The 115,049-nt window shown below is 62.0% G+C and carries 103 protein-coding genes and 1 riboswitch (2 of these 104 cut by a window edge); of the genes, 48 read left to right on the top strand and 55 right to left on the bottom strand.

Annotated features, from left to right (window positions below; all coding sequences use genetic code 11):
- The 6 genes from addB to ACHZCU_RS10150 all read right to left on the bottom strand — a co-directional run.
- A protein-coding gene (gene addB, locus ACHZCU_RS10175; protein ID WP_319518693.1) for a double-strand break repair protein AddB crosses the window boundary here: on the bottom strand, positions 1-2,703 show its 5' portion. Its footprint begins 498 nt before the window's first position; only the first 2,703 of its 3,201 coding nucleotides appear in the window; its start codon is at positions 2,701-2,703; its stop codon lies beyond the left edge, outside the window.
- A 118-nt stretch (positions 2,704-2,821) separates the two neighbouring features.
- Positions 2,822-3,265: a tRNA (adenosine(37)-N6)-threonylcarbamoyltransferase complex ATPase subunit type 1 TsaE gene (tsaE, locus tag ACHZCU_RS10170; protein WP_394706046.1), complete on the bottom strand. Its 444-nt coding sequence runs from the start codon at positions 3,263-3,265 to the stop codon at positions 2,822-2,824.
- Positions 3,265-5,742, bottom strand: a complete 2,478-nt coding sequence (locus ACHZCU_RS10165; protein ID WP_319518692.1) for an ATP-binding protein — start codon at positions 5,740-5,742, stop codon at positions 3,265-3,267. The genes tsaE and ACHZCU_RS10165 overlap by 1 nt, the downstream gene beginning before the upstream one ends.
- 280 nt (positions 5,743-6,022) lie before the next feature.
- Positions 6,023-7,264 (bottom strand): MFS transporter, encoded by a 1,242-nt coding sequence (locus ACHZCU_RS10160; protein WP_106312334.1) that lies wholly within the window; start codon positions 7,262-7,264, stop codon positions 6,023-6,025.
- Positions 7,265-7,392: 128 nt separating this feature from the next.
- A complete protein-coding gene (locus ACHZCU_RS10155) occupies positions 7,393-8,436 on the bottom strand; it encodes an NAD(P)-dependent alcohol dehydrogenase (RefSeq protein WP_319518691.1) in 1,044 nt (347 codons plus the stop codon).
- Positions 8,437-8,474: 38 nt separating this feature from the next.
- Complete coding sequence (locus ACHZCU_RS10150) at positions 8,475-8,618, bottom strand: hypothetical protein (protein ID WP_181190881.1); 144 nt, start codon at positions 8,616-8,618, stop codon at positions 8,475-8,477.
- Between the two features lie 114 nt (positions 8,619-8,732).
- Here ACHZCU_RS10150 and ACHZCU_RS10145 point away from each other — a divergent pair, with 114 nt between their 5' ends.
- From ACHZCU_RS10145 to ACHZCU_RS10120, 6 genes are all read left to right on the top strand, one after another.
- The gene (locus ACHZCU_RS10145) at positions 8,733-9,692 is read left to right on the top strand and encodes a sugar-binding transcriptional regulator (RefSeq protein ID WP_394706045.1); all 960 of its coding nucleotides are present in this window, start codon (positions 8,733-8,735) and stop codon (positions 9,690-9,692) included.
- Positions 9,689-10,366 (top strand): HAD family phosphatase, encoded by a 678-nt coding sequence (locus ACHZCU_RS10140; RefSeq protein WP_319518690.1) that lies wholly within the window; start codon positions 9,689-9,691, stop codon positions 10,364-10,366. The genes ACHZCU_RS10145 and ACHZCU_RS10140 overlap by 4 nt, the downstream gene beginning before the upstream one ends.
- 38 nt (positions 10,367-10,404) lie before the next feature.
- Positions 10,405-10,507, top strand: a riboswitch (TPP riboswitch).
- Positions 10,508-10,620: 113 nt separating this feature from the next.
- Positions 10,621-11,283 (top strand): thiamine phosphate synthase, encoded by a 663-nt coding sequence (gene thiE / locus ACHZCU_RS10135; protein ID WP_319518689.1) that lies wholly within the window; start codon positions 10,621-10,623, stop codon positions 11,281-11,283.
- Positions 11,280-13,079 (top strand): TRAP transporter large permease subunit, encoded by a 1,800-nt coding sequence (locus tag ACHZCU_RS10130; protein WP_319518688.1) that lies wholly within the window; start codon positions 11,280-11,282, stop codon positions 13,077-13,079. Before thiE ends, ACHZCU_RS10130 begins: the two co-directional genes overlap by 4 nt.
- 11 nt (positions 13,080-13,090) lie before the next feature.
- On the top strand, positions 13,091-14,080 hold the full coding sequence (locus tag ACHZCU_RS10125) for a TRAP transporter substrate-binding protein (protein WP_319518687.1): 990 nt from the start codon (positions 13,091-13,093) through the stop codon (positions 14,078-14,080).
- 102 nt (positions 14,081-14,182) lie between these two features.
- Positions 14,183-15,280, top strand: coding sequence for a linear amide C-N hydrolase (locus tag ACHZCU_RS10120; protein ID WP_319518686.1), 1,098 nt, complete (start codon positions 14,183-14,185; stop codon positions 15,278-15,280).
- Positions 15,281-15,350: 70 nt separating this feature from the next.
- Here the strand turns inward: ACHZCU_RS10120 and ACHZCU_RS10115 are convergent, their stop codons facing one another.
- Positions 15,351-16,745 carry a glutamate decarboxylase gene (locus ACHZCU_RS10115; protein ID WP_319518685.1) on the bottom strand — a complete coding sequence of 465 codons (1,395 nt, stop codon included), beginning with the start codon at positions 16,743-16,745 and terminating at the stop codon, positions 15,351-15,353.
- 200 nt (positions 16,746-16,945) lie between these two features.
- Here ACHZCU_RS10115 and ACHZCU_RS10110 point away from each other — a divergent pair, with 200 nt between their 5' ends.
- The 7 genes from ACHZCU_RS10110 to ACHZCU_RS10080 all read left to right on the top strand — a co-directional run bounded on the left by ACHZCU_RS10110 (position 16,946) and on the right by ACHZCU_RS10080 (position 25,258).
- Positions 16,946-18,136 carry an alpha/beta fold hydrolase gene (locus tag ACHZCU_RS10110; protein ID WP_319518684.1) on the top strand — a complete coding sequence of 397 codons (1,191 nt, stop codon included), beginning with the start codon at positions 16,946-16,948 and terminating at the stop codon, positions 18,134-18,136.
- Between the two features lie 115 nt (positions 18,137-18,251).
- On the top strand, positions 18,252-19,697 hold the full coding sequence (locus tag ACHZCU_RS10105) for an amidohydrolase family protein (protein WP_319518683.1): 1,446 nt from the start codon (positions 18,252-18,254) through the stop codon (positions 19,695-19,697).
- Positions 19,698-19,705: 8 nt separating this feature from the next.
- On the top strand, positions 19,706-20,530 hold the full coding sequence (locus ACHZCU_RS10100) for a YfaZ family outer membrane protein (protein WP_319518682.1): 825 nt from the start codon (positions 19,706-19,708) through the stop codon (positions 20,528-20,530).
- A gap of 162 nt (positions 20,531-20,692) precedes the next feature.
- Positions 20,693-20,926: a YtcA family lipoprotein gene (locus tag ACHZCU_RS10095; protein WP_227023773.1), complete on the top strand. Its 234-nt coding sequence runs from the start codon at positions 20,693-20,695 to the stop codon at positions 20,924-20,926.
- 3 nt (positions 20,927-20,929) lie between these two features.
- Positions 20,930-21,964 carry a multidrug transporter subunit MdtN gene (gene mdtN / locus ACHZCU_RS10090; RefSeq protein WP_319518681.1) on the top strand — a complete coding sequence of 345 codons (1,035 nt, stop codon included), beginning with the start codon at positions 20,930-20,932 and terminating at the stop codon, positions 21,962-21,964.
- Positions 21,948-23,774 (top strand): FUSC family protein, encoded by a 1,827-nt coding sequence (locus ACHZCU_RS10085; RefSeq protein ID WP_319518680.1) that lies wholly within the window; start codon positions 21,948-21,950, stop codon positions 23,772-23,774. The genes mdtN and ACHZCU_RS10085 overlap by 17 nt, the downstream gene beginning before the upstream one ends.
- Positions 23,771-25,258, top strand: coding sequence for a TolC family protein (locus ACHZCU_RS10080; RefSeq protein WP_319518679.1), 1,488 nt, complete (start codon positions 23,771-23,773; stop codon positions 25,256-25,258). The genes ACHZCU_RS10085 and ACHZCU_RS10080 overlap by 4 nt, the downstream gene beginning before the upstream one ends.
- Positions 25,259-25,310: 52 nt before the next feature.
- Here the strand turns inward: ACHZCU_RS10080 and ACHZCU_RS10075 are convergent, their stop codons facing one another.
- Entirely contained in the window at positions 25,311-26,525 is a 1,215-nt protein-coding gene (locus ACHZCU_RS10075; protein ID WP_319518678.1) for an META domain-containing protein, read from the bottom strand.
- Between the two features lie 238 nt (positions 26,526-26,763).
- Here ACHZCU_RS10075 and ACHZCU_RS10070 point away from each other — a divergent pair, with 238 nt between their 5' ends.
- Entirely contained in the window at positions 26,764-27,321 is a 558-nt protein-coding gene (locus ACHZCU_RS10070) for a cytochrome b (RefSeq protein WP_319518677.1), read from the top strand.
- A 3-nt stretch (positions 27,322-27,324) separates the two neighbouring features.
- Positions 27,325-28,122: a RibD family protein gene (locus tag ACHZCU_RS10065; protein WP_319518676.1), complete on the top strand. Its 798-nt coding sequence runs from the start codon at positions 27,325-27,327 to the stop codon at positions 28,120-28,122.
- Here ACHZCU_RS10065 and ACHZCU_RS10060 read toward each other — a convergent pair.
- Genes ACHZCU_RS10060 through ACHZCU_RS10045 form a run of 4 tightly spaced genes read right to left on the bottom strand, consistent with a single transcriptional unit; the run spans position 28,078 to position 31,309 of the window.
- Positions 28,078-28,869: a class I SAM-dependent methyltransferase gene (locus ACHZCU_RS10060; RefSeq protein ID WP_319518675.1), complete on the bottom strand. Its 792-nt coding sequence runs from the start codon at positions 28,867-28,869 to the stop codon at positions 28,078-28,080. The two genes, ACHZCU_RS10065 and ACHZCU_RS10060, sit on opposite strands and share 45 nt — an antisense overlap.
- Positions 28,866-29,894 carry a glycosyltransferase family 4 protein gene (locus ACHZCU_RS10055; RefSeq protein ID WP_227023778.1) on the bottom strand — a complete coding sequence of 343 codons (1,029 nt, stop codon included), beginning with the start codon at positions 29,892-29,894 and terminating at the stop codon, positions 28,866-28,868. The genes ACHZCU_RS10060 and ACHZCU_RS10055 overlap by 4 nt, the downstream gene beginning before the upstream one ends.
- Positions 29,895-29,899: 5 nt before the next feature.
- Complete coding sequence (locus ACHZCU_RS10050) at positions 29,900-30,298, bottom strand: 6-pyruvoyl tetrahydropterin synthase family protein (protein ID WP_106310876.1); 399 nt, start codon at positions 30,296-30,298, stop codon at positions 29,900-29,902.
- Positions 30,299-30,310: 12 nt separating this feature from the next.
- Positions 30,311-31,309, bottom strand: a complete 999-nt coding sequence (locus ACHZCU_RS10045) for a zinc-binding alcohol dehydrogenase (protein WP_319518674.1) — start codon at positions 31,307-31,309, stop codon at positions 30,311-30,313.
- Between the two features lie 246 nt (positions 31,310-31,555).
- Here ACHZCU_RS10045 and ribA point away from each other — a divergent pair, with 246 nt between their 5' ends.
- From ribA to ACHZCU_RS10030, 3 genes are read left to right on the top strand one after another with little or no spacing between them, the layout of a single operon-like run.
- Complete coding sequence (gene ribA / locus ACHZCU_RS10040; protein WP_319518673.1) at positions 31,556-32,662, top strand: GTP cyclohydrolase II RibA; 1,107 nt, start codon at positions 31,556-31,558, stop codon at positions 32,660-32,662.
- 5 nt (positions 32,663-32,667) lie between these two features.
- Complete coding sequence (locus ACHZCU_RS10035; RefSeq protein WP_319518672.1) at positions 32,668-33,474, top strand: CDP-alcohol phosphatidyltransferase family protein; 807 nt, start codon at positions 32,668-32,670, stop codon at positions 33,472-33,474.
- On the top strand, positions 33,471-34,217 hold the full coding sequence (locus ACHZCU_RS10030) for an FkbM family methyltransferase (RefSeq protein WP_319518671.1): 747 nt from the start codon (positions 33,471-33,473) through the stop codon (positions 34,215-34,217). Before ACHZCU_RS10035 ends, ACHZCU_RS10030 begins: the two co-directional genes overlap by 4 nt.
- On the opposite strand, the gene ACHZCU_RS10025 is transcribed toward ACHZCU_RS10030, so the two are convergent.
- Positions 34,196-35,119 (bottom strand): lysylphosphatidylglycerol synthase transmembrane domain-containing protein, encoded by a 924-nt coding sequence (locus tag ACHZCU_RS10025; protein ID WP_319518670.1) that lies wholly within the window; start codon positions 35,117-35,119, stop codon positions 34,196-34,198. The two genes, ACHZCU_RS10030 and ACHZCU_RS10025, sit on opposite strands and share 22 nt — an antisense overlap.
- Positions 35,120-35,192: 73 nt before the next feature.
- Here ACHZCU_RS10025 and ACHZCU_RS10020 point away from each other — a divergent pair, with 73 nt between their 5' ends.
- Positions 35,193-36,833, top strand: coding sequence for a sulfatase-like hydrolase/transferase (locus ACHZCU_RS10020; protein ID WP_319518669.1), 1,641 nt, complete (start codon positions 35,193-35,195; stop codon positions 36,831-36,833).
- Here the strand turns inward: ACHZCU_RS10020 and ACHZCU_RS10015 are convergent.
- Complete coding sequence (locus ACHZCU_RS10015; RefSeq protein ID WP_106310932.1) at positions 36,821-37,714, bottom strand: LysR family transcriptional regulator; 894 nt, start codon at positions 37,712-37,714, stop codon at positions 36,821-36,823. The genes ACHZCU_RS10020 and ACHZCU_RS10015 overlap by 13 nt on opposite strands.
- A gap of 157 nt (positions 37,715-37,871) precedes the next feature.
- Between ACHZCU_RS10015 and ACHZCU_RS10010 the strand changes: the two genes are divergently transcribed.
- Together ACHZCU_RS10010 and ACHZCU_RS10005 are read left to right on the top strand one after the other, a co-directional pair.
- The gene (locus ACHZCU_RS10010; RefSeq protein WP_319518668.1) at positions 37,872-39,065 is read left to right on the top strand and encodes an MFS transporter; all 1,194 of its coding nucleotides are present in this window, start codon (positions 37,872-37,874) and stop codon (positions 39,063-39,065) included.
- 20 nt (positions 39,066-39,085) lie between these two features.
- The gene (locus tag ACHZCU_RS10005) at positions 39,086-40,102 is read left to right on the top strand and encodes a zinc-dependent alcohol dehydrogenase family protein (protein WP_319518667.1); all 1,017 of its coding nucleotides are present in this window, start codon (positions 39,086-39,088) and stop codon (positions 40,100-40,102) included.
- Positions 40,103-40,405: 303 nt separating this feature from the next.
- Here ACHZCU_RS10005 and ACHZCU_RS10000 read toward each other — a convergent pair whose 3' ends face one another.
- From ACHZCU_RS10000 to ACHZCU_RS09975, 6 genes are all read right to left on the bottom strand, one after another.
- Complete coding sequence (locus ACHZCU_RS10000) at positions 40,406-40,918, bottom strand: hypothetical protein (protein WP_319518666.1); 513 nt, start codon at positions 40,916-40,918, stop codon at positions 40,406-40,408.
- Positions 40,911-42,215: a hypothetical protein gene (locus tag ACHZCU_RS09995; RefSeq protein WP_319518665.1), complete on the bottom strand. Its 1,305-nt coding sequence runs from the start codon at positions 42,213-42,215 to the stop codon at positions 40,911-40,913. The genes ACHZCU_RS10000 and ACHZCU_RS09995 overlap by 8 nt, the downstream gene beginning before the upstream one ends.
- A complete protein-coding gene (locus ACHZCU_RS09990; protein ID WP_319518664.1) occupies positions 42,212-42,970 on the bottom strand; it encodes an ABC transporter ATP-binding protein in 759 nt (252 codons plus the stop codon). Before ACHZCU_RS09990 ends, ACHZCU_RS09995 begins: the two co-directional genes overlap by 4 nt.
- Entirely contained in the window at positions 42,967-44,022 is a 1,056-nt protein-coding gene (locus tag ACHZCU_RS09985) for an iron ABC transporter permease (protein WP_319518663.1), read from the bottom strand. The genes ACHZCU_RS09990 and ACHZCU_RS09985 overlap by 4 nt, the downstream gene beginning before the upstream one ends.
- Positions 44,019-45,101: an ABC transporter substrate-binding protein gene (locus ACHZCU_RS09980; RefSeq protein ID WP_319518662.1), complete on the bottom strand. Its 1,083-nt coding sequence runs from the start codon at positions 45,099-45,101 to the stop codon at positions 44,019-44,021. The genes ACHZCU_RS09985 and ACHZCU_RS09980 overlap by 4 nt, the downstream gene beginning before the upstream one ends.
- Before the next feature lie 172 nt (positions 45,102-45,273).
- The gene (locus ACHZCU_RS09975; protein ID WP_106310834.1) at positions 45,274-45,774 is read right to left on the bottom strand and encodes a MarR family winged helix-turn-helix transcriptional regulator; all 501 of its coding nucleotides are present in this window, start codon (positions 45,772-45,774) and stop codon (positions 45,274-45,276) included.
- Positions 45,775-45,998: 224 nt separating this feature from the next.
- On the opposite strand from ACHZCU_RS09975, the gene ectA reads away from it, so the two are divergent.
- From ectA to ACHZCU_RS09955, 4 genes are all read left to right on the top strand, one after another.
- Positions 45,999-46,532 carry a diaminobutyrate acetyltransferase gene (gene ectA / locus ACHZCU_RS09970; protein ID WP_106310831.1) on the top strand — a complete coding sequence of 178 codons (534 nt, stop codon included), beginning with the start codon at positions 45,999-46,001 and terminating at the stop codon, positions 46,530-46,532.
- A gap of 64 nt (positions 46,533-46,596) precedes the next feature.
- On the top strand, positions 46,597-47,877 hold the full coding sequence (gene ectB / locus ACHZCU_RS09965) for a diaminobutyrate--2-oxoglutarate transaminase (protein WP_394706044.1): 1,281 nt from the start codon (positions 46,597-46,599) through the stop codon (positions 47,875-47,877).
- A gap of 6 nt (positions 47,878-47,883) precedes the next feature.
- Complete coding sequence (locus tag ACHZCU_RS09960; protein ID WP_106310825.1) at positions 47,884-48,282, top strand: ectoine synthase; 399 nt, start codon at positions 47,884-47,886, stop codon at positions 48,280-48,282.
- A gap of 4 nt (positions 48,283-48,286) precedes the next feature.
- The gene (locus tag ACHZCU_RS09955; RefSeq protein WP_106310822.1) at positions 48,287-49,711 is read left to right on the top strand and encodes an aspartate kinase; all 1,425 of its coding nucleotides are present in this window, start codon (positions 48,287-48,289) and stop codon (positions 49,709-49,711) included.
- Positions 49,712-50,012: 301 nt separating this feature from the next.
- Here ACHZCU_RS09955 and ACHZCU_RS09950 read toward each other — a convergent pair whose 3' ends face one another.
- Positions 50,013-50,669 carry a TetR/AcrR family transcriptional regulator gene (locus ACHZCU_RS09950; protein ID WP_319518660.1) on the bottom strand — a complete coding sequence of 219 codons (657 nt, stop codon included), beginning with the start codon at positions 50,667-50,669 and terminating at the stop codon, positions 50,013-50,015.
- A 100-nt stretch (positions 50,670-50,769) separates the two neighbouring features.
- On the opposite strand from ACHZCU_RS09950, the gene ACHZCU_RS09945 reads away from it, so the two are divergent.
- The 6 genes from ACHZCU_RS09945 (at position 50,770) to ACHZCU_RS09920 (ending at position 56,372) form a co-directional block, all read left to right on the top strand.
- Positions 50,770-52,350 carry an MFS transporter gene (locus ACHZCU_RS09945; RefSeq protein ID WP_319518659.1) on the top strand — a complete coding sequence of 527 codons (1,581 nt, stop codon included), beginning with the start codon at positions 50,770-50,772 and terminating at the stop codon, positions 52,348-52,350.
- A 29-nt stretch (positions 52,351-52,379) separates the two neighbouring features.
- Entirely contained in the window at positions 52,380-53,426 is a 1,047-nt protein-coding gene (locus ACHZCU_RS09940) for an HlyD family secretion protein (RefSeq protein ID WP_319518658.1), read from the top strand.
- A complete protein-coding gene (locus tag ACHZCU_RS09935) occupies positions 53,423-53,749 on the top strand; it encodes a DUF190 domain-containing protein (RefSeq protein WP_319518657.1) in 327 nt (108 codons plus the stop codon). The genes ACHZCU_RS09940 and ACHZCU_RS09935 overlap by 4 nt, the downstream gene beginning before the upstream one ends.
- Before the next feature lie 148 nt (positions 53,750-53,897).
- On the top strand, positions 53,898-54,680 hold the full coding sequence (locus ACHZCU_RS09930) for a FadR/GntR family transcriptional regulator (protein ID WP_319518656.1): 783 nt from the start codon (positions 53,898-53,900) through the stop codon (positions 54,678-54,680).
- The gene (locus ACHZCU_RS09925) at positions 54,677-55,438 is read left to right on the top strand and encodes an SDR family oxidoreductase (protein WP_319518655.1); all 762 of its coding nucleotides are present in this window, start codon (positions 54,677-54,679) and stop codon (positions 55,436-55,438) included. Before ACHZCU_RS09930 ends, ACHZCU_RS09925 begins: the two co-directional genes overlap by 4 nt.
- 28 nt (positions 55,439-55,466) lie before the next feature.
- Complete coding sequence (locus ACHZCU_RS09920; RefSeq protein WP_319518654.1) at positions 55,467-56,372, top strand: 2-dehydro-3-deoxygalactonokinase; 906 nt, start codon at positions 55,467-55,469, stop codon at positions 56,370-56,372.
- Between the two features lie 118 nt (positions 56,373-56,490).
- On the opposite strand, the gene dgoD is transcribed toward ACHZCU_RS09920, so the two are convergent.
- The 6 genes from dgoD to ACHZCU_RS09890 all read right to left on the bottom strand — a co-directional run bounded on the left by dgoD (position 56,491) and on the right by ACHZCU_RS09890 (position 64,514).
- Positions 56,491-57,642 (bottom strand): galactonate dehydratase, encoded by a 1,152-nt coding sequence (gene dgoD, locus ACHZCU_RS09915; protein WP_319518653.1) that lies wholly within the window; start codon positions 57,640-57,642, stop codon positions 56,491-56,493.
- The gene (locus ACHZCU_RS09910) at positions 57,639-58,670 is read right to left on the bottom strand and encodes an ABC transporter ATP-binding protein (protein WP_319518652.1); all 1,032 of its coding nucleotides are present in this window, start codon (positions 58,668-58,670) and stop codon (positions 57,639-57,641) included. The genes dgoD and ACHZCU_RS09910 overlap by 4 nt, the downstream gene beginning before the upstream one ends.
- On the bottom strand, positions 58,667-61,360 hold the full coding sequence (locus tag ACHZCU_RS09905) for a sugar-binding domain-containing protein (protein WP_319518651.1): 2,694 nt from the start codon (positions 61,358-61,360) through the stop codon (positions 58,667-58,669). Before ACHZCU_RS09905 ends, ACHZCU_RS09910 begins: the two co-directional genes overlap by 4 nt.
- A 71-nt stretch (positions 61,361-61,431) precedes the next feature.
- Positions 61,432-62,724 carry an extracellular solute-binding protein gene (locus ACHZCU_RS09900; protein WP_319518650.1) on the bottom strand — a complete coding sequence of 431 codons (1,293 nt, stop codon included), beginning with the start codon at positions 62,722-62,724 and terminating at the stop codon, positions 61,432-61,434.
- 30 nt (positions 62,725-62,754) lie between these two features.
- Complete coding sequence (locus ACHZCU_RS09895; protein ID WP_045679467.1) at positions 62,755-63,597, bottom strand: carbohydrate ABC transporter permease; 843 nt, start codon at positions 63,595-63,597, stop codon at positions 62,755-62,757.
- Positions 63,594-64,514 carry a sugar ABC transporter permease gene (locus ACHZCU_RS09890; protein ID WP_319518649.1) on the bottom strand — a complete coding sequence of 307 codons (921 nt, stop codon included), beginning with the start codon at positions 64,512-64,514 and terminating at the stop codon, positions 63,594-63,596. The genes ACHZCU_RS09895 and ACHZCU_RS09890 overlap by 4 nt, the downstream gene beginning before the upstream one ends.
- Before the next feature lie 155 nt (positions 64,515-64,669).
- Here ACHZCU_RS09890 and ACHZCU_RS09885 point away from each other — a divergent pair, with 155 nt between their 5' ends.
- On the top strand, positions 64,670-65,410 hold the full coding sequence (locus ACHZCU_RS09885) for a FadR/GntR family transcriptional regulator (RefSeq protein WP_106310783.1): 741 nt from the start codon (positions 64,670-64,672) through the stop codon (positions 65,408-65,410).
- Positions 65,411-65,428: 18 nt separating this feature from the next.
- Here the strand turns inward: ACHZCU_RS09885 and ACHZCU_RS09880 are convergent, their stop codons facing one another.
- Together ACHZCU_RS09880 and ACHZCU_RS09875 are read right to left on the bottom strand one after the other, a co-directional pair.
- Entirely contained in the window at positions 65,429-66,001 is a 573-nt protein-coding gene (locus tag ACHZCU_RS09880; protein WP_319518648.1) for a UbiX family flavin prenyltransferase, read from the bottom strand.
- 269 nt (positions 66,002-66,270) lie between these two features.
- Positions 66,271-67,176 carry a LysR family transcriptional regulator gene (locus ACHZCU_RS09875; protein WP_319518647.1) on the bottom strand — a complete coding sequence of 302 codons (906 nt, stop codon included), beginning with the start codon at positions 67,174-67,176 and terminating at the stop codon, positions 66,271-66,273.
- A gap of 294 nt (positions 67,177-67,470) precedes the next feature.
- On the opposite strand from ACHZCU_RS09875, the gene ACHZCU_RS09870 reads away from it, so the two are divergent.
- The 6 genes from ACHZCU_RS09870 to efeO (ACHZCU_RS09845) all read left to right on the top strand — a co-directional run bounded on the left by ACHZCU_RS09870 (position 67,471) and on the right by efeO (ACHZCU_RS09845) (position 74,238).
- Positions 67,471-68,862, top strand: a complete 1,392-nt coding sequence (locus tag ACHZCU_RS09870) for an NAD-dependent succinate-semialdehyde dehydrogenase (RefSeq protein ID WP_319518646.1) — start codon at positions 67,471-67,473, stop codon at positions 68,860-68,862.
- Positions 68,863-68,933: 71 nt separating this feature from the next.
- Positions 68,934-69,713, top strand: coding sequence for an acetoin reductase (locus ACHZCU_RS09865; RefSeq protein ID WP_319518645.1), 780 nt, complete (start codon positions 68,934-68,936; stop codon positions 69,711-69,713).
- A 279-nt stretch (positions 69,714-69,992) separates the two neighbouring features.
- Positions 69,993-70,847, top strand: a complete 855-nt coding sequence (efeU, locus tag ACHZCU_RS09860) for an iron uptake transporter permease EfeU (RefSeq protein WP_319518644.1) — start codon at positions 69,993-69,995, stop codon at positions 70,845-70,847.
- On the top strand, positions 70,834-72,027 hold the full coding sequence (gene efeO, locus ACHZCU_RS09855) for an iron uptake system protein EfeO (RefSeq protein WP_319518643.1): 1,194 nt from the start codon (positions 70,834-70,836) through the stop codon (positions 72,025-72,027). The genes efeU and efeO (ACHZCU_RS09855) overlap by 14 nt, the downstream gene beginning before the upstream one ends.
- Position 72,028: 1 nt before the next feature.
- The gene (gene efeB, locus ACHZCU_RS09850) at positions 72,029-73,363 is read left to right on the top strand and encodes an iron uptake transporter deferrochelatase/peroxidase subunit (protein WP_319518642.1); all 1,335 of its coding nucleotides are present in this window, start codon (positions 72,029-72,031) and stop codon (positions 73,361-73,363) included.
- Positions 73,264-74,238 carry an iron uptake system protein EfeO gene (gene efeO / locus ACHZCU_RS09845; RefSeq protein ID WP_319519777.1) on the top strand — a complete coding sequence of 325 codons (975 nt, stop codon included), beginning with the start codon at positions 73,264-73,266 and terminating at the stop codon, positions 74,236-74,238. Before efeB ends, efeO (ACHZCU_RS09845) begins: the two co-directional genes overlap by 100 nt.
- A gap of 90 nt (positions 74,239-74,328) precedes the next feature.
- Here efeO (ACHZCU_RS09845) and ACHZCU_RS09840 read toward each other — a convergent pair whose 3' ends face one another.
- The 3 genes from ACHZCU_RS09840 to ACHZCU_RS09830 all read right to left on the bottom strand — a co-directional run bounded on the left by ACHZCU_RS09840 (position 74,329) and on the right by ACHZCU_RS09830 (position 77,107).
- Positions 74,329-75,720 carry an NAD-dependent succinate-semialdehyde dehydrogenase gene (locus ACHZCU_RS09840; RefSeq protein ID WP_319518641.1) on the bottom strand — a complete coding sequence of 464 codons (1,392 nt, stop codon included), beginning with the start codon at positions 75,718-75,720 and terminating at the stop codon, positions 74,329-74,331.
- A 163-nt stretch (positions 75,721-75,883) separates the two neighbouring features.
- On the bottom strand, positions 75,884-76,483 hold the full coding sequence (gene wrbA / locus ACHZCU_RS09835; RefSeq protein WP_319518640.1) for an NAD(P)H:quinone oxidoreductase: 600 nt from the start codon (positions 76,481-76,483) through the stop codon (positions 75,884-75,886).
- 48 nt (positions 76,484-76,531) lie between these two features.
- Positions 76,532-77,107 (bottom strand): ester cyclase, encoded by a 576-nt coding sequence (locus ACHZCU_RS09830; protein WP_319518639.1) that lies wholly within the window; start codon positions 77,105-77,107, stop codon positions 76,532-76,534.
- A 214-nt stretch (positions 77,108-77,321) separates the two neighbouring features.
- On the opposite strand from ACHZCU_RS09830, the gene ACHZCU_RS09825 reads away from it, so the two are divergent.
- Positions 77,322-78,221, top strand: coding sequence for a LysR substrate-binding domain-containing protein (locus ACHZCU_RS09825; RefSeq protein ID WP_106310753.1), 900 nt, complete (start codon positions 77,322-77,324; stop codon positions 78,219-78,221).
- 68 nt (positions 78,222-78,289) lie between these two features.
- On the opposite strand, the gene ACHZCU_RS09820 is transcribed toward ACHZCU_RS09825, so the two are convergent.
- Genes ACHZCU_RS09820 through ACHZCU_RS09800 form a run of 5 tightly spaced genes read right to left on the bottom strand, consistent with a single transcriptional unit; the run spans position 78,290 to position 83,274 of the window.
- The gene (locus ACHZCU_RS09820; RefSeq protein WP_394706043.1) at positions 78,290-79,363 is read right to left on the bottom strand and encodes a DUF2218 domain-containing protein; all 1,074 of its coding nucleotides are present in this window, start codon (positions 79,361-79,363) and stop codon (positions 78,290-78,292) included.
- The gene (locus tag ACHZCU_RS09815) at positions 79,360-80,199 is read right to left on the bottom strand and encodes an ABC transporter ATP-binding protein (RefSeq protein ID WP_319518638.1); all 840 of its coding nucleotides are present in this window, start codon (positions 80,197-80,199) and stop codon (positions 79,360-79,362) included. The genes ACHZCU_RS09820 and ACHZCU_RS09815 overlap by 4 nt, the downstream gene beginning before the upstream one ends.
- Positions 80,196-81,206 carry a FecCD family ABC transporter permease gene (locus ACHZCU_RS09810; RefSeq protein WP_394706106.1) on the bottom strand — a complete coding sequence of 337 codons (1,011 nt, stop codon included), beginning with the start codon at positions 81,204-81,206 and terminating at the stop codon, positions 80,196-80,198. The genes ACHZCU_RS09815 and ACHZCU_RS09810 overlap by 4 nt, the downstream gene beginning before the upstream one ends.
- A 14-nt stretch (positions 81,207-81,220) precedes the next feature.
- On the bottom strand, positions 81,221-82,267 hold the full coding sequence (locus tag ACHZCU_RS09805; protein ID WP_319518637.1) for an iron ABC transporter permease: 1,047 nt from the start codon (positions 82,265-82,267) through the stop codon (positions 81,221-81,223).
- Entirely contained in the window at positions 82,264-83,274 is a 1,011-nt protein-coding gene (locus ACHZCU_RS09800) for an iron-siderophore ABC transporter substrate-binding protein (RefSeq protein WP_319518636.1), read from the bottom strand. The genes ACHZCU_RS09805 and ACHZCU_RS09800 overlap by 4 nt, the downstream gene beginning before the upstream one ends.
- 293 nt (positions 83,275-83,567) lie before the next feature.
- Here ACHZCU_RS09800 and ACHZCU_RS09795 point away from each other — a divergent pair, with 293 nt between their 5' ends.
- Positions 83,568-85,697 (top strand): TonB-dependent siderophore receptor, encoded by a 2,130-nt coding sequence (locus tag ACHZCU_RS09795; protein WP_319518635.1) that lies wholly within the window; start codon positions 83,568-83,570, stop codon positions 85,695-85,697.
- 39 nt (positions 85,698-85,736) lie between these two features.
- On the opposite strand, the gene ACHZCU_RS09790 is transcribed toward ACHZCU_RS09795, so the two are convergent.
- The 10 genes from ACHZCU_RS09790 to ACHZCU_RS09745 form a co-directional block, all read right to left on the bottom strand.
- On the bottom strand, positions 85,737-86,630 hold the full coding sequence (locus ACHZCU_RS09790; RefSeq protein ID WP_227023775.1) for an AraC family transcriptional regulator: 894 nt from the start codon (positions 86,628-86,630) through the stop codon (positions 85,737-85,739).
- Positions 86,631-87,027: 397 nt separating this feature from the next.
- A complete protein-coding gene (locus tag ACHZCU_RS09785) occupies positions 87,028-87,912 on the bottom strand; it encodes a sugar phosphate isomerase/epimerase (RefSeq protein WP_319518634.1) in 885 nt (294 codons plus the stop codon).
- 155 nt (positions 87,913-88,067) lie between these two features.
- The gene (locus ACHZCU_RS09780; RefSeq protein ID WP_319518633.1) at positions 88,068-89,216 is read right to left on the bottom strand and encodes a Gfo/Idh/MocA family oxidoreductase; all 1,149 of its coding nucleotides are present in this window, start codon (positions 89,214-89,216) and stop codon (positions 88,068-88,070) included.
- A gap of 12 nt (positions 89,217-89,228) precedes the next feature.
- Positions 89,229-90,281, bottom strand: a complete 1,053-nt coding sequence (locus ACHZCU_RS09775) for a sugar phosphate isomerase/epimerase (RefSeq protein WP_319518632.1) — start codon at positions 90,279-90,281, stop codon at positions 89,229-89,231.
- 1 nt (position 90,282) lies between these two features.
- Positions 90,283-91,329, bottom strand: a complete 1,047-nt coding sequence (locus tag ACHZCU_RS09770) for a LacI family DNA-binding transcriptional regulator (RefSeq protein WP_106310741.1) — start codon at positions 91,327-91,329, stop codon at positions 90,283-90,285.
- A gap of 5 nt (positions 91,330-91,334) precedes the next feature.
- On the bottom strand, positions 91,335-92,330 hold the full coding sequence (locus ACHZCU_RS09765; RefSeq protein ID WP_319518631.1) for an ABC transporter permease: 996 nt from the start codon (positions 92,328-92,330) through the stop codon (positions 91,335-91,337).
- A 12-nt stretch (positions 92,331-92,342) separates the two neighbouring features.
- Entirely contained in the window at positions 92,343-93,287 is a 945-nt protein-coding gene (locus tag ACHZCU_RS09760; RefSeq protein ID WP_106310737.1) for an ABC transporter permease, read from the bottom strand.
- The gene (locus ACHZCU_RS09755; protein ID WP_319518630.1) at positions 93,287-94,783 is read right to left on the bottom strand and encodes a sugar ABC transporter ATP-binding protein; all 1,497 of its coding nucleotides are present in this window, start codon (positions 94,781-94,783) and stop codon (positions 93,287-93,289) included. The genes ACHZCU_RS09760 and ACHZCU_RS09755 overlap by 1 nt, the downstream gene beginning before the upstream one ends.
- A gap of 76 nt (positions 94,784-94,859) precedes the next feature.
- Positions 94,860-95,888, bottom strand: a complete 1,029-nt coding sequence (locus ACHZCU_RS09750; RefSeq protein WP_319518629.1) for an ABC transporter substrate-binding protein — start codon at positions 95,886-95,888, stop codon at positions 94,860-94,862.
- Between the two features lie 305 nt (positions 95,889-96,193).
- Positions 96,194-97,213, bottom strand: coding sequence for a LacI family DNA-binding transcriptional regulator (locus ACHZCU_RS09745; protein WP_319519774.1), 1,020 nt, complete (start codon positions 97,211-97,213; stop codon positions 96,194-96,196).
- A gap of 162 nt (positions 97,214-97,375) precedes the next feature.
- Here ACHZCU_RS09745 and ACHZCU_RS09740 point away from each other — a divergent pair, with 162 nt between their 5' ends.
- The 5 genes from ACHZCU_RS09740 to ACHZCU_RS09720 all read left to right on the top strand — a co-directional run bounded on the left by ACHZCU_RS09740 (position 97,376) and on the right by ACHZCU_RS09720 (position 103,574).
- On the top strand, positions 97,376-98,620 hold the full coding sequence (locus ACHZCU_RS09740) for an ABC transporter substrate-binding protein (RefSeq protein ID WP_319518628.1): 1,245 nt from the start codon (positions 97,376-97,378) through the stop codon (positions 98,618-98,620).
- A gap of 87 nt (positions 98,621-98,707) precedes the next feature.
- Positions 98,708-99,628 carry a carbohydrate ABC transporter permease gene (locus ACHZCU_RS09735; protein WP_106310727.1) on the top strand — a complete coding sequence of 307 codons (921 nt, stop codon included), beginning with the start codon at positions 98,708-98,710 and terminating at the stop codon, positions 99,626-99,628.
- A gap of 17 nt (positions 99,629-99,645) precedes the next feature.
- Positions 99,646-100,497: a carbohydrate ABC transporter permease gene (locus ACHZCU_RS09730; RefSeq protein WP_319519773.1), complete on the top strand. Its 852-nt coding sequence runs from the start codon at positions 99,646-99,648 to the stop codon at positions 100,495-100,497.
- Between the two features lie 23 nt (positions 100,498-100,520).
- Positions 100,521-102,464 (top strand): beta-L-arabinofuranosidase domain-containing protein, encoded by a 1,944-nt coding sequence (locus ACHZCU_RS09725; protein ID WP_319518627.1) that lies wholly within the window; start codon positions 100,521-100,523, stop codon positions 102,462-102,464.
- Between the two features lie 9 nt (positions 102,465-102,473).
- On the top strand, positions 102,474-103,574 hold the full coding sequence (locus tag ACHZCU_RS09720; protein WP_319518626.1) for a sn-glycerol-3-phosphate ABC transporter ATP-binding protein UgpC: 1,101 nt from the start codon (positions 102,474-102,476) through the stop codon (positions 103,572-103,574).
- A gap of 59 nt (positions 103,575-103,633) precedes the next feature.
- On the opposite strand, the gene ACHZCU_RS09715 is transcribed toward ACHZCU_RS09720, so the two are convergent.
- The 7 genes from ACHZCU_RS09715 to ACHZCU_RS09685 form a co-directional block, all read right to left on the bottom strand.
- Positions 103,634-104,611: a bile acid:sodium symporter family protein gene (locus ACHZCU_RS09715; protein ID WP_319518625.1), complete on the bottom strand. Its 978-nt coding sequence runs from the start codon at positions 104,609-104,611 to the stop codon at positions 103,634-103,636.
- 24 nt (positions 104,612-104,635) lie between these two features.
- Positions 104,636-105,520, bottom strand: a complete 885-nt coding sequence (locus ACHZCU_RS09710) for an ABC transporter permease (protein ID WP_319518624.1) — start codon at positions 105,518-105,520, stop codon at positions 104,636-104,638.
- 2 nt (positions 105,521-105,522) lie between these two features.
- A complete protein-coding gene (locus tag ACHZCU_RS09705; RefSeq protein ID WP_106310717.1) occupies positions 105,523-106,464 on the bottom strand; it encodes an ABC transporter permease in 942 nt (313 codons plus the stop codon).
- A complete protein-coding gene (locus ACHZCU_RS09700) occupies positions 106,461-107,549 on the bottom strand; it encodes an oligopeptide/dipeptide ABC transporter ATP-binding protein (protein WP_319518623.1) in 1,089 nt (362 codons plus the stop codon). Before ACHZCU_RS09700 ends, ACHZCU_RS09705 begins: the two co-directional genes overlap by 4 nt.
- Complete coding sequence (locus ACHZCU_RS09695) at positions 107,546-108,571, bottom strand: ABC transporter ATP-binding protein (RefSeq protein WP_319518622.1); 1,026 nt, start codon at positions 108,569-108,571, stop codon at positions 107,546-107,548. The genes ACHZCU_RS09700 and ACHZCU_RS09695 overlap by 4 nt, the downstream gene beginning before the upstream one ends.
- Before the next feature lie 11 nt (positions 108,572-108,582).
- Entirely contained in the window at positions 108,583-110,097 is a 1,515-nt protein-coding gene (locus tag ACHZCU_RS09690; RefSeq protein WP_319518621.1) for an ABC transporter substrate-binding protein, read from the bottom strand.
- Between the two features lie 97 nt (positions 110,098-110,194).
- Entirely contained in the window at positions 110,195-112,027 is a 1,833-nt protein-coding gene (locus tag ACHZCU_RS09685) for a gamma-glutamyltransferase family protein (protein WP_319518620.1), read from the bottom strand.
- Positions 112,028-112,097: 70 nt separating this feature from the next.
- Between ACHZCU_RS09685 and ACHZCU_RS09680 the strand changes: the two genes are divergently transcribed.
- Both ACHZCU_RS09680 and ACHZCU_RS09675 read left to right on the top strand, forming a co-directional pair.
- Entirely contained in the window at positions 112,098-112,961 is an 864-nt protein-coding gene (locus tag ACHZCU_RS09680; RefSeq protein ID WP_319518619.1) for a GntR family transcriptional regulator, read from the top strand.
- Positions 112,958-113,332 carry a nuclear transport factor 2 family protein gene (locus ACHZCU_RS09675; protein ID WP_319518618.1) on the top strand — a complete coding sequence of 125 codons (375 nt, stop codon included), beginning with the start codon at positions 112,958-112,960 and terminating at the stop codon, positions 113,330-113,332. Before ACHZCU_RS09680 ends, ACHZCU_RS09675 begins: the two co-directional genes overlap by 4 nt.
- 202 nt (positions 113,333-113,534) lie before the next feature.
- On the opposite strand, the gene ACHZCU_RS09670 is transcribed toward ACHZCU_RS09675, so the two are convergent.
- A complete protein-coding gene (locus ACHZCU_RS09670) occupies positions 113,535-114,377 on the bottom strand; it encodes a MipA/OmpV family protein (protein ID WP_319518617.1) in 843 nt (280 codons plus the stop codon).
- Between the two features lie 400 nt (positions 114,378-114,777).
- Here ACHZCU_RS09670 and ACHZCU_RS09665 point away from each other — a divergent pair, with 400 nt between their 5' ends.
- Positions 114,778-115,049, top strand: the start of a protein-coding gene (locus ACHZCU_RS09665) for an SDR family oxidoreductase (protein ID WP_319518616.1). It continues 457 nt past the right edge of the window; 272 of the gene's 729 nt are visible here — the first part of the coding sequence; its start codon is at positions 114,778-114,780; the stop codon falls past the right edge of the window.

Below are 115,049 nucleotides of genomic sequence, written 5' to 3'. Positions count from 1 at the left end.
GCCCGCTTCCGTCAGCGTCCTGTCGATCGGCGTTGACAGCCGTCTTGCCGCCTCGAATTTCAGGAGTTCCTGGGCCACGGATTTCAGCCGCGGCACCCAGCTCAGCGCCAGATGTGGCGGCAGTTCGGTTTCGAGAAGAAGACCGGCCAGCACATCCTCCATCGCCTGGTGTCCGGCTTCGCTTGCGGGGTCCGCGCCGGACTTGATGAAACGCTCGGCCAGTGCGTGATAGAGAATGCCGCGTTCCTTGACCGAAGGATCGTCATTGAACGGGGCGAGCGGATCGAGATTCAGAACCTTCTGGGCATAGATCGCATAGGGGTCGCGCCTGAGCCGTCCGATTTCGGAGAAGGAATAGCGTTTCGGCTGATCTTCGGCCGGCGGATAGGGTTCCGGACGGGCCGGGATGGCCGTGCGCGGCGCGTCATCAAGGGCCGCCGCCCAGCCCAGCATCGCATCGCCGCGCCGTTTCAGCGCGGTCTCGGTCTGCGGGCCGGCAAAGGCCAGCAGGCGTTGCAGCCAGCGGCTGGCAACGGTGGGGGCCGAGCCCTGCCGCAGCGCCCGCGAAAACACCAGATGCGGCGCACCGGCGGCCATGGTCAGGTCATGGGCCAGTTGGCCGACACGTTTTTCCGGCGGTTCGAGGCCGATTTCCGCCTTCATGCCGCGCGACAGGAACGGGTTGTTCTTCGCCTGTGTGGGCCACACGCCTTCATTGAGCCCACCAAGAACGATGGTATCGACATCCTGCAAACGCGCTTCGACCGCACCGAAGATGAACACGCGCGGATTGCCCATGGAGCGCGGCTTCACCGCCTCGGATGCCGTCAGGGCGGCGATGATGTCGATCCATTGCGGGCCGTCGGCTTCAATCGGGCTTTCCGACCCCATGGTCTCCGAAAGCACGGTGGCCAGCCGCTCGCCGGCCTCGCCGGACCAGAGTGCGGAAAGATCGCCCGCCTCGTCGGCGGCAACCGCCTCCAATGCGCGGCCGGTGCGCTCCGCCCAGCCGGAAAGCGCCACCGCTTCGGTCAGCGGCGGCTGGTCCGGGCCACGGGCAACATGGGTTTCAATCAGCGGCGACAGCGCAGCGTCAATGCGTGCGGCAAGGTCGCGGGCAGCTTCCGCCGCCCCCTTCGGCAATGCGGTGCGCCAGTGCGGCGGGTAGCGCTCGTCTTTCTGGCGGTCCAGCGCATCATCGAGAAAGGTCGGAAGGTGTCCGAGGTCGACGGTTTTCGTACCGCCGCGCAGCGCGATCAGTTCGAAAGCCGCACTTGCGGCGCGCATTTTCCGGGCAGAAAGGCCAAAACGCGCCAGCGGATGTTTCATAAGGGCCGCCAGCACGGCAGGATCGCCGGGTTTCAGCGCCGCCTCGAGCATCAGCGTCAGCAGCGTGCCCTGGCCTGTTGTGGAAAGCGGCGTCCCGGCCGAGTCATCCGCCTCGATTGCAAAACGATGAAGCTCTGCGGCAACGCGCCGGGCGAGATTGCGGTCGGGCGTGATCAGGGCAGCCTGCGCCGGACGGCCGTCTTCGCCCGGCTTTTCCAGCGCCAGCCGGAGCGCGCAGGCAATGGCCAGCGCCTCCTGCCGCTCATTGGCCGCCTCCATCAGCGAGACATCGGCAAAGGCGGTCTCCATGTCCTCAGCTTCAATGTCCGTGCGCCAGCGCTCCCACCGGTCGGTCGCATCCGCCGGCGCGAAGGCGGCAGCCAGAATGTGGCGGCGGTTGGCAAGCGGCGGTTCGGGCCGGGCAAGGGTGGCAAAATCGGCGCGCTTTCGCGGCAGGCGTTCGAGCAACCGCGCCATCTCATATTGCGGATGGCTGCGGATCGAAGGATCGGGCATGGCGGGATCGGCATCGGCCGCCGTCAGCGCCTGCCAGTCCTCCTCCGGCATGTCGCAATCAAGCCCCGGCAGAACCACGATCCCCTGCGGCAGATCGCAAACGGCGGCAATCAGATCGGCAATTGCGGGAACCGAACCGGTGGAACCGGCGATAATCACCGGTGCGTTTCCGGTCATGGCCGATATCCGCTCGGCCTCACCGGACAGCAGCGCATTGCGGCGGGCGATGGAAGAGGAACGGCCAAGCTCGTCCAGCCGGCCCGGCCAGTAAAGCGCCGCGATTTTCAGAAATTCGGCGGTCAGTTGCCACCAGACGGCATAGTTTTCCTGTTCCAGCGATGCCAGCCGATCCCAGCCAACCCGCTCGGTCTCCATTGCATCGATGAGTTCGGCGAGATCGCGGGCCAGCCAGACGGCATCGGCCGGGCTTGCGGGCGCGACCAGCGGCGAACCGCCGTGAAGACCGGCCAGTTCATCGGAAAGCCGGTTGCGCCATGGCAGGATCAGACCGGCAAGTTCCAGAAGCCGCGGCACCGGCTCGATCGGCGGCAGGCTTTCGGCACTTTCCGGCAGGTTTTCCTCGAAATAATGCTCGTCCTCATCGGTTTCGCCAAGCGCGCGGATTTCCGGCAGAATTGCCGCCGCACCGCCGAGAAGAGCCGAGAACTCGCCGCGCAGCACACGCACGGCACGCCGGGTGGGTAGGAATATCTTCACATCGGCAAGGGCAAGCGGATCTTTGTCATGATAGCGAAAATCCGGTGTCAGCCGGCCGGAAAGAAGGTTTTCCGCCAGTGTTTGCAGAAACGGCACACCCGGCGGTATCGTCCACAATCCGGCATTTTTCGCCCCCGCCATCTCCGGCTCCGTTCCTTGTCCGATTCACCCACGGTTTTACGGGCCAAACATGGGGTCTGCAAGCGCTGCTGCGCACAGTCGTTGCCACGGGCCGGCATCCGCCACCGCACGAAAAGCTTCAGGAAAACGCAGCAGCCAGTGCTTCAAGTCGCGTATTGGGACCGGAAAGCCGGACGCGGCGGCCATTGCCTTCCTCCTCGAAGGAAAGCGTCAGGGCATCGTCCGGTAATTCGCCCCGTTCCGGCCATTCGACAAGGCTGATCCCCTCGTCGAGCGCTTCGTCGAAACCGAGTTCGATCAGTTCGTCCGGGTCGGACAACCGGTAGAGGTCGAAATGATAAAGCGGCGGCGCGCCGTCATAGAGCTGGACCAGCGTGAAGGTCGGGCTTGGCACATCAAGGGCCGGTTCGCCGAGACGGGCGCGGATCAGCGCGCGGGCGAAGGTGGATTTGCCCATGCCGAGATCGCCGGACAGCGCCAGACAATCGCCGGTCTTCAAAAGCGGCGCCAGTTTTTCAGCAAAAGCAATGGTCGCGGCCTCGTCCGGCAGGAAACGGTCCATCATTCCGCCGCAATGATTTCGGCTCCGCCCTTGTCTGCGGCGGCATCGGGAATGCGGCAGGAGACGGTGGTGCCCGCACCCGGCTCACTGTCGATGAAGACCTTGCCGTTATGCAGGCCGACGAAACTTTCGACAATGGCGAGGCCGAGACCGGCGCCGGCATATTGCGCCTGACGACCGCCGGATTCAAACCGCGAAAACACGCTTTCCAGTGCGTCGTCGGCAATGCCCGGCCCGCTGTCGGTAACCGTGAAGACGAAATCGCCCTTCTCGCGCCAGCATGACAGCGCGATGATCGAGCCGCGCGGGGCGTATTTGACGGCATTGCCGAGGATTTTCAGCAGAACCTGTTTCAGGCGCTGGAAATCGGCGGTGATCGGCCCAAGCGCGGGCGGCGCGGTGATTTCCAGCGTCACGCCGGTTTCCTGCAGACGGCTTGAAATATCGTCCGCCACGGAATCGATCAGGTCATCGAGCGACATATGGTCGAGCTCAAGCTGGAGAATGCCGGCATCGGCCGATTTCAGATCGATCATGTCATTGACGATGGTCATCAGCACCGAGGAAGAATTGGCGATGTGATCGACATAATTGCTCTGACGCGCCGTCAGCGCGCCGGTATCCGGCGCCTTCAGCAGTTCGGCAAAGCCCATGATCGAGGTCAGCGGCGTGCGCAGCTCGTGGCTGACATGTTCGAGGAAGGCGTTCTTCAGTTCCTCCGCCTTGCGCAGGGCGTCGTTCTTCTCCGTCAGCGCGCGCTCGACCTTGATCGAATCGGTCTTGTTGACGAAGGTCAGCATGGTCTGCGCATTCGGCAGCGGCGTCACCGCATAATCGAGCACCAGGCCGGAGGCGAGATCGAGACGGCCCTGGCGGGAGACGCGCTCATCGTCGAATGAGGTGATCATCCGCGCGAACAGCTTCCAGCCATCGGCAGCACCCGGATCATCCGCACAGGTCTGCATCAGCGCGCGGATATGGGTGCCGGGTTCGGCATCCTTGTCGGCGATGCGCCAGAGCGCGAGGAAGGCAGGATTGGACAGTTTCAGCCTGCCGTCCGGCCCGAACACCGCAACCCCTTCGGAAAGATGGTCGATGGTCTCGCCCTGAACCTTTACCAGCGTGTTGTAGCGGGTTTTCAGCGCCACCTGCTCGGTGTGGTTTTCAAACACCCAGGTGGTGCCGCCACGCGGATGGGCGGAGGCGAACACGCTCAGCGTCTCGCCGCTCGGCAGATACCAGAGATCGGAATAGGGCTCGACGGCGCGATAGACAGAAAGCGCCTTGTCTTTCCATTCACGCCAAAGATGCGGTTCCGGCAGCTTGCCGTCGGCGCGCAGACGCTCGAACAGCTCGCCATTGTCGGGATGGGATTCCAGAAAGCCCATATCGAGCTTCCAGAGTTTCTCGAAAGCCTGATTGTAGAATTTCAGCCGCCGATCGGCGTCAAAGATCGCGACCGCGGTATTCAGGTGATTGAGCGTATCGGCATGGCTTTCAAGCGTCTGCTCGAGCGCATCTTCGATGCCTTGCAGTTCGGAAACGTCCCGGGCAATGCCGGCCGACCCGTCGCCATTGGGCACTTCGCTCAGTTCGAAGAAGGTGCGGTTGCCGCCGGTCACCACCGGCTGGCGACCATCGAAACGCGTGCCGGAGCGCACCGCCTCGTCGATCTTTTCCTGAACGGCAGCGCCCACCAGCCTGCGGTTTTCGGCAATGACGTCTTCGCGCTGGCCGCCTTCCACAGCGTTTACATAGGCACGGTTCGCCCAGATCAGCGCACCGTCCGCATCCCGCTGCCAGCAGGGCATGTCGACGGCTTCGAACAATGTCTCGAAGCGATCGAGCAGCGCCTTCTGGCGCTTGTGTTCCACCTTCAGTTCGGCAAGCTCGGCGCGAACGCTTTCCAGCGCGCCGAAGCGGACATGGGCGCGCCCGCCGGTGGTGCCGCCGATGACTTCCAGCACATAGCCATTGCGGGCCTCGGCCAGCATTTCAAACGCCTTGGCCGTCTTGCGCAGGGCGGAGATCGCGCTCACGAGCTGTCGCGTGCTGCCGGGCGAAAGCCAGCCGTCGAAATTCAGAAAAGCATCTTCATCTTCGGGCGCGCCGGCCTCTTTCGGCAGGGTGCCGAGAAATTCCGGTTCGGCATCGGGCCCTTCCCAGAAAACGATGCGGCGATTGCGCTCGGCGTTGAGCGCCTTCAGATTGGCGATGCGTTCGCGGTGATTTTCCAGCTCAAGCGAAAGCCGCTGGTTTTCCGCCTCGGTGCGGCCGCGCAGGCGCATGAACCAGAGCGTGGAAAGCACGGTCGCCGCCAGAATGCCGCAAAAGGCCGACAGCGCCATGACCTCACGCGAGGACAGCATGGGGGCATCAGGCGTCGCAGCAAAGGCGTTTGCCGCCGACAGCGACAATGCCGTGCCGGCTGCAAGCCATCGCGCAATGGCGCGCTTGCCGCACCTTTTGCGAATCATCCGGCCCTCGTTGCTTTTGCCGCCCCGCTCCATTCGTCTCTTCCGCATCTGTCTTTCGGCGGGCTGCGCTCGATCAATTGCCGCAAAGCGCAAAGGCCGCCTTCAAGAGGCTGTTCACATGTCATGAAGACCCGGCCGTTGACAGACCGAATCGCCCCTTTCAAAACATAGACGCTTGACGAATCCGCGAAAAGAGTCCCGCAGAAATAAACGCCCCGCGCCCGGCTGGAAGGGACGGGCCGAGATTAATGTGAACATGCTTTCGGAAGTGTTAAGGCCCTCACGCTCCGGCCATGACCGGCGCCGCCCGTTCGCGCACAGTCAGGTGGATCAGGGCTGAAATGACGCCAAGCGCAATGGCCATATACCAGATCAGATCGTAATTGCCGTAGCGGTCGAACCATATTCCGCCAAACCACACACCGGCAAAACCGCCGAGCTGATGGCTGAGGAAGACAAAGCCGAACAGCGTGCCCATGGCGCGCGGCCCGAACATCACCACGATTAGCGCGCTGGTCAGCGGCACGGTGGACAGCCACAGGCCGCCCATGACCAGACCGAAGATCAGCACCGAAGCCGGCGTCAGCGGCAACCAGATGAACACCAGAATGACAACGGCCCTGAGCGCATAGATCCCCGCCAGCACATGCGGCTTGGCAAAGAAATTGCCCAGACGGGCGGCAATCAGCGTGCCGAAGATATTGGCAAAGCCGGCAAGCGCCAGCGCCTTCAGGCCGAGCGCCCTGAGTTCGGGCGCCGAAAGCCCGGTGCCGGTGCAGAAATTCTGCACGTAATTGGGCAGATGCGCGGTGATGAAGGCAAGGTGAAAACCGCAAACAAAGAAACCGGCCGCCAGCATCACGAAACTCGTATGCCCGAAGGCATGGCGGATGGTCTGTGGCAGGTCGATGTCGCTTTGGGTTGCGGACACCTTGCTCTTGACGTGCAGAAACGGGATCGCGAGCGCCATCGGCGTCAACAGCGCGGTGACGATCAAAAGCGTGGTGCGCCAGTCGAAGGAGCTGATCAGCCAGGCCGTCAACAGTGGCAGCAGCGCCTGACCGGCCGAGCCCATGGCCGATGCGACGCCAAGATAGAAGCCGCGCTTTTCGGCCGGGGCCGCACGCCCGACCACGGCCAGAACCGTGCCGAAGGCCGTGCCCGAAACGCCCATGCCGACCAGAACGCCGGCCCCCATGTGCTGGGCAAAGGGCGTGGTGCCGAAAACACAGATCAGCATGCCGAGCCCATAGCACAGAAAACCGAGCCAGAGTGCGCGCCGGTCGCCGAACTTGTCGGCGAGCATGCCGAAAAACGGCTGCGCCAGGCCCCAGACGAGGTTTTGAATGGCAATCGACAGCGAGAAGATTTCAATCCGGCCGGCGAACAGGTCATCCGACAGGGGCAGGACAACCCCGCCGAACACCGAACGCACCCCGAAGGAAAGCGCCAGTACGAGCCCGCCTGCCAGCATGATGATCAGCATGTCGCGGTCGATGCCGCGGTTTTCCGTCTGGTCCATTCAGATCTGTCCCGTATTTCCCCGTCCGGATACTTAGCAAAAATCAGGACGCGGGAATAACGAATATATCTGAACTCTGACGTCAGGACCCTTGATAGGACGTTTCATGTGGCAGAGCGGCGACGCCCTCAGGCGTCATCCGTCAGAACGATCTGGAGCTTGACGTCTTCCGGCCGCTGCTCGACGGCGCGGTCGAAGGCTTCCACCGATTTTTCAAACGGCACCGTATCGGAAATCAGCGGTTTCAGGTCGACCTTGCCGCTGGCAATCAGGGCAATGGCCCGCTCATAGACATTGGCATAGCGAAACACCGTTTCGATGCGCGCTTCGCGCGCCTGCAGGCCGACGATATCGACGGGAACCGGATCGATCGGCATGCCGACGAAAACAACCGTGCCGCCCGGCGCCACAAGGCCGGAAACGCCGAGAATGGCCGATGGCGCGCCGGAGCATTCGAACACGACATCCGCGCCCCAGCCGCCGGTCTTTTGCGCGACCGCTTCGGCCATCGATGTCTCGCCGAGATGAACAGTCTCGATGCCGTCATAGCGCCCGATGATATCAAGCTTGGGCTGGCTGAAATCGGCAATGATCACCCTGGAGCAACCGCCGGCATGGGCGGCAAGCGCGGTCATCATGCCGATCGGGCCGGCGCCGGTCACGACCGCGACATCGCCGGGCTTGATGCCGGCCCGCATTGCCGCCTGCATGCCGATGGCGAAGGGCTCGACCATCGCCCCTTCGGCAAAGGTGACGTGGTCGGGCAGTTTGAAGGTGTAGGCCGCCGGATGAACGACTTCCGGCGCGAGGCATCCATGCACCGGCGGCGTTGCCCAGAAGCGGACAGCCGGATCGACATTGTAGATGCCGAGCTTTGCCGCCTTCGAATTCGGATCGGGAATGCCGGGCTCCATGCAGACACGGTCGCCGGGTTTCAGGTGGCCCACATTGGCGCCCACTGCGGCCACCGTGCCGGAAGCCTCATGGCCGAGCACCATCGGCGCATCAACCACGAAGGGGCCGATCTTGCCGTGGGTATAGTAATGCACATCCGATCCGCAAATGCCGACGGTGTGCACGCAAATGCTGACATCGTCGGGACCGAGTGTCTGCTGCAGATCGATCTCCCTGAGGTTCAGTCGACCCTTTTCCTCCAGTACCAGCGCCTTCATGCTATTTTGGCCTCCTCCGACACAACACATACTCCTTGCTAAGGCGCGGCAACACTCACCGCGTCGATGAAATTGACGTCTTTCACGGCCGCGATGACGCCATCAGACCGGTCTTCCGCAATGGCACCAGAACGGTCGATACCCGCCGGAATACCCCGTGACAAAAGCGTGTTATACGCCATTTACATTTGTTTCAATAAAAACATAAATGTAAATTTACAAATGTCAAATTTGCATTTCAGATGAAAACGGTTCATATGACGGACAGGTATGAAACGCGCGACGGGATGCGCCTGGTGGCAAGTGAAACGAGTGTGGAAACCGAGGCGTTTCTGGTCGAGGTCTGCTGGCATTATTTCATCAATGAAATGACCCAGTCCGAAGTGGCGGCACTGATGGGGGTCACCCGGCTGCGCGTGAACCAGGCCATCAGAAGCGCGCGCGCCGACGGGCTGGTGCGGGTCGATATCCAGTCGCCGCATGTCATGCGCCTGCGCCTGCAGGAAGACCTGAAGACCCGCTTCGGCCTTGCCGACGCCATCGTGGCGCCGGCCAATGCGGACAATCACGACTATCAGCGCCCCGCAGGCGCCGCCCTTGCCAACTATCTGGCAAAAGGATTGCGCGAGGCCCGCTGGCAGCGGATCGGGGTGTCCTGGGGCATGACGCTGACAAACGCGATGACCCATCTGCCGCGCATGCAATTGCCGGAAATCGAAATCATATCGATGATCGGCGGCACATCGCAGGGCGCATCGTTCAACACGTTCGGGATCGCCTCTGGTTTTGCCGACCGGCTGGGCGCCCGATATTCGCTGTTTGCCGCCCCGGTCTACCTCTCGCCCGGCACAGACAGGGAAGAGTTTCTCTCCGATGCCGTTTTCAGCGAGCATCTGGAAAAGCTGAAAACCCTCGATCTCGCCGTTCTGGTTGCCGGCGACCTGTCCGACAGGTCCGTTTTGATGAACACCGGACTGCCGTCCAGTGTCACACCGGCGACCCTTTCCGAAAAAGGCGCGGTCGGCGATATCGTCGGCCATTTTATCGATCACAACGGCCGGGAGGTCGACCACTTCATCAATGACTGTGCCGTCGGCATCCGGCTTGATGCGCTTGAGAAGGTTCCCGAGCGGGTGCTTGCCGCAGCCGGCACACACAAGGTCGACGTCATCATCGCCGCCATCCGCCGCGGGCTCGTTACCACGCTTGTGACCGACGACATCACCGCCGAACGCATTCTGGCCAGGACCTCATGAAGAAAACAGTTATTTTCGATTTCGACGGTGTGCTCGCCAACAGCGAAATCATCGCGCTCGCCGAACTCCAGACCTCACTTGAAGAATACGGAATAACGGTCGACTGGGATACGCTGGTCGAGAAGTTTCTCGGCGCCTCGATCAAACAGATCACCGCCTTTGTCGAAAACAGCACCGGCAAGCCGGTTGAGCCCGCGTTTCAGAAGGACTGGTATGCGCGGCTGTTTGACCGCTACGCCCGCGAACTGCAGCCGATGACGGGTGCCGCGGACATGCTCGACAGTCTGGATGCAGCCGGCATCGGCTACTGCATCGCGTCCGGCGGCTCCTACAAACGGCTGGGTGTGGCGCTTGAGTGTATCGGCTTTGCCGACCGTTTCCGCGGCCGCGCTTTCAGTGCGGAATCGGTCGAACACGGCAAGCCCGCGCCCGACGTTTTTCTGTACGCCGCCGAACAGAGCGACGCGCAGGCCGGCGACTGTGTCGTGCTTGAAGACTCGATTGCCGGCGTCATTGCCGCCGGCCGCGCCGGGATGCGCTGTGTCGGCTTTGTCGGCGGCGGCCACCTTGAAGGCATAAGGCCGCTTCATGCCGAACGGCTTCAGAGCGCAGGCGCCGACACCGTGCTCACAGACCTGTCCGGTTTCCGGCAAGCCGCGTTCGGCGCTGCCTGAAGCCTGTTGACAGGGGGCGCAAAGCCCGACAGAATCACGGAAATTCCGAGGGGAGCATCATCCGATGCTGAGATGGCAATGCGCCGGACCCTTGAACCTGATCCGGGTCATACCGGCGTAGGAACGGAAAATGGTTGCCTTCCCTGTTTTCGCGCCCGCGCCGCTGCCCGGTCTTCGTATGATCGTGGAGCGCTTTCTATGCCGTTGGACATTCGTAACATCTGCCCGCCGGGAACTCTTGCCGGGGCACGGCCATGAGAACGGTCGACTATCGCCTGAACGCCATTGTCGATGCCGGTCTGGTTGAGGCCGCGCCGCTGGCGGAGTTGGCGCGGCTTGCCGCCGAAAACGGCGCAACGCTGATCCAGTATCGCGACAAATTCGCCAAAACCCGTCAGATGGTCGAACGCGCCGTTCAAATCCGCGCGGCGCTTGTGCCCACCGGCGTGCCCTTCGTCGTCAATGACCGGATCGACGTGGCCCTTGCGGCCGAGGCCGACGGGGTGCATCTGGGCAGCGACGACATGCCGGCGGAGATCGCCCGGAAGCTGCTTGGCCCGGACGCCATTATCGGGCTCACGGTCAAGAACGCCTCCGATGGCGCCAGGGCGGCGGCCGCACCGGTCGATTACGCCTGTATCGGCGGTGTTTTCCAGACGCTTTCCAAGATCAATATGGATCCTCCGGTGGGCCTCAACGGCTTTCGTGCGCTGCGCCGCGGCCTCAAACGGGCGCGGCCCGACCTGCCGGTTGGCGCGATTGCCGGTATCAAGCTTGAAGACGTGCCACGGCTGATGGCCGAAGGCGCCGACGGCATTGCGGTGATTTCCGCGATTTTCCACGCACCCGACGTTTCAGCCGCAACCCGTGAACTCCGCCGCAGCGTAGACACGGCCATCGCACCCCCGGCACAATGACGGAAAAGCCCGGCACGCTGCACGCCCGGGCAGCACAGCTTGCCACGCGGCTGGAAACGGCACTCGCGATGGTCGCCGCCACCGTGCTGGCGGTGATGCTCGCCGTGGTGCTGACCAGCGTGGTTCTGCGCTATCTGTTTCACACCGGCGTTATCGGAACGGAAGATCTCGGCATCTGGCTGAATGTGGCGCTGATTGCCCTTGCCGCACCGCTTGTGCTGTCCGGCCCGCTTTCCATGCGGCTTGATCTGCCTTTCGGCCCGGCTGCCAAAAAACTGGCCGGCATCATTGCCGATGCGTTCAGCCTGCTGGCGGCTCTTGTGCTGATTTTCGGCAGCACGCGCGTCGTGAACCTCATCGGCGGCACATCGCCGGCACTCGGCCTTCCCGAATGGGTGCGTTTTGCGGTGACCGGCGCAGGCGGCGGTCTTCTCGCGATCATTCTGGTTCTTCGTCGCATCGGCGAACGGCAGGCTCTGCCGCTTGCCGCATCCGCGACCCTCGCATCCGCAGTCTATTACGCCTGCCTGCACGTCACCGTCACAACCGCCCTGCCTGCGAGCATTGCGATCGCGATAGCGGCGGCGGTCGGCCTTGTCGCCGCCGCACCGCTTGCCCACGCCTTCATCGCGGCGGCGATGATCGCCATTCCCTTCGGCGGCAATCTTGGAACGGAAACCATCGTCACCACGACCGTTTCCGGCATGTCCCACTTTCTGTTGCTCGCCATTCCGTTCTTTTTGCTGACGGGGGCAGCCCTTTCCGCCTCGGGCGCGGCAACGCACCTTGTGGCCTTCGCCGCCTCACTGGTCGGCCACCGGCGCGGGGGGCTGGCGCAGACGGTGCTGGCCACCGGCACGCTGTTTTCCGGGGCCTCCGGCTCGTCGGTCGCCAATGCCGTGTTTTCCGCCACCACCTTTCACCCGGAACTGGTGCGCCATGGCTATCCGCCGGCCCGCTCCGGCGCGATCATTGCCGCCTCGTCGGTGCTCGACAACATCATCCCGCCGTCAATCGCCTTCCTGATCCTGGCGGCCGCGACCGACCTTTCCGTGGGCGCGCTGCTTCTCGGCGGGCTGTTTGCGGGGCTGGTGATGGCGGCGGCTCTCTCCATCGCCATTTACCTCACGACCCGCAATCTGCCCGGCAGCAGACCGGCGGCCAGGGGCGAACGCCGGCGATCCCTGCTGGCAGCGGTCCCCGCCTTCGGGCTCGGCGTCATCGTGGTTGCCGGCATCCGCATCGGCATCGTCACCACCACCGAGGCGGCAGCCCTTGCGGCCATCTATGCGCTTGCACTTGCGGCTTTTTCGAAAACGCGCCGGACAGCGCTTTTTTCGGTTTTCCGGCAGACCGCGACCGAAGCGGCGGCCATCGGCCTTCTCATCGGTTCGGCCGGACCGTTTGCCTTTCAGCTGGCCGTTGACCGCGTATCCGGCATGATCGCCTCAACCGTTGCCGCTTTCGGCGGTTCTCCCGCCGCGGTCCTGGCCTTTTCCGTCATCGTTCTGCTTGGCGCCGGGCTGGTTCTCGATATCGGCGCGGCGATCCTGCTTTTAGGCCCCCTTCTGCTGCCGCTTGCCACCGGTTCCGGCATCGACCCGATCGCCTTCGGCGTGATCATCGTCACCACGCTGATGATCGGCGGCCTGACGCCGCCGGTCGGCATGCTGGTTCTGGTGGTGGCCGGTGTGACGGAGGTTCCCTCGGCCGAGCTTTTTCGCGCGGTGCTGCCCTATCTCGCCGCGCTTCTTGCGGCAATCGCCATTCTGTGCATCTGCACCCTGTTGATCTGAGAGGAAACGTCATGCAGCCCCTCACCCGTCGCCATTTCCTGAAAGCCGCTACGCTGACCGCGCTTTCGGCCCCGTATATCGCCCGCCCGGCCCTGGCGCAGACCACGGTGACCGTGGCCTCATTGCTCGGAGAGGACAAGCCGGAAACCAGAATCTGGCGCTATATCGCCGAAAAGGCCGAGGAACGGCTGCCCGGCCGTTTTCGCTTCAACATCGTCGCCAATGGCGCGCTGGGCGGGGAAAAACAGGTTGCCGACAGCATCCGCCTCGGTTCCGTGCAGGCGAGCCTTTCGACCGTTTCGGCGCTGTCGTCATGGGTGCCGCAATTGCAGATCCTCGACCTGCCGTTCCTGTTTCGCAGTCCTGAACACCTTGGCCGCGTGGTTGCAGGCCCCGTGGGCGCGGAACTGAAAAGCGCGCTTGCCGATGAGCGCTTCATCGTCGGCGGCTTTATCGACTACGGCGCCCGCCATCTTCTGACGAAAACGCCGGTAACCCGGCCGGAAGGGCTTGAAGGCGTCACGATCAGGGTAATCAACAGTCCGCTTCATACCGGGTTGTGGAGCGCCTTTGGCGCGGTTCCCGTCGGCATCCCGATTACCGAGACCTATAACGCGCTGGCCACCGGGGTTGCGGATGCCATGGACCTGACCAAATCCGCCTATGCCGGTTTCAAGCTCTACGAGGTCGTGCCGTGCCTGACCGAAACCGGGCATATCCGCGCGTCCGGCGTGATCTATTTTTCACAAGCGTTCTGGAACGGGCTCGATCCCGAGGCCCAGACCGTTCTGGAGGCGATTTCAGCCGAGGCCGCGCTCTATTTCAATGCGCTGATCGTGGAAGATGAAACCGCGGCCATGGAAACCGCGCGCGAAAATGGCGGCACCGTGTTCCAGCCCGAGGACATGGACGCCTGGCGGGCGGGCGCCAGGAACGTCTGGGCCGATTTCGCCCCGGCTGTCGGCGGCATGGAACGGATCGAAACGGTCGCAAACACCTGAGGGGCGGAAATCGGAAATGATCTTCGAGGGTCTCAGACCTTGCGCGGGCGAAAACCCCGCAATACTCTCTCGCCAATGCGCCAATAGATAACGAGGTAATCCATGTGCACGTCCCTGCTCTACACAGATCTTTCCGGCTCCGTTTACGCAGGACGCACACTGGAGCTGCCGGTGGAACTGCCTTATCTGGCGGCGTTCCTGCCCAGCGGCACACCGCTTTCGTCAAAGGCCGGCAATCATGCACCGCTGACCTATGAGAGCCGCTACGACATTTTCGGCGTCGTGGTGCCCAATGGCAGCGTCGAGGACCTGAAAGTGGTGGAAGGCCTGAACGAGGCCGGGCTGAATTTCTCCCTGCTTGCCTTCGCCGACACGCATGGCCCCGATGACACGCAAGCCGAGGATGTGCCGGTGCTGTCGGCAATCGATCTCGGCGCATGGATGCTGGCACAGTTTTCCACCGTGGCGGAAGTCAGGGAAGCGCTTGAAAAGCAGACGGTTCTGGTCGATCCGCTGGCAGCCCTCGGCGGCGTTGTGCCGCCGTTCCACTACACGGTTCATGACCGGAGCGGCGCATCCATCGTCATCGAATTCTTCGACGGCGAACGCCATATCTTCGACAACCCGCTGGGCGTGATGACCAACAGCCCGCGTTTCGACTGGCACCTGACCAATCTCAACAACTATACCCATCTCAGCAATATCGACCATTCGAGTGCGACCTTGCTCGGACAGAATTTCATACAGCCCGATTCCGGCATCGCCACGGTGACGCTGCCCGGTTCGGACACCGCCGTCGACCGATTTGTCCGGGCTGTCTATTATGCCCATTTTTCAGAAAAGGCGGACGGGCCCGAAGCATCGCTGCGCCAGCTTGGCCATGTGATGAACAAGTTCGACCGGCCCAAGGGGGCCTCCGTCTATTCCAGCGCCAAGGCCAGCGCGCTGACGGAATCGGCCACCAAGCTGACCGGCCAGCAGCCGGCGCAAAAACCGGAGTTCATCACCGAATATACCTCCTGGATCACGCTGATCGATCTGGAACGCAGCACAGTCATGCTGCGCACCTATAACAGCCTCGGCTATGCGTCCTTCGACCTTGCCGCGCTGAAGGCCGGCGCCACCGGCCCCAAGGTCGTCCCGCTCGAAGCCTTCGATCAGGCCAGCCCCGATGCCGACAAGGTGCTGCTGGCGCTTTAGGGCGTTCCAAACAGAAAACGCCGCGTCTTTCGGGGACGCGGCGTTCTGATATAGCGCTGTCGCAGCCCGCTCAGTGATGGAAACCGGAGGCTTCGTCTTCGGTCAGCGGTTTGGTGATCGGGTGTGCCCTGAAATAGTCGATCGCCGCCTTCATGTCCTCGATCAGCAACGAGCACAGGTCGATCGAAACGCCGTTTCTGACCAGAATGCGCTGGATCGCCTGATCCTCGCAATTGGCCGGCAGCGTATAGGCCGGCACCTGCCAGCCGCGTGCGCGCAGACGGTCGGCGAGGTCGAACAGCGTGTAATTGGTCGGCAGATTATCTTTCAGCTTCCACGAAACCGCCGGAATGCCCTTTTCCATGTCGCCGTCGAAAACGATATCGACAAGATTGGTCTTCCTCAGTTCATCCGCCAGATAGGCGGCACTGCGGTAGCAGGCCTCGTGAACCTTGCGATAGCCCTGACGGCCCAGCCGCAGAAAGTTGTAATACTGGCAGATCACCTGTCCGCCCGGGCGCGAAAAGTTGAGCGCGATATCGCGCATGTTGCCGCCAAGATAATTGACCCAGAACACCATCTGCTCGGGAAGATCCTGCTCCTCACGCCACAAGACCCAGCCCACGCCAAGCGGCGACAGGCCAAATTTGTGCCCGGAGGCGTTGATCGATTTCACCCGCGGCAAACGGAAATCCCATTCCAGATCCGGCGCGCAGAAGGGCGCCAGAAATCCGCCGCTGGCGCCATCCACATGGATGGGAATATCAAGCCCGGTGCGTGCCTGAAGATCGTCAAGCGCATCGGAGACGGCCTTCACCGGCTCGTATTCGCCGGTATAGGTGACGCCGAGGGTCGGCACCACGCCGATGGTGTTTTCATCGCAGAGCTTCAAAACCTCTTCCGGGGTCATCAGCAGGCGGCCGTTTTCCATCGGAATTTCGCGGTGCTCGACATCCCAGTAGCGGGTAAACTTGTGCCAGCAGATCTGCACCGGTCCGGTAATCAGGTTCGGCTTGTCGGTCGGCTTGCCCTCGGCCTTGCGCCGTGCTTCCCAGCGGCGCTTCATCGCAAGCCCGCCCAGCATCGCCGCTTCGGACGAGCCGGTTGTCGAGGTTCCCGTCGCCGGGCCTTCTGGCGCATTCCAGAGATCGGCCAGCATCCGCACGCAACGCGCCTCGATTTCGGCGGTCTGCGGATACTCATCCTTGTCGATCATGTTCTTGTCGATGCAATCGTCCATCAGCTTGTGGACTTCCGGCTCCTCCCAGGTCTGGCAGAAGGTTGCCAGGTTCTGGCGGGCATTGCCGTCGAGCAGCAATTCGTCATGAATGGCGGCATAGGTAAGACGCGGAGCGCGTTCCTTTTCGGGAAAGCCGGATTTCGGCAGGATCGCCGAAAGATCGGCCGCACCGTAGGTCTCGTCATTGAGATCGAACGGGTTGTCCTGTTGGCGTTGGTCCGTCATCGGCATCCTCTCCCTTTGTCGCTGGTCTCTCAAACGGTGTTATCGGCTCCCCCCGAAACGGTCAAGACGATGGCGCAGGCACGGGATTTCGCAAGCGACCGCAAACCGATCGACGCCGCGTACTTGATTTCCGGCAGGCGTCCCCGTAGAGATCAGATAAAAGGGCAAGCGCCCCAGACCCGAGGCAAAGAAATCAGATCATGCCGGTCACAACGCATATTCTGGAAAATGGCATGAACCGGTTCGGCAAGCGGCTTGACGCGTTACACATTATTTTGAGCGTTCTTGCAGTTCTGCTGCTGTCCGCCTGCACGTCGAGACCCGACACGGTAACGATTTACCCGCGTCCCGAAGCTGCCGGTATCGAAGGTGCGCGCACCGTCACCGTCTATGTGGCAACGACGCGCGAACGCGCGGCACAACCGATCGACGGCTTCACCCGTGAGCGCGAATTTGACCTGAGCTATGCGGAATTCGTGATCTCGATCCCGCCGGACCATGCCCCCGGCGAAATCGAATGGCCCTATTCCCCCAAGGCAAACCCGGAAGATTATTTCACCGTGCTGAAGCATACCATGCTCTCGCAATCGGCGTTCGATGCGCGGATTGCGCGGCGCGCGCGCGAAACCAGCCAGGGCAGTGTCGGCATTTTCGTGCACGGCTTCAATGTCTCGTTTCAGGAAGGCCTCTTCCGGATGGCGCAGCTTGCCGCCGACAGCAATGTTCCCGGGGTTCCGGTCCTGTTTTCGTGGCCGTCGCAGGCGCGCATTCTCGATTATGCCACCGACAAGGAATCGGCCACCTTCTCGCGTGACGGGCTGGCGGATGTTATCGAACAGGTCACCGCACAATCCAGTGTCCGTTCGGTCATGCTGTTCGGACACAGCATGGGCGGCTGGCTGACGATGGAGGCGCTGCGGCAGCTGAGCCTGGAAGGCAAGCAGACCGCGCTTCGCAAGCTGAATGTCATCCTCGCCGCGCCCGACATCGACGAGGACGTTTTTGCCGCCCAGGTCGATGTGATCGGCCCGCTCGATCCGCCCCTGATGGTGATGGTCTCCAGCGACGACCGCGCACTCGGGTTTTCGCGCCTGATACAGGGCAACCGCCAGCGCACGGGGCAACTGGACATCACCGACCCGGAAGTGCTCGAACAGGCGCAGGCCATGAATGTGTCGCTGCTCGATATCTCCTCGATATCATCCAGGGATATGCTCAACCACAGCCGTTATGCCGCGCTTGCCGCAATCTATCCCGAACTGGACGAGGATGCCGACCTCGGCAGCGATCTGCGCACCGCCGGCGTACGGTTCCTTGATACCATGGGCCGTATCATCGATCCTGCCAACATCCTTGGCCAGGCCATGGACGCACAAGAGGCCGGACGATAGCCGGCTTTCTTGCCGCGACCTGACAAAAGACCGGGACCGGGCGTAACCATTCCTTGCAAATAAGGTCATGGCCTTTAAGATTTACCTGTCTTATCAACGACAGCAGGAGGGGATGGTGCGCGCAGGGTCAAAATATCAGCACCTCGTTCACGGGGCGGGTTGCCCGTGCCACACACCGGAATTCGCCCGTCTCAATCAGCGGCTGATGGATGGTTTCAGCCGGCGTTCGGTGCTCAAGGGCGTGGCCGGAACCATCGCGGCAGGTGCGCTTGCATCCGTACCCAGTCTTGCCGAAGCCAATGACCGCGCCACCCTGCTGACCAATGTCCGCATCTTCGACGGAATGTCCGACACCCTGACGGAGGGCCGCAATGTGCTGGTGCGTGGCGGCCGGATTGAAGCGCTGCCTCCCGTTGCCGAAGAGGTGGCCGATGCCGATATCGTTGACTGCGGCAACCGCGTGCTGATGCCCGGCCTGATCGACGCCCACTGGCATTCGTTGCTCTGTGCCATCCCGATGCAGACGGCAATGACCGCTCAGGTGCCCTATGTTCACCTCGTGGCCGCAGCGGAATCCGAAAAGACGCTGATGCGGGGCTTTACCACGGTGCGCGATGTCGGCGGCCCGTCCTACGCGCTCAAACGCGCGATCGACGGCGGAAAGGCCATCGGCCCGCGGATCTATCCGGCCGGCGCGATGATCACCCAGACCTCCGGCCACGGCGACTTCCGTTTCCCCTATGAAATCCCCGCCTCCGACAACACCAATCTCAGCCATGCCGAGGAAGCCGGGATTTCCTCGATTGCCAACGGCGTGCCGCAGGTGCTGAACCGCGTGCGCGAGCAACTGATGCTGGGCGCAAGCCAGATCAAGATCATGACCGGCGGCGGCGTGTCATCGCAATATGACCCGATCCCCAGCCTTCAGTTCACCCCGGAAGAAATCCGCGCCGCGGTGCAGGCGGCAACGGACTGGGGCACCTATGTCTGCGCCCATGTCTATACGGCGGCCGGCATCAAGCGGTCGATCGAAAACGGTGTTGCCTGTATCGAACACGGCCAGCTGGCCGACGAAGACACGGTGCGCATGATCGTCGACACCGGTACGTGGTGGAGCATCCAGCCCTTCCTGGCCGATGCCGATTCCAACCCGCAAGGCAGCGAGCAGCAGCGCCAGGACCAGCGCAATATCGCCGAGGGCACGGTGCGCTGTTTCGAATGGGCGAACCGGTTCAGCATCGAACGCATGGTCTGGGGCACGGATATCCTGTTCAATCCGACCCGGACAAGCTCGCAGGGCCGCCAGCTTGCCAAGTTGGCCGACTGGTTCTCGCCCGCCGACGTGCTGAAAATGGCCACCAGCCGCACCGGCGAACTGCTGCAGCTTTCCGGCGAACGCAATCCCTATCGCGGTCGCCTCGGGGTGATCGAGGCAGGCAGCTACGCAGACATGCTGCTGATCGACGGCAATCCGCTGGACGACATTTCGCTGATTGCCGATCCGGACAACATGACCGCCATCATGAAGGATGGCCGTTTCTTCAAGAACATGCTGGCATAGGAGACGATATGCACGCATATGCTTTCAAATTTCTGGCCGCAGGCGCGGTGGCAGCGGCTCTTTCTCAAACCGCGCTCGCCGCAGACCCGGTAACAACGCCTGCACCTCAACCGGCACCGGTGACGGCCAATAACTGGACCTTCGAGGTTACGCCCTATGTCTGGGGCGCAGGGCTTTCCGGAAAGGCTTCCCCCTTCGGCAGCGCTCCGACCGTGCGGGTCGACCGCAATTTTTCGGAGATACTGGACAATCTGAAGCTTGCCGGCTTCGTCAATTTTCTCGCAACCGACGGCAGGTTCGGGGTCTATGCGGACGTGATGTATATCGACAGCCAGAACGAACAGGCCACCGGTCCGGTGACGCTTCCCGGTTTCGGTCCGGTCCCGGGGGTCAATGTTGATCTTGACGCCCGGCTGTTCAATGCCGCGCTGTTCGGCGCCTACAGGCTTGCGGATACAGACAGGTTCGCGCTCGACGCGCTGGCCGGTGTCCGCGTTGTCAAGGCGTGGACCGATGTTTCGGCCAGTATTCCCGGCACACCCAATACCTATGGGGCCAAGCGTGATTTCGGCTGGGTGGACCCGGCCTTCGGCGCGCGCATGGAATATGATTTCGGAAAGGGCTTCAGCTTTGTCGGCGAGGCCGATGTCGCCGGCTTTTCCATCGGTTCGGATATCACATGGCAGGCCATGGGCGTGGTCAGATACGATCTTTCGCGCTCGACGGCTCTTTCGCTTGGTTACAAATACATGTCCGTCGACTATGACGACGACGGCAAGTTGTTCGACATCGAGATGCAGGGACCGACCGTGGGCCTCACCTTCCGGTTCTGATCCGGCGGCATGTTAAGCCTGATTGTCAGGTCTGGTTGACACTCGGGGCCACGGTGGGGAACACTGTGAACGCTTCAGGGGAAGCGGGGATGGAAACAATAAAAGGGTCAGGTGCGGGGCGTGCGTGTATTGCGTAAAAGGGGGCTTTTTCCGGCGGGTTTGTTGCTGCTTTCAGCTTGCAGCAGCGCGGAGCGCGGCCCGGTCATTCCCTTCTTCGGGGCGTATTTCCCCTCATGGATAGCCTGTTCGCTGATTGGCGTTTTCGGCGCCGTCATCATCAGGCTCCTGTTCATCAAGGCCGGCATTGACGCCGTGATGCCGCTGCGCGTGATCGTCTACCTGTTTCTGGCAATCGCCATCGGCCTGCTGTCGTCAATCCTGCTGTTCGGGCGGTAAACCATGTTGAGCACCAAGGCAAAACTTGTCGCCCTCATCCCGATCATCGTCATCGGCGCAACCGTCTATCTGGGCTGGACCCACATGACGCGGATGAAGGCGAATATTCTGTCGCAGGACGCAACGCTGACGGCGCCGATTACGCAGATTTCGTCGACCGTGCCCGGCCGGATCGCCGAGATTCACGTTGCCGAAAACGACGAGGTCAGCAAAGGCGATCTGCTGTTCTCGCTGGAAGATGAATCCTACCGCCTTCTGGTGGCCCAGGCCGAGGCCGATCTGAAGGCGGCTGAAGCACTCTACGAATCCCAGAACAGAAACATTGCCGCCGAAACGGCCAACGCCCAGATCGCCACACAGCAGATCGAGCGCGCACGCGCCAATCTGGAACTGGCCGACGAGACGCTGGAACGCCTGCTACCACTGCAACCCAAGGGCTACGTCACCGACCAGCAGGTGCAGGATGCCCGCACCGCCAAACGTGATGCCGAGGTCTCGCTCGAACAGGCGCTTCAGCAGTCCAAGGCCGCAGACGCGCTGATTTCCACGCCCGAGGAAACCCTGGCCGTGATCGAAGCGCGCCGTGCCGCGCTCGACCTTGCCAAATACAATCTTGCCAATACGAAAATCTATTCGCCGCATGATGGCCGCGTGGTCGGGCTGAAATTCTCGAGCGGCCAGTTCGTGGTTTCGGGCGCGCCGCTGTTCACGCTCGTCAATACCGGACAATGGTTTGCAACCGCGCTTTACCGCGAGGCGGAACTGAAGGACCTGCCGGCAGGGACCTGTGCCACCGTTTATGTGATGGCCGACCGCTCGGTGGAGATCAAGGGCCGCGTTCAGGGTATCGGATGGGGCGTTGCAACCGAAAGCATGATCCAGGTGCCGAGCGCCCTTCCCTATGTGCCGAAGGAACTTGACTGGGTACAGATCGCGCAGCGCTTCCCGGTGCGCATCGAACTGATTGACCCGCCGGAAAACCTGATGCGCATCGGCGCATCCGCCTCGACAGTGGTCCGCCATGGCGATGACTGCTGAAAGCATGCTGCAGCGGAAGTCGCGCCGGTTGATCGATGATCTCCGGCCCTTTCCCGGACGTCTGCGTCTGGCGCTGTCCATCGGCGCCATCTGCGCAATCTCGACCGTCATCTCGATGATGTATCATTTTCCCGAAGCCGCCATCGGCTGCTATCTGGTGATTTTTCTGATGCGGGCCAATGCAGCGGAAAATGTCGTCACCGGCGTCGGCATTATCGGCGCTGTCAGCATCGTGGTCGTGCTTTTGATCGGCATCATCAACCTGACCATCGATCATCCGCCCGCACAGATCGCGGCTATCATTCTGGCCTCTTTCATCTTCCTCTATCTGGATTCCGCCACCAAGGCGGGCGAGCAGGCGGGTATTGTCGCGCTGGTGATTTCCTTCGTCCTGACCCTGCTCGGCAACATTCCCCTTGGCGAGATCGCCACCCGTGCCGTGCTCTATGCCTGGGCAATGGTGTTCGTGCCGATGGCGGTGATGGCCGTCTACAATCTCCTGTTCGGCATTCCCCCGCAAAAGCTTCTGCGCCAGACCATTGCCGAACGGCTGGAACTTGCCGCCCAGCGTCTGGAACGGCCCGAGGCCGCCGATGATCTCGCCTTCATGGACGCGCTCGGCGAGGGCATGGCCGAATCCGACAAGAGGCTGATGCTGACAAAGCTCCTGCACCTTGTTTACGGCAAGGCCTATGAATTTCTGGAACGCGGACAGGCCCACAGCTACCGCCTGCTGCTTGCGGTTTCGGCGCTGCCGGACGAGGCCGATGGCGAAACCCGCTTCGAACTTGCCCGCATCTGCCGCAGCATGGCCGAGGCTGTTCTCGCAGGAAAAGACCTTCCGGTCTTTCATGCAGACGCGTTCGAGGGCGAGCGCCTGTTTGACGATATCGCCCGCACACTGGATGACCTCAGCCATATGGCGGCCCTGGACAAGGGCGCGGCGGTGAACGATCCGGCCGTCTCGCCGGACATTTTTTCCAATCCCGTTCATCTGCAATTCGCGCTGAAGACCACGCTTGCCGCCGTCACCTGCTTTTTCATCTATACCGCCATCGACTGGCAGGGCATTCATACCGCGATGATCACCTGCTATGTCGCCGCGCTCGGCACCACAGGCGATACGGTGCACAAGCTGGTGCTGCGCATCACCGGCTGTCTGATCGGTGCGTTTTTCGGGCTTGTCGCAATCCTGTTCATTATTCCGCAGCTTGAATCCGTCGGCGGGCTTGCCGTGCTGATCTTTGCCGTCGTGTCACTGGCGGCGTGGGTTTCGACCGGCAGCGAGCGGATTTCCTATGGCGGTGTACAGATCGCGCTCGCCTTCCTCCTGACGGTGTTGCAGGGGTTCGGGCCGGGCACCAGCCTGAGTGCCGCCAGCGACCGCATCATCGGCATTCTCTTCGGCAATGCCGTGGTCTATGTGATCTTCACCAATATCTGGCCGGTGAGCGTTGCCACCGAAGTGAAGAAGCGCACCGCCATGGCCACCGACAAGCTGAAACAACTCGCCGGTCTCGATTTTGCCACCCGCCGCGCGTCGACCGCACTTGTTGCTTCGGTCCAGACCGATCTCGGCGTGATCCGCAATGCCGTGGAAATGGCGCCCTACGAACCGCGCCACATGCGGCCCTCCCGTCAAGATCGCGAAAACTATGCCGGTACGGCCAGCACACTCAACAGCCTGTCGCTGGCGCTTTTGTTCCGGCGCGACCCGCCGCCCGTTGCGGATCTGCAGCCGGCCCCGGTTGCAAGCTCCAGCGAGCCGGCAGATTTTTCCAGCACCGCCCAACCGGGAGAAACGAGATGAAGCCAATCCGTCTTTCCAGAATGGCCGGTATCATCGCGGCGGTCGCCCTCGCCGCCCTTGGCGGTTGCGCGGCCGATTCCCTGTCGCTGGCGCCGCCCTCTCCCGAACGGCCCTGGCAACCGGCGGCGGAAAACACCAATGCGGACGATCTGAAGACCACCGCGCAAGGCGGCAGGGAGCTGGCGCTGTCGCCGCCGGTCATCGATACACAGAAGACCTACGCGCTGCCGGAACTGATCGACCTTGCCCAGCGCACCAATCCCGGCACCCGGGCCGCCTGGGAACAGGCCCGTCAGGCCGCCCTTGCCGTCGGCATGGCGGAGGCCACCTATCTGCCGGTGATCACCGCCAATGTCATTGCCGGCACCAATGACAATTCCGCCGAACTTCCGGTTCCGATCGGTGGCAGCGCTTATTTCGACAGCAATATTCAGGGCGTGGTGCCGTTCATGGCGCTGCAATGGCTGGCGCTTGATTTCGGCGGCCGCAGCGCGGTCGTGGAGGCGGCCAAACAGGCCTCGCTGGCCTCCAACTATCAGTTCAACGCCATGCACCAGAAGCTGGTCTTTGCCGTGACCGGCGCCTATCATGACTATAACGCCGCCCGCGCCCATACCCGCGCGGCAAGCCAGGCGCTTTCCAACAGCCGCACGGTTCTGGATGCGGTCCGGGCACGGCGCAACAGCGGGCTTGCAACATCGGTAGACCAGGCCCAGGCCGAACAGATTGTCGCCCAGGCCGAACTCGGCCTCGTGCAGGCCAGAGGCACCGAACAGGACACCTATCAAGCGCTTCTCGGCGCGCTCGGCATCTCGCCGATGTCGAAGCTGAAGATCCGGGATACCGCCGGGCGCGGCCTGCCCGCGCCCGCGCGTGCACCAGTCGAGACCATGATCGAGATAGCCCTTTCAAAACGGCCCGACATTCTCGCCGGCTATGCCACGCTTGAGGCCAGCCGCGCTGGCGTGAAAAAGGCGCAGTCCGATTTCATGCCAAAGATCGGCGTGTTCGGAACGCTTTCATCCTATGAAACCGGAGTGACCGCGGGCGGACTGCCGACCATCGACAATAACGGGCTGAACGGCAACATCATGGTTGGCGCCACCATTCCGCTTTATGACGCCGGCATGCGTGATGCCAATCTGAAACAGGCCAAAAGCCGTGTGGAAGCGGCCCAGCGCAATTTCGAACAGCTGAAAGATGCCGCCGCCCGCGAAATCGTGGTGGCCTCGAATGCGCTGACCACCGCACTTCAGGCCAATGCCTCGGCGGTAAAGCTCCGTCAGGCGGCCTACAAGACTTATGATTCCGCGCTCGAAGCCTATCAGAACGGGGTGGGAACCGTTTCGGCCCTGGCAACCGCACAGACCGGACTGCTGGAGGCGCGGCTTGCCGAAAGCGATGCGCGCGAAGCTGCCTTTACCGCCGCTGCCAATCTCGCCTTCGTTCTCGGCTCCTCGGCAGCAACGGCCACAGCGCGCTGAAGAAATCGTCCGCGCCGTTCGGTTTCGGCAGCATGACCGGTTCGCTGATCCATCAGCGCGCGGCACGGATCACGGCTTCACCGCCGGATGTCAGAATCAGCTGACCGTTATCGGCGATATCGAAGCCGTCGACCGTGGCGATCGCATCGAAGAAACGGCGTTCCAGCGCCATGAGTGGTTCATCGCAGGCCATTTCGGTGGCTGCCAGAGGCCCGATTTCAAGGCCGCCTTCGCCGCCAGGTTTTATCGCGCCCATATAGCGATTGCAGCCGGCGGAACCGGAAATACGACCTTCCGCATCGATCTCGAGCGTTACCGCGTTTTCCTCCGGCAAGGCTTCGGAGCCGATGTCCGACACGGTCCATTCCGGCCCCGAAAGAAGCGACATCGTCTCCCCGCCACAGCCGTTCAGGACGCCGGACGCCGTTGTCAGCGCGACGGACTGGGGAAACAGACGGCCACTCATATCATCGCGACAAAGCCGGTCGGCGATTGCAATGGAAAGACCGAAAGCGTCAAACGCATAATGATAGGCGCCCTCTGAAATGTCCGGTGCGGGCAGTCCGAGGTCAAGCCTGTCGTCGCCGTAATTGAGGTCGAGGCGGAAACGATCGCCATCGATAACCGCGTGCCAGCCGGGCTCGTTGCCCTGTGCCTTCCAGCTTTTGTCGTCTTCAACCACCACGCATTCGGGATATTCCTCGCCGGCAAGGCGCAACATGGCCGTGGCGCCCTTGCTCCAGAATTCGCTGCCGCTGTCTTCGCTGGCAAAACGCGCGCCATCGGCCGAAACCACCTGGGGCAGTTCGAAGATCATGTCATCGGTCTCGATCACGGCCATTTCGTCACGAAAGCCGATTTGTACCTGGCGATCGCCGCAATGCCATGTGCTCTGAAAACCGGAAGGCGAAAAGCCCGAAAGCCAGACTGTGCCGATATCCACGTCGTCCGACCCCGGAGCAATGCCAACCGGATCACCGGCGAAACGGATTTCGTTGTCAACCATGATGACCGCGGTCAGTTCACCCTTCACACCGCTCGGCACTGAAAGTTCAAAGGCAAGCGGCACCTGGCGGCCGCCGGTAGGCTGGCTCATGCTGCCCAGCTCGGTGCCCTGAAAGCCTGTGACTGCAACAGCAAGCTCGGCGCCCTCCGGCAGCGCCATACGTTCGCGATAGGTCGCCTCGCCGGAAATTGTTCGCATGTCCTGCGCAAGCGCAGAGGATGATGCCAACGCTGCAATGAGCACGATCAGAGTTTTCGACATGGTGACCTCCTGCATTATGATGCTTTTGCCGCAAGCCTAACCACGAGGCGCTACAGGTCAATGTCAACCGGCCAAAGTGCGCGAAAAACCGTAACCGGCATGCGCTAATCACCTGTGATGGCGCGCTGCGCGATTTACGTCATGGCAATCCGTTGCTATCGTCATTGCAGCATTCCGAAATGTGGGCGGTCATTTCAGCGCGGCGTTTTTTAAACGTCGGTGGATGTGAGGAGGGATCTTGGACAGAAAAGCAAAGGCGACCGGGCTGCCACGGCTCTCGATCAACATCGAGCGCTATCCCGCAACCACGCGCGTCCTGCATTGGCTGATAGCGGCACTGGTGCTGTTGACCTGGCCATTGGGCATGGTCATCAAATTCGTGAAAAACGAGGTCTCGCTCGATTTCTACTTGGTGCACGAAAGCCTTGGCTTTCTGGTGTTGTGGCTGATGCTTCTGAGAGTGGGAAACCGGCTGTTGACGCCCAAACCGGAAGACAACGGACCACGGATCGAACGGATTGCCGCGGCCAGCGTGCACGGGCTGTTCTATGTCTTCCTGATCATCATGCCGGTCAGCGGCTTCCTCGCCACCAACGCACATGGCTTTCCGTTCACCTGGTTCGGGGTGCTGCCGATCTGGAGCCCGGTCGGCAAGGCGCCCGAGATCGCCCCCGTGCTTTCGGCCATTCATCTGGCAACCGCCTGGATCCTGCTTGTCCTGTTCGTGCTGCATATCGGCGCGGTGCTGATGCATCACGTCATCCGGCGCGATTTCACTCTTTACCGGATATTATAATACATGCAGGCAGTCGAGATCACGGATACCGTCTGGGAACGGTTGCTTGCGCTGTGTTCCGGCAGCGGCGAAACGCCTGCCGGCGATGATCCGGCAACCGCGCTTTACGCCCCGATTGCCGGCGCGCGCGGGCCCTTTGTTCTCGCGCAGGTCGGTCAGTCGCTTGACGGACGGGTCGCAACGCCATCGGGTGATGCGGCGAATGTCTCCGGCCCGGACGGGCTTGCCCACCTGCACCGCTGTCGCGCGCTGGTCGATGCGGTTGTCGTCGGCGTCAGCACGGTAAAGGCCGACAATCCGCGCCTTTCGGTCCGGCTTGCCCAAGGCCCGTCTCCCGTGCGCGTGGTGATCGACTGCCACGGCGCGCTCGATGGCCGCGAGGGCCTGTTCCATGACGGCGGCGCACCGGTGATCGTGATCGAAAGCACATCGGCGCCGGCAAGGCCGCTGCCGAACGCCGAAATCCTGCGCATGCCGCCGTCCGGGACCGGTCTTGCCACCGGCGCAATCGTGAATGCGCTTGCCGGACGCGGGCTGAATCGCCTTCTCGTGGAAGGCGGGGCACGCACCATTGCCCGTTTCATCGAGGAGGGTCAGGTCGACCGGCTGCATGTCGCGATTTCGCCGCTGATCATCGGCACAGGCCCGAGCGGCATCACGCTTCCGCCGGTTGCGCGGCTTTCCGATGCGCTGCGTCCCCCGGCCGAAGTCTTCAGCCTCGGCAGCGATATCCTGTTCGATTGCGTGCTTACGACGTCAGGCCGGCAGGGCAAGAAGGTCGATGTGGCCGACGGAACATAGACTGTCGGGGTCTTCGATTGCGGCATGGCGAAACGCAATCCAGTCCGCGATATCCTTAGATGTGAAACCGCCAACCGCCTCAAGCGGCTGACGAAAGCCCGCGATGAAGGCGCGTTGCAGCGCGGCGCTTTCCCGGTTCATCCGCCACGGGCTGTGCTCCGTCTCGACCCTGAAACCATGGCCCTTGAAAAGGTTCGACAACTCCGTGGCCGCGTCGGGACCGAGCGCCGGCCCGAACCCCTTGTCGGTCTTTTGATGCCGGTTGAAGGCGGCGACCACATCGTCATCGAGCGCATGCGGCCGGGACCAGTGGATCCGGCCGTCATAATTCAACGCCGCGTAAAGCCCGCATCCCCTGGCCGCAAGCCTGTCGGCAAGTGCTGCCGAGTAGGCCAGCGAGCAGAGATCGAAGAGTGCGGACGCCGTGACCATGGCCGCATCTTCAAGGGGAAGGCCATCGAGGTCGTTGAGATCATGCCGGCGGAAGCTGACGCGATCCCCGGCGCCCGTCCGCCGTTGCGCTTCTTCAAGCAGCAGCGGGTCGTTGTCGAGCATCAGCCATTCTGCATCGGCGGAGACTTTGCCGGAAAGACTTCGAAACGTCGCGCCGGTTCCGCAGCCGATATCGAGGATCAGCGGTTTGCGTTTTGCTGCAAGGTGGCGGGCCAACACGTCCACCAGACGGCCATTCCGGGCGGCCCGGTCCGCCGGTTCACGCAATGACAACCACGCGGCATCAAAACTCATCGTATTTGCTCCAGCACATCGGAAACGAGACGCCCCGTCTGAGCCCAGCCGGAAAGCCTCGCCCCTGCCTGCCGGGCGCCTTCTGCCTTTTGGCGTCGCAGTCCGGCGTCACAAATCAGGCTGCGCAGCGCTCCGGCAAAGGCATCGCCATCATCCACCGGCACCAGTATTCCCGCCGTATCCGGCACCACATCCGGCACCGCGCCCGCCCGACAGGCAATAATCGGCAGGCCATGGGCAAGCGCTTCGGCGAAGACCATGCCATACCCCTCATACCGGCTTGCCAGCGCAAACAGGTCGGCCCCGGCAAAAAACGGGCCGGTATCCTCTACCGTTCCCGCAAGCGTGATCCGTTCGCCAAGGCCCAGATCATCGATCTGCCGCGCGATCTTCGCCGCCATATCCACGTCAAGTGAAGGGCTTCCGACGATCGTTGCCGTCCAGGAAAGGTCTTCGACCCGTTTCAGCGCATCGACAAGCACATCATGCCCCTTGCGCGGCGTCAGCGCGCCGATGGAGAGGATATGCGGCACTTCGTTGCAAGCCGCTGCCGATGCGGGCCGGTCCGTTCCCGGCGCGGCAATGCTGATGTTTTCTTCAGCCACGCCATACCCGGCAACCAATGCACGTGCCGTTTCGGGCGATGTCACGATGACATGGCGGGCATGAGAGAGCGCCCCGGCCTCGCTGCTCTGCAGCGCCTCGGCCCGGTCCTGCGAAAGCCCGGTTTCAAAGGCAAGCGGATGGTGCACCAGCGCAACCACAATCAGCCGTCCGGCCTGTCGCGCGGCCCACTGATCCAGAACGCCAAAGGCAAGACCATCGATCATCACCAGCGTGTCATCGCGAAGGGCTGAAAGGGCCTCTTCCGCCGCTTCTAGAACCGCTGCGTCGGGATGCGGAAAACCATCGCCCAGCGGCAACAGGTCGACCTGCCATCCCAATGCCTCAAGTTCTGCAATCAGCCGCCTGTCATACCCATAACCGCCGGTTTTCAGGTCAAGATTGCCGGGAAAGGCGAACACCAGCCTCAAAGATCGGCCTCATACCAGCCGCGCGCGGCATGCGATTCATGCAGTGTCACGCGGATCCGGCAGATCCGGTGGCTGCCCGCTCCAAGCCGGCCTTCGGCAACAGCCTCCGCCAGCCGGTCGAAAATGAATTTCGCAATCACCTCGGTGGTCGTCACCTTTCCCTTCAGGGCATCGAGTTCATCGAGGTTCTGATAATTCAGCGGTTTCAGCACCTCGGACAAGACCTCGGTCGCAGCGCCGATATCGACCGCCAGCCCGTCCTGATCCAGATCCTGCGTGAAAAACGCGGCATCGGTCACGAAGGTGGCGCCATGCATGGCCTGCGCGGGGCCGAACACCGGGCGAGGAAGGGAATGAGCGATCATGATGTGATCGCGCACCTCGACAGCAAACATAAGACCTTCTCCTCAATAGCGAATGCGATGGCAGAGCGTGTCCGGAGACGACAGGATGGCCGGATAAGCCTGTTCAAGCTCTGCAAATGAGGTATCGCCCGAAATCAGCGCGTCAAGGCGGGCATCGGCAAGAAGCTGAAGCGCCTTGGCCATGCGGCGCGCAAATGTCCAGCGCGGGCGATGCGACGGCGGGAGGGAACCGACCTGCGAACTGACGAGGCGAAGCCTGCGGGCGTGAAACGCACCGCCCAGCGGAATGGCGGACAGCCCCTGGCCATGCCAGCTTGCCTCCACGATCCGGCCTTCCTGCCCGGCATGCTCGATCGCGTTTGCTAGCGCCTCGTCCGATCCCGAAGCATTGACCGCCACATCGAAGGGGCCTTCGGTATCGCCGGTCGAAAATGCAATGCCGAGCTTTTGCGCAAGGCTTGCCCTTTCGCCATTGGGATCAATCAGCAGGGTTTCGGTGCCCGGGATCAGGGATGAAAGATACGCCACCAGTGTGCCGACCGTGCCTGCACCGAACACGGCGACCGTTTCGCCCGGCGCAATGGCCGCATCCCAGACGATGTTGAGCGCGGTTTCCATATTGGCGGCCAGAACCGCCCGCTGCGGGGGCAGGCCTTCCGGCAGAACCGAGAGCATATCCACCGGCGCCACAAACCGGTCTTGATGGGGATGCAGGCAAAATACGGTCCGGCCGGTCACATCTTCCGGGCCGTCCACAACCCGGCCGACTGCGGCATAGCCGTATTTCACCGGAAAGCGGAAGCTGCCCGCCATGTTCGGTCCGCGCATCCGCTCCCACTCGCTTTCCGGCACCCTGCCCTGAAACACAAGCGTCTCGGTTCCCCGGCTGACACCGGTAAAGAGCGTTTTGACGAGCGCTTCATGTTCACGCGGGGCCGTCAAAGGTTCGGTGCGGATTTCGCAGCGTCCGGCTTCGGGAAACCACAATGCGCGGGCGTTCCCGGAGGCGTCTTCATGCGTGCGCGATCGACTGTCCGACACTGCCCTCTCTCCCTGTCTTCGCGCATTGTTTACGCGAAATGCCAACTGATAGCGAGACGTCGGCCATGCGCGCTTTGTTCCCGAAGGCGTCAAAACGGGCTTTCCTTCGGCTTTTTTGTGCAGCAGACTGAACCACTTGGGAAGTGAAAACGTTCTGAAAAGCAGAGGCAATGTTTTTTCAGGCCATCGGTGCGCGTTTTCCGCCAGCGGCAATGTCGGGCACCGGCGCTCAGGGAGGAGACCAGCATGACGCAGGACCAGTGTTTCGACTTTCAATCGGTTTTGCCCGAAACCGAGGTGGAGCGGGCGGTCGCGGAACTGCGTTTCGGCCGCCCTGTGATCCTGCGCGGCGGTTCCCGGCAGGTAGCAACGCTGGCGCTCGACTGCGTGACGCCGGCGCTTTACGACCGGTTTGCCCACGCCACCGACAACCGCCACAGCCTGTTTTTGACCAGGGAGCGCGCCGACCGGCTTGGCATCAGCGCGCAAAACGGCATCACCGTGCCGCTTGCGGATATCGATTTCGAGGAAGCCTCGCGCCATGCCTACGCGCTTTCCGGCGATAAACCGGCAGTCTGGGCGCCGGCCGATCCCCTGCAGGCCGATGCTTCGCAGCTGGCGCGGCTTGCGCTGTTGCTGCCGGCCATGGTCACGGCCGACATCGAACCGGAGGATAGCCGCTTTGCCGCCTGCCTGAGCGTCGATCCGGCAAACCTGCGTTCCCGCGGAGCCGGGCACCAGCATTTTCAGCAGGTGGTGCGCACCCGTGTTCCGCTGAAACAGATCGGCGACGCCGATTTTGCCGTGTTCCGGGGCGGGATGGCGCAAAAGGACCAGATCGCCATCATCGTCGGCACGCCGGACCTGAACGCGCCGGTGCCGGTGCGTATTCATTCCTCCTGCCTCACCGGGGACCTTTTCGGATCGCTGAAATGCGATTGCGGCGATCAGCTCAGAAACGGCCTGGCCCAGTTGAAGGCTGCCGGCGGCGGCGTGCTGATCTATCTCGATCAGGAAGGCCGCGGCACGGGCATCGGCGCCAAGATGCGCGCCTATGGTTTCCAGCATCAGGGGCTCGACACAATCGATGCCGATGCCGAACTCGGGCTTGAAGGCGACCACCGCCGTTATGAGGCCGCGGCAGCCATGCTTGGTCTCCTCAAGATTTCGCGGGTCGTGCTGCATACAAACAATCCGAGCAAGGTTGACGGATTGCGCGCAAACGGCATTGATGTGACAGGTCAGGTCCGGGTTACCGGCGCCGTGACTGCCGACAATGTCAACTATCTGAGAACCAAGACACTGCGTGCCGGACACACGCTTGAGCTTGAAAGCCTGATTGCCGCGGAATAGGACGCATGAGCACGCTGGAACCGCCATCCGACAGGCAGACGCTGCCCGGCATGCATACGCCCGCACACGGCGATACCGCGACCGCATGGCGCGAGCGGCATCTGCTGAAGAACACGCTGGCAGCCCTCGCCGCCATCTATGTGGTTTCGACCGCGGCCTATCTCGTGCTCGCAGCCCATCTTGCCGCCGGGCCCGGAACGGTGACAGCTGCGGCGCTTGCGTTGCTCGCCATCCTTGCACTTGTGATCCGCGCCCTGCCCGGCCATGACCACCGGCGCTTCGGCCCGGCCAACATCATTACCGTCATCCGCGCGGCGATGGTGAGTTTTTTCGGTGCGGCGATGATCGTCGGTGATGTGGCAACCGATTCCGTGCCGCCGGTTATCATCCTGCTTGTCGTCATCGCCCTCGCGCTCGATGGCATTGACGGTTATCTTGCCCGGCGCACCCGGCTTCAATCGGCCTTCGGCGGCCGCTTCGACATGGAGGTCGATGCGCTACTGATCCTGCTGCTTTCCGTTTCCGCGCTGCTGCTGGGCAAGGCCGGCGGCTGGGTGCTGGCGATCGGGCTTATGCGCTATGGCTTCGTGCTCGCACAGACGGTGCTGCCGTTTCTCAAGGTTCCGCTTGCCCCATCCTTCCGGCGCAAGCTGATCTGCGTTGTTCAGGTGGCAGCACTCTGCCTCATCCTGCTGCCCGGCATCGTCCCGCCGGCCTCCACGGCAATTGCCGCCATTGCCCTTGTGCTGATCAGCTATTCCTTCGCCGCCGATGTCATTCACCTTGCCCGACAGCGCTTCACGACAGCATGAACAAACGCTTTGACAGCACGCTCGGTCTCGCCCGCTCTCTTCTGGTCTATTACGGCCAGCCCTGGCGGCGCAGCGCGCTGAAATTCTTCTATGGGCAACTGATCTGCCCCGGCGATCTGGTCTTTGATATCGGCGCTCATGTCGGCAGCCGCACCAGAACCCTGCTTGCGCTCGACGCCGAGGTTGTCGCGGTCGAACCGCAACCGCTTTTCGCCGATCTGATCGAGCGGCATTACGGCGCGCGCCTGCATGGCTTCGAGCGCGTTGCCGTGGGAGCTGAGGAAGGCGAGGTCGCGCTTGCGATTTCCAGCCGCCATCCGACGGTTTCCAGCATTTCCGGTGACTTTGTCAGGACGGCGGGCGGCACGAAAGGGTTCTCCTCCGTGGTCTGGGACAAAACGGTGACAGTGCCGATGACAACGCTGGACGCCCTGATTGACCGCCACGGCCAGCCCTATTTCTGCAAGATCGATGTCGAGGGCGCGGAAAGCGCGATCCTGGAAGGCCTGGGCAGTGCGCTGTCGTTGGTTGCGTTTGAATATATTCCGGCAATGCCCGAGATTGCCGTCGCGGCAGTGGAAAGGCTTGAAACGCTGGGCGACTATCGCTTCAACCGCGTGGTGGGCGAGAAACACCGCTTTGTGTCCACCCAATGGGTCAGCGCCGGGACCATGCTGGAAACGATCCGCGGGCTTTCAACCGATGATCCCTCCGGCGATATCTATGCCCGGCTTGTATCATGACGGCGCCTGATCGCGATGACCAGAAACAGGAGGCCCTGCGGCGCCACTCCCAGAAGCGAGATCATGCCGTAGAGCAGGCTTGCCGAAAGCCCTGCGGCACTGGTCAGCCCGAAGAGCGGCCAGAGCGCGGCAGCCGCGGCCTCGCGCGTGCCCCAGCCGCCGACGCCGGCCGGGATCAGCATGGTCATCAGACACAGCGGAATGACCGTCACGGCGGCAACCGGCGGCAGGGGCGCACCGGTGGCAGAAGCCGCGATCATGAAAACGGCGACATAGGCGGCAACCGTCAGCATGCTGAGAGCCAGCTGAATGGCGAATGCGCCCCGGTTCCAGAAAACCGCCGCAAGGTCCGGCCGCAGGGTTTCATAACGCGCCATCAACCGGGAGCGGGCGATGAAAAGGCCAAGACAGACTGCGGCACCGAGAACGCCCGCACAAATCAGCGCGAACCGCGAAAAGCCGGATGGCAGACGGCCCGCCAGAAACACGGGCCAGGCGAAAAGCCCGGCCCCGGCCAGCACAAAGAAGGCAAGCTGTCCCGAAAGCCGTTCAAGCACGATGGCGGCGGCCGGACGCTTCCAGCTTTTGGCCGTGCGGCTGCGATAGGCCCGCACCGCATCCCCCGCCATGCCGCCGGGCAGGATCTGGTTGACGAGGCTGGCGATATAATATTCGCGGATTGCAAGCGCGGCCGGGATCGGATGGCCAAGCCGGGCCGCCGTAAAACGCCAGCGCAGCGCCGACAGCACCACCTGAAGCTGGACGAGTGCAACACCTGCGAGGACCGGTCCGGCAGAGACATTGCCAAACGCCGCCGCGACATCGGCGGGGTCGACAGCAACAAACAGCCCGGCAATAACCGCCAGACAAAATATCACCGCAAGGACGCCATATGCGGACAAAAACCGCTCCTTCCAATGGCACGGTATTCGGTGGCACGGTATCCGGATAACCGGACGGCAAGGACATGTCATGATGGCTGAAGCGCCGCGTTGCAAGCACAACCTTTCCGGCCGGCAGGCCGGCGCGGTGCTGGTGTTTGCCGTCATCGCCCTTGTGACGCTCAACCTGCCGGATTATCCGGGCGGCTTTTCGTCAAGCGCCTTCCTGCATCTGCCCATCGAAATTCCGCTGCTGGGGCTGGCGCTGGTCTTGCTGCCGCGCCGCATGGCCTTTGTTCTGGCAGCGCTGGCGACATTTGCCATCGGCACGGTCCTGTTTTTGAAACTCGGCGATATCGGCGTCCAGTCGGCGTTCCGGCGGCCATTCAACCCCTATCTCGACCTGCGGATCTTCGCCGATGGCTGGAACCTGTTTTCCGGCAGCTTTGGCGCCATGACCGCGATGCTGACGATCGCCGGCGTCGTCATCCTTTTTGTCGGTGTGCTCGTGCTGTTCTTCCTGTCCATGCGGCCTATGGCAGGCGCTGCCGGCAAAAAGGCGCGCGGCATGACATGGGTGTTTTCCGGCCTCCTGGCCGTCGGGCTTGCGCTCTGGGCCGCAGGGGCTGCAACGGGAACACGGACCTATGCCGATGCCCGCGCGTCGGGCTATATCGTTTCGCGTATGCAATCGGTCACGCAGGCAATGCGGGATATGCAGCGCTTCGATCGGGCGCTGGCCGAAAGCGTGTCCCTGCCGAGAACCGATACGCTGTTTCAGGCCGTGCGCGGCCGCGATGTCGTTCTGATCTTCATCGAATCCTACGGGCGCAGTGCAATCGAGGACCCGCTTTATGCACCGCTGATCGAACCGCGGCTGGACGCCGTCGGTGACGAACTGAATGAGGCGGGCTTTGCCGCAGCCAGCGGCTGGAGCCGGTCGCCGACCATGGGCGGGCTCAGCTGGCTTGCCCACGGCACATTCCTGTCCGGCCTGTGGCTCGATAATCAGGCGCGCTACGACCGGCTGATGACGAGCCACCGCGAAAGCCTGAACCGGCTGTTTCGCGAGGCCGGCTGGCGCACGGCGGCCGTGATGCCGGCCATTACCATGGACTGGCCGGAGGGCGCCTATTATGGCTATGACACCATCCTGGCCGCCGATGATCTCGGCTATGAAGGCGAGCCTTTCAACTGGGTGACCATGCCCGACCAGTACACGCTTTCAGCCTTCGACCGGCTGGTGCGCCACACCGGTGACAACAGCCCGGTGATGGCCGAAATCGCACTGATTTCCAGCCACGCCCCCTGGACGCCGGTGCCAGAGCTGATCGACTGGTCCGATGTCGGCGATGGCAGCGTATTCGACGAACAGGCCACAAGCGGCGATCCCCCGGCCGTGGTCTGGGCCGACCGCGAACGGGTGCGCCGGCACTATATCGGAACCATCGATTATGCGCTTGAAACCGTCGGCGACTATATTGCCCGTTTCGGTGAGGATGCGGTCTTCATCGTGCTCGGCGACCATCAGCCCGCACCGCTGATCACCGGCCCCGATGCCTCGCGCGCCGTGCCGGTCCATGTCATCAGCCGCGATGCACATCTCGTTGAACGGTTTGAAGCCGAGGGTTTTACGCCCGGCATGATCCCGGCCGCCGATGCGCCCGAACCGCCGATGGACGAAATGCGGGGCAGGCTGATCCGGATATTCTCCGAACCGGTTCAGCCGCGATAACGCAGCCGGTCGATCAGAAGCCGCAACGCCGAACTCATCTGCCGGCGGCTTGAATAGCAAAGCTGGAAACCATCGAACGGCTCGCACCAGTCGGCGAGCACACGCTGCAACCGGCCTGCCTTGATGTCCGCCTCGACCTCCGGCAGGGTGACGTAGGCAATACCATAACCCTCACGGGCCGCCGCGACACAGAACTCGGCCTCGTTGAAAACCAGCGGACCGGAAACCTTGCGCACGATCTCCTCGCCCTTTCTCTCGAATTCCCAGTCATAGGGCGCGGTGGTTGCGCCAAAGCGCATGACGATACAGTCATGCGCGTCGAGATCACCCGGGTGCAGCGGCACGCCGCGCTTTTCGAAATAGGACGGTGCAGCAACAGCGGCCATTTCGACGGATGGCCCCACGGGCACGGCAATCAGGTCCGGGCCGACCATTTCCGCAAGCCGCACAGCGGCATCGAACCGGCCTTCGGCCAGATCTGCCAGACGGCTGTTGGTATTGATGTCGATGCGGATATGCGGGTAGTCGCGCACCAGTTCCATGATCACCGGCCACAATATGCCGCGCACCGCCGTCGCCGAGGCCGTGAGCCGCACAAGTCCGGCCGGCGTATCGCCGATGGAACGCAATTGCTCGATCCGGCTTTCGATCTGTTCGAGGCCCGGCCGCAAGGCATCGATCAGCTTTTCGCCCATATCGGTGGTGGACACGCTGCGGGAAGTGCGGTTCAGAACGCGGAAGCCGAGCGAGGCCTCCAGCCGACGGATCGTGTGACTGACGGCGGATTGCGACACACCGAGGCGGTTTGCCGCGCGGGTGAAATTGCCCTCCTCCGCAACGGTCATGAACACCGTCAGATCACCCAGTTCATCCCGCCGCATATCATCTCCGTTTCGCTGCTTTTTGGTTCCGAGCGAAGCATAACGGCAAAATGAAGCGCCATCCATGAATTCCATTCATTTGATCTATGATGAAAAGGACATGGTTCAAGCGACCGCTTGGCCCTAGTTTCGATGGCACGGCATATCCGGAGCATCAATGACATCCACTGAAAACAGTCCTGCAAGCCATGACAGCGCACCCGTCGCGCATCCCATGAGCGCGGTTTTATCGATGACGCTTTGCGTCTCCATGCTGATTGCCTCGGAATTCATGCCCGTCAGCCTGCTGACGCCGATGGCCGAAGGCCTGGGCGCCACGGCAGGACAGACGGGACAGGCAATCTCCGTTTCCGGCCTCTTTGCGGTCGCCGCCAGCCTGCTGACGGCAACGGTTGCCGGACGGATTGATCGCAAGATCGTGCTGCTGACGATGACCACGCTGATGTTGATCTCGCTGGTGATGATCGCGCTCGCGCCGAATTTCGCCGTGCTGATGAGTGCGCGTGCGCTGCTCGGCATCACCATCGGCGGGTTCTGGTCGCTTGCCACCGCCGTGCTGATGCGGCTGGTGCCGCCGGCAAAAGTGCCGCAGGCGCTTGCCATCATGTATACCGGCCAGGCGCTTGCCGCCGCCTTCGCCGCCCCGATCGGCAGCTATCTCGGCGGGTTGATCGGCTGGCGCGGCGTGTTCTGGGTGCTGGTGCCGCTGGTCGTCGTCAATCTTGTCTGGCAGTTCGCCGCCCTGCCCGCCCTGCCCGCGCGCAACCGGCTCACCTTTGCCAATCTGCTGGGCGTGCTGCTGCGCCCCTATTTTCTGCGCGCGCTCGGGGCGATCATATTCACCTGGGGATCGGCATTCACGATGTTCACCTATCTGCGTCCGTTCCTCGAAACGGTCACGGGCGTGGGTGTGACAACGCTTTCGATCCTCCTGCTGGTGCTCGGTTGCGCCGGTTTCATCGGCACATGGCTTGCGGGAAAGCTTGCCGGCGATCATGTTATTCGTCTGCTGATCACACCGCCGCTGATCATGGGCGCGGTCACGCTCGGCCTGCTGGTATCGGGCCATTCGCTCGTTGTGGTGGCCGTTCTTCTGGCCATCTGGGGCGCGATGAACACGGCAGTGTCGATCATCTGGATGGCGTGGTTGTCGCAGAATGTCGACGATGCGCCGGAAGCCGCAGGCAGTCTGATGGTCGCTGCAATTCAGGCGTCTATCCTGCTCGGCGCGTTGATCGGCGGCGTGCTGCTGGACGCTTTCGGCATCAACGCGACCTTTATCGGCAGTATTCTCATGGCGGTCGCCGCCATGCTGTTTGTGGGCAGCGGCCGCTCGCTGCTCAAACGTTAAAACCCAAGAAGGAGAAGACCATGCTTGCCACCGTGATGTATGCCCCCGGCGACGTCCGTTACGAGACCGTCGACGATCCTAAAATCCTCAAACCCACCGACGCCATCATCAAGCTGTCGGCCACCTGCATCTGCGGCTCGGATCTGTGGCCCTATCGCGGTGCGCAGCCGCTCGATGAACCCATGCATATGGGGCACGAATATTGCGGCGTGGTCGTGGAAGTCGGCAGCGACGTGACGACCGTGAAGCCCGGCCAGTTCGTTGTCGGTTCCTTCGTGCTTTCCGACAACACCTGCCCGCATTGCCGCTTCGGCTATCCCTCCTCCTGCGAGCAGCGTGAATTCATGAGCGGCGCGCAGGCCCCTTATGCCCGCGTACCGCTGGCCGATGGCACGCTGGTGGCCACCGATAACATGCCGACCGACGGGCAGATCCCGCACATGCTGGCCGTCTCCGACGTTCTCGGCACCGGCTATTATGCCGCCGAAGCCGCCGGCGTGAAGGAAGGCTCGACCGCCGTCGTCGTCGGCGACGGGGCTGTCGGCCTGATGGGCGTTCTCTCGGCGAAACTGATGGGCGCCGAACGCATCATCGCCATGAGCCGCCATGAAAGCCGCCAGAAGCTCGCCCGCGAGTTCGGCGCTACCGATATCGTCGAAACCCGTGGCGAAGAAGGCGTTGCCGCCATCAAGGAAATGACCGACGGCGTTGGCGCCGATGCCGTTCTCGAATGCGTTGGCCTGCAGGAGAGCATGGATCAGGCGCTCGGTTGCGCGCGTCCGGGCGGCGCTGTCGGCTTTGTCGGCGTGCCCCATGGCGTGACGATTGGCGGCGAGGGGCTGTTCTTCCAGCAGAAGCGCCTGTTCGGCGGCCCCGCGCCGGTGCGCCGCTACCTGCCGAAACTGATGGACATGGTGTTGAAGGACGAAATCCGGCCCGGCAAGGTCTTCGACCTCGAACTACCGATCGACCAGGTCGCCGAAGGCTACAAGGCCATGGACGAGCGCCGCGCCATCAAGACGCTGTTGCGCGTCTAGAATGAACGCTGTCTGCCGGCTTCACAAAAACCGGCCGAAAGCGGATCTCCCCCCTTGAGGGGGAGACCTATAGCATATGACTTGCCGCACAGCCCCCAAGTCTTCTCGCCCCGGAGGGGAGAGATGTCGCGACAGCGACAGTGAGGGGGGAACTTATCCACGCGAACGCCCTCACGGATTGAAATGCTGCTTCACCCTCACTGCCCCTTTCGGGGCATCTCTCCCGCAAGCGGGAGAGAGTATATGGAGCGAAATCCAAAGCCATATGCACCCCCTTGAGGGGAGAGACCGATGACGGCTTTTTCAGCCGATCAACCGCGCCGTGTAGATTTCATCGGCGCGAAGCGGCAGAAGGCGGTTGGCCATTTCGTGTTTCAGCGCCTCGTGGCGTTCGGTTTCCTCTGTCGTCTTGTCCTTCTTGCCGCCGAGCCGCACGAATTCCTCCAGAACATGACCGGGCTTGATGACGGCCTCTGCCGTCTTGCCGCGATAGGCAAAGCGGAAAAGATAGGGGCCCGGCGGATCGGTGATCACGTCCTTGCCGCCAAGCGGGCGAAAGACGGCAAGCCGGTTTTCGGTCAGGGCCCGCGTCACCATTTCCAGCGCATCGCGGCCACCCGGTCCGGTAAAGGCGGTCAGCACCGAGATTTCGCGGCGCTCCAGCGGCGCGTCATCCAGCAGCGGAAAGGCCGCCTGCATGGCTTTCAGCCCGTGAACGACACCGCCGGGAAAACCGCCGCCGTGATAGGCCATGATGTCGTCGAAGGAAAAGGTGAGCGCGCGGCCGCCTTCGCTGACCGTGATCGTGTCATGCATCAAGAAAACCCTTCAGATTGGGGATGAACCGGTCGAGAAAACGCGTCGTCGCCGGCATGAAATGCGAACCGTGGTGGAACATCGGGTCCAGCGAGGAGATGATCATTCGCCCCGGCGTCGAAACTTCGTCGATGTAGAAGATCGCGCGGCCCTCGCCGTCACGCACCAGAACCTCTGCGCCCGTCGGCGGCTCAAACCAGCCATGCAGGTGCCAGGTCACGTCGCGGTTCGTCATGCCCGCCATCAGCGGGTGGGCGGGGTCTGCGATCGTGACGCCGAGATCGGCGCCGGGCTCCAGCCACCACCACCAGTTTGTCGGGGTCTGGGTGAAGGCCACATGCGGAAGCCAAAGATGCGAGAGGCTCTCGCCAAGCGCGATCACCGTTCCGCCTGCGGCAAGATGCCGGTCGATAACGGAACGTTGTGCGATCATGCGCTGCGCCGGCGTGCGGCAGGGCACCCAGAGCGTGTCATCATCCCGCAGGCTCTCCCCGAGCGCTTCCGGCGTGGTGACGACGTCGAACGCGGATGCATAGCGCGGCCCCTCGAGACTGCGCGTATGGTAGTAGCAGCCCGATGACGGCAGAACGAGGCGCTTTCGCCGTTCAGGCGCCGATTTGAAGCCAAGATAGCTTTCCGCCGCGCCCAATCGCGCCTGATAGGATTTGACGGCAGGTTTCGCGGTCACTGGATCGGCGCATTCGCCGCCATCGGCCCAGGCAATGATGCGCGCGGCAAGCGTTGCCGGCAGGTCCCATTCGCGCCCCATCGTGGCAAGATCATTACCCGCATGGCTGAATATGCGCCCACCTTCAGGCCGCGCCCAGACCCAGTCAACCGGCACGGCATCCGGACCGAGCCCGTTGACCACGACCGCGCCGTCCGGCGGCGGATTGCAGCCGCGACCGTAAAACCCGGCGACACCCTTGTTGGTTTCGAGTTTTTTCAGATCGATACCGTCAAAGATCGGATGCGCATTGACGGGCGAAAGATCGAAATCCGCCCGTTTCGGCGCAGCAATCGGACGGTACTGCGCCATGCCGCCCAAAAGCGGACGCAGCATATGGCCGTTGAAGAACCAGCGGCCACCGCGATCGAGAAAGGCGGAAAGCGCATCCCTCAAGTCGAGCATTTCGTTCTGGTCGAGCTGGTTGCCGGTGATCAGGCCGCGATGGCCGGTCAGATGCTCGGCGCTGAGATCGGCCTGATCGACAATGCGCACAAGGCCTTCGGCCGCAGCCGCACGGAAGACCTCGGACGGCCCCTCATAGGCCGATTTGACATAAACAACGCTCATCGGAACTCCCTTCCTGCGAAAGCCGGTATGACGGCCTTGCGGGTGCCGCTTTCCGGGCCCGTCAGGTCCACCCAGCGCATGTCGACCCCATAGAGCCGCGCAAGCGCTTCCGGCACGATCATGTCCTCGACCGTGCCGTTCACCTCATGGCCGCCCGGCATCATCAGCAGCACGTCATCGGCCGCGGCCAGCGCATGGTTCGGATCATGGGTGGTAAACAGGATCGCCTTGTCGCGGCGTTCGCGCAGCATGTTCAGGAGGTCGAGCGTTTTCGACTGGTTGCCGAGATCGAGCGCCGAGGTCGGCTCATCGAAGACGAGGGCGGGAGAGCCGGTGGCAAGCGCACGGGCAATGAGGATCATCTGCCGCTGGCCGCCGGACATGCGGTCATAGCGAAGCTCTGCCAGATGCATGGCGCCGACGGTTTCCAGCGCATCTCTTGCGGCTTCGATATCGTCCTTCCCCGGCTGGCCGAAAAGCCCAATCTGAGCAGCATGGCCCATGACCACCACATCGAGGCCGGAAAGTTTCGCCTGCGAGGCGCCGTGCTGGGGCACATAGCCGGCAATCTTCGGTGCGGTGCGCGTGCCCGTCTTCAACGGCTGGAAACCGAGGAGCGCGCGCAAAAGCGTGGTCTTGCCGCGCCCGTTCGGCCCGAAAATGGCCATCGTGCGCCCGACCGGCACGTCAAAGCTCACATCGCGGAAGATCACATTATGACCGAAGGCGACACTGGCGTTTTCAAGTCCGATCATGGCTGGTTTGCTTTCGAGAAATGCCGGCGCAAAAGCAGGCCGAACACCGGCGCGCCGATCAGCGCCGTCAGCACGCCGAGCGGGATTTCCGCCGCCGTCAGCGTGCGCGCCAGCGTATCGACGAAGGTGAGATAGGCAGCTCCCAGAATGGCCGAGGCCGGGATCAGCACGCGGTGATCTTCTCCGACGAGAATGCGCGCGGCATGCGGAATGACGAGGCCGATCCAGCCGACAATGCCGGCAATTGCCACCGAAGTTGCCGTCATCAGCGCCGTGGCGACGAAGATGAACCAGCGCTCGCGATCCGGATTGACGCCGAGCGAGCGCGCCTCGGTATCTTCCAGCGCCAGAAGATTGAGCCGGTAGCGGAAGAGCCACACCGCGATGATGCCGATGGCAAGCCCCGGAAGCCCGAGCCAGAAGCGCGCCCAGGTGGCCGTCGAAAACGAACCCATCAGCCAGTAGACGATGGCGGGCAGCGAGGTATTGGGATCGGCGACAAACTGCACCACGGAGACGAGCGCGGAAAACAGCGCGCCGACCACCATGCCCGAGAGGATGACGGTGACAATCTCGGTGCGCCCGTTGATGCGCGCCAGAAGCCCGACGACAACGAGGGCGGCAAGACCGAAGATGAAGGCCAGCCCCAAAAGCGTGACCCCGGCATAGCCGAGCAGAATGGCAAGCGCGCCGCCAAAGGCCGCTCCCTGGCTGATGCCGAGCACCTGCTGCGAGACCAGTGGATTGCGGAAGACGCCCTGAAGCGCCGCACCGCCAACGGCAAGTGCCGCACCGGAGACGGCGGCGATCAGCACCCGCGGCATGCGCACCAGAAGCACGATCCGCTCGTCGATGTTCTCAAGCGGCGCGGTGGGTGCGGCGATATAGGCGAGAATGATTTCGGCGATCCGACCGGGCGAGACGGCAAACCGCCCCGCGCCGATGGCAAAGATCAGCGCCGCGAACAATGCCGCGAAAAGGCCGACAAAGACGCCGGCCCGCAAGGCACCGGACCCGCCATGAAGGCGGGCGCCGGCTGTCACATCGCTCATGACTTGGCCTTGAACTGATCGTAGTTGGCAGCGCCCTCGTTGAGGTCGGTCCACAGAATGCCGTCAATGTCGTCTTCGGTCAGATCGTAGTCATAGATCTTCGCGTAGGCATCCTTCATTTCGGCGCGCAGGTCATAGTCGAAGACATCCGGATGCAGGATTTCGGCAAGCCACATCCAGGTCAGCGGGCTTTCCGTGTTCGGCGGGTCCCAGCGATAGCCGCCGAGCGGCATGCGGTAGACCTTGTGGTTCTGTGCCGCATTGGTGAGTGACAGGATCGGGTCCTCATAGATGCGCTCAGGCGAAATATCGCTCTCGAAATTGTTGAGCAGGATCACATCCGGGTTCCAGGCGGCAATCTGTTCGGGGTTGATGGTGACGCCGTTGGCCTCGAGATCGGCTGAGGCGCTCCTGCCGCCGGCAAGCTCGATATACCAGGTGTTGTAGTTGTTCTTTGCGCCCGACGCCTTCAGGGTTTCCTCAGCGCGCAACAGGTAGAGCACCTTCGGCTTGTCGGCCTCGTCAATGGCTGCAGCCTTTTCGGCGATATCGCTGGCAACGTCCTCGCGCCATTCGATCAGCGGGCCAATGCGGTCGTCACGGCCCATGGCAACCGCCGACATGGTCATGTAGTCGCGCGCCTTTTCCTCCGTGCCGTAGGAGATCAGCATGGTTGTCAGGCCGGCATTGGTGATCGGGTCGACCAGGTCATTGCCGCGATCGGCCCACTGGATGACGAGATCCGGGTTGGTGGCGGCCAGTTCCTCGACATTGGGAATGAAGTTCGGCGCGGTGATATCGGAGGGGATGTCTTTCGCTTCCGGATAGATCTTGCCGAGAATGCCGTCGAGCACGGCCTGTTTGGCAACCGGGTTCATGCCGACCTGCTTTTCGACACCGCCGTCGATCGCGATCAGCGTCGAGGCCATCGGCATCGGGATCGAGGCGACCCGCTCGGCGGGCTTTTCCAGAACAACCTCACGGCCGGCCTGATCGGTGATTTCAATCGGATCGGCATGGGCAAGGCCCGCGCCGGCCAGAATGAGGGATGCGATGCCGAACGGCACGACGGTCTTCATGAAAAGCTCCTTTGACAAATGGAAGGTAGGAACTTTTACATTAACGTGATTTTTTTGGTCAAGTTTTTATGCAACTGCAGCGCTCTTTCGCCGCAGGCATGCACAAAGAACCATGCGCTCCGTCACACATGAGGATGAGGAAATCCGTTTCGGACCGAGAGATCACTTCCCGCTAGCGCGGCCGCTTTTCCGAATGCAGTTCACCGGTTGTCAGCACCGGCGAAGCGTCGATGCTCTCGGCATCCAGCATGGTCGCGACCCGCTCGAGCGATGCGATCAGCTGTGCCTGTTCCCAGTCCTTCAGCCCCTCGAATGCCTCGACATAGCGCTGCTGCAGCGCGTCCGGCGCACTTTCCACCATGGCCCGGCCGGAATCGGTCACGGTGACATTGGTCTGCCGGCGGTCGGTCTTTGAGGGCACCCGCTCCACCATGCCGCGCGCGACAAGCTTGTCGACCAGCGTGGTAACGGAGGCCTGACGGATGCCCATCTGGGTTGCCAGCGCCTTGGGCGTCACGCTGCCGCGCTCCTCGACAATCTGCAGCACGCGCAGCTGCGCCGGCGTCAGCCGGGCCGACTGCGCCAGATCGCGTTCGTAATTTTCAGTGGCGCGGAGAATCCGCCTGAGCGCAATCAGGCTTTGATCAACGCGGTCAACGGGTGTCGTCGTCATCGCTCCATTATTGCACGAAGTTCAAAGCCTTAGACAGCCAAAAAATCGACATAATTAATTAGGCACAATGAATTTCATGACTATCCATGAGATTCAGGACTTCTCGGCTATTTTATCTGTTTTTCCTTATCTTTATGGTTTTATGACTATTCTCCTCAAAGGGTTGATATTCTCGAAGAGATAATTTACTTAGGAGGCCTAACTAATCGAAATAAGGTCAGACGATGTCCCGGAATATCACCAAGCCCCGATCCAGCATGCCCCGCCTGCGCAAGCCCACTGCAGCGGACGGGGCCCAAATCTGGTCACTTGTGAAGAACTGCAAGCCGCTCGACGAAAATTCGATGTACTGCAATCTCATTCAGGCTGAACATTTCGCGGATACCTGTGTTGTCGCCGAACTTGACGGCGAAATCGTCGGCTGGATCTCCGGCCATCTCATTCCTGCCAAGCAGGAGCTATTCGTCTGGCAGGTTGCCGTCGGCGAAAAGGCCCGTGGCCTCGGCCTCGGCAAGAAAATGCTGTTCGACCTGATCGAACGTGACGTCTGCGACGACATCACCCATATCAAGACGACCATCACCGAAGACAATGACGCATCCTGGGGCCTGTTCAGGAGCTTCACGCGGTCGCTCGGCGGCGAACTTTCAGATGCCCCGCATTATGAGCGCGATACCCATTTCGACGGGCACCACGACACCGAACACATGGTGACGATTACGCTGCCGGAAGCACGCGCCCTCGCAAACGCCGCTTAATACGCGGCCTGTCACTCCCGTTTTTTTTCTGAAATCGCTTCAAGCGAAAGGACGACTCATGCCTATGGACATGATCAAGAATGATGTTTTCAAGCGCCGCGAAAGTGCTGCGCGCTCTTACTGCCGCAGCATGCCGGCCACCTTCACCCGCGCCAGCGGATCGGAAATCTTCGACAAGGACGGCAATCGCTGGATCGACTTTCTGGCCGGCTGTTCCTCGCTGAACTACGGCCACAACGACGCCGACATGAAGGCGGCGCTGATCGAGCATATCTCGTCGGACGGCATTGCCCAGGGTCTTGACCTGCATACCGATACCAAGAGCGATTTCCTCAAGGCGATGGAAACCCACATCCTGAAGCCGCGCGGCATGGATCACAAGGTGATGTTCACCGGCCCGACCGGCGCCAATGCCGTCGAGGCGGCCATGAAGATCGCCCGCAAATCGACCGGCCGCACCAATGTGATTGCCTTTACCAACGGCTTCCACGGCGTCACCATGGGCGCGCTTGCCGCCACCGGCAACGGCTATCACCGCGGCGGCGCTTCGATGGACACATCCGGCGTCACGCGCATTCCCTATGACGATTATGCCGACGGCGTCGACAGTGCAGCGCTTCTGGAACAGATGCTCGCCGATCCGTCCAGCGGCGTCGACGAACCGGCCGCAATCATGTTCGAAACCGTGCAGGGCGAAGGCGGACTGAATGCCGCTTCTCCCGAATGGATCCGCCGCATGGCCGATATCGCGCACAATCACGGCGCGCTGCTGATCATCGACGACATTCAGGCCGGCTCCGGTCGCACTGGCCATTTCTTCTCGTTCGAGGAAATGGGCGTGACGCCGGACATCATCACCATGGCCAAATCGGTTTCCGGTTTCGGCCTGCCGATGGCGCTGGTTCTGGTCCGCCCCGAACACGACGTCTTCGGCCCGGCCGAACATAACGGCACGTTCCGCGGCAATACGCATGCCTTCGTGACCGCCCGCGTTGCCATCGAAAAATTCTGGACCGACGATCGCTTCCAAAAGGAACTGGCCGAAAAAAGCACGATGCTGACCGGCGCGCTTTCCAGGATCGCTGCGGAAATCCCCGCTGCCACGCTGAAAGGCCGCGGCCTGATGCAGGGCGTCGATGTCGGCTCGGGCGAGCTGGCGGAAGAAATCTGCGCCCGTTCGTTCGACAAGGGCCTGATCATCGAGACATCCGGCAATGAGGACCAGGTGGTCAAGGTGCTGGCGCCGCTCACCACCTCCGAAGAGACCTTCAGCGAAGGCTTCGACATCCTCCTTGAGGCCGTCCGCGAGACGATGGCCGCCAAAACCCAGATTGCAGCGGAGTAATTCGCAATGATTGTACGTGACCTGAACGAAATCATCGAAAACGACAAGGACCGCGTGGTCGCCGATGCCAAATGGCGCTCGATCCGGATGCTTCTGGCCGGCGATGGCATGGGCTTTTCCTTCCACATCACCATTCTCGAAGCCGGTTCGGAGCACACCTTCGAATACAAGCACCATTTCGAGAGCGTCTATTGCATCAGCGGCAAGGGCTCGATCACCGATATCGCCACCGGCGAGACCCACCAGATCAAGCCCGGCGTGATGTATGCGCTGAACGAGCATGACCGCCACATCCTGCGCTCCGAAGAGGAGCTGGTGATGGCCTGCTGCTTCAATCCCCCGGTGACCGGCACGGAAGTGCACCGGGAAGACGGTTCCTATGCCCCGGCGGAGGAAAACGCCTGATATCATGTCCCATACTGTCGAAAAGATCGGCGGGACCTCCATGTCCCGCATTGATGAACTCAGCAATACGCTGATCATCGGCAAACGGCGCAAGGCCGAACTCTACGGACGGATTTTCGTGGTCTCCGCCTTTGGCGGCATCACCAATCTCCTGCTGGAGCACAAGAAGACCGGTGAGCCGGGCGTTTATGCGGCTTTCGTCAACAATCAGAGCCATCATGGCTGGCACGATCGGCTGGACCGCGTTGCCGAGGCCATGAAGGAAGCTCACGTCAAGGTGCTGGACAATCCGGCCGATATCGAGCGCGCCGATGCCTTTGTGAATGAACGCATGCTGGGCGCGCGCAACTGCCTGATCGACCTGCAGCGGCTCTGCTCCTACGGCCATTTCCGGCTGACCGAGCATATGAGCCAGATCCGCGAACTGCTGTCGGGCCTCGGCGAGGCGCATTCGGCCTTCGTGACCACGCTGCTGTTGAAGCGCAAGGGCGTGAATGCCCGTTTCGTCGACCTATCCGGCTGGCATGACGAGGGCGATCTCAGCCTCGAAGACCGCATCCGCCAGGGGATCGACGGCATTGACCTGAAAAGCGAAATGCCGATCGTCACCGGTTACGCCCAGTGCCTTGAAGGGCTGATGAGCGAATTCGACCGCGGCTATTCCGAAGTGACATTTTCGCGCCTTGCCGCCCTTTCGGGCGCCAGCGAAGCGATCATTCACAAGGAATTCCACCTGTCGTCCGCCGATCCCGCGCTTGTCGGCGCCGACAAGGTCCGCAAGCTGGGGCGCACCAACTACGATGTCGCCGACCAGCTTTCCAATCTCGGCATGGAAGCCATCCATCCGAAGGCTGCGAAGACGCTGCGCCGCGCCGCCGTGCCGCTGCGCGTGACCAACGCATTCGAGCCGCAGGACCCGGGCACGCTGATTGACGACCGGCCGGCCGAAACGCCGGGCGTGGAAATCGTCACCGGCCTCGACCTCTATACGCTGGAAGTGTTCGAACAGGACATGGTCGGTGTGAAGGGCTATGACGCGGCGATCCTCGATGTTCTGACCCGCCACAAGGTGCGGATCGTCTCGAAGGTCTCCAACGCCAACACCATCACCCATTATGTCGACAGTTCGCTGAAGGTCCTGCGCCGCGTGGAAAAGGACCTGTCGGAACGCTGCCCGTCGGCGGAGATTTCGTCGAGAGCCATTGCCATGGCCTCGGTCGTCGGCCGGGACCTGAGCGGTCTCTCCGTTCTGACGCGCGGCCTTCAGGCAATCGCCGCTGCCGGCCACGAAGCCATCGGCGCCAGCCAGGGACCGCGCAATGTCGACGTCCAGTTCATCGTCGACCGCGACGCGCTCGATCCGGTGATCATCGCGCTTCACCGCGCATTGTCGGAAACCGAACGCCCGGCCCTTTCCAAGGCAGCGTGATCGCCGACACAAGAGCAAGACAAAAGCGATAAGCAAGCCGGCCTTTCGGGCCGGCTTTCGTCATTCAGGCTACTGACAAAGCTCATCCCTCGTTTTTCGTCATACCGGCCTTGAGCCGGTATCCAGGGCCGCTTGTTATGTGCTTTCAGAAAGAGTCTTTGCGCGCAAGGACTTGCGCTTACTAGATTCCGGCTCAAGGCCGGAATGACGGCGGAGAAGGACGCAAAACCACGATTGCTTGCGGGGTTTGTCAATAATCTGAGGCGGCTTTGTCGACAAACCGCTCTCGTCATACAGGCACTCACGTTTCCGCCGCTTCGGCTTTCCCGGTGCTGCCGGACGCATTTTCCCGGTGCAAGCCCCACAGGAAAATCTGCGTTGCCTGTCGCGCCATTTCGGGGATTTCCTGTTCCGTCAGCGGCGGGCGCTGTCCGAGAACGATTGTCAGATAGGTTTCGCCGCGCACCAGCCCCAGAAATTGACTGGCTGTCAGTTCGGGATCGGGGCAGACGATCTCGCCGCGCGCATGGGCTGCCTGCAAAAGCCGTTTCACCCAGTCGAGACTTTTGGCGGGACCGGTGCGGAAGAAATAGGAGACCAGTTCCGGGGAACGCCCGGCCTCCGACACGACGAGCCGGTAAAGCCCGATTGCGCGTGGCTGCGAAAACAGTTCGAGCAAATGCTCCGCAAACTGTGTCAGCGCCCCTTCCAGCCCGGCCTTGTCCGCGTCCTCTTCATGGAAAACGCCGGAATAGAGCTTGGCGGTGCTATCGGCCACAAGCGCCTCGAAAAGCCCTTCCTTGTTGCCGAACAGCGCGTAGATCGTGCGTTTCGATCCCCCGGCCCGCTCGATAATCGCGTCGATACTGGTGGCGGCGAAACCGCGTTCAAGGAACAGTTCTGCCGCTGCGGACATCAGGGCGGCACGGCGGGGATCGTCAGGGCAGGTCTGGGACATCGGACTTTTTGGTTGACATTGGTAATGAATATTACCATATCGTATCGCATGACTGGTAACAAGCGTTACCACCCTCCCTTTAAAGATTCGGGTTTATCCGATGACCGCCGTCACCGCCTCTGCCGCGTCCAGCACGGACACGCCGCCCCAACAGCCTGCCGCCCCCAGACCGGCAGCGCCGCCAGTGCTCGATGCACGCATCGTGGCGACGCTGACAGGCGTACTGATTTCGGCGATGATGTCGGGGCTCAACAGCCGCGCGGGCGGCCTTGCCCTCAGTGATATTCGCGGCGCTATGGGACAGGGGATCGACGGCGGTTCGTGGATCACGTCGTTTTATTCCGCAGGCGAGCTTCTGGTGATGCCGTTTGCGACATGGTTCGCCATCACGCTGACCGTCCGCCGGTTCTACATGATCATGCTTGGCATCACGGCGCTTGTCGCGCTGGTCCAGCCGTTCATCGTCGACCTGCATCTGCTTCTGGCATTGCGGCTGGTTCAGGGCATCAGCGGTGGCGCGCTGATCCCGATCCTGATGATGATGGCGCTGCGGTTCCTGCCGCCGGCCATCCGCCTGCACGGACTGGCGCTTTATGCGCTGACGGCCACCTTCACACCGAATGTCGCGATCTGGGTCGTCGGCCACTGGACCGACGCGGCGGCTGACCTGCGCTGGGTGTCGTGGCAGTTTCTGCCGGCTGCCGCGCTCTGCGCGCTGCTGGTGGGCTGGGGCCTGCCGAGGGAACCGGTCATCTGGCCCCGGTTCAAGGGGTTCAATCTGGCAGGCTTTCTGACCGGCATTCCGGCGCTGTTCCTGCTGGCCATCGCCTTCAGTCAGGGCAACCGGCTGGACTGGCTGAATTCACCGCTGATCTGTTTCTGCCTGATCGGGTCCGCGATCTGCCTTGCGGCCTATATCGCCTCGGAACTGGCACATCCCTCGCCCTTCATCCGCTTCGAACTGTTGGGCCGGCGCAACCTTCAGGTCGGTTTCACAATCTTCTTTATCCTTCTGGGCGTGCTCTATTCCGGGGCGGGCCTGCCGGCGACCTTCCTCGGCGCGCTTCAGAACTACCGGGCGCTTCAGATTGCCCCGATCGGGCTGATCATCGGGCTGCCGCAGATCGTGCTGGGATCGGTGGTGGCGGCCCTGCTCTATCAAAAATGGGTCGACGCCCGCTATGTGCTTGCAGGCGGGCTGGTGCTGATCGGGCTGGCCTGTTTCTGGGGCGCGCAGATTGATCCGAGCTGGACATGGCGGCAATTCGTGCCCGCGCAGATCCTGCAGGCGATCGGTCAACCGATGGCCGTCGTCTCCATGCTGTTTCTCGCCACATCGGTCGTGCAGCCGATGGAAGGACCTTATATCGCCGGTCTGGTGAACACGTTGCGGGCCGCCGGCACGGTGGTGGGCGTGGCCGCGGTCGGACGCCTTGAACTGATCCGCGAACATTTCCACAGTTCGGTGCTTGTGGGCCACGCGGCTGCCGTGTCCGGCCATCTGCCCGCTGCCGCAAGCCCGGATGCGCTGGACGGCATGATCGCAGCGCAGGTGATGACGCTGACGATTGCCGACTGTTACCGCGTGCTCGGCGTGATCGCGCTGCTGCTCGCCCCGCTCGCCCTGCTCAGCCACTACATTCCCGCGCCGATGACCCGCCCCGCGCCGTCGGAAAAATAGCCGCGCCCGCCAATCAGGAAAATCAAGCGATGCCCTTTGCCAAACCGAAAATCGTCGTTCCGGTCGTTGCCCTGCTGCTGCTGGGGACCGGATATTATGTCAATCGCGCGGAGGCGGATTCCCGTCATCAAAGCACCAATGATGCCTATCTCGAGGCCGATTACACCAATGTCGCTCCCGAGGTCTCGGGCCGTGTCGCCAGGCTGCTGGTGGCGGAAAACCAGAAGGTTGAAAAAGGCGACCTGCTGGCCGTGCTTGACGATCACGACCTGACGCTGGAGGTGAACGCCGCCAAGGCCGCACTGGCGGCCGCCGAGGCGACACAGGCGACCCTTGCGGCACAGATTACCCAGCAGCATTCGCTGATCGCGGCCGCGCAATCGAGCCTCGATGCCGATGACGCGGCGCTGATCTTGGCTGAGAGCAAGGAAAAACGCGCCCGCGATATGGCGGAACGCGGAACAGGCACACAAGCCGTGCTGGATGAAATGATCTCAAGCCTCGCGTCCGTGAAGGCGCGACGGGCCGCCGATAGTGCCAATCTTGCCGCCCAGCGCCAGCAGCTCGACATTTATGCCGGCCAGCAGAAATCGGCGCTTGCCGCCGTGCAACAGGCACAGGCCGCGCTCGATCTGGCGGAACTGCGGCTGAGCTATGCCGAGATCAAGGCGCCGGTTTCGGGCACGATCGGCCAGCAGAACCTGCGCATCGGCGATTATGTCACGACCGGTTCGACCGCCATGTCGATCGTGCCGCTGAGCGAGATCTACGTCACCGCGAACTTCCGCGAAACCCAACTGGCGCATGTGCGCGCCGGCCAGCCCGTCACGCTCAGCGTCGATGCGATACCGGGACGGGAATTTACCGGAACGGTGGCCAGTCTCGGGCCGGCCAGCAATGTCAGCTACAGCGCCGTCGCGCCGGCCAATGCCACGGGCAATTTCACCAAGGTTGCGCAGCGGCTTCCGGTCCGCATCGAAATCGCGCCCGGACAGCCGCAGATGGACCTGATGCGTGCCGGCATGTCGGTGATTGCGGATATCGATACGGACATCACACCCGAGAGCAAATCATGACCACACTGAACGAAACCGAAGGCGAAATCCTGACCTTCTGGACCCAGCAGGACCGGATGCACGGCCACCAGCCGCTGGGCCAGTGGCTGTTCGGCGAAATCGAACGCCACGGCATCGAAGGCGCAACGCTTTCCGGTGGGCTGATCGGCCGCGGCCATGACGGCATGACCCATGCGATGACGCTGATGGATGTGGCCGGACAACCCCTGCAGATCACCGTTATCGCATCGACGGAAAAGATCGACAGACTGCTGACCGAACTGTCAGGCCAGAACCTGGCCCTGTTCTACAGCCGCACACCGGCCCGCTTCGCCACGCTCTGACAGTATCGCCGCCCTCACGGACATTGCGGCAGGTCGCTTGTGACAGAGGCAGTTAAGTCAACTTTGAAAATAAATACTATTTAATAAAAATAAAATACGATATATAAAATGCCGGGTACGATCTCTTTGCACGGGAGGAAACGGGATCATGGCTGGCAGGCCGGAGCAGGAGGCGACAGCCGGAGCGCGACTGTCCGAAAAATCCGGTGGCGCCGGACGCAAGGTCATGGCCGGCTGCCTGAGCGAATTCGTCAATGCCATTGTCGGCGGCGAAATGCCGGAAGGTGCCTTGCTGCCGAGCGAGGCGGAACTTATGGCGCGCTTCAAGGTCAGCCGCACGACCCTGCGGGAGACCATGCAGTATATGGTCGCCCAGGGGCTTATCCGGTCCCGCCCGCGGGCCGGAACCGTTGTGCAGCCGCGGGCGGCGTGGAACATGCTCGATCCGCTGCTTCTGGATGCCGCCCTCGACCACGAGCAGGATTTTGCCTTTTACGACGCGCTGCTTCAGGCGCGTGAAGTGCTGGAGCCGGTTTCGGCGCGGCAGGCTGCCACCAATGCCGACAATGCAGCGCTGATTGCGGTGACCGAGGCATTTGAGGCCATGGTCGAAGCCAGCGGCCGCGACACGGAAGCCTGGAGCCAGGCGGACCTCGATTTTCACACTGCTATTCTTGCCGCCAGCGGAAACTGGGTTTTCGTACAGTTCGGCGTGGCCATTCGCGGCGCGCTGCTCGCCAGTTTCCGCCTGACCAACCGCGCCAGCCATTCCTTTGACGATGCGATCGCGCTGCATCGTCAGCTTCTGGAAGCCATCCGGCTGCGGCAGCCCGACGAAGCGGAAGCGGTAATGCGCGAACTGATTGCCCGGGCGCGCGAAGACATGGAACAGGCGCGCCCCGGAGCCGCAGAGGAGCTGAAAACGCGATGAGTGGACGTTTGAAGGACAAGGTCGCAATCATTACCGGCGCTGGACAGGGCATCGGCGCCGCCATTGCCCGCTGTTTCGCGGCAGAAGGCGGGCAGGTGATCGTGGCCGAACGCAATGCCGAGACCGGCGCGGCAACGGCCGCTGCCGTCGGCGGTCTGTTTCAAGAGACCGATGTCACCCGCCAGGCCGATATCGATGCGGTTGTCGCCATGGCCATGGAGCGGTTCGGCCATATCGATGTGCTGGTCAACAATGCCGGTGCGAATGTCTTCTACCGGCCGCACGAAATGCCGCGGGAAGAATGGGCGCGCTGCATGGCGCTCGATCTGGAGGCCTGCTGGGCGATGACCGAAGCCGTGCTGCCGGCCATGCGCAAGCAGCAGCAGGGCTCGGTGGTCAACATTGCCAGTTCGCACGGCTTCAAGATCATTCCGCACACCTTTCCCTATCCGGTGGCGAAACATGGCCTGATCGGCCTGACCCGCGCGCTCGGCATCGAATATGCCGCCGAGGGCATCCGCGTGAATGCCATCGCACCCGGCTATATCGATACCGAAATCGCCCAAACCTATTGGAACGGCTTTGACGATCCGGCCGCCGAACGGCGAAAGGCGGAAGACCTGCATCCGCCGAAGCGGATCGGCCAACCGGAAGAAGTGGCGATGACCGCCGTCTTTCTGGCGTCCGACGAAGCGCCGTTCATCAATGCCGAAACGATCATGATCGACGGCGGACGCTCGGTTGTCTTTCATGATTAGGAACACACTGTTAGCGGAGAAGGCAACCATGACCGAACACCCTGAATGGGTCGCTGTGGACTGGGGCACGTCCAACCTGCGCGTATGGGTCATGGGGCCGTCGGGCGATGTGCTGCAATACCGCGAGAACCCGCGCGGCATGGGCGTATTGAAACCGGAGGCCTTTGCCGGCGTGCTCGGCGAACTGCTGAGCGGGGTCGAGCGGCAAGATACGGCACTGCCGGTCGTCATCTGCGGCATGGCAGGAGCGCGCGAGGGGTGGGCGGAAGCCGGCTATTGCGCCGTTCCCGGTCCGCCGCCCGGTGCAGACCAGAGCATCAGGGTTCCCGCAACCTCACCCGATCTCAAGGTCTTCATTCTGCCCGGCATGTGCCAGCAGGACCCGCCGGACGTGATGCGCGGCGAAGAAACCCAGGCGGCCGGTTTTCTGGCGATGACGCCGGATTTCGACGGGATATTGTGCATGCCCGGCACCCATTGCAAATGGGTACGCTGCGCCGAAGGCACGGTGAAATCCTTCAAGACGACCATGACCGGAGAAGTCTTCTCCCTGCTGCGCGACCACTCGGTGCTGCATCAGGCTCTTGCCGGGCCCGCATGGGACATGGCGAGTTTCGATCAGGCGGCAGAGACGGCCGCCGAAAACCCCGGACAGGCGCTGACCAACCTGTTCTCGATCCGCGCCGACCGGCTTTTGAACGCAGCGCAGACGGGACCGGCACAGCTTTCGGGGATGCTGATCGGCGCCGAAGTGGCGGCATTGCATGAACTCTGGTCGCGCCGGCCGGTGGCGCTGATCGGCAGCGAACGGCTTGCCGATCTCTACGCCCGCGTGCTGACGGCACGCGGCGCCGAAGTGCAGCGCATCGATGCCGAGGCAGTCACCTTGCGCGGCCTGAAAGCCGCCTATGAACAATTGAGAAACAGATTGTGAAAGCCGAAACGGGGCTTGCAATCATTCAAGCCCCGCTGAATGCCCTGATGCCGCTCGAAGGTATCGGAGACCGCTGTTGAAGAGCTGGCGAGCCCCGGAGAGAGGCGCTCACAGTCGCCTACCATTCCGCGACAGTACCGTCCTCATGCCGCCACAGCGGGTTGCGCCAGTTATGCCCGGTTTTGGCGGCTTCCATCACCGCGTCCTCGTTGATCTCGATCCCAAGCCCCGGACCGGACGGGATCGTCACGCTGCCGTCGGCATAGTTGAATACGTTCGGGTCCTTCAGGTAGTCGAACAGATCGCTGCCCTTGCCGTTATAGTGGATGCCGAGCGATTGCTCCTGAATGAAGGCGTTGTGGCTGACGGCGTCGACCTGCAGGCAGGCGGCCAGCGCAATCGGTCCGAGCGGGCAATGCGGCGCAAACGCCACGTCATAGGCCTCGGCCATGGCGGCGATCTTGCGACATTCGGAAATGCCGCCGGCATGGCTGAGATCGGGCTGGATGATGTCGACCACCCGCGATTCAAAAACCTTGCGGAAATCCCAGCGCGAATAAAGCCGCTCGCCCAGCGCAATCGGCGTGGTCGCGCCGCGCACGACCTCGCCAAGCGCATCGATATGCTCCGACAACAGCGGCTCCTCGATGAACATCAGCCGGAACTGCTCCAGTTCGCGGATCAGCGCCTTGGCCATCGGCCGGTGCACCCGTCCGTGAAAATCGACGGCAATACCGATATGAGGACCGACTTCCGCGCGCACGGCGGCAATCGTTTCGACAGCGGCGTCGATCTTGGCATGGCTGTCGACGATCTGCATTTCGGCCGTGCCGTTCATCTTCAGGGCGGAAAAACCACGATCCACGGTTTCCCGCGCCGCCTTCGCGGCGTCGGAGGGGCGATCGCCGCCGATCCATGAATAGATACGGATACGATCGCGGCAGGGGCCGCCGAGAAGCTGATGCACGGGCAGGCCCGCCGCCTTGCCCTTGATATCCCACAGCGCCTGGTCGACGCCGGCAATCGCGCTCATCAGGATCGGACCGCCGCGATAGAAGGCGCCGCGATACATTGCCTGCCAGTGGTCTTCGATGCGCAGGGGGTCCTTGCCGACGAGATAATCCTCAAGTTCCGCCACCGCCTGCCGCACGGTCAGCGCCCGGCCCTCGATCACCGGCTCGCCCCAGCCGCAGATGCCCTCATCGGTCTCGATCTTGAGAAACAGCCATCGCGGGGCGACCAGAAATGTCTTCAGCGCCGTGATTTTCATGATGTGACTGCTCCATTGCGTATGCGTTGGCCCTCACCGTCGAAATAGAACGGCCGCGACGGCAGGGCAAAACCGATTTCCGCGCCCGTTTGCGGGCGGGTGGCGCCGCGTGCCTCGGCGATGATGGTCTGGCCATCACCGAGATCGGCGTGGATGATCGACGTGCCGCCGAGATTTTCGACGACACCGACCTTTGCGGCAATATCGTTGCCGATCTCCAGGCTTTCCGGACGCAGGCCGACCGTCACCGCGCCGGCGGGAGGGGAAAATTTGCCATTGGCCAGCGGGCTGCCTTCGAGCTTCAGCAGGTTCATCCGTGGCGATCCGATAAAGCCGGCAACGAAGATATTGTCCGGATCATTGTAGAGCGTGTCCGGCGTGCCGATCTGTTCGATCCGGCCGTCGCGCAGCACGACGATCTTGTCAGCCAGCGTCATCGCCTCGACCTGGTCATGGGTGACGTAGATCATCGTTGCGCCCAGCTGGCGGTGAAGCTCGGCCAGTTCCACGCGCATCTGCGCGCGCAGTTCGGCATCGAGATTGGAAAGCGGTTCGTCGAACAGAAAGGCGCGCGGCTTTCGGACGATCGCCCGACCGATGGCCACCCGCTGGCGCTGACCGCCGGAAAGCTGCGAGGGTTTGCGATCCATCAGCGGCTGAAGCTGGAGAATGGTCGCCGCTTCCTTCACGCGCGCTTCCGTCTCGGCCTTCGAATGGCCGGTGCGGCGCAGGCCGAAACTCATGTTCTGGCGCACGGTCATATGCGGATAAAGCGCGTAGGACTGAAACACCATGGCAAGGCCCCGCTCGGCAGGGGCAAGATCGTTGACCACCGTGTCGCCAATCCTGATATCGCCGCCGCTCATGGTCTCAAGACCGGCGATCAGCCTGAGCAGGGTCGACTTGCCGCAACCCGACGGGCCGACGAAGATGCAGAATTCGCCCTCGGCGACCGACAGGTCGATATCGCGGATCACCTCCAGCGCGCCGAAGGCCTTGCGGACCGAGGACAGTTCTATGCTGCTCATGGCTTAGCCTCCCCTGTGATCGTGTGCTTCACCCATGCGCTGACAGCATCGGGCGTCAGCTCGGGCGCATCCGTTTCCGGCGCCGCCAGATGACGGGCGATGGCGGACGAAAGCGCGGCTGCGACCGGACGTCCCGGCGTGGTGAGATCGATTGCGGACACTATCAGCCGTCCCGCACCGACCTTTGCCTCGGCCAGCAGCGCAAGGTCGCGGTTCTGGTTCCAGTCATCGATCACGTCGATGATCCGCCCAAAGCCGAGGCCATCGAGATCAAGCGCCCGGCGATCGTGCAGCAGTTCCCATTCATGCCAGCCGCTTGGCCGCTCCGCCGGGAACGTGCTGAAGACCGGATGTTCGGTGCGGTTGATGAGGCCAAGCGTTTGCGGCGGCTGGCCATCGGTCCAGACCGTGTTCCAGAACAGGGTGGTAAAGCCGAGTTCGGCGTTGGGAACGATGGCCTCCGGTGCAGGCGCAAAGACAAGGCTTTCGCCCGCCATCAGCCTTTCCAGTTCCGCCGCGCCGAGACTGGTGACAATCGGAAGGTCGGCCTTTTCCTCGGCAAACACCCAGAAATCCCAGCTGTTGTCCGCCCCGCCAACGGAAAGCGTCAGCGTGTAGCGGCCCTGCGCCAGTCCGTCCGTCGCCACCGTTATGTCGCCCAGATGGTGAAGGTCGCCGGTCTGCAGCAGATCGTGGGCGATGGTGCCTTCGGCCCTAAGCCCGCCATCGCGATCCTGCACGCTCCAGCGCGCCTCGCCCGCAGCCAGATCATGCTGGGTAAACAGCGACACCGCAGCACCTGCGGTAAAGGCCGCGCCCTTTGTCAGCACGAAGCCGGGCGCCAGCAACAGCGGCACGACGGGTCCGCAGAAGCGACGGAACGCGGCCGGATCGTCATAGGGTTTTGCCGACCAGAAGGCATCGACGACGCCGACCAGCGCAGTGCCCTGACCGGGAAAGTCCTGCAGGCCGAGCAACTGGAAACCGCCATAGTCGGGGGTGCGCAGGCTTGCCTCGATATCCTCCTTGTAAAGCGCCGTCTGCAAGGCGCCCGAGCACATCATCTTCTCGTGGGCGCTGTCGCGCCGCCCCTTGCTTTCAAGGTCGCGGGCGACGATATCGAAGGCATCGGGCGCCAGCGGACCGTCGTAACGCGGAATCGAATCCAGATCGGGATAAACGCACCATTGCCCGATTTCATGTCCGAGCAGCGGAACCTTCTCGGCCTGAACCCATTCGCTCCAATCGGTCTCGGTTTCGAGCGGGCGCGCGTTCAGGCGGCTTTCCAGCCCCTCGCCCCAGCGATGACTGCGCGGCTCCGGTTTGGACAGATAGTCGGCGCGCTTGAGCGAGGGCCAGCCCGAACCGCCATTATAGAGGCGTCGCGGATCGCGGGCGCGCCATTCCTCCAGAAACCGCTCCAGCCAGGCATGCAGGCCGGAACCGGATACCTCGTTGCCGACCGTCAGCATCACGAAGGAGGGATGATTGCCATATTCGGCGACGATCCGTTCCGCTTCCCGGCGGGTGAACGCGTCGATCTCAGGATCGGAACCGAGAGCGCACCAGACCGGCGTTTCGACATGAAGATAAAGACCGAGCTCGTCGGCGACCTCGAAGGCCGCGCGCGGCGGGCACCAGCTGTGAAACCGCACATGGTTGAGCCCGTGTTCCTGCACGCTACCGAAGGCGACGCGCCAGCCCTCCCGGTCCATCGGCGGGTGGCCGGTCTTCGGGAAAATGCAGCAATCGAGCGTGCCGCGCAGAAAGATGCGGCGACCATTCAGGCGGATGTGACGACCCTCGCGCTCGATATGGCGCAGGCCGAAATCCGTCTCGCGAAAATCGACCGGCGCGCCGTCGCGTCGCCATTCCGCCTTCAGACGGTGGATGGACGGCGAGAACTCGTCCCAGCGGGCAGCGTCCACCGGCAGCGGCATGGTGAGGTCGAGCGGCGTATAGCCGGAGTCGATATCAAGCGGCAGGACCTGCGAAACCGCGCGCCCGTCATCCAGCGTTGCCGTCAGGTGGAGTTCATCGACATGCCCGCCTTCGGTCCAGAAGGTCGGCCATGTGCGGCTCGGATCGAGCGCGTCGAGTTCGATGCGAAGGTCGATGCCCGTCTTGCCGGTGGTCACATCCAGCCGGGCGATCCGCCCGGCACGGGCCTCGATGCGTATCGCGCCGACGATGCCGTTCCAGTTCGACTGCGTATGCTCCGAGGTCGAATGCGCCACGTCCGGATTTTTTTCGCGAATGGCCTGGCCGACATTGGGGAAATCGGAATTGTCGACCCGAAGCACGATCCGGTGTTTGCCCGGCTCGAGCTGACCGAGCAGAAACATGTTCGGTGTGCAAAGCCCGAGATCGCGACCGATTTCGAGGCCGTCGATCCAGACCCGCACTTCGCCGTGCGGGCGTTCCAGCATCAGATCGTGATGCAGGCCTGCCTGACTGTCCGGCACGACGAAATCGCGGGCATACCAGGCCGGCCCGACATAGGGATGGCGGCGGGTCAGATAGGCCATGCCGGCACTCGGTCCGGCCGGCGTCTTTTCGGCCAGATCGATGGTTCCGGGCAAGGCGATGCTGTCTTCGAAGGCGGCGGTGTGCCAGTCTGCGCGCAGGCCCTGTCCTTCGGGGTCAAGCGCAAAGTCCCATTCGCCGGAAAGCTCGATTTCGTGAAGCATGATGCTGGAGGTCCATTCACAAACAGGTGGTAAGGCGCCGGCGGACCACGGCCCGCCGGGAATTTCAGTTATCAGAGGCGCGCCCTGATCCGCTTTTCCGCGGTTTCAAGCGCCTGTTCGGGCGTTTCCACGCCCTTGGCGACATTGTCGACGGCGACCTGGACGGCGTCTCCCGCCAGGCGGTCATGGGTGTTCAACGGCCAGGATTTCATCGTGCGCTGCACCTCGGCAAAAACCGTGTTGACGTTCTGACCGCCATAATAGGGGTCTTCGAAATTGATCCAGTCGGCGCTTCCGTCCGGCAGGTAGGCGGGGTAGAGGTCGTCGTTCTGGTATTGTTGCTTGAGGCTTTCATTATCGGTGACGAGCCAGTGGATGAAGGCCCAGGCGGCGTCCTTGTTTTTCGAGGTGTTGAGCACGCCGATAAAGTCGCCGCCATAGTTCCAGGACCGGCTGCCGTTTTCATCGGCGGGCACCGGCGAGACACCCCATTTGCCGGCGTCGTTTGGCGCGAAGGCCCGCTTGAGCAACCCGCCGAACCAGTTGCCCGACATGATCGTGGCGATCTGCCCCTTGCCGAAAGCGGACTGCCATTCGGGCGACCACATGGAAAACGGCGAGATCAGTTTCGCCTTGCCCGCCTGATCGATCAGGTCAAGCGCATCGATGATGACCGGATTGTCGAGCTGAAGATTGCCGTCGGCATCGAACCAGCCGATGCCGGCCTGGCCCATACGCACCGTCAGGATCTCGAGGCCGTTGGCAATCATCCACCGTTCGTTGGGGACGATCATCTTGCTGCCTTCCGAAAGGAAAGCGTCCCAGGTCGCGAAAGTGTCGGCCACCGCATCGGGGTCGGAGGGCAGCCCGACCTCATCGAAGATGTCGCGGCGATAGAACATGGCGCCGGGGCCGGTGTGCTTCGGCAGTGCGACGATCTTGCCGTTGTCCGTCTTGACGTTATCGGCGGCAAAACCGGCAAAATCCTCAAGCAGCGGACCGGCATTGAACGGCTCGGCGGCCAGATCGACCCATTGCGGACGCTGCCGCAGAAGCGCCAGCTCGTTGATCTCGATCATCGCCACATCCGGGCCGGACCCGGACAGAAGGGCGCGCTGAACGGTGTTGAGATAGTTCGAATTCGCGTTCGGGAAGCCCTGAACATTGACGGTGATATTGGGATACACCGCGTTGAAAGCGGGCATCAGCGCCGTGAAGGTGCGGTCATTGTTGGGCCACGTCCACACACTGATCGTCGCGCTCAAATCGGGGTCCACCGCCATCGGCGTTCCCTGCGCGAAGACGGGGCGGGCAACCAGCGTCGCCATGGACATTGCCAGCATTCTGCGTCGTGTCAGATCCATTGTTTCCTCCCTGAGTGGACCTTCGGATGATTACTTCACCGCTCCGGACGTGAGACCGGCGATGAACTGTCGCGACAGAAGCGCAAACAGGATGAACACCGGAACGAGCCCGATCAGGGTCGCCAGCATCACTGCGGGTGTGTCGGAAAAATGGGTGCGCGACAAAAGCGTCAGCGCCAGCGGCACGGTGAACTTCGCGCCGTCCGCCAGCACGACCAACGGAATCTGGAATTCGTTCCAGGTGCTGATCAGGGTCCACACGCCAAGGGCTGCGAGACCGGGCCGGATGATCGGAAGCACGACGAACCAGAAGGTTGCGATCGGACCGGAATTGTCCATTTCCGCCGCCTCGTAAAGCTCGACGGGGATCGATGAGCCGATATAGGTGTACATCCATACAACGCCGAAGCCGGAGGCAATCGCCGGCACGATCAGCGGCCAGAAGGTGTTGAGCCAGCCCAGCCAGCTCATCTGCAGGAAAAACGGTATCAGCGCCAGCGACGGCGGAAAGAACAGGGTGGCGAAGGTGACCGCGAGCAGGAATTTATGGCTCGGGCGGCCGGTATAGCGCGCCAGTCCATAGCCGGCAAAACTCGACACCAGCACCAGGCCGATCGTCTTCGGCACCACGACGGCGATGGAATTCCAGACCGGCCTGAGGGGCGGAAACACATCCGCAATCCGGCTGTAGTTCTCCATCAGCTGGTCGCCGAACCACAATGGCGGCGGAAACTGGAAGACCTCGGCAAGAGACCGTGTCGCAAACACCGCCGTCCAGTAGAGCGGCATGACGAAGATGAGGGAAAGCAACAGCAGCCCGATGGTCAGGATCAGGTTCCAGCGACGCTCGGAATTCGCCCAGAGCTGTCTCATGTCGTGGCTCCCAGATTGGCGCTGATGCGGCGGTAGAGCAAGGTCATGGCGACCACGGCAATGAAGATGTACCAGCTGACCGCGGCACCGAGACCAAAATCGAACTGGGTGAAGGCGGTCGCGTAGAGATACATTCCAAGCGTGCTGGCCGCGTCATCGGTGCCGCCGGTGCCCTGCGTCAGCACATAGGGCTCGTCGAACATCTGCAGGCCGCCGATGGTCGCCGTGATCACCGAAAAGGCAATCGATGGTGCCAACAGCGGCATGGTGATGCGGCTGAAGATCGACCATCGGCTGACGCCTTCCATCCGCGCAGCCTCGTAGATATCGCGCGAGATCGCCTGAAGACCGGCCAGGAAGATGATCATGTGCCAGCCGGTCCAGCGCCAGACGACCAGCAGGACAACCAGCGGCTTGATCCACACCGTGGAATCGAACCAGCTGAAATAGGTCGGCGTGCCGGTGACCTCGCCGATCAGCATGTTCACAAGCCCGCCATTGGCGGTGAAGAACACCCTGAGAATGACCGCGGCGATGGCCGGGGCAACCAGAAGCGGCAGCAGGAAGACGAGCCGGAAATAGGTGCGGCCGAAAACCGCATATTCGTTGATGACGACCGCCAGCGTCAGCGCCAGTCCCGCGGTGATCACCGTCGAGACGAGCCAGATGTAGACGGTATTCCAGACCGCCTTGCGGAACACCGGATCGCCCAGCGCGGTCAGGTAGTTATCGAAACCGACGAATTGCGGCGGCGAAAACCCGTCCCACCGGTTGAACCCGAGCCAGGCGGAAAAGACGACCGGGAAGAACGAGAACGCCAGAAATATGATGAGGAACGGCGATACGGTGAGCCAGAGGGCACCTGTGCCGCGCATGCGCTCGCCGCGGTTTCTTCGTTTGGCTCTGCTGATCGCCATGAAGCGCTCCTCCCGATGCACTCGACTGGCTGATTTCATTAATCAGACTAATGGGATTTGTCAAACCATTAATCAGACTAATTACCTAAACCCATGGATTGACCGCAGGTTTCCGGCTGTATAGGCTTTTATTAATCTGATTTAAAAGGACTGCAATGCTCGACGACGCAAGCGCTTCACCGCGCAGCAAGCCGCGCGTTCATCGCCGCACGGTGACGCGCCTGGCCTTTCCGATTCTGAAAGGCGAGTATCCGGCCGGCCATGTGCTGCCGCCGGAAGCGGAATTGTGCGAGAATCTCGGGGTCAGCCGCAGCGCCTTGCGCGAGGCGATCCGGACGCTGAAGGACAAGGGCATGATCGAGGCCCGGCCGCGCCATGGCACGGTGGTGCTGCCGCGTTCGGCCTGGCATATGCTCGATTCCGATCTTCTGGCCTGGGCGATGGAAATCGACCCCGGCCCCGATTTTGTGCTGTCGCTGATCGAGGCCCGGCAGGTGATCGAGCCGGCCGCAGCGCGGCTTGCCGCAATCCGGGCCAACCCCGATGACCTGAAACGGCTTGACGCCGCCTTTGCGGAAATGAGCGAGGCCAGGGCGGAAGGCGATTTCGAGCGCTTCAACAAGGCCGATATCCACTATCATGTGGTTCTGCTTCAGGCCTCCGCCAATATCGTTTTCATGCATCTGTCGAACATGATCGGCACGGCGCTGTCGATCGCGTTTCGCATGTCGATGGAGGGCGCGCGCGAACCGGGCGCCTCGCTCGCCGTTCATGGAGACGTGATAGAGTGCATCCGCGCCCGCGACCCGGACGGCGCGCATGCGGCCATGGTACGCCTGCTGGCAATCGCCGTCATCGACCTCGGCCTGACGTCCTACGAGACGGTCAAATCCTAGCCCCCACGGAATGCGGCATCACGACGATGAAAGCCCCGTCCAGCGGACGATATCGGTTTCGATGTCGAAGAGATCGAGGACGCGACCGAGGGAATGGCGCACCATGCTGTCGATACTGTCCGGCGCGGCATAAAATGCCGGCATCGGCGGCGCGACGACGGCTCCCATCTCGGCAAGCTGGGTCAGCGTTCGCAGATGTCCGAGGTGAAGCGGCGTTTCGCGCACCATCAGCACCAGCCTGCGCCGTTCCTTCAAGACCACGTCGGCGGCGCGCGTCAGCAGCGATGATGTTATCCCCGAGGAGATTTCCGACGCGGTGCGGACGGAACACGGCGCAATGATCATGCCCATCGTCTTGAACGAACCGCTGGCAATCGACGCTCCGACATTCTTGACCGGGTGAATGTGATCGGCCCGGTGTTCGAGGTCTTTCAGCTTCAGCCCCGTTTCTTCCGACAGCGTGAGTTCGCCGGACTTGCTGACGACCAGGTGTGTCTCGATCCCGGCCTGGCGCAGCATGTCCAGAACGGTGATGCCGTAGACGGCACCGGAGGCGCCTGAAATGCCGACGATAATACGGGGCTTTGGCATGGCTTCTTCTCTTTCCGGCCTTCAGTCCGCAACAATGACGCCTGCTGCAGGCACCGGCGCACATTCGTCCGGCCAGAGAGCAATAATCCCATGAACCCGCGACGGCAACTCAATCCAGAGAATGCCTTGTCATCCGACCACGCCTCAGTGAGCAAGCCGGGAACGCCATCGACATCATCATCACCGATGACGGTCTCGATCGTGAGCAGATCGGTAAATTCCCTTCTCCCGGTCCGGAATTCATCACCACGCAATTGTCGTAAAGGCGCTTACGCCGAGGCGTCCGGTGATGCAGCGTCGCCGTGGATTTCGCGCACGAGATCAAGCCATGCGGCGGCGGCGGCGGACAGATAGGCGCCGCGCCGCCAGGCCATGGCGACCGACCAGTTCAGTTCGGGTTCTTCGAACGCGATCCGGCGGACCATCGGATGGGCATGATGGGCGGCGATGGTGCGCGGCAGGAAGGTAACGCCCAGACCGGCTGCCACCAGTTCGACCATAAAATCCACCTGGCTGCTTTGAGCGGCAATCACCGGATCGAGACCACGTGCACGGGCAAGCCGCATGAGCCGGCGATGCAGCGAAAACCCGTCGTCGAAAACGATGAACGGAATATCGCCCAGGTCCTCCAGACTGACAGCGGAACGCTGCGCCAGCGCATGGTTTGAGGACAACAGCGCCACAAGTGGCTCGCTGCGCACAGGCTGACCTTCAAAGTCTTCGGCAAGCGGCAGCTGCAGCCCGGCAAAATCGATGCTGCCGGCACGCAGCTTCTCTTCAAGATCCAGACTGCCATGTTCGTCGAGATCGATATCAATACCGGGGTAGCGTTGCCGGTAAATGGCAAAAAGCGGTGCAAAAAGCGTGGCGCTGCCGACCGGCGGCAGACCAAGACGCAGGACACCGCGTTTCAGCCCGCGGACTTCCGCCAGTTCGGCCAGCAGATCCGCGCGGTCGGCAAGAAGCCGGACGCCCCGCGCATAGACGATCTCTCCGGCGGCCGTCATCACCGAGCGATGCCCGATCCGTTCCAGAAGCGCGACCCCGACTTCGTCCTCAAGCTGTTTGACAGCCTTGCTGACGGTCGACTGGGTCGTGAAAACCGTTTTGGCCGCCTGCGAAAAGCCGCCCTGACGGACGACTTCCACAAAGGCACGAAGCGTTCGAAATTCCATGTCTATTCTTTATCAGAATGGAATTCATTCAATCAATTCATTTTCGACATGAAGGGCGAATTCCTATCTCTAGTGTATGAACACGCGGCCTTACCGGAGGCCGGCTGCAGCACATGGCGCTGCAATCGGCAAGCGGGAGAGAGGCGGGGTTTCCGGCATTTTCGCCGCCCGCAGCATTCCGGTGAGAGACCCGCGTGAGGGAGGCGTGACGTACCGCCGCATCCGCGAGAGCGGGTGCAAAAAACCGGCCGCCATCGCACTTCCCGGCGATCAAGATCGCGAAAGGAGAAAAAGATGGCCTACGCAACAATCAATCCATTCACCGAAGAAACCGTTGCCACATTCCCCGACGCAACGGATGATGCCGTCCGGGCCGCCCTCGACACGGCGCATGAAACCTTTCTGAAATGGCGGGAAACCTCCTTTGCCGAGCGCGCCCGCGTTCTGCAGAAGGCGGCCGACATCCTGCGCCGCGATGCCGATGACCTCGCCGGTCTTCTGACGCTGGAAATGGGCAAGCTCACCGCCGAGGCGAAGGCCGAAGTGGAACTGTCGGCAAAGATCTTCGAATATTACGTCGAAAACGCCGAACGGCTGCTCGCCCCCGAGGAATTGCCGGTCAAGGACCCGGCCGAGGGCAAGGCAACGCTGGTGCATGAACCGCTGGGTATTCTTCTGGCAATCGAGCCGTGGAATTTCCCCTATTACCAGATTGCCCGGATCCTGGCGCCGCAGCTTTCGGCCGGCAATGTGCTGATCCTCAAGCATGCCTCGAACGTGCCGCAAAGTGCAGCCGCCTTTGCCCGGCTCATGGACGAGGCCGGCCTGCCTGAAGGCGGCTTTACCAACCTCTATGCCACCCGTTCCCAGATCGAAATGATCATCAACGATCCCCGCGTTCATGGCGTGGCGCTGACGGGTTCGGAAGCGGCCGGCGCCGTGGTTGCCGCACAGGCGGGCAAGGCGCTGAAAAAATCGACCATGGAACTGGGCGGCGCCGATGCCTTCGTCGTGCTGGAAGATGCCGACATGAAGAAAACCGTCGACTGGGCCGTTTTCGGACGGCACTGGAATGGCGGCCAGGTCTGCGTGTCGTCCAAACGGATGATCGTCGTTGACGCGGTCTACGATGCTTTCCTCGAACAATATCGCAAGGGCGTGGCCAAACTGGTGGCCGGCGACCCGTCCGACCCGAAAACCACACTGGCGCCGCTGTCGTCGAAAAAGGCTGCGGAGGATGTGAAGGAGCAAATTCGCAAGGCGGTGGCCGCAGGTGCCAAGGCCGAGCAGGTCGGTCCGCCAGTGCCCAATCACGGCGCCTTTGTGCAGCCGACAATCCTGACCGATGTGGGCGAGGACAACCCGGCGCGCTACTGGGAATTCTTCGGCCCCGTCTCGATGATTTTCCGGGCGAAAGACGAGGAAGATGCCATCCGCATCGCCAATGACAGCCCCTTCGGCCTGGGTGGATCGGTCTTTACCGCCGATGTGAAACACGGAGCGGAAGTGGCCGGCCGGATTTCAACCGGCATGGTGTTCGTGAACCACCCGACCAAGGTCGAGGCCGACCTGCCCTTTGGCGGCGTCCGCCGCTCCGGCTATGGCCGCGAATTGCTCGGCATGGGCCTCAAGGAGTTCGTCAACCACAAGCTTGTCGATGTCGTTGATATCGACGCCCATTTCTGAGCCGGTCGACACGACCGACAGGTGCCTGCCTTCACGCAGGCACCGTTTCATCGCAAAAGGAGTATTCTATCATGTCTCTCAAGGGAAAAGTCGCGCTTGTCACAGGGTCGAGCCAGGGTATTGGCCGCGGAATTGCCCTGCGCCTTGCCCGCGAAGGCGCCGATGTCGCGCTGGTCGATATCAAAGCCGACAAGCTTGAGACCGTCAAAGGTGAAATCGAGGCGCTGGGTGTCCGCTCAACCACCTTCGTCGCCGATGTCAGTGACCGCGATCAGGTCTACGCCGCCGTGGCCCATGCCGAAAAGGAACTCGGCGGTTTCGACGTGATGGTCAACAATGCGGGCATCGCCCAGGTCAAGCCGCTTGCCGACGTCACCCCCGAGGACACCGACCGCATCTTCCGCATCAACGTCAACGGCGTGTTGTGGGGCATTCAGGCGGCGGCCAAGAAATTCATCGAGCGGGGCCAGAAAGGCAAGATCATCAGCGCCTCATCCATTGCCGGCCATGACGGCTTTGCCATGCTGGGCATCTATTCGGCGACGAAATTCGCCGTGCGCGCGCTGACCCAGGCCGCAGCCAAGGAATATGCCAGCCAGGGCATCACCGTAAACGCCTATTGCCCCGGCATTGTCGGCACCGACATGTGGGTCGAGATCGACGAACGCTTCGCGGACATTACCGGAGCGCCCAAGGGCGAAACCTACAAGAAATATGTCGACGGCATTGCGCTGGGTCGGGCCCAGACGCCCGACGATGTGGCAGCGCTTGTAGCATTTCTGGCCGGCGAGGATTCCGATTATATCACCGGCCAGGCGATCCTGACCGATGGCGGCATCGTCTATCGGTAAAAGCAAAAGAGCCGTTGCGCCACTCTTGAGGCAGGCGCGCGCAAGTTCACGAAAAAGCGATCCGCCGGGCCTTCCAACAGACCCGGCGGAACCGGTATCTGCCGATCGAAGGATAAGGCTGCCGCCACGTGACTGACTGGTTTCCGGGCAGTTTTTCAGTCGTAGAATTGATAATGATCAGGCATGCAACCACAAATATGATTATTTAAGTCATATTTTCATTGCCATTATTACAACCACTTGTTACCCCGTAGCCGGAATAGCAAACGGGTACAAGCCATGCTGGCTCCATTTCTAATCATGCTGAGGGAAGGCATCGAGGCCGCCCTGATTACCGGCATCATCGCCACCTATCTCAATCAGACAGACCGACGTGAGTTTCTGCCGGCCGTGTGGATCGGCGTGTTTCTCGCTGTCGCCCTGTCGCTGTTTCTCGGCGCGGGGCTGCAGATGGTCAGCGCTGAATTTCCGCAAAAGGCACAGGAGCTTTTTGAAGCGATTGTCGGCGCGATTGCGGCGGTCATTCTGGTCTCCATGGTGTTCTGGATGCGCAAGGCCGCCCGTTCGATCAAGGCGGAGCTGCATTCCTCCATCGATGAGGCACTGGAGCAAAGCTCCGGAGCCGGATGGGCGCTGATCGGCATGGTGTTCTTTGCCGTTGCCCGCGAAGGACTGGAATCGATCTTCTTCCTGCTCGCCATCTTCCAGCAGAGCCAGGGTCCGGCCGCGCCGCTGGGCGCGCTTCTCGGCGTTGTCGTCGCCGTCGGGATCGGCATCGCCATCTATCGTTTCGGCGTGCGCATCAATCTGAAGCGCTTCTTCCAGTGGACCGGCGTGTTCATCCTGTTTGTTGCCGCCGGCATTCTGTCGGGCGCGCTCGGCAATCTGCATGAGGCCGGGATCTGGAACAGCCTTCAGACGCCAGCCTACGATCTGAGCCGCATCCTGCCGGTGTCCGGCGTCACCGGCACCATCCTTTCCGGCGTGTTCGGCTATCAGGAGAGCCCGACCATCGGCGAGGTGATCGTCTATGTCGTGTTCCTGGCGGCAAGCCTCTATTTCTTCCTGCGCCCGGCCCGAACGCCCAAAAACACTGCCCCGCAACAAGGAGCCCGCAGCGATGCCAACGCCTGAAAACCGCAAGGACACGAAGAGCAACAAGGGCCTGATGATTGCAGGCATTGCGGGCGCGGCTCTTCTGGCCGTTGCCGGCGGCGCGGCCTTCTATTTTGCCTCCATGCACAATCAGGCGGCCACGGGCGATGTCGAGGCCGATTTCCAGGTTACCGTCACGGCAACGTCGTGCGAGCCCAATGCCATTACCGTTGCCGCCGGAAAGCGGCTGTTCGACATCGTCAACGAGTCCGACCGCCCCGTCGAATGGGAAATCCTCGACGGCGTGATGGTGGTGGCCGAACGCGAGAACATTGCGCCCGGCTTCCACCAGACGCTGGCCGCCAATCTGGCCCCCGGCGACTATGAAATCACCTGCGGCCTGCTATCCAATCCGCGCGGCACGCTGCATGTGACCCAATCGGAGGAATATGCCAACGCCGCCTCCAGCGTCAGCCTCCGGAATTTCCTCGGGCCGCTGTCGGAATACCGGGTCTATCTGGTGATGCAGACCAATCAGGCCATCAGTGCTGCAACCGAGCTGGCCGATGCCATCAAGGCGGGCGATCTCGACAAGGCGAAAAGCCTCTATCAGCCGGCGCGCCTGCCTTACAAGCGCATCGAGCCGCTGGCCTACCGGATATCGGACCTTGAAAACAACATCGACGCCGTTGCCGATTATTATGCCGAGCGCGAAAACGACCCGGAATTTTCCGGCTATCACCGCATCGAGTACGGGTTGTTCGAACAGAATTCGCTCGATGGGCTGGCGCCGGTTGCGGATGCGCTTGTCGCTAATCTGGAAGAACTGAAAACGCGGTTGACCGGCCTGCAGATCGACCCTTCGCTTCTGCTCTCATTGCCCGACGACACGGCCGACCAGCTTGCCAATGGCCGGATTGCCCAGGGTGAGGATCATTATTCCGAAACCGATCTGGCCGATTTCAACGCCAATCTCGAAGGCATCGCCAAGGTTGCCGGTCTTCTCACGGTGGTTGCCCGGCCGGTCGATCCCGAGCTTGCCGACGATATCGACGCGCAACTTTCAAAAACGCAGGATGCCCTCGACGCGCTCAAGGTCGATGGCGCGTTTCCGCCCTATTCGCAAGTGAGCGAGGAACAGCGGCAGGCGCTTGCCGCGCAATTCCACCAGCTTGCCGTACTCTGCAGCAAGCTGTCGCAGGTTATTGGAGTGAGCTGACATGACCGATGACAACAAGCCGAAAAAACAACCGTCTCTGGGCCGCTGCCCGTTTTCGACCAGCCGCCGGCAATTGCTGACCGGCCTTGGCGCGGCCGCTGGCGGATCGCTGGCCTTCATGGGCGCAACCGCGGCCGGCGCGCAGGAGATGAGCGGCGGATCGCAGGCGACCGATGCCCCGGTCGAAGGCGCCAGCAACCAGCAGCAGGTCGTTCCCTTTCACGGAGAACACCAGGCCGGTGTGACGACCCCGCGGCCGGCGAACGGGCTGGTCGTTTCCTTCGATGTGGTTGCGATGTCACGCGAGGATGTCGAGGACATGTTCCACCGTCTGACGGACCGGATCGTGTTCCTGACGCAGGGCGGCAAGGCCGGTTCGGCCGATCCCAAGCTGCCGCCGCCCGATTCCGGCATTCTCGGCCCGGAAATCGAGCCGGATGCGCTGACGGTGACGGTGGGTCTCGGGGATTCGTTCTTCGAAAACCGCCCCTGGCTGAAGGACCAGAAGCCGAAGCGGCTGCAACGCATGGTGCAGTTCTTCAACGACGCGCTCGACGCCGAACGCTGCCATGGCGACATGACGCTGCAATTCTGCGCCAATCTGAGCGACACCAATATCCATGCGCTGCGCGACATCATGAAGAACCTGTCGGAATATCTGGTGATCCGCTGGATGCAGGGCGGCGATGTGCCGGTAATCCCGCCAAGCCCTGACGGCGAGGTGGAAAGCGCACGCAATTTCCTCGGCTTCCGCGATGGTTCGGCCAATCCCGATGCCCATGACGAAGCGGTGATGGACAGGGTCGTGTGGGTGAGCGCCGATTCCGACGAACCGGACTGGGCCACCGGCGGCAGCTATCAGGCAGTGCGCATCATCCGCAATTTCGTCGAGCGCTGGGACCGCACGCCGCTGCAGGAGCAGGAGGCGATTTTCGGCCGGTTCCGCGATACCGGCGCGCCGCTTGACCAGCCCGACGGCACCGAAAGCGACGTGCCCGATTACGCCGCCGATCCCGATGGCGCGATCACCCCGCTCGACGCCCATATCCGCCTTGCCAATCCGCGCACGCCCGAATCGGAGGAAAACCTGATCCTGCGCCGTCCGTTCAACTATTCCAACGGCGTGGCCAAATCGGGCCAGCTCGATCAGGGCCTGTTGTTCATCGTCTATCAGGCTGACCTGGAAAAGGGGTTCATCACCGTGCAGAAGCGCCTCGATCGCGAACCGCTGGAAGAATACATCAAGCCCATCGGCGGCGGCTATTTCTTCGTCCTGCCGGGCTGTCGGCCGGGGGACTATCTTGGCCAATCGCTTCTGGAATCCGTCAACAGCTGACGGTTTCCCTACATGTTTTACCGAAGGAGAAGAACATGAACTTCAAAAAGACACTCGCCGCAAGCGTCGTCATCGCCGGTGCGTTGACCGGTTACAGCGCGCAGGCGCAGGACCAGGCCCCGGACATTTCGCTGGAGCTGGTCGCGCCGCTGTCCGAATACAAGATCTTCGTGGCTGAAAACACCGCCGAACTGGTGAAGGACACGCAGGCCTTCGTCGCCGCCATCAAGGAAGGCAATGTCGAGGAAGCCAAGTCGCTGTTCGCCCCGACGCGCACCAGCTACGAGGCCATCGAGCCGATCGCCGAACTGTTCTCCGACCTCGACGTATCGATCGACGCACGCGCCGACGACTACGAAAAGGGCGAAGCCGACCCGGCATTCACCGGCTTCCACCGCATCGAATACGGCCTGTGGGAAGAAAACTCCACCGACGGTCTGGACACCTATGCCGACCAGCTGATGGCCGACGTCAAGGATCTGAACGACCGCATCAACAACCTGACCTTCCCGCCGGAAGTGGTTGTCGGCGGCGCGGCAGCGCTGATGGAAGAGGTTGCGGCCACCAAGATTTCGGGTGAGGAAGACCGCTACAGCCGCACCGACCTGTGGGACTTCGAAGCCAATTTCCACGGTTCGGAAAAGATCTTCGACCTGCTGACGCCGCTGATCGCCGAAAGCGACCCGGAATTCGTCGAGACGGTCTCCGGCAACTTCTCCGATGTTGACGAAACGCTGGCGAAATACGAAGCGCCGGAAGGCGGCTACGTCTCCTATGTCGAACTGAGCGATTCCGACCGCAACGTTCTCTCGGCCAAGGTCAACACGCTCGCCGAAGACCTGTCGACGCTCCGCGGCAAGCTCGGCCTCAACTGATAACGCTCTGCCAGGAGCACTGATAAGGAAGGCCGGAGCGTTTTTCGCTCCGGCCTTCATTATTTTCGCTCCCGATGCCACCGAGGGCGATCAGAATTCGGCGTCGATATCGACCACGTCGATCAGCTTGTGATTGACGAATTCCTTCAGGCCGAGGCCCAGCAGCTCGCGGCCATAGCCGGACCGGCGGACGCCGCCGAACGGCAGGTCGGCCTTGACCATGGTGGGATGATTGACGAACACCATGCCGGTCGAGATCTTCGCGGCGACCTTTGCGCCATGTTCGGTGTCCGAGGTAAACACCGACCCGCCAAGACCGAACGGTGTGTCATTGGCAATGCGAATGGCATCGGCTTCATCGCCTGCCCGAAACAGCATCGATACCGGTCCGAAAAATTCCATGTAATAGGCCGGATTGTCCGGCGTTACCCCGGTCAGGATCGTCGGTTGAACGAAAGCGCCGCGATTTGGAACCTTCGGTCCGACTTCGGTCGCCGTTGCACCATGTTCGACGGCCAGCGCGATCTTCTGTTTCACTTCATCGGCCGCCGTCTGCGACGACAACGGCGCCAGCGTCGTTGCCGGGTCCATCGGGTCGCCCGCCTTCAGGGCCGCGACCCCTTCGGTGTAGCGTTTCAGGAATTCATCATAGACGGCATCGACCACGATCATGCGCTTGGATGAAACGCAAACCTGCCCGCCGTTCCAGTGCCGGCCGAAAACCGCCCATTTCACGGTTTTTGCCATATCCGCGTCGGCGAGAACGACGAACGCATCCGCGCCGCCCAGTTCAAGCGTCGATTTCTTCAGCGCCTTGCCGGCAATACCGGCAACTTCCGCGCCCGCGCCTTCCGAGCCGGTCAGGGCAACACCCTGAACACGCGGATCGTTCAGGATCATCGAAATCTGCGCGCGCGTGGCATAGAGGTTGGTAAACCCGCCCTTCGGAAGACCGGCTTCAAGCATCAGCTCTTCGAACGCGGCAGCGCTTTGCGGCACATTGGACGCGTGTTTCAGCAACATGGTGTTGCCGGCCGAAAGCTGCGGCGCGATGATGCGGGCAATCTGGTAAAAGGGGAAGTTCCACGGCTCGATCGCCAGCAGAACGCCAAGCGGCTCATGAACGATCCTCGCACGACCTTCTGCAGGGTTTCTGACCGGCAGCGGCTCTGCGGCCAGCAGCCGTTCGGCATTGACGACGTAATATTCGAAGATTTCCGCCGAAAGCTCGACTTCGGCTTCCGCCTCGGCCAGAAGCTTACCCATTTCCAGCGTCAGGATTTCGGCATAGCGGCGTTTGGAGGCCCTGAGCAGGTCTGCGGCCTTCTGCAAGACCTTTGCCCGCGCGGCAAAGGATGTTTCACGCCAGGCGAGAAATGCGTCATGCGCACCGGCAATGGCGTTTTCGACTTGCACGTCCGTTGCATCGGGAAATGATTTTATCCGTTCTCCGGTGAAGGGGTTTGTGGTTGCGTAGGTCATCTTTCTGTCCTTTCCGGCGCCCGCCAAAACACGGGAACCTCAAAAGGGGGCGTTTGCGCGCCGGCGGGCGACGCGAAACGCTCCGAGTCTGATTTTTTTGGGCGTGTTGCCAACGGCAGAAACATTCGCGTTTCGTGAAAGCGACGCCGTGTCTTCAATGGTTTCAGCCGAACAGCTTGTTGGCCGTCTCGGCAATGCGCCGGCCCTGATAGCGGGCGCCATCCAGCTCGTTTTCGCTCGGCTGACGCGATCCATCGCCGCCGGCAACCGTCGTGGCCCCATAGGGCGCGCCGCCGGTCACGGCGTCGGAAATCGTCTGCCCGGAAAAACCATAATCGAGACCGACGATCAGCAGACCGAAATGCATCAGGTTGGCGATGACGGAAAACAGCGTCATTTCCTGCCCGCCATGCTGGGTGCCGGTTGAGGTGAAGGCGCCACCGACCTTGCCGTTCAGCGCGCCGCGCGCCCACAGCCCGCCGGCGCGGTCCAGAAAGGCCGCCATCTGCGAGGAGATCCGGCCGAAACGCGTGCCGGTTCCGATCACGATGGCATCGTAGTTTTCCAGCTCCTCGATGGTCGCGACCGGCGCCTTCTGATCGAGCTTGAAATGCGCCTTGCGCGCCGTTTCCTCGGGCACTGTTTCCGGCACGCGCTTGACCGTGGCATCTGCGCCAGCCTCGCGGGCTCCGGCGGCAATCGCTTCCGCCATGGTTTCGATATGTCCGTAGGACGAATAGTAGAGGACAAGAACCTTTGCCATTACCGTGTTTCCTTCTGTTGGCGTGTTTCTTCAAACAGGCCGCTGCTGTTATTGCCCGAGGCCGATTTCCCGCATGAATTCCGCATTGTCGTAGAAGAGGTATTCCTCATCCATGACGCCGGCATCGGTCCAGTGGCCGATTGTCGCCATGGTCAGCGAGAAGGATTTGCCCGTCGGCGGGATCGTCTCGCCATCGCCGGTGGGCATGGGTTCGGTGAATGTGCCTTCCAAAACGCCGATCACGCCGGTCCAGGGGCCGGAGCCGAAGCGGATCGGATGCACGTCGATATGGGTGTCGGGCGCGAAAACGAATGTCTGGGAAATCGCGGCGATATGGTCCTCAAGGCCCGTCGTCGTGCTGCCGTCGGGATAGTGCACCAGAATATCCTCGGCGTGGCTTTCGCCCAGCCGGTCCCATTTCTGGTTGGTGTAGACATCGAAATCGAGCGTATCGAAGGTTTCGAGATTTTTTTGGATTGTCGCCTCGGCGGTCTGGTATTGGTCGAGCTGCTGCATCAGCTGCGGAATGGCCTCCGCCGCCGGTGTACCGGTCTGCTCCTGCGCAAGGGATGCCGTTGCCGGAATGACGACGGCCACGGCCGCCAGAAGCCCCAGAGTTTTCATGTTCATCTTTCCTGCCTTTTCAAGCGTGTTTGCGGATATCCCCGGTTCCGGCTTCCGCAAGACGTCTCGTCCCCACGAAATCTCCGCCACGCGATATCCCGAGCGTACAGTTCTTGTGCCGTCCGCCTGACTTCCGATATATGATTGCGCAGAAACAGAGTTAAGGCGCGATAATGCAACGCATCATTACGCCTGATGTAACGATAAGGTTGTCATGGAAACGATGCGGGCGCTGAAAGCTTTTGTTGAAGTGGTGAACCAGGGCAGTTTCATTGCGGCCGCCAACAGGTTGTCGCTTTCAAACGCTGCGGTTTCGCGCCAGATTGTGGGCCTTGAGCAGCATTTCGGGGCGCGGCTTTTGAACAGGACATCGCGCAACCTGTCCCTGACAGAACCCGGCCGCGAGCTTTATGGCCGCGCGCAGCTCATCCTTCAGGAGCTGGAAGAAGCCGAAGCCGTTGTCGGACGGCAGACGGCAAAGCCAAGCGGCCTGTTGCGCATCAGCGCGCCTGTGTCTTTCGGAACAGGCGTTTTCTCGGAGCTTCTGCCGGATTTCTGCCGCCGTTATCCCGAGATCACGCTCGATCTCGACCTGTCCAACCGGGTGGTCGATCTGGTCAATGACGGGGTGGACGTGGCCGTGCGGCTGTCGCTGGGCGATCTCAGCCCGCACCTGATCGCCCGTCGTCTTGGCACGGTGCGCATGGTCTTCTGTGCCTCACCCGACTACCTGGCGCGAAGGGGCACGCCGAAGAAACCCGAAGACCTCAACGCCCATGATTTTCTCTGCTTTTCCTATCTCTGGCGCACGCAGAAACTGACGTTGAACCATCGCGACGGAAACAGAACCATCGTCAACCTGACCCCGCGCGTGCATGCCAATAACGGCGATGTTCTGACCACCTTTGCCCGTGAGGGCTTCGGCGTGCTGCTGCATCCCTATTTCATCGCGGCCGACGATCTGGCCTCGGGACGGCTGGTGCAGGTTCTGCCGGAATGGAACGCCAGCGAAGTGGAACTGCACGCCCTTTATGTCAGCCGCAAACACCTGCCGCTGAAAATCAGGGTGTTCGTGGACTATCTGGTGGAAAGACTGCCCGGACAGATCTTGTAGACAGCGCCGCCGAACTGCGCCGCATCCACGTCGTCGGTGGCATGGATGAAATCGTGATGGCGCGTCCGTCAGCCCGCAGCCGCCGCGCCGCGCTCCCAGTACCAGGCGACATACATGCGCTTGCGGTCGTGTTTTCGCTCTTTCAGCAGCTTGCGGATCGCCCGCACATCGCTTTTCTCGCAGGCGACCCAGACGAAGGTGTCTTCATCGAGCGTGGCGATGGCCTTTTGGACTTCGTCTGCAAGCACGCCGGTTGCTCCGTCATCATAGCGTGCGCGATGGAGCCAGCGGAGATCGAGATGGCCGGCGCTTACGATCGGCTGTTCTTCCGTCTCGTCTTCAACTTCGATGATGACGGAAAGGCGGGTTCCCGCCGGCACTTCCTCGGCAATGCGGGCAATTGCCGGCAACGCCGCCTCATCGCCGGCCAGAAAGATGGTCTCGGCTTCGGGCACGGCGCCGCCGCCCGGGCCCAGAAACGCGATCCTGTCTCCCGGACGGGCATCGCGGGCGAAATCCGCGCCGGGCGTCTTGATGCCGGGCGCCGGGTGCTGAAGAAAGTCGACGGACAATTCGCCGCGCTCAACATCGAAAGAGCGGATCGTGTAGACGCGCACCAGAAGCGCATCCTCGCCGTCGGGCCAGACGAACCGGCCATCGTCGCCCACCACAGGCCAGACCGGCTCCCGCCCCTTCGGCGGCACCAGCATGCGCACATGCATATTGCCGCCGATGAACGGGCTGACATCGTCGCAGGCGAAAGTCACCCGCAGCATGTGCGGGGTTACGGTTTCAGTCGAGACAACGGTGACTTCGTAAAGGTTGGCCGGCGTTTCCGGCGGCGGCGGATCGGCCCAGTCGAGCACCAGCGTATCGGTGCCCGCGAAATAGAACATGTGCTCGGCCAGCATGGTGCGCGAAAGCTGCAATGCCTCCTTCCCCGAAGCCGACAGCAGGATATGCAGCCTGTCGCCCTCCCGGTCGATCCGCGCCTGTCCGATATCGCTGTCGAGCACGACGCGATCGCCCTGGCGCACGACATCGGCATGTTCGGCAAAGTGCTCGGCCACCATGGAGAGCATGGCGCCGGCATCCTTCGGCACCGCGATACCGGAAAGCGTGAAGTTTCTAGGCTCTGTCACGGTATGTTTCCTTGTGCTGTTTCGGATTTTTCCGCCTGCCCGGCCATGTGATGGCGTCCGATCGGCAGCATCATCGGCCGGCCGGAAACCGGATCGGCCATGATCCGGCTTTCGAGGCTGAAGACCGCGCGTACGACATCATCGGTCAGGACAGCCGCCGGCGCGCCGGCAACATGGATCCGCCCGGCCTGCATGGCCACCAGATGGTCGGCATAGCGGGCCGCCAGGTTGAGGTCGTGCAGCACCATGACGATGGTGGTGCGGTTTTCACGGTTGAGATCGGTCAGAAGATCGAGCACCTCGACCTGATGGCTGACATCGAGAAAGGTGGTCGGCTCGTCCAGCAGCAGAATATCGGTCTGCTGGGCCAGCGCCATGGCGATCCACACCCGCTGACGCTGGCCGCCGGAAAGCTCGTCCACCGACCGCTCGGCAAGGTCCGCCGTGCCCGTCGTATCGAGCGCTGCGGCAACGGCTTCGTCGTCTTCCCGCCGCCAGCGCGAGAACATGTTCTGATGCGGATGACGGCCGCGGCTGACGAGATCGAACACGGTGATGCCTTCGGGCGCCAGTGGCGATTGCGGCAGAAGACCCAGCGTGCGGGCAAGCTTCCGGGTTGGCGTCCTGTGGATCGCCTTGCCGTCGAGCAGAACCTCGCCGGCCTTTGGCGTCAGCAATCTGGACAGGGTTTTCAGCAGGGTCGACTTGCCGCAGGCATTGGCGCCGACAATCGCGGTAATCCGGCCGGACGGCACGGTGAAGTTCAGACCGTCGAGAATGACGCTGTCGCCGTAACCGGCCGAAATCCGTTCGGCTTCAAGAACATGCGCGCTCAAAGCGAGCCTCCCGCCCTGTTGGCCCTGATGATGAGATAGATGAGGTAAGGCGCGCCGAGCGCGCCGGTGACAACGCCGACCGGATAACGGCTCGGCAACAAGAACTGCCCGGCATAATCGCCGAGGAGAACAAGGCTGGCCCCGATCAGACCGGCAGGAATCAGGAGCGAACCGTTATTGCCGATGATGCGCGCCGCAATCGGCCCGGAAAGAAAGGCGACGAAGGCAATCGGCCCGGTGACCGCCGTGGCGACCGCGATCAGCCCGACGGCCGCGATGATGACGAGCGCCCGCGTGCGGGCAACGGCAACGCCGAGGGCCGCGGCCGCTTCGTCTCCCAGCCGCAGCCCCTCGAGGTCGCGGGTCCGGCTCAGCAACAGGCCGCCGAAAACGACGAGACTGATCAGAAGCGGCAGAATCTGGCCGAGCGTCGCGCCATTGAGGCTGCCCGTCAGCCAGCGCATCGCCTCCTGCAGATCCCACATCGGCGCCATCGACAGGATATAGGCCACGATGCTTTCCAGCATGGCCGAAACGCCGATGCCCACCAGGATAAGCCGCGTTCCGGCAACGCCATTGCGCGCGGCAAGACCGTAAACCAGCATGGCAATGGCCAGCCCCGCAATCACGGCAAACACCGAAACGGCCGGACCGCTCCACGACAGCACGACGATGGCGAACACCGCCGCAGCGCTGGCCCCGGAAGAAATGCCGATGATATCGGGACTTGCCAGCGGATTGCGCAGCATGGTCTGGAAGGCAACGCCGCCAAGGCCAAAGCTGAGGCCCGACAGGATGGCCAGAACCGCGCGCGGCAACCGCAGCCGGCCAACGGTGAAGGACGCGCCCGGCACATCCTCGCCCATCAACACGCGCAGCACATCGCCCGGCGGCGTGAATGATTGCCCGAGCATCAGCGTCAGCGCGAACAGGGCGGCAAGCAGCACAAGAAAGGCGATCACGATCCGGTATCGCTGCCGGAGCCTGAGACGGCGGGTTTGCGAAATGACGGCAAGCGTGGTCACAGTTCCCGCACCTTCTGACGCCTGACGATCCAGATGAAGAACGGCCCGCCGACAAGCGCGGTGACGATGCCGACATCGACCTCGCCGGGACGCGCGGCAACCCGCCCGACAATGTCGCTTGCCAGAAGCAGTGCCGCGCCGGACAGCGCCGAAAACGGCAGCAGCCAGCGGTGATCGACGCCGATCAGCAACCGGCAGACATGCGGCACCACGAGGCCGACAAAGCCGATCGGCCCGCAAACCGCCGTAATCGCCCCGCAAAGCAGCACGGCCGACAGGGCCGCAACCGCGCGGCCGATGGCGACATTCTCGCCCAGCCCCGCCGCCAGTTCATCACCGAGCGCCATGGCGTTCAGCTTGCGGGCGGAGACCAGCGCCAGAACAAGACCGATAGCAAGAAACGGCAGAACAGGCAGGATGCGCTCGAACGTGGCGCCGCCGACGCCGCCGATCTGCCAGGAGCGGATGCCGCCGGCAATGTCGCCGCGCGGCAGAACCACCGCGATCACCAGCGAGGCGAAGGCGATGGAGGTTGCAGCACCGGCCAGCGTCAGCTTCAGCGGCGTCGCGCCGCCGCGCCCCAGAGAGCCGATGGTATAGACGAAGACGGCCGTGACCCCGGCACCGAAGATCGCGGACCAGATATAGGCATTCGACGAGGCGATATTGAACCACGCAACGCCGATGACGACGGCGAGCGAAGCGCCCATATTGACGCCGAAAATGCCAGGATCGGCCAGCGGATTGCGCGTCATCCCCTGCATCAGCGCACCGGAAAGCCCGAGGGCGGCGCCGGCAAGCAGGGCCAGCGCGGTGCGCGGAATGCGCATGGTGACCACCGCCTCACCGATCGTCTCGCTGCGGCCGGCAAGCGCGCCGGTAACATCGGCAAGCGAAACCGCCCGCGTGCCGATCAGAAGCGATGCGGCCACCAGAAGCCCGAGAACGGCGACCATCACCGCCAGCCAGAAGGCGCGGTTTTGCCGCAAGCTGCCGGATGATGCTGGTTTCCAGCTGGAGGATATCGCGGCTTTCGATGTCATTCCGGCTGACCGGCCGATTTCCTGGCGGCCTCCGCCAGTTCGGCCACATAGTCTTCCAGCACGAAGGAAATCGACAGCGGCGTGGGGTTCGCCGCCGTTCCCAGCGGATCGCGGCCGAGCATGACCACTGCGCCGTTTTGAACCGCGGGCATGCGCCGGAACAGCGGATTGAGTTTCATGGCGTTCAACAGCAGGCCATTGCCATAGGTCACGATGATATCGACATCGTCGAAGGCATCGATCCGCTCGACGCTGATCGAACCGGAAAAGCTGTCGCCGGTCGAAGCCGCCTTCACGCTTTCGGGCATTTCGAGGCCAAGATCCCTGAAGAACTGCACGCGCGTGTCATGGGTCGTATAGAAATTGACGACGCTGAGATCCGTCGCATCCAGATGGGTGATGAACATCGCCTTCTTGCCCGCAAGCTCGGGGTACTTAGCGACTTCGGCGGCGATTTCGGCCTCGGTTTCGGCAATCAGTTGCTCGCCCTCTTCCGGCACGCCGAGACCGGCGGCATTGAGGCGGATCATGTCGCGCCAGCCGGTGGCCCAGGGCGCTTCGGGATAGGCGACGACCGGGGCAATCCGGCTCAGCGTGTCGTAATCGGACTGCGTCAGGCCGGAATAGGCCGCCAGAATCACATCGGGCCGGACGGCCGCCACCGCCTCGAAATCGATACCGTCACCTTCATCGAAGAGAACCGGCGTATCCGCGCCCAGTTCGTCCAACTGCGCCGAGACCCAGGGCAGCAGCCCGTCATCATCGTCATCGCCGAAATTGGCCGCGGCAAAGCCGACCGGAACAATGCCCAGCGCCAGCGGCACTTCATGATTGGCCCAGGCAACCGTTGCGACGCGATCGGGCTTTTCGGTGATGACGGTTTCACCGAAGGCATGTTCGATGGTGATCGGTTCGGGAAGGCTATCCCCGGCCAGCGCTGGCACGCCGGAGGCAAAAACCGGCACGAACACGGCAATGAGCAGGGATAAACCGGACAGGCGCGGCATCGGCCACCTCTTTACTGACGGTCCAAAGTTGACTTTCAGTGTCATGTTCATAAGACGGGGTCAAGCGCGCCGCCGGGCCCCTGTCGTCAGCTGTCTGAACTTGCAGGGGAATCCTACAAATCCGCGGAAAAATACAATACTGGATTATTTCATTCAAGTTAATGACCGGCTCAACATGCCTTCGTCACCGACGAACACGGACAGAAATCCGCGCCAAACGTGATTGCGCGGACCGCCCGATCCGCCGGCCGGAGGCAGCCACCCCGCAAGACGTCATTTTCTGGAAGCGAAAGATGGATCACTCGAACAACAAGACGCACGGCCGCCGATCGACGATCGGATTGAGAAGCGCGGTTCTCCTCGGCTGCACCGCGCTTGCGGCGAACGCCCTGCCGGCCTTTGCGCAGGAGATACAGGAAACGCTGCCGGCCGATACCACCGTGCTCGATCCGGTCAATATCGACCTTGCCGGCTTTGGCGATGACGACGCCAATTCCATCGTTGCCTTCGGCTCTTCCGGCGGCGGTCGCCTATCGCAGGAAATCCTCGACACCCCGGCCTCGGTTTCCGTGATCACGTCGAAGGAAATCCAGCAACGCGATGCCCAGACCATCGAACAGGTGCTCGATTATACCGCAGGCGTGAACACCGGTTTTTATGGTTCGGACGACCGGTTCGACTATTACAAGATCCGCGGCTTCGATGCCTATACCTATCGCGACGGCCTGCCGCTCGGTTCGCCCTTCGGCGGCGTGCGCGAAGAACCCTTCGCGTTTGAGCGGATCGAGGTTCTGAAGGGGGCGGACTCCACCGTCTACGGCGTTTCCGATCCGGGCGGCACCGTCAATTTCGTTTCCAAGACGCCGCGGCGCGAACGCTTCGGCGAAGCCTATATCTCCGGCGGTTCGTTCGATCATGCGGAGGTCGGCTTCGATTTCGGCGACAACATCACCGCCGACGACACCCTGTCCTATCGCCTGACGGGCAAGTTCCAGAATTCGGATGCGGAATACGATTATTCCAACGATGACGAGACCTTCATCATGGGCGGCATCACCTGGCGGCCTTCCGACGCCACCACGATGACGCTCATCTACGACTATCTCGACACCGACGGCACGCCGGGCGGCGGCGGCCACCCGCTCGGTTCGGATTTCGACCGCAGCTTCTTTCTCGGTGAGCCGGACTACAACTACAATGACGTGACACGCAACACCGTGACCTGGATGTTCGACCACGACTTCGGGTCCGGCCTGACCTTCAGTTCACGCGCGCGCTACACCGATACCGACAAGGGCTTCGGCTACGCCTATGTCTACGAGCCGGTTTATGATGGCAATACGATTGCCGACCGCTATTATTTCGGCAATGCCAGTTCCTATAACGACTTCGTCATCGACGCGCATTTCCAGTACGATACGTCGTTCGCCAATATCGACAGCCGCACGCTGGCGGGCCTGCAATACAATGACTATTCCGGCTCGAATGACGCCTATTACGACGTTGCCCCGGGGATCGACTGGACCAATCCGGTCTATTCCGGCGGACCGGACTATGCCGGACCTTACGCCAGCACCGACAACGACCAGAAAACCACCTCGCTCTATGTGCAGCAGGAACTGACCTTCGCGGAAAAACTGATCGCCACCGTCGGCCTGCGCAATGACTGGCTGGACCTTGAACAGGTCGACAATCTGAGCGCGACAACGACCACGGGCGATTACAGCGAATTCACCGCGCGCGCCGGGCTGACCTACAAGATCACCGACGAGGTTTCGACCTATGCCAGCTATGCCCAGTCGGTCGCCCCGCCGACACTCGGCGTCGAGCCGGAACGCGGCGAACAGTATGAAATCGGTGTGAAATACGCGCCGCTCGCCTTCCCGGCCATGTTCAGCGCCGCCGTCTACGACCTCACCAAGGACAATATCACGGTCACCAATCCGGTCACCAGCAGGCAGGAAACCATCGGCAAGTCGCGCGTTCGCGGCGTCGATCTGGAGGCCAAGGCGGAACTGATGGACAATATCAGCTTCACCGCCGCCTATTCCTACATGATGTCGGATATCGTCGAGAACGGGACCGGCGGCAATGTCGGCAACCAGCTTTCCTTCGTGCCCAACAATATCGCCTCGCTGTGGGTCGATTATACGCTGGAAGGCGAAGGACAGCGCGGCGACATGACCTTCGGCCTCGGCGCGCACTATCAGAGCTCGTATTATTTCGGCGAGGACAACGCCATCAAGTCGGACCCGAACATCACCTTCGATGCCGCCTTTACCTATCAGGTGGCCGAAAACACCACCTTCCAGCTCAACGCCACCAATCTTTTCAACGAGAAACATGTCGCCTATGGCGGCTATGGCGCCGACTGGTACAATTCGGGCCGCGCGGTCTACGCAACGCTGCGCCAGACTTGGTAAGACAAAAGACCGGCGCCCGTCTGCGTGGGCGGGCGCTGTTCACATGCGCTGCGCGCGCCGCCAGGCGGCCGGCGTCTCGCCGGTGATCTGGCGGAAAACCTTGGTCAGGTGCGCCTGATCGGAAAAGCCGAGCTGGACCGCCACGGATGCCACGCTGAGCCCCGTTTCGGTGAGCAGCGACTGGGCGCGCTCGATACGGCGCGTCAGCTGCCATTGTAGCGGCGTCTTGCCCGTCGTCTGCCGGAAAGCGGTGGTAAACCAGCTTTCCGAAAGGCCGATGGTCTCGGCCATTTCGGCCACCGACATGCGGTGATCGGTTCTGGCATCGAAAGCGGACAGAAGGCGGTTCATCTGCGCCTGGGTAATCCGGCCGCTGGGCGAACGCTCGCCCACTCCCACGGGGATATCGAGAAGCGCCGTGGCGACGCTGCCGACAAGGCTTTCGGCGTAAACGGCGTGTCGCGTCGGGTTGGAAACCTCGTCCACGATCATCCGCGCCAACACCTCGATCGGGCCGACATCCTGAATTTCGACCGAACGGCGCAGGATGGCGCGCGCCGCCGAAGCGCCGACCGACGGGATCAGGAAACGCAACAACCGGTCTTCGTGCAGATGCAGGTCCAGATGCGAAAACCGGTGCCAGGAGGTGAATTTGGTCCACACCGGAACGCCGGCGGGCACATAGACCGCACGCGTCATCGGCCGGTCATGGGCGCCGAAATCGGTCTGTCTGTTCGACATGCGGATATGCGGCGAGACATCGTTGAAGAAGATGACGATCCGTGGGTCCGGCGAAAGATAATAGGCGTGCGCCCCGCAAAAACCCTCGGCATCCCAATAGACGCTCACAAGCCCATCGAGGCCGCGCCATCGGACCGGCGCGACCGGATGAATGCCTTCGGTATGACAAATCATGGAATGCTGGTAGCCCACGACACAATCGCCATTCGCCCGGAGCGCCTGCCCCGCCGATCAAGAGTTCACCACACCAGATCATCGGGCGATGAATCGGCATCGTCCGATGACCCGGATTCCTTATTTTGTCGCGTCGGGTTAACGAAAAACCGGTATCCACTTTTTCGCCCGACGCTCCAAGGCCTGAAGGCTGCAGCCATGCAGGCGCGTCACATTAACCTGATTTTAATAGTCATATTTGGGCGATATGCAAGACCGGGCCACCACAATGCAAAATGCCGGTCACTCCGGCGTCTTTCGTTTCGAAGACGAAACCTGCCACAACGACATCAGGAGAATGCAATGTGAACCGATGCCCGGCCACGCCGCATTCTCCTGACAAGCGACACGTCCGTGTCGTCTTTAGCGCCCGATTTTACTCAGGGCGTGCAGCGTCTGCCGGAACGTGGGCGTTCAGGTAGGTGGCGCTGGTCTTCAGCGAGGTGGCGATGTCCTTGGCGTTATCATGCTCGATGATGTACCACTCCACGCCCGCGGCATCGGCAGCCGGCAGAACCTCGGTCCAGTTCATGGTGCCGTCGCCGATGGAAACGAAGCCGCTGCCCCCGGTATTCGGATCGCCGGCGGCGCCATTATCCTTGGCGTGGATGGCGAACACGCGACCCTGGAATTTTTCCAGAAGGTCGGCCGGGTTCTGACCGCCGCGCTGGGCCCAGGCTACGTCAAGCTCCAGCTTCACGCCGGGGCCTGCCGCATCCAGCAGGATTTCGAGTGCGGTGCGTCCGTTATATTCAACCATTTCGAAATTGTGGTTGTGATAGGCGAACTGCATGTCCTGTGCGGCGAATTCCTTGGCGTAACCCGCCAGTTCGATGCCGAGCGCCTGCCATCCGGCCTCATCGGTCGGGCGAAGATCCGGCGCGACATAGGGCAGGACGATCGTGTCGTTGCCGAGCGCCTTTTCGAAATCGATCATCGACTGGATATCGCCGCTGCGCAGGGCATCGAGCGAGGTGTGGTGAGAGATGACCGCGATATTGTACTGATCGAGTTCCGTCTTGTAGTCGTCGGCGGAAAGATCATCCGTGCTGCCGAAGGTTTCCACGGCGGTAACACCTGCGGCCTCAACGGCGGCAAGCTGTTCGTCGAGCGTGCCGAAATTGCGCAACGAATACATCTGGGCGGCAACCGGCAGGTCGGCCGTGCTTCTGCCGCTGTCGGCCAGAACAGGCCCACCGGCGAGACCGACCGTAACCGCCACGGCCGTGGCGCAAAGCATTCCGGAAAACGGGAATTTCATGAAGTCCTCCACTCAAATCAAGGCCATCAACAACTGATCCATGGCGCCGACAGCCGGAAAAACGCCATAGACGATCCGTTCCGGGAACAGCTTTCCGCTGCTCCCGGATGACATTGCGGATTTGCCGGAAAGCCGCCGCTGGACGGCTGACCTATCTAGTCGAGCGACACCCAGACGCCGCCCTTTTGCGACGACGACAGGCACGCGGAGATGAAATTAAGCCCCCTGACGCCATCATTGGCGTCCGGCACCAGGCATTCAGCGGTGCTGCCCGACAGAATGTCGGCGGCATCCTTGTAGAGATTGGCGAAGGCCTCGAGATAGCCTTCGGGATGGGCTGCCGGAATGCGGCTGCCGGCCACAGCCGAAGCCGTCGCCTCGACGCCGTTGCGGCGCAGCAGCCGGCGGGGTTCGCCAAGCGGCGTGTACCAGAGTTCTTCCGGCTTTTCCTGCCACCATTCCAGACCGCCGGTCGCACCATAGATGCGCAGCGACAGATTGTTGCCGTTTCCGGCCACCACCTGGCTTGCCCACAGCGCACCCTTGGCGCCAGAAGCGTAACGCATCAGCACCATGGCATCGTCATCGACCTTGCGGCCGGGCACCAGCGCCGTCAGTTCGGCCAGAAGTTCGCGCGGCTCCTCGCCGGCAACGAAGGCGGCAAGATTATAGGCATGGGTGCCGATATCGCCGATGGCACCGCCCTGCCCGGCCTTGGCCGGATCATTGCGCCAGTTGGCGCCGGCGGCTTCCGGGTCTTCCTCGGGGGCTGCCAGCCAGTCCTGCGCATATTCCACCTGGACCTGCCTCAGCGGGCCGATGGCGCCCGAGGCGACCATCTCGCGGGCCTGACGGACCATCGGATAGCCGGTATAGGTGTGGGTCAGAAACAGGTTCTTACCCGACGTCTTCACCAGTTCGGCAAGCGCCTTTGCATCATCCAGCGAGGTCGTCATCGGCTTTTCGCAGATGACGTGGATGCCCGCCTCAAGTGCGGCCTTCGCCACCGGATAATGCAGGAAGTTCGGCGTGACGATGGCAACGGCCTGAATGCCGTCCTCCCGTTTTGCCTCGGCCTCGAACATCGCCTTGTAATCGGCATAGGCGCGTTCCGGCGCGATACCGATAGAAACGGCAAAGGAACGGGCTTCTTCCGGGTCGGCGTCGAGCGCGCCGGCGACCAGCGCAAACCGGTCGTCAATGCGCGCGGCGATGCGGTGAACGCCACCGATAAACGCGCCCTTGCCGCCGCCGACCATGCCGAGCCGGATCCGGTTCGGGCCCTGATTGTCTTCAGATGTCATGACGATTTCTCCTCAGTCGAGACCGAGCAATCGGCGATTGGCGGCTGCGTCAGTTCCGCTGGCGGCGAAGTCGTCAAATGCATGCTCTGTTACGTGAATGATGTGATCGCGGATAAAGGGCGCGCCCTCGCGTGCACCGTCTTCCGGATGCTTCAGCGCGCATTCCCATTCGAGAACCGCCCAGCCGGCAAAGTCGTACTGCGCCATCTTCGAGAAAATCGCCTTGAAGTTGACGTCGCCATCGCCGAGCGAACGGAACCGTCCGGGCCGGTCGACCCAGGACTGATAGCCGCCGTAAACACCGGAACGGCCGGAAAGCTGCAGCTCGGCATCCTTGACGTGGAAGGCGCGGATACGCTCGTGATAGATATCGATGAAGGCGAGATAATCGAGCGCCTGCAGCACGAAATGCGACGGGTCATAGAGAATGTTCGCGCGCTGATGATTGCCGACGCCCTCGAGGAAACGCTCGAAGGTCACGCCGTCATGCAGGTCTTCGCCCGGATGCAGTTCATAGGCGACATCAACGCCTTGCTGATCGAAGACGTCGAGGATCGGCTTCCAGCGTTTGGCAAGCTCACCGAAGGCTTCTTCCACGAGACCGGACGGGCGCTGCGGCCACGGATAGAAATAGGGCCAGGCCAGCGCGCCGGAAAAGGTGGCATGGGTATCCAGACCGAAATTGCGCGAGGCCTTCGCCGCCAGTTCCATCTGGCTGACGGCCCATTCCTGACGGGCTTTCGGATTGCCGTGGACGGCAGCGGGGGCGAAATTGTCGAACAGCGCATCATAGGCCGGGTGAACGGCAACGAGCTGGCCCTGGATATGGGTCGACAATTCGGTGATCTCGACGCCGATTTCCGCCAGTTTACCGATGATATCGTCACAATAGTCTTTCGATGCGGCGGCTTTTTCCAGATCGAACAGATCCGCCGTCGTCGGCAGCTGAAGGCCCTTATAGCCAAGGTCGGCTGCCCATCGTGCAATCGAAAACAGTTCATTGAACGGCGGCTTGTCTCCCACAAACTGCGCCAGAAAAAGACCGGGACCCTTCAGCGTTTTCATATCAGTTCACTCCTAATGACATTCTTGTGCCGCCATTACTGGAAACGACGGAACTGCGAACGGTAATTTGTGTCGGAAAAAGCCGGTCGGAAGGCAGGTCACTGCCATCACCGGCCGACTGCAGCGTTTCGACCATCAGCGCCATGGCTGCACGGCCGATTTCGCGGCGCGGCTGGAAAACCGTGGTCAGCGGCGGATAGAAGACCGATGCGATCAGCGTGTCATCGAAACCGACAAGCGATACGTCGCCGGGGATGTTCAACCCCTTCTCCCGCAACGCGCCGGCAGCACCGATTGCCATCTGATCGCTGGAGGCGAAGACCGCGCTGAAGGAGGCACCGCTCTCCTGCAGTTTCATCATTTGCTGATAACCGCAATTCAGGCTGAAATCGCCGGGCAGGATGAGCGCTTCATCGACAGGCAGTTTTGCCTGCGTCAAGGCCTGGCGATAGCCTTCAAGACGGGCCTGGCCCAGATACTCATCCAGAGGACCGGTCAGGTGAACAATGCGGCGATGCCCCTGGTCAATGAGATAGCTGACAGCCTCTCTGGCGGCGGCAACATTGTCGACCCGCACGGTCGGCAGTTCGAGGTGTTCGATCTGTTCCAGCGCCACCACCATGGGCGGCAGCTTTTCCGGGCAGACCAGCATTTCCTTCGGAAAGTGACCGACCATCAGGATAAGCCCGTCGGCATGCCCCTCCCGCACCGCATCGACGTAATGCGTGATGCGCTCGTCATCATCGCGGGCGTCGCCCATCAGCACCTTGTATCCGGCGGCAAACGCCTCTTCCTCAACGCCCTTGTAGATATCGAGATAGAAGGGGTTCGAGATATCGCGGACAAGCAGAATGACCGTGCGGCTTTCGCGCGTGCGAAACATCCGGGCGAGGTCGTTGGGAACAAAGCCCGTTTCCTCCACGGCCTTCATGACCTTGAGCCGGGTTTCCTCCCGGACCTTTTCAGGCCGCTTGAGCGTACGCGATACGGTGGCGGTCGAAACGCCCGCCACCTTTGCCACATCGCGAATATTGGGCTGGTGAGACATATCCTCTAGATCCGTGCACTTTTCTGACGCCCGTAAAACAGCAGCAGAAGCAGAAGAGTACCACCGAAAATCAACTGTCTTCCCCAGTATTCGAGGTGCAGCGTGGTCAAAACGCTCTGCAGCAGGATCAGTGCGACCGCACCGGCCACCGTGCCCATATAGCCGCCGGTGCCACCGGCAAGCGAGGTGCCGCCGATGACGACCGCGATAATCGAGGGCAGCATGTACTGGTCACCAACGCTGATGAAGGAATTGCCGGTGTAGCCGATGACGAAAACGCCGGCCAGACCCGCAAGCGCGCCGGAAAGACCGAACACGATGGTGCGGATGAGACGAACCTTGATGCCCACAAGCCGTGCGGCGCCGGGATTGGAGCCGATCGCATAGATGGCGAAACCGAAGGATGTGGCGCGCAGCATGAAAACCAGAACCGCAGCCAGAAGCGCCCAGACGAACAGAATGCCGGGAATGCCGAAAATGACCGGCTGGTTGATGAAGTTCATCAGCGCCGGTGCGGCATTGCCCGAGGGGATGCCGCGCGAAAACACGACCAGCCCGCCCTGGATGACCGACATCATGCCGAGCGTCATGACAAGCGGCGGGATTCTGATCACCGTCACACCCAGACCATTGACGAGGCCGACAAGAAAGGTTGCCGAGCAGGCGGCAATAAAGGCCAGCGGAATGGCGGCATCGCTGCCGTTCATCACATTGCCGGCGATGATGGCGCCGAAGGAAATCATCGCGCCGATCGACAGGTCGATGCCTTCACCGCCCGCCATCACCACGAGGTTCTGGCCCGCCGCGGCGATGCCCAGAAGGGCTGCAACGGTCAGAAGCCTGATGATCTGGTCGCCGCGCGCAAAGCCCGGGGACACCAGTTCGCCGATGATCAGCAGCAGGACGATGGCAACCAGCGCCAGCGCCAGCGGTTCGCGCACCAGCGCGGAAAGGCGTGAGCCGAAACTTTCACGTTCCGTTGAATTGGCTATATCCGTCATAACGGCTCCTCCCTATTTGCGTGCCACGAGAACGCCGCCCGCAAGCGCGGCAAGAACGATCAGCCCCTGAACCAGGGTCTGATATTCGAAAGGCAGACCGGCGAAAAAGATCACGTTGCCGATCATGCCGAGCAGCAATGCGCCGAAGATCGAACCGATCGCGCCGCCGACGCCGCCGGCCAGCATGGTGCCACCCAGAACAACGGCGGAGATCGAGCCCATGGCAAGGCTCTGGCCCAGAAGCGGGTCGCCGCTGGCGGTCTCGCCGGTCAGGCAGAGTGCGGCAAAGGCCGAAAACAGGCCGCTCAGCGCGAAGGACAGAAGCCGGATGCGCTCAAGCTTGAGGCCGCTTTGAAAGGCCCCGGCGCGATTGCCGCCGGCCGCTTTCAGCCAGCTTTCAAACGGCCGCGCCCGCAAGAACAGCACGAATGCAGTGGCCAGAATGAGGATCCACAGCACAGTCGGGATGCCCAGAATGAAGCCGCCATAGGTTGCCCAGTAGGCTTCGGGAACCGAAAGCCCGGCCTGCGGCAGAACCCGTAGCGCAAGCGCTGCGAACAGAATGCCGGTCGCAAACGTCGCCACCATGGCCTGAAGCCTGAGATAGCTGATCAGCAGCCCGTTGACGACACCGCACAGGATGCCGACCGCAATGCCGACCGCCAGCCCGGCGAAAAGGCCGCCAATGCCGCCGCCGAGCGTGGTGATGACCGTAACCGTCACCACATTCACCAGCGCTGCAATCGAGCCCACCGACAGGTCGATATCGCCGCCGATAATGACATAGGTCTGGCCGATGGCCACGAGAACCAGCGGCAGGAAGGTTGTCAGATTGGAGTGCAGCACCATGCCCTGAAAGAAGCTCGGCTGCAGGGACCAGTTGATCAGAACCAGAACGACAAGGGCCGCAAAAGCGACCAGCCATGCCGGTCTTTCGGAGGTGAATACCCGTTTCATCAGGCGTCTCCATACGCTGCGCGTGTCAGATGGAAGGAGTCCATCGTCGGTCCGGCAAGTTCCGTCACCACCTGACCGTCGTTGAACACGGCAATGCGATCGCAATTGTCGAGAAGTTCGGATTCCTCGGATGAATAAAGCAGCACCGCTACACCGTCTTCGGCCAGTTTCCTGATCAGCATGAACAGGTCGGCCTTGGCGCCGAGGTCGATACCCTTGGTCGGATCATCCAGAAGGATGACGCGGGGATTGGTCGCCAGCCAGCGCGCGATGAAGATTTTCTGCTGGTTGCCGCCGGAAAGCGTGCCGATTGCATCGGTCAGCCTGGCATATTTGGTCTTGAAGGCGGAGGCGACTTCGGCCAGACGCGGCTTCAGCGTTCCGGCCCGCACCAGTTGCCGCCGCTCACTGATCAACACCGCAGCGGCCAGATTTTCAAAGATCGAGCGCCCCGGCAGGGCCGCATCTGCGCCGCGGTCACCGGAGACATAGGCGATCCTGTGTTTCACGGCGTCGGAGGGCTTGCGAACGCGAACCGGCTTGCCTTCCAGATGGGTGGTGCCCGCCGTGGCAGGTGCCGCCCCGAACAAGGTGCGCAGCAGTGTCGACTGGCCCTGCCCCTGCAGACCGCCAAGCCCGACGATTTCACCCGGCGCCACCGAAAGCGAGACATTCTTCAGCCGTCCGCCGGAAAGGTTGTCGACCTTGAAGACCGGCTCGGCACTAACCGCTTTCTGCTCGGTCCGCCGTTCGGCCCGGCGCACGTCGCCGACCATCATCCGCACCACCTCGTCCTGCGTCGTATCGGCGACGGCGGTTTCGGCGACCGTTTCGCCGTTGCGCATCACCGTGACGCGGTCACAGATCTCGAAGACCTCGTCGAGGCGGTGGGAAATAAAGATCGTTGAAACGCCTTCATCGCGCTTGGCGCGCAGGATTTCGAAGAAAACCTCGACCTGCCGCCCGTCCAGCGCCGCGGTCGCCTCGTCCATGATGACGATCCTGGGAGATTTGGCATAGACTTTGAGGATTTCAACGATCTGACGCTGTCCGGCCGTCAGGTCTGCCACGCGGGCATCCGGCTTGATATCGTCGCCGACAGCGGCATGAAACATTTTCAGGAGTTCAAGCGTGTCGGCGCGCATCCTGTTGCGGTCGACAAAGCCTGTTTTCGTGCGGGGTTCGCGCCCGAGAAAGATGTTGGATTCCACCGACATTTTCGGGATCAGGCTGAGTTCCTGATAAAACAGCGCGATACCGGCCTCTTCGGCCTCATGCGGACCGGCAAACGAGATGGGCTCGCCATCCAGGCTGACGGATCCCGATGTCGGCGCATAAGCACCGGCAACGATCTTCGACAGCGTACTCTTGCCGCAGCCATTGGCGCCAAGGAGAGCATGAATCTCACCCTGCCCGACGGTCAGCTGACCATTGCGCAAAGCCTGGACCTGCCCGAATCTCTTGGTGAGATCGCGCACCGCTATTGCAGGTTTCATAGCGAACCTCGCATGATTTTTTCTTTGGGGGCAACGTCCGCCGTCCAGCGACGGCGGACGCATCCTGGAACAGTTCTTACTTGAAGAACGCTTCCGCTTCTTCAGGCGTGACGATATCGGTCACCGACCAGTAGCCGGGCTTGCCTTCGCCTTCGGCAATGCGCTCATCGAGGTTGTCATTGTCGATGAACGGGATCGGGATGTAGATGGCATTGCCATAAACGCCGCCGAAGATATCGTCCTTGAATTCCTGGCCCTGGAGCTTGAGAACCGCAACATTGAGCGCGGAGGCCATGACGCCGGGCGGGTTGACCGATGCGCCGGAGTTCAGCTCGTTTTCTTTCCAGGTCTTCATGAAGTCATTGCGGATTTCGCCGGTGGCGGCAATGTCATGTTCCTTGCCGTCGGCCATGATTGCGCGCCATGCGCCGGCGGCCATGCCGTCCTGAACCCAGACGCCATCGATATCGGGATAGGTTGCAAGCAGGTTCTGCATGGCCTGCTGGCCCTGTGCCTGGTCCCAGTTGGCATTGGCTTCGTTCAGGATGTTGATGCCGGGATACTGTTCGAAGACTTCACGATAGCCCTCAACGCGCATTTCGTTGGCCGGATTGCCGGCAACGCCGTTGATCGCGACGATATCGCCTTCACCGTCAAGCGTATCGGCCAGCCACTGGGCGGACTGAACGGCCCATTCCTTCTGGTCGATACCGACATAGATCGCATCCTTGGAGGACACTTCGGCATCGGTGGCGATAACCAGAATGCCGCGGGCGGCAGCCTGGGAGAAGATCGGGTTGAAAGCGGTCGGGCTGTTCGGATCGATGATGATCGCGTCGACGCCCTGGTTGATGAAGTTACGGACCTGGCCGATCTGGCCCTGTGCGTCCACATTGCCGCTCTGCACGACGACTTCAACCGGCACACCGGCATCGGTCCAGGCCTGTGCTGCAGCCTGCGCTTCATCGATCATCTGGGTGCGCCATTCGGAGCCGACCCAGCCGTTGGACAGACCGATCCGGAACGCGTCCTGCGCAGCTGCGCTCATGGATGAAAACCCGACGGCAGCCAGCACGGTAGCGGCCAGAAGCAAACTTTTTTTCATGGTATATCCTCCCGCATGGTAAAATGTAACCGGTTACATTTGCGGATAAAAATGCAACGCGGCAAAACCTCACGACACAAAGTCATAAATGTAACCGGTTGCTTTTGTCAATACCGTCTTTTCTTCAACTTTTTGAAGGGGTGCGTCTGTCGGTTCCCCGCATGGTTTCAGGCGAACATCAGCAGCGCCTTGTGCCCAACAGCAGCTCTCCTTCGACACCCCGGTCATGTCCGCAGCCATGACGCCGGTCCCATGGTTTCATCCACGTTTTCGGGAACGTCACTATGTCGCACAATCATGCGGTATCAGCGATTGCCGGTCGCATCCTGTGCGACGCTTTCGCGCCGAACAAGCGAGCATGGCAGACGAATGACGCCTTTTTCGACAGGCTCGCCGCGGGTGAGCTGCAGCATGGCAAGCCCCGCACGGTGGCCGATTTCCTTCAGTTCCATGTCGATGGTGGTCAGAGGCGGGCGGGTCTGGCGAGAGACGACCTCCCAGTTGTCGAAACCGATCACCGAAACATCATCGGGCACGGAGATGCCGTGGCCGCGCAGCCCGTCGAGAACGCCGCGGGCGATTTCGTCGCTGCCGCAGAAAATGCCGTCGGGAAGCTTTTTACGCGCGGACAGCACGCGGCCGATTGCCTCATGCCCCCATTCCTCCGACCATGCGCCGAACATGACCGGCGACGATAAACCACACCGGTTGCGGTAAACCTCCGCACGGTTTCTGGCGGCCAGCCAGCTTTCAGGCCCGGTGATGTGCAGAATGTCACGACAGCCGGCCTCCTGAAGATGCGCAATCGCAAGCATCGCGCCATGCGCGTCGTCGGGGACGAAGCTGGTGCTCAGGAACGGTCCCGCCGCAAAGGCATAGATAACGGGAACGTTCAGCGCGGTGAGGTCGATGGGCGGTTCCACATCGAGGCGTGTGGCGGTGAAGATGATGCCGTCGACCTGCTTGTCGAGCAACGCCTGGAGATGGAGCTCGGCGAGGCGCCTGTCGCCGCTGGTGGCGCAGAGAAACGCCGAAACGCCGTGGTCGACCAGCACCTCCGAAACGCCGGAGCTGATCGGAAGCGTCAGCCGGCCATAGGTATCGTCTGTGATGATGCCGATGGTGAGGCTTCTGCGGCTCAACAGACTGCGGGCAAGCGCGTTCGGCCGAAAGCCGATTTCCCGCGCGATCCGGAGCACGCGCTCGCGGGTTTCAACGTTGACCCGGCCGACGCCGTTCAGCGCGTTGGAGGCCGTTGAAAGGCTCACCTCGGCGGCCTTGGCGACGTCCCTGAGTGTGCATCTGCGGTGCTGTATCGGCTTGATCAATGCTATTCCCTGCCCTTTGATAAAACCTTTTATCAAATGAAAACAATGATGCAAAAACCTTTTTGCATGTTATTGAACACAAATTGTCGACAACATTTTTCTTCTGCCATACCGTTATCAAACGTCAAGTCAAATGACGGAACAAAGAAGGGGAATGACATGCTGAAGAACAAACTCATGCTTGCTGCATTGACGCTGGCAGCATCCGCCTCGATGGCTCAGGCCGAAGACGTGAACCTGTGGGTGCGCACCTCGTCGGCAGCCGTGCTTCAGGCGCTGGCCGAAAAATACAACGCCGCCCATGACGACACCGTCAACGTCACCGCCGTCATAGCCGAGCAGATGGTGCCGAAGCTCGGCGCGGCGATTGCCGGCGGCGCGCCGCCGGAAGGCGCGGTCCTCGACCTGATCTACCTTCCGACATTTGCCGCCAACGACACGCTGGAAGACATCACCGGCTTTGTCGACACCCTGCCCTACGCCGATGCGCTGAGCCCGTCCCATATCCGTCTCGCCACCTATGACGGCAAGATCTACGGCGTGCCCGCCCTGCCCGACGCCTCGATCATCGCCTACAACACGGACCTGTTCGAGGAAGCCGGGCTCGACCCCGACAAGGCGCCGGCATCGCTCGAAGAGATCGTTGCCGACGCCGAAAAGATCAGCGCGCTCGGTGACGATACCTACGGCTTCTACTTCGTCGCCAATTCCGGCAGTTGGCTGATCTATGATTTCCTGCCGCATATCTGGGCGGCCGACGCCGATATCCTGACCGATGACGGCCGCGAAGCCACCATCGACACACCGGCGATGCGCGAAACGCTCGAAGACTACCGCACGATGTGGCAGGCGGGCGCCATTCACCCGACCTCGCGCTCCGGCAATGGCAACAACGCCGTGGAAGCCTTCGCCTCGGGCAAGGTCGGCGTGCTGATGACCGGCTCCTATATCGTCAACCTGTTGACCAGCACCTATCCGGATATCAATTTCGCGGTTGCCCCGATCCCCGGCCCCACGGGCGGCCAGTCGAGCTTTGCCGGCGGCGACACGCTTGCGATGATCAAGGGCATTGCTCCTGAAAAGAAGGCCGTGATCGAGGATTTCGTCAAATACTACATGGAGCCCGAACAGCAGGTCTTCATCACCCAGGAATCCGGCATGCCGTCACGCACCGATCTGGCGGAAGAGGCCTATGCCAATTTCGATCCACGCAACCTCATCGCCTATGACATCCTGGCAAAGGCGCGCACGCCCTACACCTATGCCTCCGACGAGCTGTTCGTCAGCCGCACCGGCCCGTTCCTGAACCTGATCCAGAGCGCGGTCTTCGGCGATGACGTCGATGGCGCGATCGAAATCGCACAGGACGATTTCACCAAGATCCTCGACCGGACCAATCCGTAACGCTCCGCCACGGGCGGGCAAGCCCCGCCCGTGGCCGGAAAATGCAGCGAACCCCACTGAAATCATCAACCTCAGGGACTTCACGTCTTGTTATTCAAGCGCGCGTCAAAAAAGCATCCGCAATCCGGTGATGGCGAGCCGCATGGCTGGCTGGGGCTCGCCTTCATTGCGCCGAGCATGGTGTTCATCATCGGCCTGTTCATCATCCCGCTGGTGATGACGGTGTGGATGAGCTTCTTCCGCTGGCCCCTGCTCGGCCGTCGCAAGTTCATCGGCATCGACAATTATGCCGAGCTTCTCGGCGATACCCAGCTCTGGCAGTCCTTCGGCTTTACCCTGCTTTATACGGTGCTGGTCACCACCGCGATCATGGCTGTCGCCCTGCCACTGGCCTTACTGGTCGACCGGCCGCTGCGCAGCGTCGGCTTCTTCCGCACCGTGTTCTTCATGCCGGTGGTCATCGGCTTCGGCGCGGCCTCGACGCTGTGGCTCTGGCTGCTCAACCCCGACAGCGGCGTATTCGCACGGCTTCTGACCGGGCTAGGCCTTTTCGATCACGCACCGCGCCCGCTCGAAAGCTTCTGGCCGGCGCTTGCCGTGATCATTCTCATGGTGGTCTGGAAAACCGCTGGTTTCACCATGGTCATCCTGCTCACCGGCCTGCAGAGCATTCCCAATGATGTGATCGAGGCCGCGCGGATCGATGGCGCCAGCCCCTTCAGCCGGTTTCGCCGGATCATCCTGCCGCTGATGCGCAATTCGGTGCTCTTGGCGCTGATCCTCAACGTCACCTCGTCGATGCTCGCCTTCGACCAGTTCTTCATCATCACCCAGGGCGGGCCGAACAACAGCACGATCTCGGCGGTGTTCACCATCTATCTCGCGTCGTTCTCGTCCTATCGGCTGGGCTATGGCTCCGCGCTGTCCTTTGCCCTGCTGGTCGTTCTCGTCGCCATCAGCTCGATCCAGCTTTCATTCATGCGCCAGCGGCCGGAGGACGGACGATGAACGTCAAAGACCTGTTCATGGAACCCGATGAAGGGTTCGACGCCGTTGCCGGACGTCTTCTCCTGCTGCTGGTGATGATCGTGCTGGCGGTGTTCTTCCTGATGCCGATCATCTGGTCCTTCGCCAATTCCTTCAAACCGGCAGCCGAGGCGCTGGCCCATCCGGTGGCGCTGTTTTCAAAGGCGTTCTCGCTGGAAAACTACCGCCGCCTCGAACATGTCGGCGCCGGCTGGTATGTCTATGCCACCAATTCCGTGTTGATCGCGCTCGGCACCATCGCCTTTACCGTCGCCGTGGCGGTGCCTGCCGGATACGGCTTCTCCAAATTCCGCTTTCCCGGCCAGACCGCGATTTTCGTCCTCGTCATGGCGACGATGATGATCCCGTTCCAGTCGATCCTGACGCCGCTGTTCCTGATCCTCAAATTCCTGCATCTGCAGAACAGCCTGCTTGGTCTGGTGCTGATCTACACCACGTTTCAGCTGCCGTTCTCGATCTTCATGATGCGCAACGCCTTCGACGCGATCCCCAAGGCGCTGGTCGAGGCCGCGCGCATCGACGGCGCGTCGCAATGGACGCTGGTGCGGCGCATCCTGATGCCGCTGGCGCTGCCCGGTGTGGCCACCGTCGTGATGTTCGCCTTCCTCAATTCCTGGAACGAGTTCCTGGCGGCGCTGATCTTCCTGTCGGACCAGAACAAGTTCACCCTGCCGATCATGCTGGTGAACGTCTCCTCCGGCATTTACGGCATCATCGACTGGGGCGCGCTCCAGGCCGGCATCTCGCTCACCATGATCCCCTGCATCCTGATGTTCCTCGCGCTGCAGCGCTACTATGTGCGCGGGCTGACCGCCGGGGCCGTCAAATGACACAGTCTTCCCAAGGAGTTTCCATGTCATCGTCCGCGTCGCAAAAGACGACCGGTGAACGCCTTCACCGCCACGAACGCTACGTTCCCGTCGACCACACCCGTGTCGCCTTCAATGCCGGATTCTGGAAAAGCTGGCAGGAGACCGTGCGCGACGTCACCATTCCGACACAGCACAAGCGACTGGAGGAAGAAGGCTTTCTCGAGGTTCTCGATTTCGACAGCCCGCCCGGCCCGCTCGCCCGGCCGATCCAGCCGAGCGGATTGTCGATGCAGCATTTCTTCGATTCAGATTTCGGCAAGTGGATCGAGGCGGCGAGCTATACGCTGAAGAACCACCCGAACCCGGATATCGAGGCGAGGATCGACGCCATCGTCGAAAAGCTCGAACATGGGCAGATGGAAGACGGCTATCTCAACAGCTGGTTCATCCGCCGCGAGCCGGAAAAGCGCTGGACCAATCTGCGCGACCTGCACGAGATGTATTCGATGGGCCATCTCATCGAAGGCGCCGTCGCCTATTTTCAAGCCACCGGCAAGCGCCGCTTTCTCGACGTGATGATCCGCGCCGTCGACCACATCATCGACACGTTCGGCCCCGAACCCGGCAAGCTCAGAGGCTACGACGCGCATGAGGAAATCGAGCTGGCGCTGATCAAGCTCTACCGGGTGACCGGCGATCCGCGCCATTTGAAGCTTGCCACCTATTTCGTCGACGAGCGCGGACAGATGCCCTCCTATTTCGATGATGAGGCCCGCCGGCGCGGCGAGGACCCGGCCGATTATGTCTACGAGACCTATGCCTATAGTCAGGCCCACAAGCCGGTGCGCGCGCAGAACGAGGTCGTCGGCCACGCCGTGCGCGCCATGTACCTGCTCTCGGCGATGACTGATCTCGCCTTTGAAAACGACGATCCGAGCCTGAAGGACGCCGCCGACCGGCTGTTTGCCAATCTCACCGGCCGCCAGCTTTACGTCACCGGCGGGCTCGGACCGTCAGCGGCGAATGAAGGCTTCACCCGCGCCTTCGACCTGCCGAACGAAACCGCCTATGCCGAAACCTGCGCGGCTGTCGCGCTCGGCTTCTGGTGTTCGCGCATGGCCGAAACCGATCTCGACGGCAAATATACCGATCAGCTTGAAACCGTGCTGTTCAACGGCGCGCTTTCCGGCATCGCCCGCGACGGCGAGCATTATTTCTACGAGAATGTTCTGGAAAGCCACGGCCAGAACCGGCGCTGGAAATGGCACTATTGCCCCTGCTGCCCGACCAATATCGCCCGCTTCATCACCTCGCTCGGACAATATTTCTACACCACAAAGGGCAATGAAATCGCGGTGCATCTTTATGGCGCCAATGCCGCCGAATTCGATCTCGACGGAACCTTCGTGCGGCTCAGGCAGGAGACCGCCTATCCCTGGGACGGCGACATCCGCATGACGCTCGGCCTGTTCCAGCCGACGGACCTCACCTTGAAACTGCGCATCCCCGGCTGGTGTCGACGGGTGCGGGCAACGCTCAACGGACGCGACGTACCGCTTGTTGCCGTGAAAGGCTACGTCACGGTGAGCGGCACCTTCGAAGACGGCGACGAACTGCGCCTCAGCTTCGACATGCCGGTGGAACGGCTCTATGCCCATCCGGCCGTCGGCGAGGATGCCGGGCGGGTGGCGCTGCGCCGCGGCCCGGTCGTCTACTGCGTCGAGGAAACGGATATCGGCATCGAACCGCAGCGCCTGCGCATTGCGCCCGATACCGTCCTTGAAGCGCGCTACGACGCCGATCTTCTCGGCGGGGCCGTGGTGCTGGAAGGCGAAGGCCTTGAAGCGGCCACGGACGGTTTTGAGGGCGGACTTTACCGCACTTCGCCGCCTACCCTGAAACCGCGGCCGTTCCGGGCCATTCCCTATCACCTCTGGGCCAATCGCGACGCGGGCGCAATGCAGGTCTGGCTGACGGAAAAGTAGGAGACGGACATGGCACGACTGACACTGAAGAATGTGGTCAAATCCTACGGCATCTACGAGGCCGTCAGGGGCATCAATCTCGATATCGAGGACAATGAATTCGTCGTTTTCGTCGGCCCTTCGGGCTGCGGCAAATCGACGACGCTGAGGATGATCGCCGGGCTGGAGCATATTTCCGGCGGCGAGATCATCATCGGCGACGATGTCGTCAATCGCCTGGCGCCGGGCAAGCGCGATATCGCCATGGTGTTCCAGAACTACGCGCTCTACCCGCATATGAGCGTGCGCGAAAACATCGCCTTCTGCCTCGAACAGCAGCGCCTGCCGAAGGCCGAGATCGAAAAGCGCATCACCGAAGCAACCAACACGCTGAGGATTTCGGAACTGCTCGAACGCCGCCCCGGCGAACTCTCCGGCGGCCAGCGCCAGCGCGTCGCCATGGGCCGCGCCATCGTGCGCGATCCGAAAGTCTTCCTGTTCGACGAGCCGCTCTCCAATCTCGACGCCAAGCTCCGGGTCAGCATGCGCACGGAAATCAAGCGGCTGCACCAGTTGCTGCCGACGACCACGGTCTATGTCACCCATGACCAGGTGGAGGCAATGACCATGGCCGACCGCGTGGTGGTGATGAACCAAGGCCTTGTGGAACAGATGGGCGCACCGCAAGAGCTTTATTTAAGGCCGGTCAGCAAGTTCGTCGCCGGCTTCATCGGTTCACCATCGATGAATTTCCTGCCCGTCACACTTGAGGCCGAAGGCGACGCGCTTTTCCTGCTTTTTACGGATGGCACCCGCATGGCAATCCCGGCCGAAAAGGCAGCCCAGTTCCGCCCCCATGCCGGCCGCGGCGCTACCTTCGGCATCCGCCCGGAGGCGATCACGCTCCGACAGGAGCGCGACGGTTTCATCCCCTTCGATGCGGCAATCGATCTGGTCGAGCCGCTGGGCGCCACCACCATGGCCTATTTCAGCATTGCCGGGGAGGAAATCTGCGCCAGCGTCGAACCCGAGGAAGGTCTGCACGCCGGCACCACCGTGCCGCTGTCCTTCAACCTCAACCGGATGCACCTGTTCGATCTGGAAACCGAACAGTCGCTGGCCGTTCACTGAAACGACGACGCAACAGGCCCGTCACGGCAAGCCCCGAAGCCGCCGGAGAGCCTTGCTGGTCAGGCCTCGACCGTTTCGAGCGCGGTGCGGGCGTAGTGCTGGGCGATCACCGCGCAGATCATCAGCTGCATCTGGTGAAACAGCATCAACGGCAGCACCACCGCGCCGACGCTCTGGCCGGCAAAGATCGCACCGGCCATCGGCACGCCGCTGGCAAGGCTCTTCTTCGAACCGCAAAACACGATGGCGATCTCGTCGGCGCGTGAAAAGCCGAGCGCCCGGCTGCCGAACATGGTCAGCGTCAGCACCACCGCCAGCATGGCGGCGTTGATGATCACGAGCTCGCCGAGATCGGCAAGTGAAAGCTGGTGCCAGAGGCCTTCGGCAACCGCCGTGGAGAAGGCGAGATAGACGACCATCAGGATCGATCCGCGGTCGACGGGCGACAGGATCTTCTTGTGGCTGCGCACCCAGTCGCCGATCCACGGCATCAGCAGTTGCCCGACGATGAAGGGCAAAAGCAGCTGCAGCAGGATCTGGTAGAGCACATCGAATGAAAATCCGCCGCCACCGCCGCTTGCCGAAAGCAGGATGCCGATGAGAAGCGGCGTGGCGAACATTCCGACGATGTTGGAAGCCGTCGCCGCGCAGATCGCCGCCGGCACATTGCCGCCGGCCATCGAGGTGAACGCGATGGAGGACTGCACGGTGGATGGCAGCACGGCGATGAACAGGATGCCGGCCATCATGCCGTCGGGCAGTTCGAACGGCAGCAGATGGGCGATGCCGTAGCCAAGCAGCGGAAACACGCCGAAGGTCGTGGCGAGAATGGTGAGATGCAGGCGCCAGTGCAGGAGGCCGCCGATTACCACCTGACGCGACAGCCGCGCGCCCTGCAGGAAAAACAACAGCGCGATGGCGCATTTGGTGGCAATCGAGAACCAGCCGGCCGCAACCCCGGTGACGGGCAGAAGCGAGGCCAGCGCAACGGTGGCAACGAGAAGAAGCGTAAACTGGTCGGGCAGAAAACGACGCATGGCAGTCCCTGGGATATGTGCGGCTCAGCGGGCGCGTGGGTCGAGCGCGTCGCGCAGGCCGTCGCCGAGAAGGTTGAAGGCAAGAACCGTGGAGAAGATTGCCATGCCGGGCCACATGGCCATCCACGGTGCATTGGAAATGAAACGCTGTGCCGTATTCAGCATCGAGCCCCAGGACGGGTCCGGCGGCTGCAGACCCAGGCCGAGGAAGGACAGGCTCGCCTCCGAGATGATCGCCGAGGCGATCGTCAGCGTCGCCTGCACGGTGAGCTGCGGCAGGATATTGGGCAGGATGTGGCGCACGGCGATGCGCCAACGCGGATTGCCGACGACGCTTGCCGCCTCGACATATTCCTCGTTTCGGATCGACAGCACCTGTCCGCGCGACAGCCGGATGAAGATCGGTGTCGCGGTAATGCCGATGGCGATCATCGCATTGGTGAGGCTCGGCCCCAGAAACGAAGCCAACGCAATGGCGAGGATCAGCGACGGGCAGGCCAGCAGCGCATCGGTGAAGCGGCTGATCAGGCCATCGGTGAAACCACCGATGAAGCCTGCCGCCAGCCCAAGCGGAACGCCGATGGCAATCGCGATTGCAACCGAGGTGAGACCGGCCAGAAGCGAGGCGCGCGTGCCCCAGATGATGCGCGAGAGAATATCGCGGCCGACTTCGTCGGTGCCCATCCAGTGGGCAAGCGAGGGGGCCTTGCGCACCGCAGTCCAGCTCTGTGCCGTTGGATCGTAAGGGGCGAGCAACGGCGCGAAGACGGCGACGAACAGCATGAACAGCACGACGCCAAGGCCGAAAAGCGCGCTTTTGCGCTTGCGCAGACGCCGCCAGATGCGGCTCTGAAAAATGCCGAGAAGTGGCAGGCGCGCGGCTTTTTCCGTTTCCGGGATCGCTGACATGGTTAGCCTCGCAGTCTCGGATTGACGAGTATGTACCCGATATCCGCCAACAGGTTGAGAAGGATGTAGAACACGGCGGTGACCAGCACCACGCCCTGCACTACCGGATAATCGCGGGTAAACACCGCATCGACGATCAGCTTGCCGAAACCGGGAATGGTGAAGATCTGCTCGGTCAGCACCGCGCCGCCGAGCAGCGTGCCGAATTCCAGCGCGCCGAGCGTGATGATCGGCGTCAGCGCATTGCGCATGGCGTGCTTGAACACGACCTTCCATTCGCTCAGCCCCTTGGCGCGGGCGGTGCGGACATAGTCGCTCTCAAGCGCCTGCAGCATGGCCGCGCGGGTGTGGCGCATGATGATGCCGGCAATCGCCGTGCCGAGCACAAAGGCCGGCATGATCGTGGTTGCCAGATTCATCCGCAGATCCTTGAACGGGCTGACATAGCCCGATGCCGGCAGCCAGCCGAGATTGACCGAAAAGAACAGGATCAACAGGATGCCGAGCCAGAAATTCGGCACGGAGATGCCGGCAAGCGACACGACATTGGCGGAATAATCGACAGCGGTGTTGGGCCTGAGCGCCGAAATGATGCCGCCGCTGATGCCGAGCACCATGGCGACGGCAATGCCCATGACGGAAAGCTGCAAGGTCACCGGCAGTTTCAGCAGGATAAGATCGAGCACCGGCAGATTGTGGCGCATCGACATGCCGAGATCGCCGGCAAGCACGCCCTTCACCCAGAACAGGTACTGGACCGGGATCGGCTGGTCGAGATGGTATTGCGCGCGGATGGCAGCAATCATCTCCTCGCTCGGATTTTCCCCCGCCAGCATCAGCGCCGGGTCGCCGGGCAGAAGATGCTGCAGCGAGAAAATGATCATCGACAGGATGACGAGTGTCGGAATGAGTTGCAGCAGGCGGCGGGCGAGAAGCGATGTCATGGCGTGGCCCTCCCTTCATCCGCAAAGGTTTCGAAGGCGGCAAACAGCGCTTCCAGGCGCGGGTCGCGGCTTTCCCGGCCGGAAAGGCCGAGATCGGCCACCGGCAAGTCGCGCCAAAACGGACAGGCATTGGCGTGGCCGTCCTCGCCCGCCTCCAGCACCATCGGCACGGATTTGCAGTCTTCCCGCGCATGCGGGCAACGGGTGTGGAGCCGGCAACCGGACGGCGGCGCAATCGGGCTCGGCAGGTCGCCATCGAGCCTTTCGCTTGCGGGCGGCCGCACGGTACGTGCGGCGGCGACCGGTATCGAGGAAAGCAGCGCGCGCGTATAAGGATGACGCGGGTGTGCGAAAATCTGCTCGGACGTGCCGAGTTCCACCAGCTTGCCGAGATACATCACCGCTATGCGGTCGCTGATGTGTTTCACCACGCTCAGATCATGCGAGATGAAGATGAAGGCAAGGCCAAGGCGGGCCTGCAGGTCCTTCAGAAGATTGAGGATCTGCGACTGGATCGAGACGTCGAGCGCAGAAACCGCCTCGTCGCAGACGATGACCTTCGGCTCGGAGGCAAGCGCGCGGGCAATCACCACGCGCTGGCGCTGGCCGCCGGAAAACTCGTTCGGATAGCGGTTCGCCTGTTCCGGCCGAAGCCCGACCAGCTTCAGCAGTTCATGCACGCGGGCGCGCCGTTTCGATGCCGGCAGGATGTTGTAGAGCTTCAGCGGCTCGGCGATGGTTTCCGCGATCGTCATGCGCGGATTGAGCGAGGCGTAGGGGTCCTGGAAGATCAGCTGGACATGCCGGCGGCGGGCGCGCAATTCCTGATGGTTCAGGGCGGTGATATCCTCGCCGTCCAGAAAAACCCTGCCGGTTGTCGGTTCGATCAGCCGCATCATCATCCGTCCGAGCGTGGATTTGCCACAGCCGGATTCGCCGACGACAGCAAGCGTTTCGCCCGGCATCAGCGTCAGCGAAACATTGTCGACGGCCTGCACTTTCGCCTTCGGGCGGCCGAGGAGATCGCGCCTGACGACGAAATGACAACTGAGGTCTTTGACTTCGAGGATCGGTTTGGCGGTCAAGGGGCAAGCTCCTCGAGCGGGGTGCGCCAGCAGCGGCTGAAATGGCCGTCACGCACTTCATGAAGGGGCTGGGTTTCGGCGCATTTTTCCATGCGGAACGGACAGCGTTCCGCGAAGCGACAGCCCGATGGCGGCGCCGACATGTCCGGCACCATGCCGGTGATGGTGGCAAGCCGCTCGCGCGCGGCATCCAGACGCGGCAGCGAGCCGAGCAGGCCGACTGTATAGGGATGCTGCGGAAAGGCGAAAAGCTGTTCGACAGTGCCGCGTTCCACCACCTGACCGGCATACATGACGATCACGTCATCGCAGCTTTCGGCGACCACGCCGAGATCATGGGTGATGAGGATGATGGCCGTGCCGGTCTTCTGCTGCAGTTCGCGCATCAGTTCCAGAACCTGCGCCTGCACCGTGACGTCGAGCGCGGTGGTCGGTTCATCCGCAATCAGCAGTTCGGGGTCGCAGGCCAGTGCGATCGCGATCATCACCCGCTGGCGCATGCCGCCGGAAAGATTGTGGGGGTATTGATCGAAGCGGGCCTCGGGCGACGGAATGCGCACCAGCCGCAGCATCTCGATCGCGCGCGCCCGGGCTTCGCGGCGGCCGATGTCATTGTGGCGCAGGATGACTTCCATGATCTGGTCGCCGACTGTGTAGGACGGGTTCAGCGAGGTCATCGGCTCCTGGAAGATCATCGCCAGCCGGTTGCCGCGCAGGTTTCTGAGCTTGCCTTCCGTTTCCTGCAAAAGGTCGCGGCCACCGAAACGGATATGGCCGGAAATTTCGGCGCTGTGTTTCGGCAGCAGGCGCAGGATCGAAAGCGAGGTGACGCTCTTGCCGCTGCCGGATTCACCGACCACGGCAAGCGTGCGGCCGCGCTTGACGTCGAAACTCACGCCATCGACCGCCGTCACCGTGCGGTCGTCGCCGTGGAAGAGGACGCTCAGACCGTCGACTTCGAGAACATTTTCGCGGGGAGCACCGGCCGCAAGGGCCGATGCGTTCTTGTCTGTGGCTGTCATGTCCGTCCGCGTCACTCGGCGGTCACGCCTGCCAGGCGGATGATGCCGTCCGGATAGGCCTTGAAGCCCTCGACGCCGGAGTCCATCGCAAAGATCCACTTGGAGTGGTAGAGATAGACGATCGGCAGGTCTTCCTGAAGGATCGCAATCACCTGATTGTAGATCGCCTTGCGTTCGTCCGGGTCCTTCAGCGCACGGGCCTCAGTCAGAAGCTTGTCCATCTCCTCGTTGCAGTAATGCGCGTCATTGCCGGCAGCACCGCAGGAGAGCATCGGGGTGATGTTGAGGTCAGGGTCGACACGACCGCTCCAGCCAACGAGATGGGCCTGGAACTTGCCCTGACGGGCGATGTCGAGAAGCGTCATCAGTTCGGTGGGCTTGATCGAGATGTTGATGCCGATTTCGCCGACCATGGCCTGAACAAGCTGCATCACCTGCTGGCGTTCGGCATCGGTGGGCACCAGAACTTCCAGATCGACACTGTCGACGCCGGCTTCGGCCATCTTGGCCTTGGCGGCTTCGACGTCGCGGGCAGGAACGGGAAAGTCCTTGTCATACCAGGAGCTTGCCGGCGGGAAGGGCTGGTTGCCGGTGGCGGCCTGACCTTCGAAGACAACCTGGTTCAGCGCATCACGGTCAATGGCGAGGCTGAAGGCCTGACGCACCAGCGCCTTCTTGCCGGCATCGAGATTGGCGCCCTCGCCGCCGATGTCGAAGGTGATGCCGTAATAACCGAGGCCGACGACGGGCAGGACGGTGAAGTCCGCATCGGCTTCGGTGGCGGCAACATCCGTTGCCGACAGACGCTCGATCAGGTCGAGCTGGCCGGAACGCAGGTTGAGCAGACGGACATTGGAATCCGGCATGCCGCGGAAGATCAGCTCGTCAAAGGAATAGCTGTCGGCGTCATAATAATCGTCGAATTTTTCCAGCACGATACGGTCCTGGGCAATGTGTTCGACGAATTTGTAAGGCCCCGAGCAGACCGGCGCATTGGTGAAGTTCTCGCCGAGTTCCTCGCCGGCCTTCGGGCTGATCACCATGCCGGCGCGGTCGGAAAGGGCCGCAAGCAGCGGAACGGAAGGTGCCGACAGGTTGATCTGGACCGTGGTGTCATCAAGGACATCAACCGACGCGATCGCGCTGATTTCGGACTTGCGGCGCGAGGTCGGCATATTGAGGTCGCGCTCGAGATTGTACTTGATGGCATCCGCGTTGATCGGCGTGCCGTCGTGGAAGACGGCGTCATCGCGCAGGTGCAGGGTCAACTGTGTGGAATCGTCGTTCCACTCCCAGCTCGTCGCCAGTTTCGGCGCGATCTGGCCGTCCTGATCAATATCGACGATCTTGTCGCAGAGCGACTGCAGCACATGACGGCCGACGAAGCTCCAGTTGGTCGCCGGGTCGAGCGTATCGGGATCGTCCTGCAGACCGATATTGAGGACGGATTGTGCAGCGGCCGGGCCTGCGGCCATGGCGCCCAGGGCAAGGCCCGCAAGAAGCGCAAGGTGAATAGGCGTTTTCATTGTTCCCTCTTTTTGGTTGGTCGTTCGAAATGTGCCGTCTCTTGTTTTTCACGCAATTGCGGGCGGAAAACCGGTCTCCGCTTTTGCCGGAATTGCGCTAACGGGCGACGGCATAGCCCTGCACGCCGCGCGGGTTGGCGCCCGCCTTCAGCAGCAGCGATGTGCCGTCCGTCTCTCGCGCCACCGCCGAAAGCCGGCCTTCCGACCAGTCATCGCCGATGGTGAGCTTGTGGCCGCGGCGGGCAAGTTCCGCGCGGGTGTCTTCGCCGTAGCGTCCCTCCAGCGTGACGGCGCCGAGATTGATCTCGCGCGGCCAGAAGGAGCTGGGCAGATGGTCTGTATGGAAGGACGGCGCGTCGATCGCCTCCTGCAGGTTCATGCCGGCATGGACATGGCGCAGGAACATGACGAGCTGCCACTGGTCCTGCTGGTCGCCGCCGGGCGTGCCGAAGGCCATGTATGGAACGCCGTCGCGATAAACGGTCGAGGGTGTCAGCGTGGTGCGCGGGCGCACGCCCGGCTTCAGTGACGAATTCAGTCCCTCCTCGAGCCAGAACATCTGCGCCCGCGTGGTCAGGCAGAAACCGAGGCCGGGAATGGTGGGACTCGACTGCAGCCAGCCGCCCGAAGGCGTGGCCGAAACCATGTTGCCCCAGCGGTCGACGGTGGAGACCTGCACGGTGTCGCCGCGCTGTGCGCCCTCACGGGTCAGCGTCGGCTCGCCGGCCGCATCATTGGGAAGCTTCTTCTCCTTGGCGACCGTCGGTTCGCCGCCGCCGAGGCCCGGCTGGGCAATGGTGCCGACGGCGCGGTGTGGCGGCATCGGCGGGTTGCGGCCGTCCGGCGTGCCGGGACGCACCTCGAACGAGGCTTCAGCGCCGATCAGCGTCCGACGGGCATCGGCATAACCATCGGACAGCAACGTCGCCATCGGCACATCGCCGCCATCGCCATACCAGCTCTCGCGGTCGGCCATGGCAAGCTTGGCGGTCTCGACGACGAGATGCACGAAATCCGGCCCCATCGGATCGACCGAAGCAATATCGGTGCCCTTCAATATGTTCAGCATCTGCAGCAGGACGGGCCCTTGCGACCACGGACCGCATTTGAACACTTCAAAATCGCCATAGGTCGTGGAAACCGGCGCCTCGACCTTGGGCGTGAAATGCGCCATGTCGTCGGCGGTGATCAGGCCGCGATGGTGATGGCCGGAGACATCCCAGACATCCTCCCTCTCGCAGAAATCCGCAATCCTTTCGGCGACCGGGCCGCGATACCAGAAATCAAGTGCTGACTGGATGCGGGCCTCGCGGGTGGCGGCTTTCTTCGCCTGCTTCAAAAGCTCGCCATAGAGCTTTGCAAGTTCCGGATTGCGAAACAGCTTGCCGGTCTCCGGCGCCTTGCCGCCGGGAAGATAGGTCTCCGCAGACGTCGGCCAGTGGGTCTCAAACAGCGGCCGCATGGCGGCAATGGTGTTGGCGATGCGCGGCACCAGCGGATGGCCGTTTTCGGCGTAATAGATGGCGGGTGCGAGAACATCCTCCAGTTCGGCCGTGCCGTAATCCCGCAACAGCGTCAGCCACGCCCCGAAGGCGCCGGGAACGCAGGCGGCCAGCATGCCGGTGCCCGGAATGATATCGAGACCGAGGCCGCGATAATGCGCAATCGTCGCCTTTGCCGGAACCGGCCCCTGACCGGAGATCACCACCGGCTTGTCCGCGCCCGCCGGCGTCACGATGATCGGCACTTCACCGCCCGGTCCGTTCAGATGCGGCTCGACCACCTGCAGCACGAAACCGGCGGCAACGGCCGCGTCGAAAGCGGTATGGCCCTTTTCGAGAATGGACATGCCAACGGCGGCGGAAAGCCAGTGGGTGGACGAGACAGCGCCAAACGTGCCTCTCAGTTCGGGGCGGGTGGTGAATGCCATATCTCAGCAAGCCTCTGGGCGGGACAAATCAGGCAGCATATTGTCGACAATGAAATCTCAATATGCCTAAATGAAACACAATCTGCTTGGAGGTCACGACGAAAGCCGCTCTTTTCAAACAATTGTCTACATACTGTATATTAAATTGGCATATGGCAAGCGGATTGTGTATTTTATCGCATGTCAGCCGGCGACGAACCGAAGCGCCCCTCGCCGAAGTGACACTAAAGGAATGAAAATGCTTGAAAATTTATCGATGCAGAAAATGAGCCTGGGTGACAGGATCGCCGGTCAACTTGAGGATCAGGTGATCAACGGGACCATTCCGGCCGGCGCGAAACTGGATGAAACAGCAATCGCCAGTCAGTTTTCGGTCTCCCGCACCCCGGTTCGCGAGGCTCTGCACATCCTTTGCAGCCGCGGGCTCGCCGATCGGATTGCATACAAGGGCGTCGTCGTGACGCGGATTTCGCCGGAACGGATCGACGAGATGTTCGAGGCGATGGCCGAACTCGAGGCGGTCTGCGGACGGCTCGCTTGTCATCGCATGACAATGAGCGAGCGCGCCGAGTTCCAGGCAATGCATCATGAAATGGAAGGCCTTGCCGAGACCGGCGACAGCGCCGCCTATGAAGCCCTGAACAACCGTTTCCACGCGCTGATCTTCGCGGGGTGCCACAACACCGATATCATAGCCTCGGCAGAGGCGTTGCGGGTGAAGCTTGCGCCGTTTCGCAAATACCAGCTTGACGATGCCGGACGGCTGAAACGGTCTTCGCGTGAACATCAACAGATCGTCGATGCCATTATCGACCAGGACCCGACGGCAACCGAAAGCGCATTGCGACGGCATCTGATTTCCGCCGCCCACGAGGTCGTCAACAAGCGGCAGCGACTGAGCGGAGCGGAGATGAAAACGGGAGAGGCGTTGTGAGCGCGCAAAACGCGATCCGCGCTGTGATCGCCGATATGCAGGCGGCATGGAATCGCGGCGATTTCGCCGGCTACATGGAAGGTTTCGCAAACCCGGATGTCGTTTTCGTATCGCGCGGACGTATCCAGAAGGACTGGCAGGCCACCCTCGACCACTACATCGCCGATTACGGCGGCGCGCCCGACTCGCAAGGGGCGCTGACGTTTTCCGACATCCGCATCGAGATGCTCGCCGACGACGCGGCTCAACTCGTCAGCACCTATACACTCATCCGCGACAGCGGCACCCAGCAGGGCATCAATACGCGCCTGATGCGCAAGCGCGACGATTGCTGGGTGATCGCGCTCAATCATGTCTCGGCGCAGGAATAGCGCCGAAAACAACAAGACAGACGATCGCACACAATGTGATATCGAGTGCGCCGGGCCGTTCCAGACAGGTAACGCACGCCATCACGAGGCGATCCGGAAAGCGACAGGCCGCAAGTCCGCCAACACAGGACGTGCCTTGCTGACCTGCCACACCGCATCCCACATCCAACACGCGTGCCCGCGCCCCCATGAAGGCGGCTGATCAGAACCGGTAGCCGAGCGACAGCGTGACCTGCGGCTGCCATTCGTTTTCCACGACCGGGCTGTCGGCGGCATCGCCGACCAGCACGCCAACGCCGGCGCCGGCCTGCATCAGCCAGTGCTCGTTGAAGGCATAGGTCGCGGAAATATCGAAATCAACGCGCTGAAGACCGGCCTCCGCCTTGTATTGCGGCAGGCCCGAGGCCGCCGACTGGGCGGCATTGATGCTGAAATAGCTGTCCATGTAGTTCTCGTCGGCAATCGTCGCCTCGAGGCTGGTCGCGACAACCAGCTTCTCGCCCATATGCCAGCCGTAATTCGCCCCGATCTTGCCCTTCAGTCCCTCGCTGCCGCCAATGGTCTTGTCGATGACGCCGTAGAATTCGAAGGCATCCCACTGGTAGCCAACCTTGACCCCTGCCGTGACGCCGAAATCGACATCGCCGAGGCCCTTGAGCAAGTCGCCGTCATCTTCCGAACGCCCGGACTCGTAGCCGAAACGGGCGTCGACATTGAAACCGCCATCCTTGTAGAGCGTGGCGTCCAGTCCGCCGGGATCGAGCTGAAGCCAGTCGGCATAGCCGATCGACACGATCGGGATCGGGCTGATTTCCATCTCGTCGCCGCCCTCATAGGCGGGCCTGAAACTGGCGCCGCCGCCGACGATCACTTCCCACCGCGATGCGAACGCCTGTTTTTCCAGCGGCTGCGGCCCTGAAATGGCCGGCGGCGGGACGTCATCAACGACGGCATCCGCCGCAAAGCCTCTGTCTGCGGCGCCGATCACGGAAACGAAGCCCGCCAATCCGGCTGCCGTCGCAGCGAAATGTTTGAATTTTACCATCTGTAATGAAAGCTCCGATGAAATACGAACGCACCGGAGGACCCGGCGCAACCTGGGAGGCCGGTTTCATTGTTGCCGCAAAGACAATGGGTTCGTGTTTTCTTTCATTACAAAAGATTACGGGCCTGCCACATATGTGGCATAATGGCGGCGGGATAAAGGCAGGAAGGAAGCCAACCCGCTGGAATCATTGGCGTCCGCTTCCCTCTCGCGATGCGGCCCGCCGGTGCTTTCGCGGGCGCTCATGTCGTCTCTGTCAAAACGCCGTAACATTTCGACACAAATTCGAGAAATCGTCACGACAACTTGCCTCTAGACTGTCTTTAAACCCGGCCGGACAGGCCTGCGCTTTCGCGCGCCATTCCGGTCGGGCCATCATTGCCGGTATTGGAGACCAGTCATGACAGAAACAAAGGTCGTTCTCATCGTCGGAAGTGACAATGCCATTGGCGCCTTTACGGCCGGATTGCTGGCGCGCGCCGGATATGGCGTTGCCATGCTGCTGTCCTCACCACGCCACGCAGCGTTTGTAAAAGAGATCGGCGGCCTCGGCGTCAACGGCACCGCCCAGTCCTCTCGCGACCTCCAGGAACTCGCCGACCGCGCCCTTGAGCGCTGGGGCCGCGTCGACGCCCTGCTGAACTGCCCGTGGTCGGAAGCCTTCGGCTTCAA

Origin of the sequence: uncultured Martelella sp., assembly GCF_963677965.2 — a bacterium.
GTDB lineage: Bacteria > Pseudomonadota > Alphaproteobacteria > Rhizobiales > Rhizobiaceae > Martelella > Martelella mangrovi.
This window is presented reverse-complemented; position numbering and strand designations above follow the sequence as displayed.

Coding starts and splice junctions, on each gene's coding strand:
- thiE (WP_319518689.1), top strand. CDS start 10,621: ATGAGAACGGTCGACTATCGCCTGAACGCCATTGTCGATGCCGGTCTG.
- ACHZCU_RS09775 (WP_319518632.1), bottom strand. CDS start 90,281: ATGAAAACGCTGAAGGGTCCCGGTCTTTTTCTGGCGCAGTTTGTGGGA.
- ACHZCU_RS09825 (WP_106310753.1), top strand. CDS start 77,322: ATGGAAACGATGCGGGCGCTGAAAGCTTTTGTTGAAGTGGTGAACCAG.
- ACHZCU_RS09875 (WP_319518647.1), bottom strand. CDS start 67,176: ATGGAATTTCGAACGCTTCGTGCCTTTGTGGAAGTCGTCCGTCAGGGC.
- efeU (WP_319518644.1), top strand. CDS start 69,993: ATGCTGGCTCCATTTCTAATCATGCTGAGGGAAGGCATCGAGGCCGCC.
- mdtN (WP_319518681.1), top strand. CDS start 20,930: ATGTTGAGCACCAAGGCAAAACTTGTCGCCCTCATCCCGATCATCGTC.
- ribA (WP_319518673.1), top strand. CDS start 31,556: ATGACGCAGGACCAGTGTTTCGACTTTCAATCGGTTTTGCCCGAAACC.
- ACHZCU_RS09805 (WP_319518637.1), bottom strand. CDS start 82,267: ATGACATCGAAAGCCGCGATATCCTCCAGCTGGAAACCAGCATCATCC.
- ACHZCU_RS09695 (WP_319518622.1), bottom strand. CDS start 108,571: ATGACAGCCACAGACAAGAACGCATCGGCCCTTGCGGCCGGTGCTCCC.
- ACHZCU_RS09925 (WP_319518655.1), top strand. CDS start 54,677: ATGAGTGGACGTTTGAAGGACAAGGTCGCAATCATTACCGGCGCTGGA.
- ectB (WP_394706044.1), top strand. CDS start 46,597: ATGGACATGATCAAGAATGATGTTTTCAAGCGCCGCGAAAGTGCTGCG.
- ACHZCU_RS09750 (WP_319518629.1), bottom strand. CDS start 95,888: ATGAAAAAAAGTTTGCTTCTGGCCGCTACCGTGCTGGCTGCCGTCGGG.
- ACHZCU_RS09840 (WP_319518641.1), bottom strand. CDS start 75,720: ATGACCTACGCAACCACAAACCCCTTCACCGGAGAACGGATAAAATCA.
- ACHZCU_RS09900 (WP_319518650.1), bottom strand. CDS start 62,724: ATGGATCTGACACGACGCAGAATGCTGGCAATGTCCATGGCGACGCTG.
- ACHZCU_RS10050 (WP_106310876.1), bottom strand. CDS start 30,298: ATGTTTGCTGTCGAGGTGCGCGATCACATCATGATCGCTCATTCCCTT.
- dgoD (WP_319518653.1), bottom strand. CDS start 57,642: ATGAAAATCACGGCGCTGAAGACATTTCTGGTCGCCCCGCGATGGCTG.
- ACHZCU_RS09980 (WP_319518662.1), bottom strand. CDS start 45,101: ATGAAGACCGTCGTGCCGTTCGGCATCGCATCCCTCATTCTGGCCGGC.
- ACHZCU_RS10115 (WP_319518685.1), bottom strand. CDS start 16,745: ATGACGGACCAACGCCAACAGGACAACCCGTTCGATCTCAATGACGAG.
- ACHZCU_RS10160 (WP_106312334.1), bottom strand. CDS start 7,264: ATGGACCAGACGGAAAACCGCGGCATCGACCGCGACATGCTGATCATC.
- ACHZCU_RS09760 (WP_106310737.1), bottom strand. CDS start 93,287: ATGAAACGGGTATTCACCTCCGAAAGACCGGCATGGCTGGTCGCTTTT.
- ACHZCU_RS10140 (WP_319518690.1), top strand. CDS start 9,689: ATGAAGAAAACAGTTATTTTCGATTTCGACGGTGTGCTCGCCAACAGC.
- wrbA (WP_319518640.1), bottom strand. CDS start 76,483: ATGGCAAAGGTTCTTGTCCTCTACTATTCGTCCTACGGACATATCGAA.
- ACHZCU_RS09865 (WP_319518645.1), top strand. CDS start 68,934: ATGTCTCTCAAGGGAAAAGTCGCGCTTGTCACAGGGTCGAGCCAGGGT.
- ACHZCU_RS09830 (WP_319518639.1), bottom strand. CDS start 77,107: ATGAAAACTCTGGGGCTTCTGGCGGCCGTGGCCGTCGTCATTCCGGCA.
- ACHZCU_RS09990 (WP_319518664.1), bottom strand. CDS start 42,970: ATGATCGGACTTGAAAACGCCAGTGTCGCCTTCGGTCATAATGTGATC.
- efeO (WP_319518643.1), top strand. CDS start 70,834: ATGCCAACGCCTGAAAACCGCAAGGACACGAAGAGCAACAAGGGCCTG.
- ACHZCU_RS10000 (WP_319518666.1), bottom strand. CDS start 40,918: ATGCATGACACGATCACGGTCAGCGAAGGCGGCCGCGCGCTCACCTTT.
- ACHZCU_RS09945 (WP_319518659.1), top strand. CDS start 50,770: ATGACCGCCGTCACCGCCTCTGCCGCGTCCAGCACGGACACGCCGCCC.
- ACHZCU_RS09780 (WP_319518633.1), bottom strand. CDS start 89,216: ATGACATCTGAAGACAATCAGGGCCCGAACCGGATCCGGCTCGGCATG.
- ACHZCU_RS09800 (WP_319518636.1), bottom strand. CDS start 83,274: ATGCCGCGCCTGTCCGGTTTATCCCTGCTCATTGCCGTGTTCGTGCCG.
- ACHZCU_RS09670 (WP_319518617.1), bottom strand. CDS start 114,377: ATGGTAAAATTCAAACATTTCGCTGCGACGGCAGCCGGATTGGCGGGC.
- ACHZCU_RS09940 (WP_319518658.1), top strand. CDS start 52,380: ATGCCCTTTGCCAAACCGAAAATCGTCGTTCCGGTCGTTGCCCTGCTG.
- ACHZCU_RS09795 (WP_319518635.1), top strand. CDS start 83,568: ATGGATCACTCGAACAACAAGACGCACGGCCGCCGATCGACGATCGGA.
- ACHZCU_RS09740 (WP_319518628.1), top strand. CDS start 97,376: ATGCTGAAGAACAAACTCATGCTTGCTGCATTGACGCTGGCAGCATCC.
- ACHZCU_RS10075 (WP_319518678.1), bottom strand. CDS start 26,525: ATGTCGAAAACTCTGATCGTGCTCATTGCAGCGTTGGCATCATCCTCT.
- ACHZCU_RS10165 (WP_319518692.1), bottom strand. CDS start 5,742: ATGATTCGCAAAAGGTGCGGCAAGCGCGCCATTGCGCGATGGCTTGCA.
- ACHZCU_RS09905 (WP_319518651.1), bottom strand. CDS start 61,360: ATGCTTCACGAAATCGAGCTTTCCGGCGAATGGGACTTTGCGCTTGAC.
- ACHZCU_RS09870 (WP_319518646.1), top strand. CDS start 67,471: ATGGCCTACGCAACAATCAATCCATTCACCGAAGAAACCGTTGCCACA.
- ACHZCU_RS09880 (WP_319518648.1), bottom strand. CDS start 66,001: ATGCCAAAGCCCCGTATTATCGTCGGCATTTCAGGCGCCTCCGGTGCC.
- ACHZCU_RS09920 (WP_319518654.1), top strand. CDS start 55,467: ATGACCGAACACCCTGAATGGGTCGCTGTGGACTGGGGCACGTCCAAC.
- ACHZCU_RS10125 (WP_319518687.1), top strand. CDS start 13,091: ATGCAGCCCCTCACCCGTCGCCATTTCCTGAAAGCCGCTACGCTGACC.
- ACHZCU_RS10015 (WP_106310932.1), bottom strand. CDS start 37,714: ATGCGGCGGGATGAACTGGGTGATCTGACGGTGTTCATGACCGTTGCG.
- ACHZCU_RS10120 (WP_319518686.1), top strand. CDS start 14,183: ATGTGCACGTCCCTGCTCTACACAGATCTTTCCGGCTCCGTTTACGCA.
- ACHZCU_RS09935 (WP_319518657.1), top strand. CDS start 53,423: ATGACCACACTGAACGAAACCGAAGGCGAAATCCTGACCTTCTGGACC.
- ACHZCU_RS09995 (WP_319518665.1), bottom strand. CDS start 42,215: ATGAGCGTTGTTTATGTCAAATCGGCCTATGAGGGGCCGTCCGAGGTC.
- ACHZCU_RS10060 (WP_319518675.1), bottom strand. CDS start 28,869: ATGAGTTTTGATGCCGCGTGGTTGTCATTGCGTGAACCGGCGGACCGG.
- ACHZCU_RS09975 (WP_106310834.1), bottom strand. CDS start 45,774: ATGACGACGACACCCGTTGACCGCGTTGATCAAAGCCTGATTGCGCTC.
- ectA (WP_106310831.1), top strand. CDS start 45,999: ATGTCCCGGAATATCACCAAGCCCCGATCCAGCATGCCCCGCCTGCGC.
- ACHZCU_RS09885 (WP_106310783.1), top strand. CDS start 64,670: ATGCTCGACGACGCAAGCGCTTCACCGCGCAGCAAGCCGCGCGTTCAT.
- ACHZCU_RS09955 (WP_106310822.1), top strand. CDS start 48,287: ATGTCCCATACTGTCGAAAAGATCGGCGGGACCTCCATGTCCCGCATT.
- ACHZCU_RS09950 (WP_319518660.1), bottom strand. CDS start 50,669: ATGTCCCAGACCTGCCCTGACGATCCCCGCCGTGCCGCCCTGATGTCC.
- ACHZCU_RS09710 (WP_319518624.1), bottom strand. CDS start 105,520: ATGTCAGCGATCCCGGAAACGGAAAAAGCCGCGCGCCTGCCACTTCTC.
- ACHZCU_RS10110 (WP_319518684.1), top strand. CDS start 16,946: ATGCCGGTCACAACGCATATTCTGGAAAATGGCATGAACCGGTTCGGC.
- ACHZCU_RS09755 (WP_319518630.1), bottom strand. CDS start 94,783: ATGAAACCTGCAATAGCGGTGCGCGATCTCACCAAGAGATTCGGGCAG.
- efeB (WP_319518642.1), top strand. CDS start 72,029: ATGACCGATGACAACAAGCCGAAAAAACAACCGTCTCTGGGCCGCTGC.
- ACHZCU_RS10035 (WP_319518672.1), top strand. CDS start 32,668: ATGAGCACGCTGGAACCGCCATCCGACAGGCAGACGCTGCCCGGCATG.
- ACHZCU_RS10080 (WP_319518679.1), top strand. CDS start 23,771: ATGAAGCCAATCCGTCTTTCCAGAATGGCCGGTATCATCGCGGCGGTC.
- ACHZCU_RS10020 (WP_319518669.1), top strand. CDS start 35,193: ATGGCTGAAGCGCCGCGTTGCAAGCACAACCTTTCCGGCCGGCAGGCC.
- ACHZCU_RS10130 (WP_319518688.1), top strand. CDS start 11,280: ATGACGGAAAAGCCCGGCACGCTGCACGCCCGGGCAGCACAGCTTGCC.
- ACHZCU_RS10100 (WP_319518682.1), top strand. CDS start 19,706: ATGCACGCATATGCTTTCAAATTTCTGGCCGCAGGCGCGGTGGCAGCG.
- ACHZCU_RS09930 (WP_319518656.1), top strand. CDS start 53,898: ATGGCTGGCAGGCCGGAGCAGGAGGCGACAGCCGGAGCGCGACTGTCC.
- ACHZCU_RS09705 (WP_106310717.1), bottom strand. CDS start 106,464: ATGACATCGCTTCTCGCCCGCCGCCTGCTGCAACTCATTCCGACACTC.
- ACHZCU_RS10010 (WP_319518668.1), top strand. CDS start 37,872: ATGACATCCACTGAAAACAGTCCTGCAAGCCATGACAGCGCACCCGTC.
- ACHZCU_RS09690 (WP_319518621.1), bottom strand. CDS start 110,097: ATGAAAACGCCTATTCACCTTGCGCTTCTTGCGGGCCTTGCCCTGGGC.
- ACHZCU_RS09785 (WP_319518634.1), bottom strand. CDS start 87,912: ATGAAATTCCCGTTTTCCGGAATGCTTTGCGCCACGGCCGTGGCGGTT.
- ACHZCU_RS09730 (WP_319519773.1), top strand. CDS start 99,646: ATGGAACCCGATGAAGGGTTCGACGCCGTTGCCGGACGTCTTCTCCTG.
- ACHZCU_RS09725 (WP_319518627.1), top strand. CDS start 100,521: ATGTCATCGTCCGCGTCGCAAAAGACGACCGGTGAACGCCTTCACCGC.
- ACHZCU_RS09765 (WP_319518631.1), bottom strand. CDS start 92,330: ATGACGGATATAGCCAATTCAACGGAACGTGAAAGTTTCGGCTCACGC.
- ACHZCU_RS10155 (WP_319518691.1), bottom strand. CDS start 8,436: ATGAAGGCGCTGGTACTGGAGGAAAAGGGTCGACTGAACCTCAGGGAG.
- ACHZCU_RS09680 (WP_319518619.1), top strand. CDS start 112,098: ATGAAACACAATCTGCTTGGAGGTCACGACGAAAGCCGCTCTTTTCAA.
- ACHZCU_RS09715 (WP_319518625.1), bottom strand. CDS start 104,611: ATGCGTCGTTTTCTGCCCGACCAGTTTACGCTTCTTCTCGTTGCCACC.
- ACHZCU_RS10085 (WP_319518680.1), top strand. CDS start 21,948: ATGGCGATGACTGCTGAAAGCATGCTGCAGCGGAAGTCGCGCCGGTTG.
- ACHZCU_RS10030 (WP_319518671.1), top strand. CDS start 33,471: ATGAACAAACGCTTTGACAGCACGCTCGGTCTCGCCCGCTCTCTTCTG.
- ACHZCU_RS09895 (WP_045679467.1), bottom strand. CDS start 63,597: ATGAGACAGCTCTGGGCGAATTCCGAGCGTCGCTGGAACCTGATCCTG.
- ACHZCU_RS09910 (WP_319518652.1), bottom strand. CDS start 58,670: ATGAGCAGCATAGAACTGTCCTCGGTCCGCAAGGCCTTCGGCGCGCTG.
- ACHZCU_RS10150 (WP_181190881.1), bottom strand. CDS start 8,618: ATGGCGTATAACACGCTTTTGTCACGGGGTATTCCGGCGGGTATCGAC.
- ACHZCU_RS09985 (WP_319518663.1), bottom strand. CDS start 44,022: ATGAGCGATGTGACAGCCGGCGCCCGCCTTCATGGCGGGTCCGGTGCC.
- ACHZCU_RS09770 (WP_106310741.1), bottom strand. CDS start 91,329: ATGTCTCACCAGCCCAATATTCGCGATGTGGCAAAGGTGGCGGGCGTT.
- ACHZCU_RS10065 (WP_319518676.1), top strand. CDS start 27,325: ATGCAGGCAGTCGAGATCACGGATACCGTCTGGGAACGGTTGCTTGCG.
- ACHZCU_RS10005 (WP_319518667.1), top strand. CDS start 39,086: ATGCTTGCCACCGTGATGTATGCCCCCGGCGACGTCCGTTACGAGACC.
- tsaE (WP_394706046.1), bottom strand. CDS start 3,265: ATGGACCGTTTCCTGCCGGACGAGGCCGCGACCATTGCTTTTGCTGAA.
- ACHZCU_RS09685 (WP_319518620.1), bottom strand. CDS start 112,027: ATGGCATTCACCACCCGCCCCGAACTGAGAGGCACGTTTGGCGCTGTC.
- ACHZCU_RS09960 (WP_106310825.1), top strand. CDS start 47,884: ATGATTGTACGTGACCTGAACGAAATCATCGAAAACGACAAGGACCGC.
- ACHZCU_RS09720 (WP_319518626.1), top strand. CDS start 102,474: ATGGCACGACTGACACTGAAGAATGTGGTCAAATCCTACGGCATCTAC.
- ACHZCU_RS09890 (WP_319518649.1), bottom strand. CDS start 64,514: ATGGCGATCAGCAGAGCCAAACGAAGAAACCGCGGCGAGCGCATGCGC.